The 109,174-nt window shown below is 67.5% G+C and carries 116 protein-coding genes, 2 tRNA genes and 1 riboswitch (2 of these 119 only partly in view); of the genes, 47 read left to right on the top strand and 71 right to left on the bottom strand.

Going from position 1 to position 109,174, the window contains the following annotated elements; translation table 11 throughout:
- Window positions 1–329 carry the 5' end (the start) of a DUF2125 domain-containing protein gene (locus IFE19_RS00845; RefSeq protein WP_207824862.1) on the bottom strand. The gene continues 736 nt to the left of window position 1, outside the view, so only the first 329 of its 1,065 coding nucleotides appear in the window; it begins with the start codon at window positions 327–329; its stop codon lies beyond the left edge, outside the window.
- Window positions 330–431: 102 nt separating this feature from the next.
- On the opposite strand from IFE19_RS00845, the gene IFE19_RS00840 reads away from it, so the two are divergent.
- On the top strand, window positions 432–866 hold the full coding sequence (locus IFE19_RS00840) for a VOC family protein (RefSeq protein ID WP_207824860.1): 435 nt from the start codon (window positions 432–434) through the stop codon (window positions 864–866).
- Between the two features lie 3 nt (window positions 867–869).
- On the opposite strand, the gene ybaK is transcribed toward IFE19_RS00840, so the two are convergent.
- On the bottom strand, window positions 870–1,343 hold the full coding sequence (gene ybaK / locus IFE19_RS00835) for a Cys-tRNA(Pro) deacylase (RefSeq protein ID WP_207824859.1): 474 nt from the start codon (window positions 1,341–1,343) through the stop codon (window positions 870–872).
- Between the two features lie 246 nt (window positions 1,344–1,589).
- The gene (locus IFE19_RS00830) at window positions 1,590–4,262 is read right to left on the bottom strand and encodes an ATP-dependent DNA helicase (protein ID WP_225910528.1); all 2,673 of its coding nucleotides are present in this window, start codon (window positions 4,260–4,262) and stop codon (window positions 1,590–1,592) included.
- A 271-nt stretch (window positions 4,263–4,533) separates the two neighbouring features.
- Between IFE19_RS00830 and IFE19_RS00825 the strand changes: the two genes are divergently transcribed.
- Window positions 4,534–5,493 (top strand): alpha/beta fold hydrolase, encoded by a 960-nt coding sequence (locus IFE19_RS00825; RefSeq protein WP_207824857.1) that lies wholly within the window; start codon window positions 4,534–4,536, stop codon window positions 5,491–5,493.
- Between the two features lie 47 nt (window positions 5,494–5,540).
- Window positions 5,541–5,786 (top strand): hypothetical protein, encoded by a 246-nt coding sequence (locus IFE19_RS00820; RefSeq protein WP_207824855.1) that lies wholly within the window; start codon window positions 5,541–5,543, stop codon window positions 5,784–5,786.
- On the opposite strand, the gene IFE19_RS00815 is transcribed toward IFE19_RS00820, so the two are convergent.
- The 3 genes from IFE19_RS00815 to IFE19_RS00805 form a co-directional block, all read right to left on the bottom strand.
- Window positions 5,771–6,283 carry a DUF805 domain-containing protein gene (locus IFE19_RS00815; protein ID WP_207824853.1) on the bottom strand — a complete coding sequence of 171 codons (513 nt, stop codon included), beginning with the start codon at window positions 6,281–6,283 and terminating at the stop codon, window positions 5,771–5,773. The two genes, IFE19_RS00820 and IFE19_RS00815, sit on opposite strands and share 16 nt — an antisense overlap.
- An 89-nt stretch (window positions 6,284–6,372) precedes the next feature.
- Window positions 6,373–7,311, bottom strand: coding sequence for a pirin family protein (locus tag IFE19_RS00810; protein WP_207824851.1), 939 nt, complete (start codon window positions 7,309–7,311; stop codon window positions 6,373–6,375).
- Window positions 7,312–7,333: 22 nt separating this feature from the next.
- Window positions 7,334–7,822 (bottom strand): Lrp/AsnC family transcriptional regulator, encoded by a 489-nt coding sequence (locus IFE19_RS00805; protein ID WP_105563200.1) that lies wholly within the window; start codon window positions 7,820–7,822, stop codon window positions 7,334–7,336.
- A gap of 145 nt (window positions 7,823–7,967) precedes the next feature.
- Here IFE19_RS00805 and IFE19_RS00800 point away from each other — a divergent pair, with 145 nt between their 5' ends.
- The 5 genes from IFE19_RS00800 to lpdA (IFE19_RS00780) all read left to right on the top strand — a co-directional run bounded on the left by IFE19_RS00800 (window position 7,968) and on the right by lpdA (IFE19_RS00780) (window position 13,679).
- Complete coding sequence (locus IFE19_RS00800) at window positions 7,968–9,200, top strand: 3-methyl-2-oxobutanoate dehydrogenase (2-methylpropanoyl-transferring) subunit alpha (RefSeq protein WP_225910339.1); 1,233 nt, start codon at window positions 7,968–7,970, stop codon at window positions 9,198–9,200.
- Between the two features lie 2 nt (window positions 9,201–9,202).
- The gene (locus IFE19_RS00795) at window positions 9,203–10,228 is read left to right on the top strand and encodes an alpha-ketoacid dehydrogenase subunit beta (protein WP_207824849.1); all 1,026 of its coding nucleotides are present in this window, start codon (window positions 9,203–9,205) and stop codon (window positions 10,226–10,228) included.
- Between the two features lies 1 nt (window position 10,229).
- On the top strand, window positions 10,230–11,876 hold the full coding sequence (locus IFE19_RS00790) for a 2-oxo acid dehydrogenase subunit E2 (protein WP_207824847.1): 1,647 nt from the start codon (window positions 10,230–10,232) through the stop codon (window positions 11,874–11,876).
- Between the two features lie 69 nt (window positions 11,877–11,945).
- On the top strand, window positions 11,946–12,155 hold the full coding sequence (locus tag IFE19_RS00785) for a GIY-YIG nuclease family protein (RefSeq protein ID WP_207824845.1): 210 nt from the start codon (window positions 11,946–11,948) through the stop codon (window positions 12,153–12,155).
- Window positions 12,156–12,284: 129 nt separating this feature from the next.
- Window positions 12,285–13,679, top strand: coding sequence for a dihydrolipoyl dehydrogenase (lpdA, locus tag IFE19_RS00780; protein WP_225910338.1), 1,395 nt, complete (start codon window positions 12,285–12,287; stop codon window positions 13,677–13,679).
- 102 nt (window positions 13,680–13,781) lie between these two features.
- Here lpdA (IFE19_RS00780) and IFE19_RS00775 read toward each other — a convergent pair whose 3' ends face one another.
- From IFE19_RS00775 to IFE19_RS00750, 6 genes are all read right to left on the bottom strand, one after another.
- The gene (locus IFE19_RS00775) at window positions 13,782–15,125 is read right to left on the bottom strand and encodes an amidohydrolase family protein (protein WP_207824844.1); all 1,344 of its coding nucleotides are present in this window, start codon (window positions 15,123–15,125) and stop codon (window positions 13,782–13,784) included.
- A 3-nt stretch (window positions 15,126–15,128) separates the two neighbouring features.
- Window positions 15,129–16,625 (bottom strand): amidohydrolase, encoded by a 1,497-nt coding sequence (locus IFE19_RS00770; protein WP_207824835.1) that lies wholly within the window; start codon window positions 16,623–16,625, stop codon window positions 15,129–15,131.
- Between the two features lie 87 nt (window positions 16,626–16,712).
- The gene (locus tag IFE19_RS00765) at window positions 16,713–16,994 is read right to left on the bottom strand and encodes a DUF167 family protein (RefSeq protein ID WP_225910337.1); all 282 of its coding nucleotides are present in this window, start codon (window positions 16,992–16,994) and stop codon (window positions 16,713–16,715) included.
- Window positions 16,995–17,040: 46 nt separating this feature from the next.
- Window positions 17,041–17,442: a hypothetical protein gene (locus tag IFE19_RS00760; protein WP_207824832.1), complete on the bottom strand. Its 402-nt coding sequence runs from the start codon at window positions 17,440–17,442 to the stop codon at window positions 17,041–17,043.
- Window positions 17,443–17,536: 94 nt separating this feature from the next.
- Window positions 17,537–18,466, bottom strand: coding sequence for an electron transfer flavoprotein subunit alpha/FixB family protein (locus IFE19_RS00755; RefSeq protein ID WP_207824830.1), 930 nt, complete (start codon window positions 18,464–18,466; stop codon window positions 17,537–17,539).
- On the bottom strand, window positions 18,467–19,231 hold the full coding sequence (locus tag IFE19_RS00750; protein WP_207824828.1) for an electron transfer flavoprotein subunit beta/FixA family protein: 765 nt from the start codon (window positions 19,229–19,231) through the stop codon (window positions 18,467–18,469).
- Window positions 19,232–19,355: 124 nt separating this feature from the next.
- Between IFE19_RS00750 and IFE19_RS00745 the strand changes: the two genes are divergently transcribed.
- Complete coding sequence (locus IFE19_RS00745; RefSeq protein ID WP_207824826.1) at window positions 19,356–19,697, top strand: hypothetical protein; 342 nt, start codon at window positions 19,356–19,358, stop codon at window positions 19,695–19,697.
- A gap of 23 nt (window positions 19,698–19,720) precedes the next feature.
- On the opposite strand, the gene IFE19_RS00740 is transcribed toward IFE19_RS00745, so the two are convergent.
- The gene (locus IFE19_RS00740; RefSeq protein WP_207824824.1) at window positions 19,721–20,293 is read right to left on the bottom strand and encodes a cob(I)yrinic acid a,c-diamide adenosyltransferase; all 573 of its coding nucleotides are present in this window, start codon (window positions 20,291–20,293) and stop codon (window positions 19,721–19,723) included.
- A 20-nt stretch (window positions 20,294–20,313) separates the two neighbouring features.
- On the bottom strand, window positions 20,314–20,517 hold the full coding sequence (locus tag IFE19_RS00735) for a twin transmembrane helix small protein (protein ID WP_207824822.1): 204 nt from the start codon (window positions 20,515–20,517) through the stop codon (window positions 20,314–20,316).
- A 149-nt stretch (window positions 20,518–20,666) separates the two neighbouring features.
- Between IFE19_RS00735 and IFE19_RS00730 the strand changes: the two genes are divergently transcribed.
- Together IFE19_RS00730 and IFE19_RS00725 are read left to right on the top strand one after the other, a co-directional pair.
- The gene (locus tag IFE19_RS00730; protein WP_207824820.1) at window positions 20,667–22,826 is read left to right on the top strand and encodes a TonB-dependent receptor domain-containing protein; all 2,160 of its coding nucleotides are present in this window, start codon (window positions 20,667–20,669) and stop codon (window positions 22,824–22,826) included.
- 105 nt (window positions 22,827–22,931) lie between these two features.
- Window positions 22,932–24,053 carry a hypothetical protein gene (locus IFE19_RS00725; RefSeq protein WP_207824819.1) on the top strand — a complete coding sequence of 374 codons (1,122 nt, stop codon included), beginning with the start codon at window positions 22,932–22,934 and terminating at the stop codon, window positions 24,051–24,053.
- A 75-nt stretch (window positions 24,054–24,128) separates the two neighbouring features.
- On the opposite strand, the gene ahcY is transcribed toward IFE19_RS00725, so the two are convergent.
- Complete coding sequence (gene ahcY / locus IFE19_RS00720) at window positions 24,129–25,520, bottom strand: adenosylhomocysteinase (RefSeq protein ID WP_207824817.1); 1,392 nt, start codon at window positions 25,518–25,520, stop codon at window positions 24,129–24,131.
- Between the two features lie 224 nt (window positions 25,521–25,744).
- Between ahcY and IFE19_RS00715 the strand changes: the two genes are divergently transcribed.
- The 3 genes from IFE19_RS00715 to bioB all read left to right on the top strand — a co-directional run bounded on the left by IFE19_RS00715 (window position 25,745) and on the right by bioB (window position 29,370).
- Entirely contained in the window at window positions 25,745–27,232 is a 1,488-nt protein-coding gene (locus IFE19_RS00715; RefSeq protein ID WP_207824815.1) for a globin-coupled sensor protein, read from the top strand.
- 102 nt (window positions 27,233–27,334) lie between these two features.
- Complete coding sequence (locus IFE19_RS00710) at window positions 27,335–28,261, top strand: aspartyl protease family protein (RefSeq protein ID WP_207824813.1); 927 nt, start codon at window positions 27,335–27,337, stop codon at window positions 28,259–28,261.
- A 92-nt stretch (window positions 28,262–28,353) separates the two neighbouring features.
- Window positions 28,354–29,370 carry a biotin synthase BioB gene (bioB, locus tag IFE19_RS00705; protein ID WP_207824811.1) on the top strand — a complete coding sequence of 339 codons (1,017 nt, stop codon included), beginning with the start codon at window positions 28,354–28,356 and terminating at the stop codon, window positions 29,368–29,370.
- Here bioB and IFE19_RS00700 read toward each other — a convergent pair.
- The gene (locus IFE19_RS00700) at window positions 29,367–31,061 is read right to left on the bottom strand and encodes a sensor histidine kinase (protein WP_207824809.1); all 1,695 of its coding nucleotides are present in this window, start codon (window positions 31,059–31,061) and stop codon (window positions 29,367–29,369) included. The two genes, bioB and IFE19_RS00700, sit on opposite strands and share 4 nt — an antisense overlap.
- 226 nt (window positions 31,062–31,287) lie before the next feature.
- Here IFE19_RS00700 and IFE19_RS00695 point away from each other — a divergent pair, with 226 nt between their 5' ends.
- On the top strand, window positions 31,288–31,725 hold the full coding sequence (locus tag IFE19_RS00695) for a SufE family protein (RefSeq protein WP_207827310.1): 438 nt from the start codon (window positions 31,288–31,290) through the stop codon (window positions 31,723–31,725).
- A gap of 369 nt (window positions 31,726–32,094) precedes the next feature.
- Here IFE19_RS00695 and IFE19_RS00690 read toward each other — a convergent pair whose 3' ends face one another.
- From IFE19_RS00690 to IFE19_RS00645, 10 genes are all read right to left on the bottom strand, one after another.
- Window positions 32,095–33,297 (bottom strand): divergent polysaccharide deacetylase family protein, encoded by a 1,203-nt coding sequence (locus IFE19_RS00690; protein WP_207827308.1) that lies wholly within the window; start codon window positions 33,295–33,297, stop codon window positions 32,095–32,097.
- Between the two features lie 126 nt (window positions 33,298–33,423).
- A complete protein-coding gene (locus tag IFE19_RS00685) occupies window positions 33,424–34,848 on the bottom strand; it encodes a S41 family peptidase (protein ID WP_207824807.1) in 1,425 nt (474 codons plus the stop codon).
- Window positions 34,849–34,980: 132 nt separating this feature from the next.
- Window positions 34,981–36,027 (bottom strand): murein hydrolase activator EnvC family protein, encoded by a 1,047-nt coding sequence (locus tag IFE19_RS00680; RefSeq protein ID WP_225910336.1) that lies wholly within the window; start codon window positions 36,025–36,027, stop codon window positions 34,981–34,983.
- 47 nt (window positions 36,028–36,074) lie between these two features.
- Complete coding sequence (gene rlmH, locus IFE19_RS00675) at window positions 36,075–36,539, bottom strand: 23S rRNA (pseudouridine(1915)-N(3))-methyltransferase RlmH (RefSeq protein ID WP_207824803.1); 465 nt, start codon at window positions 36,537–36,539, stop codon at window positions 36,075–36,077.
- A gap of 21 nt (window positions 36,540–36,560) precedes the next feature.
- Window positions 36,561–36,989: a ribosome silencing factor gene (rsfS, locus tag IFE19_RS00670; RefSeq protein WP_207824801.1), complete on the bottom strand. Its 429-nt coding sequence runs from the start codon at window positions 36,987–36,989 to the stop codon at window positions 36,561–36,563.
- Window positions 36,990–37,106: 117 nt separating this feature from the next.
- Window positions 37,107–37,781, bottom strand: a complete 675-nt coding sequence (locus tag IFE19_RS00665; RefSeq protein ID WP_207824794.1) for a nicotinate-nucleotide adenylyltransferase — start codon at window positions 37,779–37,781, stop codon at window positions 37,107–37,109.
- A 102-nt stretch (window positions 37,782–37,883) separates the two neighbouring features.
- Window positions 37,884–38,501, bottom strand: coding sequence for a DUF6655 family protein (locus IFE19_RS00660; protein WP_207824792.1), 618 nt, complete (start codon window positions 38,499–38,501; stop codon window positions 37,884–37,886).
- Window position 38,502: 1 nt separating this feature from the next.
- Window positions 38,503–38,943, bottom strand: coding sequence for a VOC family protein (locus IFE19_RS00655; RefSeq protein WP_207824790.1), 441 nt, complete (start codon window positions 38,941–38,943; stop codon window positions 38,503–38,505).
- A gap of 3 nt (window positions 38,944–38,946) precedes the next feature.
- Complete coding sequence (locus tag IFE19_RS00650) at window positions 38,947–39,183, bottom strand: zinc-finger domain-containing protein (protein ID WP_207824788.1); 237 nt, start codon at window positions 39,181–39,183, stop codon at window positions 38,947–38,949.
- A gap of 56 nt (window positions 39,184–39,239) precedes the next feature.
- Window positions 39,240–39,545, bottom strand: coding sequence for a hypothetical protein (locus tag IFE19_RS00645; RefSeq protein WP_207824786.1), 306 nt, complete (start codon window positions 39,543–39,545; stop codon window positions 39,240–39,242).
- 186 nt (window positions 39,546–39,731) lie between these two features.
- Between IFE19_RS00645 and IFE19_RS00640 the strand changes: the two genes are divergently transcribed.
- A complete protein-coding gene (locus IFE19_RS00640) occupies window positions 39,732–40,706 on the top strand; it encodes an ABC transporter ATP-binding protein (protein ID WP_207824784.1) in 975 nt (324 codons plus the stop codon).
- A 97-nt stretch (window positions 40,707–40,803) separates the two neighbouring features.
- Here IFE19_RS00640 and IFE19_RS00635 read toward each other — a convergent pair whose 3' ends face one another.
- The gene (locus tag IFE19_RS00635; protein WP_207824781.1) at window positions 40,804–41,208 is read right to left on the bottom strand and encodes a Tat pathway signal protein; all 405 of its coding nucleotides are present in this window, start codon (window positions 41,206–41,208) and stop codon (window positions 40,804–40,806) included.
- Between the two features lie 76 nt (window positions 41,209–41,284).
- Here IFE19_RS00635 and IFE19_RS00630 point away from each other — a divergent pair, with 76 nt between their 5' ends.
- Complete coding sequence (locus tag IFE19_RS00630) at window positions 41,285–41,767, top strand: RNA pyrophosphohydrolase (RefSeq protein WP_207824778.1); 483 nt, start codon at window positions 41,285–41,287, stop codon at window positions 41,765–41,767.
- Window positions 41,768–41,839: 72 nt separating this feature from the next.
- Here IFE19_RS00630 and IFE19_RS00625 read toward each other — a convergent pair whose 3' ends face one another.
- The 5 genes from IFE19_RS00625 to IFE19_RS00605 form a co-directional block, all read right to left on the bottom strand.
- Window positions 41,840–42,109, bottom strand: a complete 270-nt coding sequence (locus tag IFE19_RS00625; RefSeq protein ID WP_207824776.1) for an ATP synthase F1 subunit epsilon — start codon at window positions 42,107–42,109, stop codon at window positions 41,840–41,842.
- Between the two features lie 3 nt (window positions 42,110–42,112).
- Window positions 42,113–43,651 (bottom strand): F0F1 ATP synthase subunit beta, encoded by a 1,539-nt coding sequence (atpD, locus tag IFE19_RS00620; protein ID WP_207824775.1) that lies wholly within the window; start codon window positions 43,649–43,651, stop codon window positions 42,113–42,115.
- A gap of 37 nt (window positions 43,652–43,688) precedes the next feature.
- Window positions 43,689–44,567, bottom strand: coding sequence for a F0F1 ATP synthase subunit gamma (locus IFE19_RS00615; RefSeq protein ID WP_207824773.1), 879 nt, complete (start codon window positions 44,565–44,567; stop codon window positions 43,689–43,691).
- A 30-nt stretch (window positions 44,568–44,597) separates the two neighbouring features.
- Window positions 44,598–46,130: a F0F1 ATP synthase subunit alpha gene (gene atpA / locus IFE19_RS00610; protein WP_207824771.1), complete on the bottom strand. Its 1,533-nt coding sequence runs from the start codon at window positions 46,128–46,130 to the stop codon at window positions 44,598–44,600.
- A gap of 67 nt (window positions 46,131–46,197) precedes the next feature.
- Window positions 46,198–46,752: a F0F1 ATP synthase subunit delta gene (locus IFE19_RS00605; RefSeq protein ID WP_207824769.1), complete on the bottom strand. Its 555-nt coding sequence runs from the start codon at window positions 46,750–46,752 to the stop codon at window positions 46,198–46,200.
- 312 nt (window positions 46,753–47,064) lie between these two features.
- Between IFE19_RS00605 and IFE19_RS00600 the strand changes: the two genes are divergently transcribed.
- Entirely contained in the window at window positions 47,065–47,892 is an 828-nt protein-coding gene (locus tag IFE19_RS00600; RefSeq protein WP_207824767.1) for a TerC family protein, read from the top strand.
- A gap of 26 nt (window positions 47,893–47,918) precedes the next feature.
- Complete coding sequence (locus tag IFE19_RS00595) at window positions 47,919–48,692, top strand: glutaminyl-peptide cyclotransferase (protein WP_207827306.1); 774 nt, start codon at window positions 47,919–47,921, stop codon at window positions 48,690–48,692.
- A gap of 190 nt (window positions 48,693–48,882) precedes the next feature.
- Here the strand turns inward: IFE19_RS00595 and IFE19_RS00590 are convergent, their stop codons facing one another.
- Complete coding sequence (locus IFE19_RS00590) at window positions 48,883–51,045, bottom strand: primosomal protein N' (RefSeq protein WP_207824765.1); 2,163 nt, start codon at window positions 51,043–51,045, stop codon at window positions 48,883–48,885.
- Between the two features lie 30 nt (window positions 51,046–51,075).
- Here IFE19_RS00590 and fsa point away from each other — a divergent pair, with 30 nt between their 5' ends.
- From fsa to IFE19_RS00570, 4 genes are all read left to right on the top strand, one after another.
- A complete protein-coding gene (fsa, locus tag IFE19_RS00585) occupies window positions 51,076–51,729 on the top strand; it encodes a fructose-6-phosphate aldolase (protein ID WP_105563152.1) in 654 nt (217 codons plus the stop codon).
- 22 nt (window positions 51,730–51,751) lie between these two features.
- Window positions 51,752–52,453 (top strand): DUF484 family protein, encoded by a 702-nt coding sequence (locus IFE19_RS00580; protein ID WP_225910334.1) that lies wholly within the window; start codon window positions 51,752–51,754, stop codon window positions 52,451–52,453.
- The gene (locus IFE19_RS00575; protein WP_207824761.1) at window positions 52,435–53,364 is read left to right on the top strand and encodes a tyrosine recombinase XerC; all 930 of its coding nucleotides are present in this window, start codon (window positions 52,435–52,437) and stop codon (window positions 53,362–53,364) included. The genes IFE19_RS00580 and IFE19_RS00575 overlap by 19 nt, the downstream gene beginning before the upstream one ends.
- Before the next feature lie 67 nt (window positions 53,365–53,431).
- Window positions 53,432–54,472, top strand: coding sequence for an aspartyl protease family protein (locus IFE19_RS00570; RefSeq protein ID WP_207824758.1), 1,041 nt, complete (start codon window positions 53,432–53,434; stop codon window positions 54,470–54,472).
- On the opposite strand, the gene IFE19_RS00565 is transcribed toward IFE19_RS00570, so the two are convergent.
- On the bottom strand, window positions 54,459–55,250 hold the full coding sequence (locus tag IFE19_RS00565; RefSeq protein ID WP_207824757.1) for an SDR family oxidoreductase: 792 nt from the start codon (window positions 55,248–55,250) through the stop codon (window positions 54,459–54,461). The genes IFE19_RS00570 and IFE19_RS00565 overlap by 14 nt on opposite strands.
- Before the next feature lie 130 nt (window positions 55,251–55,380).
- Here IFE19_RS00565 and IFE19_RS00560 point away from each other — a divergent pair, with 130 nt between their 5' ends.
- Complete coding sequence (locus IFE19_RS00560; protein WP_207824755.1) at window positions 55,381–56,130, top strand: hypothetical protein; 750 nt, start codon at window positions 55,381–55,383, stop codon at window positions 56,128–56,130.
- Between the two features lie 102 nt (window positions 56,131–56,232).
- Here the strand turns inward: IFE19_RS00560 and lpdA (IFE19_RS00555) are convergent, their stop codons facing one another.
- The 4 genes from lpdA (IFE19_RS00555) to IFE19_RS00540 all read right to left on the bottom strand — a co-directional run bounded on the left by lpdA (IFE19_RS00555) (window position 56,233) and on the right by IFE19_RS00540 (window position 61,984).
- Window positions 56,233–57,642 (bottom strand): dihydrolipoyl dehydrogenase, encoded by a 1,410-nt coding sequence (gene lpdA / locus IFE19_RS00555; protein ID WP_207824753.1) that lies wholly within the window; start codon window positions 57,640–57,642, stop codon window positions 56,233–56,235.
- Window positions 57,643–57,832: 190 nt separating this feature from the next.
- Window positions 57,833–60,658: a TonB-dependent receptor gene (locus IFE19_RS00550; protein ID WP_207824752.1), complete on the bottom strand. Its 2,826-nt coding sequence runs from the start codon at window positions 60,656–60,658 to the stop codon at window positions 57,833–57,835.
- 249 nt (window positions 60,659–60,907) lie between these two features.
- A tRNA-Gly gene (locus tag IFE19_RS00545) sits at window positions 60,908–60,982 on the bottom strand.
- A 219-nt stretch (window positions 60,983–61,201) separates the two neighbouring features.
- Window positions 61,202–61,984, bottom strand: a complete 783-nt coding sequence (locus IFE19_RS00540) for an SDR family oxidoreductase (RefSeq protein ID WP_207824748.1) — start codon at window positions 61,982–61,984, stop codon at window positions 61,202–61,204.
- 55 nt (window positions 61,985–62,039) lie between these two features.
- On the opposite strand from IFE19_RS00540, the gene IFE19_RS00535 reads away from it, so the two are divergent.
- Window positions 62,040–62,447, top strand: coding sequence for a YkvA family protein (locus tag IFE19_RS00535; RefSeq protein WP_207824747.1), 408 nt, complete (start codon window positions 62,040–62,042; stop codon window positions 62,445–62,447).
- On the opposite strand, the gene IFE19_RS00530 is transcribed toward IFE19_RS00535, so the two are convergent.
- On the bottom strand, window positions 62,444–63,187 hold the full coding sequence (locus IFE19_RS00530) for a 2OG-Fe(II) oxygenase (protein ID WP_207824746.1): 744 nt from the start codon (window positions 63,185–63,187) through the stop codon (window positions 62,444–62,446). The genes IFE19_RS00535 and IFE19_RS00530 overlap by 4 nt on opposite strands.
- Window positions 63,184–64,185 carry an NADPH:quinone oxidoreductase family protein gene (locus tag IFE19_RS00525; protein WP_207824745.1) on the bottom strand — a complete coding sequence of 334 codons (1,002 nt, stop codon included), beginning with the start codon at window positions 64,183–64,185 and terminating at the stop codon, window positions 63,184–63,186. Before IFE19_RS00525 ends, IFE19_RS00530 begins: the two co-directional genes overlap by 4 nt.
- 109 nt (window positions 64,186–64,294) lie before the next feature.
- Between IFE19_RS00525 and IFE19_RS00520 the strand changes: the two genes are divergently transcribed.
- Window positions 64,295–65,176, top strand: a complete 882-nt coding sequence (locus IFE19_RS00520) for an isoaspartyl peptidase/L-asparaginase family protein (RefSeq protein WP_207824743.1) — start codon at window positions 64,295–64,297, stop codon at window positions 65,174–65,176.
- A 116-nt stretch (window positions 65,177–65,292) separates the two neighbouring features.
- On the top strand, window positions 65,293–68,148 hold the full coding sequence (locus IFE19_RS00515; RefSeq protein WP_207824741.1) for a M16 family metallopeptidase: 2,856 nt from the start codon (window positions 65,293–65,295) through the stop codon (window positions 68,146–68,148).
- A 54-nt stretch (window positions 68,149–68,202) separates the two neighbouring features.
- Here the strand turns inward: IFE19_RS00515 and IFE19_RS00510 are convergent, their stop codons facing one another.
- The 3 genes from IFE19_RS00510 to IFE19_RS00500 all read right to left on the bottom strand — a co-directional run bounded on the left by IFE19_RS00510 (window position 68,203) and on the right by IFE19_RS00500 (window position 69,930).
- The gene (locus tag IFE19_RS00510; protein WP_207824739.1) at window positions 68,203–69,030 is read right to left on the bottom strand and encodes a S1 family peptidase; all 828 of its coding nucleotides are present in this window, start codon (window positions 69,028–69,030) and stop codon (window positions 68,203–68,205) included.
- 10 nt (window positions 69,031–69,040) lie between these two features.
- Window positions 69,041–69,484, bottom strand: a complete 444-nt coding sequence (locus tag IFE19_RS00505; protein ID WP_207824737.1) for a DUF350 domain-containing protein — start codon at window positions 69,482–69,484, stop codon at window positions 69,041–69,043.
- Between the two features lie 125 nt (window positions 69,485–69,609).
- Entirely contained in the window at window positions 69,610–69,930 is a 321-nt protein-coding gene (locus tag IFE19_RS00500; RefSeq protein WP_207824735.1) for a metalloregulator ArsR/SmtB family transcription factor, read from the bottom strand.
- A gap of 90 nt (window positions 69,931–70,020) precedes the next feature.
- Here IFE19_RS00500 and IFE19_RS00495 point away from each other — a divergent pair, with 90 nt between their 5' ends.
- Window positions 70,021–70,932: an acyl-CoA desaturase gene (locus IFE19_RS00495; protein WP_207824734.1), complete on the top strand. Its 912-nt coding sequence runs from the start codon at window positions 70,021–70,023 to the stop codon at window positions 70,930–70,932.
- The gene (locus IFE19_RS00490) at window positions 70,929–71,345 is read left to right on the top strand and encodes a hypothetical protein (RefSeq protein WP_207824732.1); all 417 of its coding nucleotides are present in this window, start codon (window positions 70,929–70,931) and stop codon (window positions 71,343–71,345) included. Before IFE19_RS00495 ends, IFE19_RS00490 begins: the two co-directional genes overlap by 4 nt.
- Here the strand turns inward: IFE19_RS00490 and rlmN are convergent.
- Window positions 71,342–72,517 (bottom strand): 23S rRNA (adenine(2503)-C(2))-methyltransferase RlmN, encoded by a 1,176-nt coding sequence (gene rlmN / locus IFE19_RS00485; RefSeq protein WP_207824730.1) that lies wholly within the window; start codon window positions 72,515–72,517, stop codon window positions 71,342–71,344. The two genes, IFE19_RS00490 and rlmN, sit on opposite strands and share 4 nt — an antisense overlap.
- A gap of 114 nt (window positions 72,518–72,631) precedes the next feature.
- A riboswitch (yybP-ykoY riboswitch) is annotated at window positions 72,632–72,730 on the top strand.
- Between the two features lie 79 nt (window positions 72,731–72,809).
- Here rlmN and IFE19_RS00480 point away from each other — a divergent pair.
- Window positions 72,810–73,394: a manganese efflux pump MntP gene (locus IFE19_RS00480; protein ID WP_207824729.1), complete on the top strand. Its 585-nt coding sequence runs from the start codon at window positions 72,810–72,812 to the stop codon at window positions 73,392–73,394.
- An 84-nt stretch (window positions 73,395–73,478) separates the two neighbouring features.
- A complete protein-coding gene (locus tag IFE19_RS00475; protein ID WP_207824727.1) occupies window positions 73,479–73,703 on the top strand; it encodes a hypothetical protein in 225 nt (74 codons plus the stop codon).
- A 62-nt stretch (window positions 73,704–73,765) separates the two neighbouring features.
- On the opposite strand, the gene IFE19_RS00470 is transcribed toward IFE19_RS00475, so the two are convergent.
- Genes IFE19_RS00470 through IFE19_RS00440 form a run of 7 tightly spaced genes read right to left on the bottom strand, consistent with a single transcriptional unit; the run spans window position 73,766 to window position 76,950 of the window.
- Window positions 73,766–74,944 (bottom strand): tyrosine-type recombinase/integrase, encoded by a 1,179-nt coding sequence (locus tag IFE19_RS00470; RefSeq protein WP_207824725.1) that lies wholly within the window; start codon window positions 74,942–74,944, stop codon window positions 73,766–73,768.
- The gene (locus IFE19_RS00465) at window positions 74,830–75,189 is read right to left on the bottom strand and encodes a helix-turn-helix domain-containing protein (protein ID WP_207824723.1); all 360 of its coding nucleotides are present in this window, start codon (window positions 75,187–75,189) and stop codon (window positions 74,830–74,832) included. The genes IFE19_RS00470 and IFE19_RS00465 overlap by 115 nt, the downstream gene beginning before the upstream one ends.
- A 39-nt stretch (window positions 75,190–75,228) precedes the next feature.
- Window positions 75,229–75,528 (bottom strand): hypothetical protein, encoded by a 300-nt coding sequence (locus tag IFE19_RS00460; RefSeq protein WP_207824721.1) that lies wholly within the window; start codon window positions 75,526–75,528, stop codon window positions 75,229–75,231.
- Window positions 75,521–75,934, bottom strand: coding sequence for a hypothetical protein (locus IFE19_RS00455; protein WP_207824713.1), 414 nt, complete (start codon window positions 75,932–75,934; stop codon window positions 75,521–75,523). Before IFE19_RS00455 ends, IFE19_RS00460 begins: the two co-directional genes overlap by 8 nt.
- The gene (locus IFE19_RS00450) at window positions 75,931–76,206 is read right to left on the bottom strand and encodes a hypothetical protein (protein WP_207824711.1); all 276 of its coding nucleotides are present in this window, start codon (window positions 76,204–76,206) and stop codon (window positions 75,931–75,933) included. Before IFE19_RS00450 ends, IFE19_RS00455 begins: the two co-directional genes overlap by 4 nt.
- On the bottom strand, window positions 76,203–76,475 hold the full coding sequence (locus IFE19_RS00445) for a hypothetical protein (RefSeq protein ID WP_207824709.1): 273 nt from the start codon (window positions 76,473–76,475) through the stop codon (window positions 76,203–76,205). The genes IFE19_RS00450 and IFE19_RS00445 overlap by 4 nt, the downstream gene beginning before the upstream one ends.
- Window positions 76,468–76,950, bottom strand: a complete 483-nt coding sequence (locus IFE19_RS00440; RefSeq protein WP_207824707.1) for a hypothetical protein — start codon at window positions 76,948–76,950, stop codon at window positions 76,468–76,470. The genes IFE19_RS00445 and IFE19_RS00440 overlap by 8 nt, the downstream gene beginning before the upstream one ends.
- Here IFE19_RS00440 and IFE19_RS00435 point away from each other — a divergent pair.
- Window positions 76,949–78,592, top strand: a complete 1,644-nt coding sequence (locus IFE19_RS00435; RefSeq protein ID WP_207824705.1) for a hypothetical protein — start codon at window positions 76,949–76,951, stop codon at window positions 78,590–78,592. The two genes, IFE19_RS00440 and IFE19_RS00435, sit on opposite strands and share 2 nt — an antisense overlap.
- On the opposite strand, the gene IFE19_RS00430 is transcribed toward IFE19_RS00435, so the two are convergent.
- On the bottom strand, window positions 78,576–78,728 hold the full coding sequence (locus tag IFE19_RS00430) for a hypothetical protein (protein ID WP_207824704.1): 153 nt from the start codon (window positions 78,726–78,728) through the stop codon (window positions 78,576–78,578). The two genes, IFE19_RS00435 and IFE19_RS00430, sit on opposite strands and share 17 nt — an antisense overlap.
- A 59-nt stretch (window positions 78,729–78,787) precedes the next feature.
- On the opposite strand from IFE19_RS00430, the gene IFE19_RS00425 reads away from it, so the two are divergent.
- Window positions 78,788–81,046 (top strand): hypothetical protein, encoded by a 2,259-nt coding sequence (locus IFE19_RS00425; RefSeq protein WP_207824702.1) that lies wholly within the window; start codon window positions 78,788–78,790, stop codon window positions 81,044–81,046.
- On the opposite strand, the gene IFE19_RS00420 is transcribed toward IFE19_RS00425, so the two are convergent.
- Window positions 81,043–82,074, bottom strand: coding sequence for a glycosyltransferase family 61 protein (locus IFE19_RS00420; protein ID WP_207824699.1), 1,032 nt, complete (start codon window positions 82,072–82,074; stop codon window positions 81,043–81,045). The genes IFE19_RS00425 and IFE19_RS00420 overlap by 4 nt on opposite strands.
- 79 nt (window positions 82,075–82,153) lie before the next feature.
- On the opposite strand from IFE19_RS00420, the gene IFE19_RS00415 reads away from it, so the two are divergent.
- The 5 genes from IFE19_RS00415 (at window position 82,154) to IFE19_RS00395 (ending at window position 84,001) form a co-directional block, all read left to right on the top strand.
- Window positions 82,154–82,456 (top strand): hypothetical protein, encoded by a 303-nt coding sequence (locus IFE19_RS00415; protein ID WP_207824697.1) that lies wholly within the window; start codon window positions 82,154–82,156, stop codon window positions 82,454–82,456.
- Window positions 82,453–82,755, top strand: coding sequence for a hypothetical protein (locus IFE19_RS00410; protein WP_207824695.1), 303 nt, complete (start codon window positions 82,453–82,455; stop codon window positions 82,753–82,755). Before IFE19_RS00415 ends, IFE19_RS00410 begins: the two co-directional genes overlap by 4 nt.
- A 110-nt stretch (window positions 82,756–82,865) precedes the next feature.
- Window positions 82,866–83,366 carry a TIGR02594 family protein gene (locus IFE19_RS00405; protein WP_207824693.1) on the top strand — a complete coding sequence of 167 codons (501 nt, stop codon included), beginning with the start codon at window positions 82,866–82,868 and terminating at the stop codon, window positions 83,364–83,366.
- 52 nt (window positions 83,367–83,418) lie between these two features.
- Window positions 83,419–83,796 (top strand): hypothetical protein, encoded by a 378-nt coding sequence (locus IFE19_RS00400; RefSeq protein ID WP_207824691.1) that lies wholly within the window; start codon window positions 83,419–83,421, stop codon window positions 83,794–83,796.
- Complete coding sequence (locus IFE19_RS00395; RefSeq protein WP_207824688.1) at window positions 83,744–84,001, top strand: hypothetical protein; 258 nt, start codon at window positions 83,744–83,746, stop codon at window positions 83,999–84,001. The genes IFE19_RS00400 and IFE19_RS00395 overlap by 53 nt, the downstream gene beginning before the upstream one ends.
- A gap of 241 nt (window positions 84,002–84,242) precedes the next feature.
- Here IFE19_RS00395 and IFE19_RS00390 read toward each other — a convergent pair.
- Window positions 84,243–84,319: transfer RNA gene (locus IFE19_RS00390), tRNA-Met, on the bottom strand.
- Between the two features lie 195 nt (window positions 84,320–84,514).
- Here IFE19_RS00390 and IFE19_RS00385 point away from each other — a divergent pair.
- From IFE19_RS00385 to IFE19_RS00375, 3 genes are all read left to right on the top strand, one after another.
- The gene (locus tag IFE19_RS00385; protein WP_207824686.1) at window positions 84,515–85,741 is read left to right on the top strand and encodes a PQQ-dependent sugar dehydrogenase; all 1,227 of its coding nucleotides are present in this window, start codon (window positions 84,515–84,517) and stop codon (window positions 85,739–85,741) included.
- Window positions 85,742–85,920: 179 nt separating this feature from the next.
- Entirely contained in the window at window positions 85,921–87,126 is a 1,206-nt protein-coding gene (locus tag IFE19_RS00380) for an acetyl-CoA C-acetyltransferase (protein WP_207824684.1), read from the top strand.
- A gap of 16 nt (window positions 87,127–87,142) precedes the next feature.
- Window positions 87,143–89,314 (top strand): 3-hydroxyacyl-CoA dehydrogenase NAD-binding domain-containing protein, encoded by a 2,172-nt coding sequence (locus tag IFE19_RS00375; RefSeq protein ID WP_207824681.1) that lies wholly within the window; start codon window positions 87,143–87,145, stop codon window positions 89,312–89,314.
- A gap of 107 nt (window positions 89,315–89,421) precedes the next feature.
- On the opposite strand, the gene IFE19_RS00370 is transcribed toward IFE19_RS00375, so the two are convergent.
- From IFE19_RS00370 to IFE19_RS00360, 3 genes are all read right to left on the bottom strand, one after another.
- Entirely contained in the window at window positions 89,422–90,252 is an 831-nt protein-coding gene (locus IFE19_RS00370; RefSeq protein ID WP_207824679.1) for a TIGR02186 family protein, read from the bottom strand.
- Complete coding sequence (locus tag IFE19_RS00365) at window positions 90,252–91,175, bottom strand: sulfite exporter TauE/SafE family protein (RefSeq protein WP_207824677.1); 924 nt, start codon at window positions 91,173–91,175, stop codon at window positions 90,252–90,254. The genes IFE19_RS00370 and IFE19_RS00365 overlap by 1 nt, the downstream gene beginning before the upstream one ends.
- A gap of 117 nt (window positions 91,176–91,292) precedes the next feature.
- Window positions 91,293–94,118 carry an SEL1-like repeat protein gene (locus IFE19_RS00360; protein WP_225910333.1) on the bottom strand — a complete coding sequence of 942 codons (2,826 nt, stop codon included), beginning with the start codon at window positions 94,116–94,118 and terminating at the stop codon, window positions 91,293–91,295.
- Between the two features lie 222 nt (window positions 94,119–94,340).
- Here IFE19_RS00360 and IFE19_RS00355 point away from each other — a divergent pair, with 222 nt between their 5' ends.
- Window positions 94,341–94,553: a hypothetical protein gene (locus IFE19_RS00355; protein WP_207824676.1), complete on the top strand. Its 213-nt coding sequence runs from the start codon at window positions 94,341–94,343 to the stop codon at window positions 94,551–94,553.
- Window positions 94,554–94,649: 96 nt separating this feature from the next.
- Here IFE19_RS00355 and argF read toward each other — a convergent pair whose 3' ends face one another.
- The 5 genes from argF to IFE19_RS00330 form a co-directional block, all read right to left on the bottom strand.
- Window positions 94,650–95,567, bottom strand: a complete 918-nt coding sequence (gene argF, locus IFE19_RS00350) for an ornithine carbamoyltransferase (RefSeq protein WP_207824674.1) — start codon at window positions 95,565–95,567, stop codon at window positions 94,650–94,652.
- Window positions 95,564–96,151, bottom strand: coding sequence for a hypothetical protein (locus IFE19_RS00345; protein WP_207824672.1), 588 nt, complete (start codon window positions 96,149–96,151; stop codon window positions 95,564–95,566). The genes argF and IFE19_RS00345 overlap by 4 nt, the downstream gene beginning before the upstream one ends.
- Window positions 96,151–97,326, bottom strand: a complete 1,176-nt coding sequence (locus IFE19_RS00340; RefSeq protein WP_207827302.1) for an aspartate aminotransferase family protein — start codon at window positions 97,324–97,326, stop codon at window positions 96,151–96,153. The genes IFE19_RS00345 and IFE19_RS00340 overlap by 1 nt, the downstream gene beginning before the upstream one ends.
- Before the next feature lie 130 nt (window positions 97,327–97,456).
- Window positions 97,457–98,353: a M20/M25/M40 family metallo-hydrolase gene (locus IFE19_RS00335; RefSeq protein ID WP_207824670.1), complete on the bottom strand. Its 897-nt coding sequence runs from the start codon at window positions 98,351–98,353 to the stop codon at window positions 97,457–97,459.
- A 53-nt stretch (window positions 98,354–98,406) separates the two neighbouring features.
- Window positions 98,407–99,231, bottom strand: coding sequence for an ABC transporter permease (locus IFE19_RS00330; RefSeq protein ID WP_207824668.1), 825 nt, complete (start codon window positions 99,229–99,231; stop codon window positions 98,407–98,409).
- A 231-nt stretch (window positions 99,232–99,462) separates the two neighbouring features.
- Between IFE19_RS00330 and gcrA the strand changes: the two genes are divergently transcribed.
- A complete protein-coding gene (gene gcrA / locus IFE19_RS00325; protein WP_207824666.1) occupies window positions 99,463–100,002 on the top strand; it encodes a cell cycle sigma 70 cofactor GcrA in 540 nt (179 codons plus the stop codon).
- A 183-nt stretch (window positions 100,003–100,185) separates the two neighbouring features.
- On the opposite strand, the gene apaG is transcribed toward gcrA, so the two are convergent.
- Window positions 100,186–100,593, bottom strand: coding sequence for a Co2+/Mg2+ efflux protein ApaG (gene apaG, locus IFE19_RS00320; RefSeq protein WP_114816784.1), 408 nt, complete (start codon window positions 100,591–100,593; stop codon window positions 100,186–100,188).
- Window positions 100,594–100,697: 104 nt separating this feature from the next.
- Between apaG and IFE19_RS00315 the strand changes: the two genes are divergently transcribed.
- Entirely contained in the window at window positions 100,698–101,732 is a 1,035-nt protein-coding gene (locus tag IFE19_RS00315; protein ID WP_207824663.1) for a 2'-deoxycytidine 5'-triphosphate deaminase, read from the top strand.
- 180 nt (window positions 101,733–101,912) lie between these two features.
- Here the strand turns inward: IFE19_RS00315 and IFE19_RS00310 are convergent, their stop codons facing one another.
- Together IFE19_RS00310 and IFE19_RS00305 are read right to left on the bottom strand one after the other, a co-directional pair.
- Complete coding sequence (locus IFE19_RS00310) at window positions 101,913–103,166, bottom strand: MFS transporter (RefSeq protein ID WP_207827300.1); 1,254 nt, start codon at window positions 103,164–103,166, stop codon at window positions 101,913–101,915.
- Window positions 103,167–103,213: 47 nt separating this feature from the next.
- A complete protein-coding gene (locus tag IFE19_RS00305; protein WP_207824661.1) occupies window positions 103,214–103,690 on the bottom strand; it encodes a cupin domain-containing protein in 477 nt (158 codons plus the stop codon).
- A gap of 49 nt (window positions 103,691–103,739) precedes the next feature.
- Here IFE19_RS00305 and dapE point away from each other — a divergent pair, with 49 nt between their 5' ends.
- The gene (gene dapE / locus IFE19_RS00300; protein WP_207824659.1) at window positions 103,740–104,948 is read left to right on the top strand and encodes a succinyl-diaminopimelate desuccinylase; all 1,209 of its coding nucleotides are present in this window, start codon (window positions 103,740–103,742) and stop codon (window positions 104,946–104,948) included.
- On the opposite strand, the gene IFE19_RS00295 is transcribed toward dapE, so the two are convergent.
- The 4 genes from IFE19_RS00295 to IFE19_RS00280 form a co-directional block, all read right to left on the bottom strand.
- Complete coding sequence (locus IFE19_RS00295; RefSeq protein WP_207824657.1) at window positions 104,945–105,154, bottom strand: hypothetical protein; 210 nt, start codon at window positions 105,152–105,154, stop codon at window positions 104,945–104,947. The genes dapE and IFE19_RS00295 overlap by 4 nt on opposite strands.
- Window positions 105,154–105,495 (bottom strand): RidA family protein, encoded by a 342-nt coding sequence (locus IFE19_RS00290; protein WP_207824655.1) that lies wholly within the window; start codon window positions 105,493–105,495, stop codon window positions 105,154–105,156. Before IFE19_RS00290 ends, IFE19_RS00295 begins: the two co-directional genes overlap by 1 nt.
- Before the next feature lie 30 nt (window positions 105,496–105,525).
- Window positions 105,526–105,669, bottom strand: coding sequence for a hypothetical protein (locus tag IFE19_RS00285; RefSeq protein ID WP_207824653.1), 144 nt, complete (start codon window positions 105,667–105,669; stop codon window positions 105,526–105,528).
- A gap of 66 nt (window positions 105,670–105,735) precedes the next feature.
- Window positions 105,736–107,055 carry an amidohydrolase gene (locus IFE19_RS00280; RefSeq protein ID WP_207824652.1) on the bottom strand — a complete coding sequence of 440 codons (1,320 nt, stop codon included), beginning with the start codon at window positions 107,053–107,055 and terminating at the stop codon, window positions 105,736–105,738.
- A gap of 82 nt (window positions 107,056–107,137) precedes the next feature.
- On the opposite strand from IFE19_RS00280, the gene IFE19_RS00275 reads away from it, so the two are divergent.
- Both IFE19_RS00275 and IFE19_RS00270 read left to right on the top strand, forming a co-directional pair.
- On the top strand, window positions 107,138–107,512 hold the full coding sequence (locus IFE19_RS00275) for a hypothetical protein (RefSeq protein ID WP_207824650.1): 375 nt from the start codon (window positions 107,138–107,140) through the stop codon (window positions 107,510–107,512).
- Window positions 107,513–107,540: 28 nt separating this feature from the next.
- Entirely contained in the window at window positions 107,541–107,972 is a 432-nt protein-coding gene (locus IFE19_RS00270; RefSeq protein ID WP_207824648.1) for an SRPBCC domain-containing protein, read from the top strand.
- Here the strand turns inward: IFE19_RS00270 and IFE19_RS00265 are convergent, their stop codons facing one another.
- Both IFE19_RS00265 and IFE19_RS00260 read right to left on the bottom strand, forming a co-directional pair.
- On the bottom strand, window positions 107,973–108,968 hold the full coding sequence (locus tag IFE19_RS00265; RefSeq protein ID WP_207824646.1) for a type II secretion system F family protein: 996 nt from the start codon (window positions 108,966–108,968) through the stop codon (window positions 107,973–107,975).
- A 13-nt stretch (window positions 108,969–108,981) separates the two neighbouring features.
- Window positions 108,982–109,174: the end of a type II secretion system F family protein gene (locus IFE19_RS00260; RefSeq protein WP_207824643.1), read on the bottom strand. The gene runs 782 nt beyond the window's last position; the window shows 193 of its 975 coding nt (coding positions 783–975); its start codon lies off the right edge, out of view; its stop codon occupies window positions 108,982–108,984.

Here is a 109,174-nt window from a genome sequence, read left to right as displayed (position 1 = left end):
ATGATCACCCACTTGGTCGGGTTGTAGGCATTGGCCTCGGCCACGATCTCGGGTGCAGCCACCGCATGACCGGAGGGCGCGATGACGTCCACATGCTTCATCGCCACCCGCGCCCGCAGCGGCCAGCCGGTCGTGGTCAGGCCTGCATGCTTCACGGTCCAGCCCGACTGCTCCAGCCGGGCGATGCGGCCTTCCAGCTTCTTCTCGATCTGCTGCGTCAGCACGAACCACCAGCCGGTCCAGACGGCCAGGCCGACGAAAACGATGGCGAAGGGGATGATCAGCCCCTTGCGGCTGTGGCGGACGGGTTCAGCTTGAGCGTCGGTCATGGGCTTCGTCTAGCAGGAGCTGAGGCTGCTGACACGCCCTGTCAGCAGGAACGGGCCAGTCTGCCGCCCGTTCGAATCGCAACCTGACAGGAGACGAAGACCATGGAGACACAGCAGCTTCATCGCGGTCGACTGATCGACCACCTGCAACTGGTGACGCCCGATCTTGAGACCAGCCGCCGCTTCTACGGCGCGGTGCTGGAGGCCCTGGACGTGCCGATCGGCGGCGAGGCGGAGCGCTTCTTCTGGGCCGACGAACTGTTTGTCTCGGCGGTGGACAGCATAGCGGCGCAGGGCCGACCGACCGGGCGCTGCCACCTGGCGTTTCAGGCGAAGGACCGCGCCATGGTCGAGGCCTTCCACAAGGCGGGGCTGGCGGCGGGCGGGACCGACAACGGCGCGCCGGGCGAGCGGCCCTATCACCCTGGCTACTACGCCACCTTCCTGCTGGACCCGGACGGCAACAATATCGAGGCGGTCTTCCACGGCGAGGCCGAACGCTCGGCCGATAGCGTGGTCGTGACCTTCGAAGGCTAGGGTTCAGGCCGTCAGGTCGGCCAGTTTCGCCCCCGCCGCCCGCGCCGCCTCGTCCGGGGTCAGGCCCAGCAGCAGGCCGCGCTGGCCGCCGTTGATCAGGATGCGGTCGAACAGGATCGCCGTCTCGTCCATCACCGTCGGCACGGCCTTCCTCTGACCAAAGGGGCTGACGCCGCCGACCTTGTAGCCCGTCAGGCGCTCGGCGTCGGCGGGCTTCATCATCTGGGCCGACTTGCCGCCGAGAGCCGCCGCCAGCTTCTTCATGCTGACCTCGCAGTCGGACGGGACAATGACGCAGGCGGGCTTGGCGTCCACCAGGGTCATCAGGGTCTTGAACACCTGTTCCGGCGCCCAGCCCAGAGCCTCGGCCGCCTGCAGACCCACGCGCGGCGCATCGGGGTCGTAGTCGTAGGGGAAGAGCTCAAAGGCGACCCCGGCCCTGGTCAGGGCCACGGTCGCGGGGGTGGTCTTGGACATGGTCTGCCAGTCGGTTGGGGTGGCTGTGTCTCAGATAGACGATCAAGCGACAGGGTGCAGCGCCCTCTTCTCTTTCGTCATCCTCCGGCAAGCCGCGAAGCGGCGCCGACCGGGGGACCCAGCGGCGCCGAAGGCGATCTTAACGGCAACCGCAGCGCGTGGGTCTTTCGCCCTGCGGGCGCCGCTGGGTCCCCCGGTCTCGCTCCGCTCGCCGGAGGATGACGGAAGGGAGAGGGGGCCGGGGTTTCAGGCCTCGGAGGTCAGGAAACCCTTCGTCAGTTCCACCGCCTCGGCCAGACCCATGCGTTGGACCTCGGTTCCGGGCGGCAGGCCGGCGAACAGGCGGGTCGGACAGGCGGCGTCCAGCATGAGGAAGACCCCCTTGTCGTCCGCTCGGCGGATCAGGCGGCCAAACGCCTGGGCGATGCGGCCGCGCGCCAGGGCGTCGTCATAGGTCTTGCCGCCGAAGCGCTCGCGCCGGGCCTTGTGCAGCAGGTCGGGGCGCGGCCAGGGGACGCGGTCGAAGGCCAGCACGCGCAAGCTGCGGCCCGGCACGTCCACGCCATCCCGCACGGCGTCGGTGCCCAACAGGCAGCTGTCCTGCTCCGCGCGGAAGACATCCACCAGCGCCCCGACCTCCAGCGGATCGACGTGCTGGGCGTAGAGGGGGACGCCCGCCTTGGCCAGGTCCGGCCCCAGCCGCTCATAGACGGTCTTCAGCCGACGGATGGCGGTGAAAAGCCCCAGTCCCCCGCCGCCCGCCGCCAGGAACAGTTCGCGCATGGCCGCCGCGATCTGGCGCGGGTCGTCCTTCATCAGGTCGTTGACGACGATGATGCGGCTGTTGGCGGCGTAGTCGAAGGGGCTGTCGACCTTCAGCGTCCGCGCCGGCTCGATCAGGCGGGCCGCGCCAGTGCGCATCCGGGCCAGCTGGAAGGGGTCTTCCGCGGCGGGGTCGGACAAGGTGGCGCTGGTCACCAGCACCCCGTGGGCGGGCATGACCACGGCGGCTTCCAAAGGCACGGTCGGGTCGATCCAGTGACGTCGCAGGGCCACGTCGTGGATGCGACCAAAGGCGGCTTCGGCGCTCAGCCAGTCGACGAAATCAGGATCGGGTTCGTCGCCGCCCTCCTCAAGCGCCGCCAGCATGGAGCGCCAGCCCGGCAGGGTCATGCGCGCGCGCCGGTCCATGCCGCGCAGCGCGCCTTCGATGCGGGCGCGGGCGGCGCCGTCCAGCTCGGCGGCCTCCTCGTCTAGAATATCCTCAAGGTGACGGGACAGGGCCAGAAGCGGCGCCTCAACGGCGGCGATGGCGCGGGCGGCGGCGCGGGCCGCCTCGAGCACCGGCTCTGTGGCCGGGCGCAGGGCGCACTCCATGCCGAACTCGGTCCCGCCGGTTTCCTGACTGCGGGCGCACAGCTGTTCCAGGGCGGCGACCAGGAAGGCCTCGATCGGGCCGATGGGGTTGATCTCGCCCGACGCTGGCGCGATGCGGCCGGATACGCCCTCGCCCGGCAGGGCGGCGGCGGCGATCATGGCGTCCTTCAGGGCCTTGGCGGCGGCCTCGTTGTCGGCGCACAGGTCGCCCAGCCTCTGCTCCAGCCCGCGCCCGCGACGGCCCCGCCCCTCGGGACCTCTGATCCAGCGGCGCAGCTCGGCGGCTTCCTGACCCGACAGGGCGGCGGAGAAGGCGCTGTCGGCGGCGTCGAACAGGTGGTGGCCCTCGTCGAAGACGATGCGTTTCAGCGCCGCCGTCTCGCCGTCCTGCTTCAGGCCGCGCGCCGAGCGGGCCCCGTCGAAGGCGGCCTGGGTCATGACCAGGGCGTGGTTGGCCACGACCAGATCGGCCCGGCGGCTGGCGCGGATGGTCTTTTCGACGAAGCAGAGCCGGTAGTGCGGACAGGCGGCGTGGACGCATTCGCCGCGCCGATCGACCAGATTGGCCGGGCTGGCCTGATGGCTGGGGGCCGTCGCATAGAGGCCGGGCAGCCAGCCGGGATAGTCGCCGCCGGTCATGTCGCCGTCGCGGCTGTGGGCGGCCCAGCGCGCCGCCAGCCCCATGCCGATCAGGTCGCCATTCCCCAGCTGGGCCGCCTGCATCATGTCCTGCAGGTTCAGCAGGCAGAGGTAGTTTTCGCGGCCCTTGCGCACCACCGTCTTCTTGCGGCGCTCGGCCTCGTCCGGCCACAGGGCGCGGCTTTCGCGGTCGATCTGGCGTTGGAGGGCGCGGGTATAGGTCGAGACCCAGGCCGCCCCCGAATTGCGTTCGGCCCACAGGCTGGCCGGGGCCAGATAGCCGAGGGTCTTGCCGGTGCCCGTGCCGGCCTCGGCCAGAAGGACGCGGGGGCGGCCCTCCTCGTTGCGCGGCGAAAAGGCGTAGGCGGCCTCGGCGGCGTAGTCGGACTGGGCCGGCCGCGTCTCGTCCAGACCCGAGGCCTGCAACAGCTTGTCCAGACGGATGCGGGCGCTCTCAGAATCGACCGGCGCGGACCCGGCCTCGCCGCGCGGGGCCTCGTCCTCCCATTCGGCCAGGCGCGACCAGACGTCCAGACCGGTGCCGCGCTCGCGCCGGTCGCGCAGGGGTCCGGCCTGAAGCGCGGCCAGGACGCGCCCGCCCCACGACCAACCCGCCCGGTCCAGCGTCCCGGCCAGGGTGAAGGCGTCCTCGCGGCCCGGATAGGCGGGGTCCGTCAGTTCATTCAGCAGGTCGGCGGCGGCGTCGCGCAGAGCCCGGGCCTGAGCCTCGGCCCCCTTCGGTTCGCTCCGCCCCATGGCCAGAGCCAGCCCCGACGGCGAGGGCGCGCAGAATTTTGCAGGACGCACGAAGGCGTAGAGCTCCAGCACGTCCAGCATCTCGGTCGAGCGCGGCGGCGGGCTGAGGCCCAGACGGCGCGCGGTCAGGCTGGCGTGGGCGACCATGACGGCGCCGCCCAGAAAGATGCCCTCGGCCGCGCCGCGCCCGATCTTCCTGGCGCCCGCCGCGTCGCACACGGCCCCCGCGCCCGGCGGCGTGGCCAGGGCGGGCGGCAGGTCCGCCGCGAACGCAGTCGCGGGCTGGACGGTGGAAGGGGCGGAGACGTCGGTCACGCCCGATCCATAGCGCCCCGCGTCACGAAACGGAACGGGAACGTTCGCCACTCTCGCCAGAGACTGAAAAGGCGCTAGGCTGACCGCAAACGGAGGACCGCCCATGCAGACCCGCCGCATCGCCACCGACGGCCTGACGCAACAGGTGCTGGAGGCCGGTGAAGGCCCGCTGGTCCTGCTGATCCACGGCTTTCCCGAACTGGGGATCAGTTGGCGAGCCCAGGTTCAGGCCCTGGCCGAGGCGGGTTATCACGCCGTCGCCCCCGACATGCGCGGCTATGGCGGGACCGACAAACCCGCCGATGGGGAGGACCACACCATCCTGCATCTGGTCGGAGACATGGTCGATCTGGTCCGGGCGCTGGGGGAAGATCAGGCCGTGGTCGTCGGTCATGACTGGGGCTCGGCGGTGGCCTGGCACTGCGCCATGATGCGGCCGGATGTGTTCCGCGCCGTGGCCGGCCTGTCGGTGCCCTTCCAGCCGCGTCGGCCCAAGGGACCGCCGACCGCCGCCATGGCGGCGATCACCAAGCGAGCGGGCCTGGGCGACCTCTACATCAACCGCTTCCAGTCACCGGAGGCTCATGTCGAACTGGACGCCGATCCGGCCACGGCTCTGAGGAAGATGTTCTGGGCCTATGACGGCGCCACCGCCACGGCGGACCAATCGACCGGCTTCATGCCCGAGGGCGTCAGTCTGCTGGACAGCATTTCCGACCACGCGATCCTGCCGCCGTGGATGAGCGAGGCGCACTTCGAGGAATACGTCGCCGCCTTCAGCGCCTCGGGCTTCAAGGGACCGCTGGACTGGTACCGCTGCCTCGACCGCAACTGGAGCCTGACAGCCTTCCTGCAAGGCCAGCAGATTGCTCAGCCCGCCCTCTTCATGGTCGGCGAGCGCGACCCCGTCCGCCACTACGCCGGTCCGTTTGAGGCGGCGCAGAAGGACTGGCTGACCGCCCTGCGCGGGCAGGTGGTCCTGCCGGGGGCGGGGCATTGGTTGCAGCAGGAACGGGCGGAGGAAGTGAGCGCGGCGCTGATTGAGTTCCTGCGGGCGCTTTGAGAGCACACAGCCAAGTCTTTAAACAGAATTCCTCAAGGGAAGAGACTATGCAGCGCAGCCATCTGATGGTTCTCGGCGGATTGGCCGCCGTCACGCTCGCAGCGGTAGGCGCATGGGTGGTTCAGCGCGAGGCGGCGTGCGCGAACCGCCTGGAGCAAGCCGCGTTTTACGGCGATGCCCAGGTGCGTCGGAACCAGGTCGGCCAATGCTACATCTGCCGACCCGACGGCCCGCTGTTCGACATCGCCTTCGACCAGTGCGACGCTCGAGATCGCCTCTACTCGATGGGCTGAGCGACCAGTGTGTTTGTCTCTGCGGTTGCAAGCGGATCAGGGCCATAGCGGTTGGCGTCCTGACGACCACGAAGGCAGAATATCTCAACCGCTCCCCAGATCAGGAACGGCGCCGCGACGACAAAACCGAGGATGAGGCTGAGCAGGATCGTCTTCTGATCGCTGAGCGGAATCCGGGAGATCAGGGCTACGACCGCCGCATGGGGGCCAAAGAAGAGGAACAGCCACAATCCGCTTTTGCCACGATCATGCAAACGCCGCACGACCGCCCCGAGCATGAACCAGGCCATCACCACGCCCACAACCACCAAAAGCCCGTTCAGGACCACCAGAAGGGACGTCGCGTCGCGGGCTGCTGCGACGGACTGGACAACCTGCAACGGCAGGGCAAGCAGTCCCAAAAGGTAGAAGAGGCCGATAGAGATATAGAAACTCGAGCGGTTTAAGCGGCCACGCCAACAGAAATTGGCGACGATCAGACTGCGAATCCTTTTCATTCCGAAGCCTTAGCAGAATCGAGAACCGACGGTAGGCGAACTCTCACCGCCTTCAGAGAGCCGCCTGCGAAAGCGGGACCGCCTCGCCTCTAGACCGGGTCGGTCGGCTTGGGCTCGACGGGTTCGGGGGCGCGAGTGGCCTGGGCGGGTTCGTCCGGCAGGGGGATGAACTCCAGCGCGTCTTCGGCGGGCAGGGTCATGCGGCCGGCTTTCCAGTCGGCCTTGGCCTGGTCCATGCGGGCCTGGGACGAGGAGACGAAGTTCCACCAGATCAGGCGTTCGCCGACCGGCTCGCCGCCCAGGACCATGACGCTGGAGGGGGCGAGCGCGGTGACGGTCGGCTCGGCGTTGGCCGACAGGACGACCATCTGGCCTGCGTGGAAGGTGCGGCCGTCGACCTCGATGCTACCCTTGGCCACGAACAGCGAGCGTTCGCTGTAGCCGCCCTTGGATTTCGGCGGCGGCGGGGCGGCGCGGACGCCCTCGGCCATGTCCCAGTGGACGTAGAAGAGCGGCGACTGGACCGGGGTTCCGGCCTTGGCGCCGAAGGCCTCGCCCGCCACCAGGCGCGCGAACAGGCCGTTGTTCTCATAGGTGGGCTGGGCGTCCTCGCCCAGGTGGGTGAACGAGGGGGCGATCTCCTCCAGCTCGGTCGGCAGGGCGACCCAGGCCTGCATGCCGTGCATCGGCCCGCCCTGCGCCTTCTTCAGCGGATCGGTGCGTTCGGAATGGACGATGCCGGACCCGGCGGTCATCCAGTTCACCTCGCCGGGACGGATGGGCTGAGTGTAGCCCAGATTGTCCCGATGCATGATCTCGCCCTCGAACAGATAGGTCAGTGTCGACAGGCCGATGTGCGGATGCGGCCGCACATTGATGGCGTCGGCGCCCGGCGCGAACTCGGCCGGCCCCATCTGGTCCAGGAAGATGAAGGGGCCGACCATGGGCCTGGCGTGGAAGGGCAGGACGCGCCCGACCTCGAACCCGCCGAGGTCCTTGCGACGCGCGTCGATCACCAGTTCGATCATGCCTGCCCCCTCGCCTTGTCGTTTAGCCGACGTGCGGCGTGATGATGCCCAGAGGCAGGGTGGTGACGTTCTTCACGCCGCGCGTGACGATATGGCTGGCGCAGTCGGAGACGATGCCCAGGGTCAGCAGCTTGTCGCGCAGGAACTGGTCGAAGGCGTGCATGTCCGAGGTGATGATCCGCAGGACATAGTCCTCGCGCCCCGTGATGGTGGCGCACTGCACCACTTCCGGCCATTCGGACACGGCCTTTTCGAAGATGTCGAGGTTCTCGCGCGACGGCAGGCTCAGCTTGACGATGGCGTAGACTTCGAAGTCCAGCCCCAGCAGACCGGCGTCCAGAAGCGTGACCCGCTTGCGTATCAGGCCAGAGTCCTCCAGTCTCTTGATCCGGCGCCAGCACGGCGAGGCCGACAGGCCCACGCGATCGGCGACCTCGGCGACCGACAGGCCGGCGTCCTGCTGCAGGATGTCGAGGATGCGGGCGTCGATAGGATCAAGTTCGTCGGCCAAATGCGTTTCTCCAAATGGGGATTTGACGCAATAAAATACCCCAAATCGGCATTTGGCAAGGGTATTTTTAGGAAAGCCAACAGACACGCGCCATGCTATGCCCTCTTCCCAGAGGAAACGCGGACGGATCAACCGGACGGGACGCATGATGAAGAACACCCCCACCCTGTCGCTGCGCGTACCGGAGCCTTCGGGACGTCCGGGCGACGCGCCTGATTTCAGCCACCTGCAGTTCGACCCCGCCGGCGCCGTCAGCCGCCCGGAGGTCTCGACCGCCCCCTATGAGATGCGCGACCACGCCTTCCGTCTGGTGCGCGTTCTGGACGACGAGGGCCAGGCCGTCGGTCCCTGGGATCCCAAGCTGGACCCCGAGGTCCTGCGTCGCGGCCTGAAGGCCATGATCCTGACCCGCGCCTTCGACGAGCGGATGCACCGCGCCCACCGCCAGGGCAAGACCAGCTTCTATATGAAGTGCACCGGCGAGGAGGCCATCGCGGTCGCTCAAGGGATGATCCTGAGCCGCGAGGACATGGGCTTCCCCACCTATCGCCAGCAGGGGCTTCTGATCGCACGCGGCTATCCGCTCGCGTCGATGATGAACCAGATCTATTCCAACGCCGAAGACCCGATCAAAGGCCGCCAGCTGCCGATCATGTATTCGGCCAAGGACTATGGCTTCTTCACCATCTCGGGCAACCTGGGCACCCAGGTGCCGCAGGCCGTGGGCTGGGCCATGGCCAGCGCCTACAAGGGCGACGACAAGATCGCCATCAGCTGGATCGGCGACGGCGCCACGGCGGAAGGCGACTTCCACAACGCCCTGACCTTCGCCGCCGTTTACCGCGCCCCGGTCATCCTGAACGTGGTCAACAACCAGTGGGCCATCTCGTCCTTCATGGGCATTGCGGGCGGTCTGGAGACCACCTTCGCCGCCAAGGCCATCGGCTACGGCCTACCGGCCCTGCGGGTGGACGGCAACGATTTCCTGGCTGTCTGGGCCGCGACCCAGTGGGCCGAGGAGCGCGCGCGCACCAACCAGGGCGCGACGGTGATCGAACTGTTCACCTATCGCGGCGCCCCGCACTCGACCTCGGACGACCCCAGCCGCTATCGCCCCGGCGACGAGCATGAGAAGTGGCCGCTGGGCGACCCGATCGAGCGCCTGAAGCAGCACCTGATCGTCCTCGGCGAATGGTCGGACGAGCTGCAGGTGGAAGCCGAGAAGGACGCTGTCGAACAGGTCCGCGCCGCCGGCAAGGAATCCGAGGCCATCGGCACGCTCGGCCAATCGCGCCCCAGCGTGAAGACCATGTTTGAAGAGGTCTATGCGACCGAGGACTGGCGCCTGGTCGAACAGCGCCGTGAGGTCGGAGTCTGACCATGACCACTGCCCCCATGAACATGATTCAGGCCCTCAACTCGGCCATCGACACCAAGATGGCCGAGGACCCGAACGTCCTGTCGTTCGGCGAGGACGCGGGCTATTTCGGCGGCGTCTTCCGCGTCACCGACCAGCTGCAGCAGAAGCACGGCCTGACCCGCAGCTTCGACGCCCCGATTTCGGAATGCGGCATCGTCGCCGCCGCCATCGGCATGGGCGCCTATGGCCTGCGCCCCGTCGTCGAGATCCAGTTCGCCGACTACATCTATCCGGCCTATGACCAGATCGTCTCGGAAGCGGCCAAGATGCGCTACCGCTCGGGCGGTCAGTTCACCTCGCCGATCACCATCCGCAGCCCCTACGGCGGCGGCATCTTCGGCGGCCAGACGCACAGCCAGTCGCCGGAAAGCCTGTTCACCCACATCGCGGGTCTGAAGGTCGTCATTCCGTCCAACCCCTATGACGCCAAGGGCCTGCTGACCGCGGCCATCGAGGACGACGATCCCGTCGTCTTCTTCGAGCCCAAACGTCTCTACAACGGCCCCTTCGACGGCTGGCATGAAAAGCCGGTTTCGCCGTGGAAGACGCAGGAACTGGCCCAGGTCCCGACCGGCAAGTACGTCGAGCCCATCGGCAAGGCCCGCGTCATGCGCGAAGGTTCGGACGTCACCATCCTGGCCTATGGCACCATGGTCTGGGTGGCGCTTGCCGGCGCCGAGCACGCCGGCGTGGACGCCGAGGTCATCGACCTGCGGACCCTGGTGCCGCTGGACATCGAGACCATCGAAGCCTCGGTCAAGAAGACCGGCCGCTGCGTCATCGTGCACGAGGCGCCCAAGACCTCGGGCTTCGGCGGCGAGCTGTCGGCCCTGGTTCAGGAGCGCTGCTTCTATCATCTGGAGGCCCCCATCGCGCGCGTGACCGGCTGGGACACCCCCTATCCACACGCCTTCGAATGGGAATACTTCCCCGGCCCGCAACGCGTGGCCGACGCCCTGAAAGCCGTCATGTCGGGAGGCCGTTAAGATGGGTCGTTTCGTCTTCAAGCTGCCCGACGTGGGCGAAGGCACCGCCGAGGCCGAACTGGTCGCCTGGCACGTCGCGGTCGGCGACATGGTCGAGGAAGACCAGATCGTCGCCGACGTCATGACCGACAAGGCCACGGTGGAAATCACCGCCCCGGTCAGCGGCAAGGTCACGGCCATCCACGGCCAGGCCGGCGAAATGGTGCCGGAGCGCGGTCCCCTGGTCGAGTTCGAGGTCGAGGGCGCGGGCAATGCGTCTGACGCCGAGCCTGTTACTGCGGCCGCCAAGCCCGAGCCGGCCCCGGTCGTCGCTGAAGCGCCGAAAGCTGAGGCCGCCCCGGTTTCCCCCGCGCCGGTCGGCGCCGTCGCCGGCGCCAACTACGTCTTCAAGCTGCCCGACGTGGGTGAAGGCACGGCCGAGGCCGAGCTGGTCGGCTGGCACGTCAAGGTCGGCGACGCGGTCGAGGAAGACCAGATCCTCGCCGACATCATGACCGACAAGGCCACGGTCGAGATCACCAGCCCGATCAACGGCGTGGTCGTCGCCCTGCACGGCGACGCGGGCCAGCAGATCGCCGTCGGCGGGCCCCTGGTCAGCTTCAAGGTCGAGGGCGCGGGCAATGTCGCCGCCGCCCCGGCTGCTGCTGCGGCCCCCGTCGCCAAGGCCGAGAAGGCCGCGCCTGCGCCAGTCGCCAAGACGGCTCCGGTCGCGCCCAAGGCCGAGGCCAAGCCCGTCCCCGCCCTGACCGGCCGTCAGCCGGGCGAGCGCCCCCTGGCCTCGCCCGCCGTGCGTAATCGTGCTCGCGATCTGGGGATCGACCTGGTCTTCGTGCCGGGCAGCGGCCCCGCCGGCCGCATCGAACACGCCGACCTGGACGCCTTCGTCGCGCGCGGGGGCTCGCTGCCCGCCGCGACTGGCGGAACGGCTTCCTCGACCTACGCCCGCGCCGAAGGGACCACCGAGGTCAAGATCATCGGCCTGCGCCGCAAAATCGCGGAGAAGATGGCCGAGAGCGTGCGTCGCATTCCGCACATCACCTATGTCGAGGAAATCGACATGACGGCGGTGGAAGAGCTGCGCGCCCACCTGAACGCCACCAAGGCCAAGGACCAGCCCAAGCTGAACGTCCTGCCCTTCATCGCCCGCGCCATCGTCGTGGCCCTGCGCGATCAGCCGCAGATCAACGCCACCTATGACGACGAGGCCGGCGTCCTGACCCAGCACGCCCCGGTCCATCTGGGCATCGCCGCCCAGACGCCGAACGGCCTGATGGTCCCGGTCGTCCGCCACGCCGAGGCGCTGGACCCCTACGCCACCGCCCTGGAAATCGCCCGCGTCTCGGGCGCCGCCAAGGACGGCAGCGCCAAGCGCGAGGAGCTGTCGGGCTCGACCATCACCATCACCTCGCTGGGAACGCTGGGCGGCGTGGTTCACACGCCCATCATCAACCACCCCGAGGTCGCCATCGTCGGCCCGAACAAGATCGCCGAACGCGTGGTGGTCAAGGACGGCCAGATGGTCGTTCGCAAGATGATGAACCTGTCCTCCAGCTTCGATCACCGCATCGTCGACGGGCATGACGCAGCGGTCTTCGTGCAGCGCATCAAGGGGTTGCTGGAGAACCCGGCCACGCTCTGGATGAACTAAAACCCAGCACCTTCCTTCCGCTCATCCCCGCGGAGGCGGGGACCCAGGCTTTAGCTTCGGACCCCGCCCTTGGCCTTCTTCACCTACATCATGGCCAGCCGACGGAATGGGACGCTCTATACGGGCTCGACGGACGACATCGGTCTGCGCGCCTGGCAGCACAAGGAAGGGGCGGGGTCCAAGTTCACCGCCGAGCACGACGTCGAAAGACTGGTCTGGTTCGAAACCCACGAAACCCGCGAGGCGGCGTTTCGACGGGAGCGGCAGATCAAGAAGTGAAACCGTCAGTGGAAACTGCGGCTGATTGAAGAAATGAACCCCGGCTGGCGCGATCTCGTCGAGACGCTGAGCGCCTAGCTAAAACCTGGGTCCCCGCCTCCGCGGGGATGAGCGGAAGTTGTTCGGATCATGCAGACCCTGAAAACCAAAGTCCTGATCATCGGCGCCGGCACCGGCGGCTATGTGGCGGGGATCCGTTGCGGCCAACTCGGCTTGGAGACCGTGCTGGTGGACGCGTCCCCCGGTCTCGGCGGCACCTGCCTGAACGTCGGCTGCATTCCGTCCAAGGCCATCATCCACGCCGCGGGCAAGTATGAGACGGTGCTGAAGGCCGCCGGCGATGGCACCCTGGGCATCACGGCCTCGACCCCGGCCATCGACCTGTCCAAGACGGTCGCGTGGAAGGACGGCATCGTCAGCAAGCTGAACGCCGGCGTCGCCGCCCTGCTGAAGAAGGCCAAGGTCAAGGTCATCAAGGGCTGGGCCGAGTTCTCGGACGCCAAGACCTGCACCGTCAAAACCGACGACGGCGACATCCGCATCACCGCCGAACACGTCATCCTGGCCACCGGGTCGGAGCCGGTCGAACTGCCCTTCCTGCCCTTCGGCGGCGACGTGATCTCGTCCACCGAGGCCCTGAGCCTGCCGGAAGTGCCCAAGAAGCTGGTCGTCGTCGGCGGCGGCTATATCGGCCTGGAACTGGGCATCGCCTTCCGCAAGCTGGGCGCCGAGGTGGCCATCGTCGAGATGGCCGATCGCCTGCTGCCGCTCTACGACAAGGCCCTGACCGACCCGGTGCAGAAGTGGCTGGAAAAGCACGGCGTCGAGCTGTTCCTCGGCGCCCGCGCGGGCGGTTTCGGGGACGGAAAACTGAACGTCACCGACAAGGACGGCAATCCGATGCAGCTGGACGCCGACAAGGTGCTGGTCACCGTCGGCCGTCGTCCGCGCACCAAGGGCTGGGGTCTGGAGACCATGGGCGTGGCCATGGACGGCCCCTTCGTGAAGATCGACCAGCGCTGCGCCACCAGCATGAAGAACGTCTGGGCCGTCGGCGACCTGACCGGCGAACCCATGCTGGCGCACAAGGGCTCGGCCCAGGGCGAGGTGGTCGCTGAAATCATCGCCGGTCATGATCGCGTCTTCGATCCGGTCACCATCGCCGCCGTCTGCTTCACCGAGCCGGAAATCGTCTCGGCCGGTCTGGGCGTCGACGACGTCAAGGGCCGCGACGACGTGATCCAGGCCGTCTTCCCCTTCGCCGCCATCGGTCGCGCCCTGGCCATCGAGGCCGGCGAGGACGGCGGCTTCGTCCGCGTCATCGCCTCCAAGACCGACCACCGCATCCTCGGCATCCAGGCCGTCGGCCAGCACGTGTCCGAGATGTCCAACAGCTTCGCCCAGATGCTGGAGATGGGCGCCGTGCTGGAAGACGTGGCGGGCGTCATCCACGTCCACCCGACCCTCGGCGAAGCCTTCCACGAGGCCAGCCTGCGCGCGCTTGGGCACGCGATTCACATCTGACGTCTCGATGCACAGGCCTTCGCGATCTGAAGGCCCGAGGCGAAAACGAAGAGCGCCGCGGCTGGAAGCCGCGGCGCTCTTTTGTACCCGAAGACGTCTCTCCTACTGCGGGTAGGCAGGCGGCATAGCCCCTTCACCGCCGGTCCGGTAACGGTCGCGCAGCAGCAGGTTGCGGGCCTGCAGCGGCTGCTCGACGCCGTCGATGAAGACGGCTGAGGGTTGGCTCAGGGGCTCCAGCGGATCACCGGACCAGACCACGACGTCGCCGGCCGCGCCCGGCTTCAGTTCGCCGAACTGGCCGTCGAAGCCGAAGATGCGGCCCGGATTGACCGTGATCGCCTGGATGGCCGCCGCGAAGGGCAGGCCGTGCGAGACGGCGTTGCCGGCGTTGTAGCGGATATCGCGGGCCCGATGGGTCGCCCCTTCGTTGCCCTTGATGGCGATGACCACGCCCGCCGCATTCAACGCCGCCGCGTTCTGCAACCGCGCCGCCCGCATCTCGAAATTGCCCGGGAGGTTGGTCAGGGGGTGCAGCAGGACCGGAACCCGAGCCGCCGCAATCTCGTCAGCGACCAGCCAGCCTTCGGCGGCGCCGTCGAGGATGACCTTCACCCCTTCTTCGCGCGCCAGGCGCAGGACCTGCTGGATGTCCGACGCCCGGTTGACGGTGACGATCAGCGGCATCGTGCCGTTGGCCACCGGGATCAGGGCCTCGAGGTCTGCACGCGACAGCGACAGGTCGCGAAGCGCGGCCCGGTCATAGGCGGCCTTGTTGCGGGCATAGAGGCGGACCTCGGCCAGGGTCTCCTTGAACAGGACGAACTCGGCCCCGCGCGCGCCGCCGGCGACGCCCTTGCCGGCCTCGCCGAAGGGGGCGACCATGGCCACGCGCGGCTTCACCAGAATGTCGGCGCCGCCCAGCTTGATGACAGCGGCCTGACCGGCGAACAGGCCCGGCGACTGGAAGCCGCCGTGACCGGCCCCGGCGAAATCGCTGTCGTCATGGCTGTGGCCGCCGCCCGAGCCCGCGTGCTGGGGCGTGACCACGGCGCGGGTGACGCCGCCGAGGCGAGCGACCGGCAGGGTGAAGGACCAGGGGTCCAGGCCATAGGATAGGTCGAAAGCCGCGCTCAGGGTGTTAGCGCTGTTCGACAGGTCGTTGGAGCCCCGCACCGAGCCGACTTCCGAACCGCCGAGACCGGAGTCCACGGCGACGAAGCCCGGCGTCACAATCTGGCCGCGCGCGTCGATGGTGCGCAGCCCGGCCGGGGCTGCGCCGGTCCCGACCGAGACGACCCGGCCGTTGCGCACGACGACCGTGCCGTTCTCGATCACCGAGGTTCCGGTCAGGACGCGGCCGCCGGTGATGGCGACGTCCTGGGCCGCTGCGGGACCGACGAGGGCGAGCGCTGCGACAGCGCCCGCGAGAAGGGTTTGGATACGCATGGTTCAGCGAGCTCCCTGGGCGACGCCGGCGGCGGGCTGGCCGAAGCCGGGCTGGCCCAGTTCGAAATCGGACACGGGCTGGAAGGCGGGGTTGGCGCGGTCATAGGCCAGACCACCGTCGATGAAGACCTGATCGGCGCGAGCGTAGATCGAGAAGGGATCGGCGCTCCAGATCACGACGTCGGCACGCTTTCCGGCCTCCAGGGAGCCCGTTTCCTTGTCGATGCCGATGGCCCGGGCCGCGTTCAGCGTGATCCAGCTGATGGCGTGTTCTTCGGAAATATTCAGCCCGGCGCGACGGCCGGCCGACAGGGCGGCGGCGGCTTCCTGATTGAGGCGCTGGATCAGTTCAGCGTCGTCCGAGTGGATGACGGCGCAGGAACCCTCGGGCGCATCGGTCAGGGCGGCGTTTTCCTCGATGCCGTCCAGGGCCTCCATCTTGAAGCCCCACCAGCCGGTCCACATGGCGGCGCAGACGCCCTCACGGGCCAGCAACGGCGCGATCTTGTAGGCCTCGACCGCATGGTGGAAGGTCGTGACCTTGTAGCCGAACTCCCTGGCCACATCGAGCATGACCGCCATCTCGTCGGCGCGATAGCAATGGTTCTGGATCAGGATCGAGCCGTCCAGCACGCCCGCCAGGGTCTCCAGCTGCAGGTTGCGGGTCGGGGGCGTGCCCTCGCCCGTTTCACGCCACTTGTCCCACTTGGCCTTGTACTCGCGTGCCGAGATGAAGGCGGCGCGATAGCCGGCGACATTGCCCATGCCGGTGGCCGGCGACTGGTTGCGGCCGCCATAGACGCGCGACGGGTTTTCGCCGCAGGCCATCTTCAAGCCATAGGGCGCGCCCGGAAACTTCATGCCCTGCATGGTGACGGAAGGCACGTTGCGCACCGTCACGCCGCGACCGCCGAACAGGTTAGCCGAGCCGGGCAGGATCTGCATCGTCGTCACACCGCCTGCACGGGCCGTGTTGAAGCCAGGGTCCTGCGGCCAGATCGAATGTTCGGCCCAGACCTGAGCCGTGTTGGGGCCCGTGATCTCGTTGCCATCGCTCATGCCCATGACGCCGGGCGAGGGATAGACGCCGAGGTGGCTGTGGATGTCGATGACGCCGGGCGTGACATAGCGGCCGCGCGCGTCAACCACCCTGTGGCCCGCTGGGACCGGGGTGTTCGCGCCGCCGACCGCGGCGATGCGGCCGTCTGTGACGATTACTACGCCGCCTTCGATCTTCTGACCCGTGCCGGTCAGGACCGTGGCCCCGACCAGGGCCAGGTTTTCACGCGGCAGGCCGCGATAGGTCGAGGGATAGGGGTCGGTATTGGCCCAGCCGTCCAGGCCAGGGGCCATGGTGCGGTCCTTGGACGCCGGGGCGGTCGAAGCCGTCTCGGTCCTGGGCTTGGCGTCGCCGGTCGTGGCGCAGGCCGACAGGGCCAGGGCGCCGAGCGCGCAGGTGAGGACAGCGAGGCTTGGGCCCCGCAGACGATTAAGCAACATGAGCGAGACCCCCTCGCGCCCGCATATGGCGGGCTGACAATGGGACGACATAGAATGGGGGTTCCGCCTCCCCGTAAAGGGGAATTGTCAGGCGCCGGACAGTCGGTCGCGGACCTCGACGTCGCTGAGCCCCTCGACCTCGATCATCTTCAGCCGCGACTGGCCGCCACGCGCAAGGGTTACCGCCCGTTTCGGCACGCCCAGGGTCTTGGCCAGAAAGACGGTCAGGGCGGCGTTGGCCTCGCCCTCGACCGGCTGGGCGCGGACCCGGACCTTGAGCACCGGGCGGCCGTCAGGGTCCACGTCCCAGCCGTCGATGCGGTCGGCGGCGGCGCGAGGCGTCAGCCTGATGGCGAGGCGGGCGGTCAATGGCTCATGGATGGAGAGGCTTTGATCCATTGTGGACGTTGGCGCGTCATGTGGTTTCCGCCCGAGCGTGGATAGTAAAATACTCTCCGTAATCTCCGCGTCCCTCGAACGCTCTCGTCGAAAAGCCCTCAGGCCTCAACCCAAGAGACCGCTCCGCCATTCTCTGCGCGCGAGCTTCCCATTCCGCCACATCACCCAGCACCCATGGGAAGAGGTTAATCATGAGCGAAGCTACGAAGAGGAACTCGGCGTCTGACGACGCCTCTCCGCCAAAGTGCCGGTAGATGGAATGCCAGAGCTCCCTCTCATCTGCATCTTCCGTCAATCCCGTCAGGAATTCCGGCTCCGCCCAGTGCATCCAAGCCAGAAAAAGAAGGTGCAGGGCGTGTTCGCGGTCGCGGTCTCCCGCCTGCCAAGCCCCCTTGAGCAGCCGGTAGGTGTTTTCCATGCTGAGACTGACTGCCATTCCTCTGCACTCCCCTTCACGAAAAAGGGCGCGGACCTGATGGCACCGCGCCCTTCTCGATCCGTTAACCGGCGGCTTAGCCCAGAGCGGCCATCAGTTCCGGCACGGCGGTCTTATAGTCGGCGACCAGACCGTAGTCGGCGATCTGGAAGATCGGGGCGTCGGCGTCCTTGTTGATGGCGACGATCACCTTGGAGTCCTTCATGCCGGCCAGGTGCTGGATGGCGCCCGAGATGCCGATGGCGATGTAGAGGGCCGGGGCGACGACCTTACCGGTCTGGCCGACCTGATAGTCGTTGGGGGCATAGCCCGCGTCGACCGCCGCGCGCGAGGCGCCGATGGCGGCGCCCAGCTTGTCGGCCAAAGGCTCCATGACGGCATGGAACTCCTCGGCCGAGCCAAGGGCGCGACCGCCCGAGACGATGATCTTGGCGGCGCCCAGTTCGGGGCGGTCCGACTTGACCATTTCCTCGGAAACGAAGGCCGTCTTGGGCGCTTCGCCGGCGGCGACGCTCTCGACCGAGGCCGAGCCGCCTTCAGCGGCGGCGGCGAAGGCCGTCGGACGCACGGTGATGACCTTTTTGGCGTCAGCGGACTGGACGGTTTCCAGGGCGTTGCCGGCGTAGATCGGGCGCACGAAGGTGTCAGCCGAGACGACCTCGACGATGTCCGAGATCGGCGCGGTGTCCAGCTTGGCGGCGATGCGCGGCGCGAAGTTCTTGCCGTCGGTGTTGGCCGGGGTCAGGATGGCGTCGTAGCCAGCGGCCAACGGCAGGACGGTGGCCTCGACAGCCTCGGCCAGTCCGTGAGCGACAGCGTCGCCTTCGGCCAGCAGGACCTTGCGCACGCCCGAGATTTTCGCAGCGGCGTCAGCCACGGCCTTGGCGTTCTTGCCGAGGACCAGAACATCCACGTCCGAAGACAGGGCCAGAGCCGCCGTCACGGTCTTGTGGGTGGTGTCGCGAACAACCGAACCGTCGTGGTCGGCGATGACGAGAACGGCCATTTACAGGACCCCCGCGGACTTGAGCTTCGAAACCAGTTCGGCCGCGTCCGCGACCTTGACGCCCGCCGAACGCTTCGGCGGCTCCGTCACCTTCAGCACCTTGAGGCGATCCGCGACATCGACGCCGTAGTCGGCGACCGCCTTCATGGCGATCTCCTTCTTCTTGGCCTTCATGATGTTGGGCAGGCTGGCGTAGCGCGGCGTGTTCAGACGCAGGTCCACCGAGACCACGGCCGGCAGGGCCGCCGAAAGGGTCTGCAGACCGCCGTCGACTTCACGCGTCACCACGGCCTTGCCGCCGTCGATGACCAGCTTGCCGGCGAAGGTGGCCTGCGGCCAGTCCAGCAGGGCGGCCAGCATCTGGCCCACGGCGTTGTTGTCGCCGTCGATCGACTGCTTGCCCAGCAGGACCAGGTCCGGCTTCTCTTCGTCCACCACGGCCTTCAGCAGCTTGGCGACGGCCAGCGGCTCCAGATCGGCGTCCGACTGGATCAGGACGCCGCGATCGGCGCCCATGGCCAGGGCCGTGCGGAGGGTTTCCTGGGCCTGGGTCACGCCGATGGAGACGACGACGATTTCCGTCGCCGTGCCTGCGGCATGGTGTTCCTTGCCTTCCTTCAGACGCACGGCCTCTTCGACGGCGATTTCGTCGAAGGGGTTCATGCTCATCTTGACGTTGGCCAGGTCGACGCCGGTCTGGTCCGCCTTGACGCGAGCCTTGACGTTGCTGTCGATCACCCGTTTCACCGGGACGAGTACCTTCATGAGCCTATCCACTTGGTCATCGAAATATGGCTCGAGGGATTGGACCGGGGAAACTCGCCTGTCAACGTAACGCTACGTGAACTGCGGTCGTGTCGCGGGCGCATTTTTCCTCTATGAGACCCGCATGAAACGCTTTCTGACGATCCGCCGCCTCAGCGTCCTCTTCTTCGGCATCTTCGGCCTGATGCTGATCGGAGTCTTCGTGTTCCAGCGCTACTGGATGGAACCGGGCGAGCGCTGCGAGGCCGAGGGCAAGTGGTACGACATCGAAAGCCGCATCTGCGCCCAGCCCATCTCCATCGCCGAGATCACCGGCCGCCCGATCAGCGTCACCCGCGCCGAGGCTTCAGCCGAAAAGAACAAGGAACTGGTCGGGATCGAGGACCAGCTGAACGCCCAGAAGCGCGCCCGTGACGCGGCGACCGAGGCGGAACGCGCCCGGGTTCAGGCCTTGCGCCAACAGTAGGGGCGCAAGTCGCCCCTTGAGGGTCAGCGCGTCGCGCCGGGCTTCCACAGGACGTCGGCGGCGCCGTTGGCGTTGGCGCGGCGGGCGGCGCAGAACAGGTGATCCGACAGGCGGTTCAGATATCGGACCGCATCCGGGTTCACCTGCTCGCCCGATTCCACCAGGCGGATGGCGTCGCGCTCGGCCCGGCGACAGACGGTCCGCGCCAGATGCAGATGCGCCGACAGGGGCGAGCCGCCCGACAGGATGAAGCTGTCCAGCGGCTTCAGGCTCTCGTTCATCCAGTCGATTTCGCTTTCCAGCCGCTCGACCTGCGAGGCGATGATGCGCAGCGCCTCCCATTTGGGGGCCGGGTCCAGGGGCGTGGCCAGATCGGCGCCGAGGTCGAACAACTCGTTCTGGATACGGCCCAGCATGGCGTCGATGCGGTCGTTCTGGCCGCTGTTCAAGCGGGCCACGCCGATGACGGCGTTCAGTTCATCGACCGTCCCATAGGCCTCGACCCGCAGGTCGGTCTTGGACACCGGCGCGCCCGAAGCCAGGCGAGTCTGCCCGCCGTCGCCGGTGCGAGTGTAGATCTTGTTCAGCGTGACCATAGCCTGTGCGCCCCCCGGGTTCAGCCGCCGTGCGTGGCTTTCCACCACATCCCGCCCATCAGCAACAGAACCGCCACCGCCTGCAGGACGATGCGCAGCCGCATCAGCTTGTTCGAGTTGGAGCGAGCGAAATCGCCGCCGCGATACAGGGTGTAAACCCCGAAACCGAGGGTGATGGTGACGGCCGCGATAGCGGTCAGGATCAGGATGTCGAAGATTTCCATGATCGCCTTCTAGGCTCCGCGTCGAGTCTGCGCCAGCGGTCGCGACGTCGCGACCGCCATTCACGCAATTGCGACCTATTCGCACACCCCGGTTGCCACACCTCGATCGTTGCTGTTGAGAGGCGCTCGCAAATCAACCGGGGCCGTTCATGTCTTCCTTCGCCGTCTCTCGCCGCTCGACCCTTCTGGCGGCTTCCGCTCTGGCCGCCCTCGCCTCGGGTCAGGCCGCGATGGCGGAGGAACTGACCGTCGAGCAGCGCCAGTCCGCGACCACCGTCGCCGACGTCGTCGTCACCGCTTCGGGCTTCGAGCAGCGCATCACCCAGGCCCCGGCCTCGATCAGTGTCGTTCCGCGCCAGGAGATCGAGGAGATGCGCGCTGCGTCGATCGCCGAGATCCTGACCAACATCGAAGGCGTCGACGTGGGCGCCGCCGTCGGCAAGACCGGCGGCCAGACCATCAATATTCGCGGCATGGGCTCGGACTATACCCTGATCCTGATCGACGGCCGCCGCCAGAACACCGCCGGCAGCGTCACCCCGAACGGCTTCGGCGAGACCTCCAGCAGCTTCATGCCGCCGGTCTCGGCCATTGAGCGCGTCGAGGTCGTGCGCGGCCCGGTCTCGACCCTCTACGGCTCCGACGCCATGGGCGGCGTGGTCAACATCATCACCCGCAAGGTCGGCGATGTCTGGGGCGGTTCGGCTTCGGCCAACTACACCCTGCAGGGCGACAGTGATTTCGGCGACATCTGGGGCGGCGACTTCTACGCCAACGGCCCGCTGGTCAAAGACCTGATGGGCCTGGCCGTGCGCGGCTCCTATCTGACGCGCGAGCAGTCCAGCCTGAAGTTCGAGAACGTCGCCGGCGTAGAGACGCCTGTCACCGGCTTCGGCCGCAGCTCGACCGAGAGCGAAATCTGGACCCTGGGCGGTCGACTGACCCTGACCCCGCACGCCGACCACGACCTCTGGCTGGACGTGGACGCGTCGCGCCAGTGGTACGACAACGCCAAGGGCCAGATGGGCACCAACACCACCGCCGGCGGCTACGCCAATGCGCTGGAGTTCAACCGCGACCAGTACAGCCTGGCCCACAACTGGCGCCTGCCGTTCGGCGTGCTGGAATCCAACCTGTCCTACGGCAAGACCGAGACGGTAGGCCGCATCATTCCCAACGGCGTCGCCGGCGCCGGCGGCCCGCGCAATCTGGAGTCGGAAAACACCATCTTCGACACCAAGCTGTTCTCGCAGTGGCGCAACCATACCTTCACCGTCGGCGGCCAGTACTGGGACGCCCAGATGGTCGACGGCGTTGCCCCCACGACCTTCGAGCACACCCAGTGGGCCCTGTTCGCCGAGGACGAGTGGCGCTTCACCGACAGCCTGGCCCTGACGCTGGGCGCGCGTCACGACGACCATTCCAAATTCGGTTCGCACTTCAGCCCGCGCGCCTATCTGGTGTGGAACGCCTCGCCGGAATGGACCATCAAGGGCGGCGTCAGCCAGGGCTTCAAGACCCCGCGTCTGGAACAACTGGCCGAGGGCATCAACGGCTTCGGCTCGCAGGGTCGCCTGCCCCTGCTGGGTTCGCCAGGCCTGAAGCCCGAGACCTCGACCTCCAGCGAAGTCGCCGTCTTCTATGACAACGGGTCGACCTTCCGCGCCAACCTCACGCTCTTCAACAACGAGTTCCAGGACAAGATCGCCGCCGGAACCCCGGTCGTGAACTGCACCTTCGGTCTGACGCGCGCCGAGTATGACGCCGGAAACTACAACAAGACCGGCTGCACCGATGTCGGTTTCTGGGCCAACTACGCCACCTTCAGCCAGCAAGTGAACGTCGACGAGGCCGTGACGCGCGGCGTAGAAGCCGCGGCGCGCTGGCGCTTCGCCCCCGACTGGACCCTGTCGGGCAACTACACCTACACCGACAGCGAGCAGAAGTCCGGCGCGGCCAAGGGCCAGCCCCTGACCGACACGCCCGAGCACATGCTCAACGCCAGCCTGCGCTGGAACGCCACGGACAAGATGAACCTGTGGCTGCGCGGCGAGTATCGCTCGGAGCGCTTCCGCGGTCTGGGCGCCGCCCGCGACGCCTGGGGCGACTACAAGGCCTATGAGCTGTTCCACCTGGGCGGGTCGTATGACGTGACCGACCGGGTCACGGTCAACGCCACCATCTACAACCTGTTCAACAAGGACTTCGTCACCCTGAAGCCCTACGGCGCGCCCGTCGCCTATGCGGCTGAATACGCCAACAACCAGGAGCCGCGTCGCCTGTGGGTGTCGGTGACGACGACCTTCTGATCTCTCCTCTTCCTCCCCAAACTCGACAGGGCCGTCTCCTCCGGGACGGCCCTCTTTCTTTGCGGCTAAGCCGTTTGGTCATCTTTATCGGGCAGTCTGTCCGCCATGACTGATCGCGCCATCCGCAACCTCGAGCACCTGCGCCGCACCGCCTCAACGGCGCGGGTGCTGAACCTGCTCAAGGTCTACGACGAACATGGCGAGACCGACGACTGGCACGAACGCCCCATGTTCCGCACCCCAGCGCTGAACACCGCCCTGATCATCAAGCACCGGCTGCGGCGCAACGAGACGGATTCCTTCCCCGGCCGGCGTCAGGTGGCGACCAAGGTGGTGGTGCCGATCGACAGCGCCGACCTGAAGACCGGCGGGCGGTTCGTCTTCGTCAACCAGATTGGCTTTGAACGCGCCATGCAGGAGGCGTTCGGGATCCAGCCCGACCACCCCGATCTGAAGACCTTGCGGCTGATGGATCAGTTGCCCTCGCTGGACCCCTTCCTGCTACGCGAGCAACTGCGACGCGGCGAGGTCGATGCGGCCCCCTGTTACTTCGCGCTCAGCGAGGCCGACCTGGAACGGATGCTGGCTTTCGTGCAGAGCGAGATCGAGCCCCTGGTCACCCTCAGCATGGGCGGCGGCGTGGCGGCGGTGGGATCTACCGCACGAATGGCGTCAAAGATCCTGTCCAATGCCCCCGGCGACCGGCTTGAGGCCCTGCGCGCCACGCTGCGGCTTGAGCCGGAGCAGTATCAGGAGGGCGTCTTCTGCTGGAAGGGCTTCCTCTATTACAAATGGTCTCTGGCCAGCCTGATGAACGACATCGTGGTGGTCGCCGATGAGGTCGGGTCGGTCCAGCCCGTAGGACCCAGCGACCGGGCGGCCAAGGAATACATCGACAGAGGCCGCAGCGTCCTGCGCGGCCGGATCATGAAGACCTGCGAAGAGGTGAGCCGCACCCTGCGCTACTACGACGACGCCTACGCCGGGCTGACACGCGACGGCAATCCGATCGCCTTCCGCGACTTCCTTCTGGAAGCCCCGGCCCTGTTCGCGCGACTGGGCGACCAGCTGGGGGCGGTGCAACACATCGTCAGCTTCTGGCGCTTCCGCTTCGGACCCAAGGCGCCGCCGGTCGGGGTCGACGAACTGATCGACATCTTCATGGATTTCGAGACGGGCCTGATGGGGCGGGAAGCCGACGCCTACGACCCCCGCGACGCGGCATAGACCAGCGACATAGCCCAAGAAAAACCCCGCGCCGTCGCCGGCGCGGGGTTTCTGCTTTCAGACCTTCGACAGGCCCTAGTAGCGGTAGTGTTCCGGCTTGAACGGACCCTCGGTCGGGACCGAGATGTAGTCGGCCTGTTCCTGCGTCAGCTTGGTCAGCTTGGCGCCCAGCTTGGCCAGGTGCAGGAAGGCGACCTTCTCGTCCAGGTGCTTGGGCAGGGTGTAGACCGAGTTCTTGTAGGACTTGGCGTTGGTCCACAGTTCGATCTGGGCCAGGGTCTGGTTGGTGAAGGAGGCCGACATCACGAAGGAGGGGTGACCCGTGGCGTTGCCCAGGTTCACCAGACGGCCTTCCGACAGCAGGATGATCTTCTTGCCGTCCGGGAACTCGACGTGGTGGACCTGATCCTTGATCTTGTCCCACTTGAAGTTCTTCAGGCCGGCGACCTGAATTTCCGAGTCGAAGTGGCCGATGTTGCAGACAATGGCGTTGTTGCGCATGGCGCGCATGTGCTCGACGCGGATGACGTCCTTGTTGCCGGTCGTGGTGACGAAGATGTCGGCCTTGTCGGCGACGTCTTCCAGGGTCTGGACCTCATAGCCTTCCATCGCGGCCTGCAGGGCGCAGATCGGGTCGATCTCGGTGACGATGACGCGGGCGCCGCCGTTGCGCAGCGAAGCGGCCGAGCCCTTGCCCACGTCGCCGTAGCCGCAGACCACGGCGACCTTGCCCGACAGCATGACGTCGGTCCCGCGACGGATGGCGTCGACCAGGCTCTCACGGCAACCGTACAGGTTGTCGAACTTGGACTTGGTGACGCTGTCGTTGACGTTGATGGCGGGGAAGGGCAGCTCGCCGCGTTCGGCCATCTGATACAGGCGGTGGACGCCCGTGGTGGTTTCTTCCGACACGCCGCCGATGGCGTCACGGATGGCCGAGTAAAAGCCGGGCTTCTCGGCGATGTAGCGCTTCATGACGGAGAAGAGGGCTTCTTCTTCCTCGTTCTGCGGGTTCGACAGGACCGAGATATCCTTCTCGGCCTTCGGGCCAAGCACGCACAGCAGGGTGGCGTCGCCGCCGTCGTCGAGGATCAGGTTCGGATAGCCGCCGTCGGCCCATTCGAAGATCTTGTGGGCGTAGTCCCAGTATTCCACCAGGGTCTCGCCCTTGGTGGCGAAGACGGGCGTTCCGTTGGCGGCGATGGCGGCGGCGGCGTGGTCCTGGGTCGAGAAGATGTTGCACGAGGCCCAGCGCACTTCGGCGCCCAGGGCTTCCAGCGTCTGGATCAGAACCGCCGTCTGGATGGTCATGTGCAGGCTGCCGGCGATGCGGGCGCCCTTCAGCGGCTTGGCGGCGCCGAACTCGTCGCGCAGAGCCATCAGGCCCGGCATTTCGGTTTCGGCGATGGCGATTTCCTTGTTGCCGAAATCGGCCAGGGAAATGTCGCGAACGATGTAGTCGGTCATGAAGGGGTTCTCGCGGCGGGGATTTTCAAGGCGCCGCTATAGCGCGCCCGGCCCGTCGGGGCAATCAAGCCATAAGGATGTCTTTATATGACCGTCGCCGCGACAGGAACCGCCACGCTTACGTGTTTCTACGCAACCCCCTCTTAAGAGGCGCAATACCCCTAAGGTTCAAAGGGATAAACAGGCGCGCTCCCCTGCGCCAGCGTAGGTAGCGAGACGATATCATGGCGGGCGAAAACATCGGCCACCGCATGGGCTTCATGGGCCTGGCACAGGCCTCCAGCGGCTACCGCGCCATGGGGCCCCTGCTGCGCCGCGAAACGCCGCTGGCCCTGGCCGCCTTCTATGACCGGGTCCGGGCCGAGCCGACCACGCGCCGCTTCTTCCGCGAAGAATCGCATATCGCAGCGGCCAGCAAGGCGCAGGAGCGGCACTGGGACGCCATCATCGACGGCCGCGCCGACGCCGACTACGCCAGGTCCGTGCGCACCATCGGCCATGTTCATGCCCGCATCGGGCTGGAGCCGCGCTGGTACATCGGCGGCTACAGCGTCATTCTGGCCCACCTGACCCGCGCCATCGCGGCGCGCCCGCGGAAGTTCTGGGCCAACAAGCGTGAGCATGACCGCGTCACCGCCGAAGCGATCGCCGAGCTGACCCAGCGCGTCATGCTGGACATGGACCTGGCCATCTCCATCTATCTCGACGTCCTGCAGGAAGAGCGCGACAAGGTGAAGGCCGCTCACGACGAGGCCGAGGCGCGTCAGACCGAGGTGGTCCGCGCCCTGGGCGCCGCCCTGCATGATCTGGCCGAGAACGACCTGTCGACGACCATTCCCGGCGTCTTCCCCGAAGAGTACCGCACCCTCCAGAACGACTTCCACGCCGCCACCCGCGCCCTGCGCACCGCCGTCCGCGCCGTGGCCGACAGCGTCCAGAGCCTGAGCGCCGGCTCCAACCAGCTGGCCACCGCCTCCGAGGATCTGGCCAGCCGCACCGAGCGTCAGGCCGCCAACCTGGAGCGCACGGTCAACGAGGCCGACGCCATCGCCCGCGCCGTGGCCACGACCGCCGACAACGCCCGCCAGACCGCCGAGGCCCTGGCCGCCGCCCGCGTCGACGTGGAGGAAAGCAGCCAGGTGGTCGGCGAGGCCGTCGCCGCCATCCACGCGATCGCCGAATCCTCGACCGGCATCGCCCGCTTCACCAGCCTGATCGACGAGATCGCCTTCCAGACCAACCTGCTGGCGCTGAACGCCGGGGTCGAGGCCGCCCGCGCCGGCGACGCCGGTCGCGGCTTCGCCGTGGTGGCCCAGGAAGTCCGCGCCCTGGCGCAGCGCTCGTCCGAAGCCTCGGGCGAGATCCGCAGCCTGATCTCAACCTCTTCGGCGCAGGTGGCGCGCGGCGTCGATCTGGTCGAACGCACCGGCGAGGCGCTGGAGCGGATCGGCGGCCGGGTCGTGGCCATCGACGGCCTGGCCGGCGGCATCGCCGGATCGGCCCAGGATCAGGCCGAGGGCCTGGCCCGCGTCCGCCGCACCATGGGCGAGATGGACGACATCACCCAGCAGAACGCGGCCATGACAGAAGAAGCCACCGCCGCCGCCCGCCAACTGGCCAACGAAGCCGTCAGCCTGAACCAGCAGGTCGGCCGCTTCCGTCTGGATCGGGATGCTTCCGGCGCCAGACCGCGCCTGGTGGCCGCCGGCTGAAGCAAATTCGCGAAAAACAACGATAGTTCTGCTTGCGGTTCCCTTCATCCACGCGCCCAATATCGGGTGATGAACGACTGCAAGCCGCTGCGACCGTTTGCCATGGACCGCCGCCTCGCCCTGACCGGCGGGTTGGCGGCTTCCGTCTTGCCGTTTGGAAGCGCGGCGGGCGGAAGCCTGCCTCAGGAAGCGCGGAGCGAGTTCGGTACGACCCACGTGAATCGGGGGCGCGCCACCGTCCCGGTCCGGATCAATGAAGGTCGCCTGCTGACCTTTGCGGTCGACAGCGCCGCAAACTGCTCGGTCATCGCCTCCGACCTCATCGAGCCGCTGGGTCTGCCTTTCGGCGAGCGGTTGGGGATGCACACCCTGGTCGGGCGTGAGGAGGTCGCCTCTGTCCGCGCCGCTAGCCTTGGCAGCGACGCCCTGACCGCCCGTAACGTCAGAATCGCGGTCGGCAGTCGGCAAGCCATGGACGGTCTGGACGGCCTTCTGGGCGCCGATCTTCTGGTCGGACATCGACTGGTGTTGAATTTCAAAGGCCGGACCAGAACAAGGATCACCAGATCACGCAGTCAGGCCCGCGGCTTCTTTGATCCCGTCGTGACCAACAGCCGTCTGGGCGTGACGCCGCAGTCCCGCTTTGGCAGTCTCATGTCGATCAACGTACGGCTAGGCTCGACGCCGGGCACAGCCATCATCGATTCAGGCGCCGGCGTCTCCGTGCTCAATCGCGCCGCAGCCGCAGCCGGCCGCGCCAGCCCGCTGACGCTGGTCGGCGGCGACGGATCTTCACGCATCCAGTCTCCCACCGGGCGCACGGCTCCAGTTGACCTGATGCTGCTTCCCGCCCTGGGTTTCGCAGGGGTGACGGCCTCGCGCCTGCCCGTCATGGTCGGCGATCTGCACACCTTTGACATCTGGGGCGTGGCTGACAGGCCGGCCATGCTGTTGGGCGTCGATATTCTGGGCCTATTCACCAGCGTGGCGATTGACTTGAAGAGAGGTGAGTTTGCCCTGACCGTTTAACGGGGACCGGCTGAGAGCAAACCCCAACCAACGAACGACGTGACATGACTTCCGACTTGGCCGCACCGCCGCGCGCGGCTAAGCCGTCGGTCATGGCTGATGACGCTTCGATCCGACCCGCCCGCGATCTCTCGATCCCCCGCCACGACTGGACGCTGGAGGAGGTAGAGGCCCTGTTCGCTCGCCCCTTCATGGAACTGGTGTTCGAGGCGGCAAGCGTGCACCGCGCCACCTTCGATCCCAGCGAGGTTCAGAAGTCCCAGTTGCTGTCGGTCAAGACCGGCGGCTGCGCCGAGAACTGCGGCTACTGCTCGCAGTCGGCCAGCTTCAAGACCGGCCTCAAGGCCGAGAAGCTGATGGAGCCGACCGCCGTCATCGCCGAGGCCATGGCGGCCAAGGCCGGCGGGGCCAGCCGCTTCTGCATGGGCGCCGCCTGGCGCGAGCTGAAGGACCGCGACACGCCCAAGCTGGCGGCCATGATCTCGGGCGTGAAGGCGCTCGGTCTGGAGACCTGCGCCACGCTCGGCATGCTGAACGCCGACCAGGCGAAGCAGCTCAAGGACGCCGGCCTCGACTACTACAACCACAACCTCGACACCGGACCTGAGTATTACGCCGAGGTAGTGACGACCCGCTCCTATCAGGACCGTCTGGAGACCCTGCAGCATGTCCGCGACGCGGGCATGAACACCTGCTGCGGCGGCATCGTCGGCATGGGCGAGAAGCGCCGCGACCGCGCTGGCCTGCTGCACGCCCTGGCCACCCTGCCCGTCCACCCGGACAGCTTGCCGGTCAACGCCCTGGTCCCCGTCGGCGGCACGCCGCTGGGCGAGCGGGTGCTGAAGGAAGGCGAGATCGACCCGATCGAATTTGTCCGCACCGTCGCCGTCGCCCGCCTGGTCTGCCCCAAGTCGATGGTCCGCCTGTCGGCCGGGCGCGAGGGCATGACGCCGGAGATGCAGGCCCTGTGCTTCCTGGCCGGCGCCAACTCCATCTTCGTCGGCGGCAAGCTGCTGACCACGCCGAACCCCGAAGAGGATGACGACGCCAAGCTGTTCGCCCTGCTGGACCTCAAGCCCATGCCGCTGAAGGTCGAAGCGCGCGCCTAGGCGCTTCGGTTCAGCGAAATGACCTCGGCCTCGCCGGTTGCGACGGGCTGAGCCACGACGACAGGCAGACGCACGGTCACCGCCGTGCCCTCGCCCGGCGTGCTGTCCATCATCATGACGCCCTGATGCAGCTCGGCCAGCGACCGGACCAGGGACAGGCCCAGGCCTGTGCCCTGGGCCCTCTGCTCGGCCCCGCCCGCCTGCTCGAACGGCCGGCCCAGCCGGGCCATATCCTCCGGCGCCACACCGATGCCGGTGTCGGCCACGGTCAGTTCCAGGGTCGAGCCCAGGGCTTCGGCGGTCACGGTGACCGAGCCCCCCGCCGGCGTGAACTTCACCGCATTGGACAACAGGTTCAGCAGCATCTGTTTCACCGCCCGCCGGTCGGCAGCGACCAGCAAGGCTTCGGACGACAGGACGGCCGCCAGTTCGACCCCCTTGTCGTCAGCCTGAACCCGCACCAGAGCCAACGCCGCCGACACCGCCTCGCGAACGTCGAACCGCTCGATATTCAGCTCATAGCGGTCCGCCTCGATGCGGCTGACGTCCAGCACGTCGTTGATCAGGGCCAGCAAATGGCCGCCTGCCGTATGGATCGAGTCTGCATAGGCCGCGTAACGCTCGGGCACAGGGCCGAACAGGCGCTGACGCATGATGTCGGAAAAGCCGATCACAGCGTTCAGAGGCGTGCGCAGCTCATGGCTCATATGGGCCAGAAAACGCGTCTTGCCGGCGCTCAGGGTCTCGGCTTCGAGCCGGGCGGCGTCCAGGCCTTCCTCGCGGGCGTGCTGCAAGGAGGCGTCCAGGGCCACGCCGATCAACCGTGCGGGCTGATCCGCCTGCGTCGGCTCCTGCCGGCGCAGCACCAGCAGGATGCGGCGATCCAGCGCCCGACGCGGCGCGAACCGCACCTGGGCTTCGGCCCCGCCCGCCGCCCTGGCGAGTGCGGCCAGAACCGCCGGGCGGTCGGGCGTATGAACCGCGGCGACCAGTCCGTCCTCGAAAAGGGGATCGACCGGCAGGGCCGCCGGCGCCGCGCCATAGGCGGCCAGGGGCGCGCCGGAGGCCTCCAGAACCAGTGTCAGGCCCGGCTGCCCGGCCAGCACCGTCTCGACCTGGGCGACCGCCCCTTCAACCGCACCGAGGCGGCGCGCCTCGGCGCCGTCGCTGAGGCGGAAAGCCAGGGCCGCCGCCCCCGCCGTCAGCAGGGCCGACACGGCCGCCATGCCTGGCGCAGCGACCGGCGCGCCATTCACACCCGCCGCAGCCAGACCGGCCACCGTCGCCGTCGCCGCGCCCAGCAGGCCGAAGGGCGCCCAGCGTGAGGACCCCAGCGCCACGGCGGCGGCCAGGGGCATGAAGACAAAGCCCCCAAGTGAACCGGTCAAGCCTCCGGACAACCCCGCCGCCGCCGCCGCCGCGAGAGACCAGGCCCCCAGCATGGCCGCCCGCAGGCTGCGTCCGTCACGTATCAGCAGGATCAGACCAAGCAGGCCCGGCGTCGCCATGACGAGCGCGGCCGAGATCCCCAGCCCGGCCGCGCCCTCGCGCCCGAACCAGTCGCCGGCCAGGGCCGCCAACCCCACCGCCGCCGCCCAGCCTGCATGCCAGGCGGCCACAGCGGCGGCCTCCCGGGCGTCAGGCGCGTCGGGCGAACGGATCGGCTCGAACAGGGCGGACGGCGGCTTCAATCCGGGCCTTTGAGAGAGTTGATTCAACCGCGCAGTCTAGTCCCCGACCAAGGCCGACCAAAGGCCGCTCGCCTGACGGGCGACTGTCCCAAAACAGTGCAGACGCGAACCTTTGCGCGGGTGGAGCGGCGGTTGTCCTGTAACCCGCCAGAGCCTTGAGTTTGTAATGAAGACCTGGGTTCAGATGCCGATCGCATCCGAACCGTTTTCGCTTTATGTCGCCCCCATGACCTCGATCAACGCCTTGCCTGCCCTGACCCTCGAAGAAACCCTGGCCGAACTCGTCGAGGAATTCGATCTGCTCGGCGACTGGGAGGGGCGGATCGAATATGTCATCGAACTGGGCAAGGGCCTGCCGCCTCTGCCGGAAGACGCCCGCGTCGAGGCCAACAAGGTGCCGGGCTGCGCCGCTCAGGTCTGGCTGGCCGCCCGCCACGCCGACGACCGCCTATTCTTCGACGCCGACAGCGACAGCGCCCTGTCCAAGGGCAACATCGCCCTGCTGCTGAAGCTCTATTCCGGTCGACTGCCGAGCGAGATTCTGGCCTTCGACGCGCGCGCCGCCCTGGATCGGCTGGGCCTGCCCGCCGCCCTCACTCGCCAGCGCGCCAATGGCCTGAGCAGCATGGTCGGCCGTATCCGCGAAGCCGCCGCCCACAGCTGATCCCCAGGTGCGACGCCGCCACTGGCTTGCTCCCGAACACAAAAACCCACGTTGTCCACACGACCTATCAAATGAGGGGGACAGGGCGTGACCCTCGGTGGCCCAATATGCGCATGGAACCCTTGGGGGAAGCTGATCGCGTAATGGACCTCTTGTGGCGCGGCCTATACGGCCAACCGCTGCCGATCCGTGGCGCCTCGGCCCTGGCCCTCCAGGTCATACTCAAGTGCGAGAGGCATAGATGGACAGCAGAACCCGCCGCCGACGTTCAGCCTGGACGCTCTCCCCCTTCGAGGGCCTGCTCCTGATTCTGGCGGCCGCCGCCTTCGTGGCGGCCTGGCTGTCTGCAACCGTGGTCTAGAGGACCGACTACCGACCGGGGCGACGCGTCATCGCCGAGGCAGGCGCCAGTTGCAGCCCCCGCGCCTCAAGGCCGGCCGTCCAACGAGCGGCGGCTTCCACGGTGACGGGATAGCTGAAGCCGGTTCCCATTGCGGCGCCGCGCGTCTTGGCGGCGGCCTCCAGGGCGTTGAGCTGGCCCATGATGGCCGCGGGGCTCTGCTGCTCGTCAATGATGCGGTCGGCGCTGGCGCGGGCGAAAGCGCCGGGCTTCCTGCGCATCGAGCCGTCATCGAGGAAGGCGACTCCGCGCTGGCGCAGCACGGCCAGCATGGCGCCCATGCCTTCGTCCGAGGTTGCAAAACGATCCCCCAGATAGTTGGTCACGCCGAAATAGCCCGTCGCGCGGCCTAGCAGCCAGTCGAGCTTGGCCTCGACGTCGTCGGCGCCGCCGCTGGACAGCAGGGTGTAGGGACCGGGGTCGTTGTCGGGATAGCCGGTCGGCTCCATCGGCAACTCGATCATCACCTCGTGGCCCTGGGCGCGGGCCATGTCGATCCAGGCCTGCAGCCCCTCGGCGTAGGGCACGAAGCTGAGCGTCACCTCGGCGGGCAGGCGTTCGATGGCCGCGCGTGTGGTGACGGCGTTCAGGCCCAAGCCGCCGACGACCAGCGACACCATGGGCTTGCCATTCGAACGGAAGGGGCGGGCATAGGCCTGGGCCGGGACGCGGCCGTCAGGCGCGATGCGCGGCAGGGGCCCGTTGGGACCGGGCGAGAACAGACCCGCGATCGGAGCCTTGGGCAGGGGGTTGGAGGGCGCGCGCACCGGGGCGGCGATGGCCGAGCCGCCCGCCACGCTGGCGCCGTCCGGCAGGGTGATCAGCGCTTCACCGCCGGCGGCGCCGTTAGGGTCCAGCAGAGCCGGGTCGCCGCCCGCCATGTCCTGATAGAGGTCCAGCCCGCTCATGGCGAAGGCGTCGGCGCCGGTCGGCGCCGTCTCGGCGACCGTCGGCCGTTGCAGCGACACCCGCGCCGAGGGCGCGCCCGCTCGCGGATCGCCCAGCACGGCGACGAACAGCAGCCCGGCGGCCAACAGGAAGACCCCTGCCGCACCAACGGCGACCGGCGGCCTCCTGAGGGCGGCGAGAACCGTATCGACACCCACACGCGACCGGGCTTCCGGCGGCGCGCCAGCGGCGGCGGCGAGAGCGGACTGACGCTTGGCGAACATGGACAGGGCGGCGCTCGAACGGTGACGGGGCAGGAAGCCGCACGACACGGCTTCCCTCAAGCCTCACTTATCCCCAGCGCCGGTTAAGAAACCCTAACGCCCCGTTCACCACGTCGCCAAAGGCGGTCAGTCCTTCTTCGGCTCATTGCCCGGCGTGATCTCGGGTCCACGCGCCGGACGGTCGGACGGCGTGGCCGTGCCCGCCTCGGCCGTCTCGACCGGCTTCGCGCCCGGCGCCGTAACCACGACCGTATCTGGCGCGGCGGCGAGCTTCGTCAGGTCACCGCCCGCGCGCAGCACATCCAGCGCCCGCTGCAGCTGATAGTCCTTGGTCTTGTCGAAGCCCTCGCCTGGCGCCTCGTGCGGAACGTGCGGTCCCTTGCGCTCGGCCCCGATGGAGGAGTCGAGGGCCGTGGCGTAGGCGGCCTCGGAATAGATGAAGCTGGAGCGCGAGACGATGCGGGCCTCGGCCTCGGAACGCGCCACCTCCAGATCCGGCTCGATGCCGATCTTCTGGATCGAGCGACCGGACGGCGTGTAGTAGCGCGCCGTGGTGATCGACAGAGCGCCGTCCTGGCCGCCGCGCAGCGGGATGACCGTCTGCACCGACCCCTTGCCGAAGCTGGTCAGGCCGACGACCGTCGCCCGTTCCTGATCCTTCAGGGCGCCCGCCACAATCTCGGAGGCCGAGGCGGAGCCGTAGTTGATCAGGACCACCACCGGCAGGCCGCCGGTCAGGTCGCCCGGCTTGGCGGCGTAGCGTTCGATATCATCGGGTTTGCGGCCACGCTGGCTGACGATCTCACCGCGCTCCATGAAGGCGTCCGATACATCGATCGCGGCGTTCAGCAGGCCGCCGCCATTGTTGCGCAGGTCCAGGACAAAGCCCTTGATCGCCGGTTTCTCGCGCTTCAGGCGTTCGATGGTCTCGGCCAGTTCGCGGCCGGTGTTTTCGTTGAAGGTCGAGATGCGCAGATAGCCAAAATCGCCTTCCAGGCGCCCTGTGACGGACTCGACCTTGATGACTTCACGCGTCAGCACCACCTCGCGCGGCTCCTCGCCGTCGCGCAGGAAGGTGACGGTGACGCTGGTGCCCATGGCGCCGCGCAGCTTGTCCGACACCTCCGACACGGTCAGCCCGGCCGCGTTCTGGCCGTCGATGGCGCTGATGACGTCACCCGCCTGAACCCCCGCGCGACCGGCGGGACTGTCGTCCATCGGCGAGATGACCTTCACCAACCCGCCCTCGGAGGTGATGGTCAGGCCGACACCGGAATATTCGCCCGAAGTCCGTTCGCGCAGGTCTCCATAGGACTTGGGCGGCAGATAGTTGGAATGCGGGTCCAGCGCCGTCATCATGCCCTGCAGGGCGGCCTCGATCAGCTTCTTGTTGTCGACCGGCACCACATAGGCCTGCTCGACGATGCCCAGCACATCGCCGAACATCTGAAGCATGCGGAAGGTCTCGTTGCGCGGGGTCTGGCTGGCGACAGCCGCCGCCGATCCGCCCAGGGCCAGGGCGGCGCAGCCGATGAGAAGCAGTTTACGCATTCGGTGTCTTTCCATCGGACCCGCGCGGGCTCCGGTCGTCCAGGGAGGCGCAGGCGTCAGACGCCGACGTCAGATGGGTCGATACAATCAGCCTCGGCGCGGATTTGAAAGGACTTTCGCGCGATGCGAGCCCTATTGGAGCCAGGGCGCGGGGTCGATGGGACGTTCGTCGCGGCGCAGTTCGAAATAGGCCTCGCCGTCCTCGCCCGTCCGGCCCAGAGCCTGGCCGTCGGCGACACGCTGGCCGGTGTCCACCGACAGCTGGTCCAGACCGGCGACAACGACGCGCCAACCGGGGCCGAGGTCCAGAATGACCACCTCGCCCCACTCCTTCAGCGGACCGGCATAGGCGACGCGGGCGGGCGCAGGGGCGGCGATGACTTCGTGACTGGACCGCCAGCGCCAACCGCTGGAGCCGCCGCCGAAGCGCTGCGACGGCGCGCCCTGCACGGGCGAGGTCAGACGACTGCGCCCGGCGGGCAAGCGGGCGGCGGGAGCCTCGACGGCGGCCTCGGCGACGACCGGCGTCTGGCCGCCCAGCTCGCGGATGCGGGCCTCCAGCGACCGGGTGGCGCGTTCGGCGCGCGCGGCCTCGGCCCGCAGGACGGCGCGCAGGGCGACCTTCCGCGCCGACAGGCTCTCGATCTCGGCGCGACGGTCGCCCTGGGCGCTCTCGACGGTGAACAGGCGTTCGCTGGACAGGGCGGCCAGGCGGCGAATGCGGATGACCTCGGCCTGACGGTCGACCAGGGTCCTGGCCCGCGCCTGAAGCTCGGGCGTCATGGCGCGGATCAGGATGGAGGCCCGCACCGTGTCCACCGCCCTGTCCGCCGGGATCAGCAGAGGCGGCGGCGGCTTGCGGCTCATCATCTGCAGGGCGGACAGCAGACGCCCCTGCCCCGCCCGTTCGCGCGACAGGGAAGCGACCAGGGCGGCCTCGCGATCGCCGAGCTCCTTCAGCCGGGCGCGCTGGGATTCCATCTGGACGTCGTCCACCGCCTCGGCCCGGCGCAACTCGGCCAGCTGACGATCCAGATCGACCACCTCGTCCCCGGCGGCGGCGGCCTCGGCGCGCAGACGCCGGGCCCGAGCGGTCTCGTCGCGATACTCGGCCTGTAACCGGGTCAATTCAGGGTTGGGCGCGGCGGCGCGCTGGCTCGACGCCGGACCCGCCAGCATCAAAGCCAGCCCCGACGTCAGGAGAAGAAACCCCGCCCCCCGGCGCATCAGTCGCGGTGGTAGGGGGAGCCGGACAGGATGGTCACGGCGCGATAGAGTTGTTCCGCCAGCATGGCGCGGGCCAGGGCGTGCGGCCAGGTCTGAGGCCCGAAGGCCAGGGTCGAGCGGGCGGCGCGGCGCACGCTTTCGTCCAGTCCGTCCGCTCCACCGATGGCGAAGACCAGACGCCGCTCGCCCTGATCGCGCAGGGTCGCGATATGGTCGGCGAAGGCGCGCGAGGAATAGGTCTTGCCGCGTTCGTCGCAGGCGATCAGATGCGCGCCTTCGGCGGCGGCCAGGATCAGCTCGGCCTCGGGGGCCTTGCCGGACTTGCGGGGTTCGAGATCCAGAAGCTCCAGCGGACCCAGCCCCAGCGGACGCCCCGCCAGGGTCGCACGCCGGGCGTAGTCGTCGGCCAGGGCGGCCTCGGGACCGCGGCCCGGCTTGCCGATGGCCGCGATCGCCAGCTTCATGGGGTCAGCTCAGTCCGGGGATCAGGCGGCGCCGGCGCCGCGGTGGGCGCTGTCGATCGCCCAGATCTTCTCGATGTTGTAGAAGGTGCGCACTTCGGGACGGAACAGGTGGACGATCACGTCGCCCGCATCCAGCAGCACCCAGTCGCAGTGCGGCAGGCCCTCGACCTTGACCTTGCCCAGCCCCATGTCCTTGAACAGGCGCAGCAGGTGGTCGGCCAGGGCGCCGACGTGACGGTGCGAGCGGCCCGAAGCCACGATCATGGCGTCGGACATCGGGCTTTTGCCGCGAAGGTCGATCAGGACCATGTCCTGGGCCTTGTCTTCATCGAGCTTGGCGATGATGGCGCGTTCCAGATCGGTCAGGCCGACCGGAAGCGGGGCTTGATCGCCGAAACTGGGGCCTTCGGCCTGACCGTCTTCGGAATGGACGGAATCCATCGGGTCCATTTCATGGGCCGCGTTGGAAACGGCGGCGTCTTGCGCATCGTGCGCGGGCGAGGGGGTCAGCGGAGGGCTCCAGGGGAGATTACTAAAGGGCCAGCCTAGCACGTCCCGTCGGAAAGGTCACCCTTCGGCGGGATGCCGCCCGGCGGTCGCCCGCATCGCCGTCGAGGAGCGCGGATTCAGCGGCGCGGTCAAATAGGTCCAGGCCGGCGCCTGCAGGCTGGGCAGCAGACCCGCGCGCGGCGCCGGGATACGGAAACGCGCATAACGAGAGGCGGCCGGGGCCGTGCGACTGTCCAGCTGGCTGCCGGGGCGCGCGATCACAGCCACCGGCATCAGATGCATGATGTCGGTCCAGCCTCGCCAGCGGTGGAAGCTGGCCAGATTGTCCGATCCCATCAGCCAGACGAACTGCACGCCGGGATAACGGGCCTTGAGCAGCCGCAGGGTGTCGATGGTCCATTGCACCCCGGACCGGGTTTCGAAATCCGAGACGATCATGGCCGGGCCGACGGTCTTCGCCACGCCACGCGCGGAAGCCATGCGCTCGGACAGAGGCGCGGTCTCGTGGTTGGACTTCAGCGGGTTTTGCGGCGAGACCAGCCAGACCACCCGATCCAGATCCAGACGCCGCATGGCCGTCTCGGCCACATGGGCGTGGCCGTCGTGGGCCGGATTGAAGGAGCCGCCGAACAGGCCGACCTTCATCCCCGCCTGCAGACCCAGGCCGTCGCGCAGGGCGCCGGGGCGAGGGCCGAGACCTTTCGGCGCGGGACCGGCATGGAAGAAGGACAAGGGCGGCTCTTTGGCGGCGGCGACGAGAGGGCGGACTTATGCTCACCCGCGCCCTAACACGCCGCGACGGCTCTGTCTCGCGTCAGCAGGCGGACGAAAGCCTCAGAACTCTTTCCAGCTCGAACCCGGATCGCGCTCGCCCGGCTGGGCCAGCTGCTGGCCCCAGGTCACGACCATGAAGGCCTTGTGGCTGCGGATCTTGTACTGGCCGATCATCGGCGCGACCGCGCCCAGCGGCAGGCCGGTGCGGCCGTCGTAGAGGAAGCCGGAAAACTCGGCCACGCCCATGCGGTCACGGTTGGAATAGATCGACAGCTCGGGAATGGAGACGACGTTCAGGGTCTCGTTGATCGGCACCCGCATGTCGGGGATGCCAAAGACCCGGCGCATCTGCTCCAGCGACAGGGCGCCGGCGCGAACCTCGAAGATGGCGTCGGCGCTGTCGCGGTCACGGCTGATGGCGTAGCCGGCATCCGACAGGGCGGCGCGGATGGCGCTCAGCGCATAGCGGGCGTTCTCGGCCTGGAAATAGGTCTCATCGATGAAGACGCGCGCGCCCTGGGGGATCGGCAGGGTCAGGCCCTCGACCGCGCGGTCGGCGGCGCGGTTGACCAGCAGCATGTCGGTGGCCGTCCGCGCGGGATTGGTCTCGGTCACCGAGGCGCAAGCCCCCAGAATGGCGGTGGCGGCCAGCAGGACGATCAGGCGCGCAGACGTCAAATCACCAGACCCCGACGTTGGGCATGGAAGCCCAGGGCTCGGCCGGGGCCAGGCGTTCGCCGCCTTGCAACAACTCGACCGAGATGCCGTCGGGCGAGCGGATGAAGGCCATGTGGCCGTCGCGCGGCGGACGGTTGATCACGACCCCGCCGTCCATCAGACGCTGGCAGGCGGCGTAGATGTCCTCGACCTCGAAAGCCAGGTGGCCGAAGTTGCGGCCGCCCTGATAGTCCTCAAGGTCCCAGTTGAAGGTCAGCTCGACCTCGGGCGACTTCTCCGTCTCGGCGCGCGCGGTGTCTTGCGGCGCAGCCAGATAGATCAGGCTGAAGCGCCCGGCCTCGCTGTCCATCCGGCGCGTCTGCACCAGGCCCAGCAGGTCACGATAGAAGTGCAGCGACGCCTCCAGGTCCCTCACGCGGACCATGGTGTGCAGATAGCGCATGCCTCAGTGGGCCTCGGGCGGGCGCGCCGCCGGGTCGAGGTATTCGCTCTCGGGATGCGGATGGTCCGAAAGGACGAAGCGGCGGTCGCAGTAGCCGCACTCGATGAAGCTCTCCTCGCCCATCTCCAGATAGACCAGGGGGTGGCCCAGGACGCCGCCGCCGTCGCAGGCGACGCGCTTCGTCGGCACGATGATCTCTTCGGGGGCGGGGATGACAGCGTCGATATGGCGGGGAGGCATGGGTCCGGTCCGGTCTGGAAGGCTCGCGCCGTTCCTAGAAGGACCGGACCTTCAGGTCAAACCTCGGCGGCGGGCGCGGCAGGCTTGGGCGCGCGGCGGAACAGCTTGTCCAGCATGGCCTTGCGCTTCTTGAACAGGGTCAGACCCAGGCAACCGGCGCCGACCCACAGGCCGATCTCGCCGATCAGGGCGGCGACGGCGGCCAGCAGGGCCGCATGGGTCATGTCCAGATAGTCCAGCCTGCCCGCCAGCAGGGCCAGACCCATGCCGGTATAGCCGACGGCGCAGACGCCCATGGCGGCGAAACCGATCAGGCGGGTCTTGGTCAGGGGCTTCTTGGTCGAGGCTTGCAGGGCGGTCATGTGCGTCTCTCCATCAAGGCAAGTTGTCTTTATGACAAGGAACCTAGACATAACAGAAGCGAGCGTCAAGCGACATTTACATAAAGACGCGAAACCTTGTCTCGTCGCCGCGCGACAGCGCCTTGGCGAACGGCCCTGCGCCCCCTACCTATGCCGCACGCTTCCGCCCTCCGAGTGAACGCCCGCATGACCGACACCCCTGCCCTGCCCGTCAACGCCATCGAGGTGCGGGGCCTGAAGAAGACCTATGCGGGCAACAAGAAGTCGCCGGCCAAGACCGCCCTGCGCGGGGTCGACCTGACGGTGCCGCGCGGCTCGATGTTCGGCCTGCTGGGCCCCAATGGCGCCGGCAAGTCGACCCTGATCAACATCATCGCCGGGGTGGTCAACAAGTCCGAGGGCGTGGTCCGCATCTGGGACCGCGACATCGACCATGAGGCCCGCGACGCCCGCGCCGCGCTCGGCGTCGTGCCGCAGGAGATCGTCGCCGACGTCTTCTTCACCCCGCGCGAGGCGCTGGAGGTCCAGGCCGGCTTCTACGGCGTGCCCGCCGACGAGCGCCGCTCGGACGAGCTGCTGGCGGCGCTGGGCCTGTCGGACAAGGCCAACGCCTATGTCCGCGCCCTGTCCGGCGGCATGAAGCGCCGCCTGATGGTGGCCAAGGCCCTGGTGCACAATCCGCCGGTCCTGATCCTGGACGAGCCGACCGCGGGCGTGGACGTCGAGTTGCGCCGTCAGCTGTGGGACTATGTGCGCAAGATCAACGAGGAAGGCGTCACCGTCATCCTGACCACCCACTACCTGGAAGAAGCCCAGGAGCTGTGCGACACCATCGCCATCATCAACCGGGGAGAGGTCGTGGCCTGCGAGCCGACGCAGACCCTGTTGAAGCGTCTGGACACCCGCAACGTGGTGGTCACGCCTGACACCCCGCCCGAAAGCCTGCCCGCCCTCAACGGCTTCACCGTCGCGCCGCGCGCCAACGGGGCCTTCGTCGTCACCTACCGGACGGGCGAATCCAGCGTCGAACAGGTGCTGGCGGCGGTGCGCGCCGCGGGCGTGACCATCAAGGACATCGCCACCGAGGACCCGGATCTGGAAGACGTCTTCCTGGCCATGACCTATGGCGACGCCAGCCGCCCCAGCCCGACGCAGGACTGAGGCCGCCTCCGCGTCACTCTCGAAACGCCCCTCTCCTCCCTTCATCCTTCGGCAAGCCGCGCAGCGGCGCGACCGGGGATGATGAAAGGTGGGGGCGCTAAACCACCATCACCGTCCCGAGCAGCAGCTTGGCGCCCGCCCGGCCCAGCACCCGATCGGTCGCGGCCTGCAGGGCGCGGCTCAGCCATTCCACGTCCGGCGGGGTGCCGGGCAGCATCCGTTCGCCGGCCAGCCGCACCACCTCGTTGAAGGCGGCGCTGAGGCGCGGTCGGGACTGGTCGGCGCGAGCGCGCAGGGCTGTGTCCGCGACATCGACCCCGACCTCGACCGTCATCACCCCCCGACGCCCGTCGCGACGCAGGATGGTGGCCGTGGCCGTGGGCAGGGGGATGTAGGCGTTGGCGGGCGCGCCCCCGCCCTCGCTCTTGCCGGAGGCTTCGGCGGCCTCCGCCACGAGGGCGGTGCTCAGGGCCGCGAGGCCGATCAATGCGCGACGATCCATGCCCTACCCTGCCCTGCCGTCGCTTAAGGCCCGGTTACGGCTGGCGGGTCGTCGCGGCGCGGCGTAATCGGAACGGATGAGCCAGATCGATCTTTCCGCCTATCGTCCCAACGTCGGGGTGGTGCTGTTCAACACCGCCGGACAGGTCTGGCTGGGCCGCCGGGCGAACACCCCCGAACCGTGGAACTGGCAGTTCCCGCAAGGCGGCGTCGATGAGGGCGAGAACCTGGAAGCGGCCGCTCTGCGCGAACTGCGCGAAGAGACCGGGGTCCGCTCGGTCGAGCTGCTGGGCCGCACCGGCGGCTGGCTGGTCTACGACTTTCCCAAAGACATGCGCGGACCGAAATCCTGGCAGGGCTTCAAGGGCCAGAGGCAGGTCTGGTTCGCCTTCCGCTTCACCGGCGAGGACAGCGAGTTCGATCTTGCGGCCCACGGCGAGCCGGAGTTCGACGCCTGGCGCTGGGGCGCCCTGGAGGAGGCGCCGGACCTGATCGTGCCGTTCAAGCGCGATGTCTATCAGCAGGTGGTGGCCGCCTTCGAGGACCTGCCGAAGAGCTGACGCGCTCGGCCCCAAAGAAAAAGGCCCCCCGCCGAAGCGAGGGGCCCTGATCTTGTTCGCGTCGCAGAAGGCTTAGCCCTCGACGATCTCCGAGGCCTCTTCGGCCAGGATGCTGAGACCCTGGGCGTTGATGTCGGCGAAGCCGCCCTTGACCTCGAACCGACGGCGCACAGCGCCGTCATAGATGGTCACCACGCCTTCGCGCAGGGTGGTCATGAAGGGGGCGTGGCCAGGCAGGACGCCGAAGTCGCCCTCGACGCCCGGTGCATCGACCTGATCGACCGAACCGGCGAAGATTTCGCGTTCCGGGGCGACGAGGGAGAAGTTCAGCTTACCGGCCATGACTTAGGCTTCCGAGGCCATCTTGGCGGCCTTCTCGACGACTTCCTCGATGGCGCCGACCATGTAGAAGGCGGCTTCCGGCAGGTGGTCGTATTCGCCGTCGCAGATGGCCTTGAACGAGCGGATGGTGTCCTTCAGCTCGACGAACTTGCCCGGCGAGTTGGTGAACTGCTCGGCCACGAAGAAGGGTTGCGACAGGAAGCGCTGGATCTTGCGGGCGCGCGACACGACCAGCTTGTCGTCTTCCGACAGCTCGTCCATGCCCAGGATGGCGATGATGTCCTTCAGCGCCTTGTACTGCTGCAGGATTTCCTGAACGCGGCGGGCGACGGTGTAGTGCTCTTCACCGATGACCAGCGGGTCCATGATGCGCGAGGTCGAGTCCAGCGGGTCCACGGCCGGGAAGATGGCCTGGGCGGCGATGTCGCGGTTCAGAACGGTCGTCGCGTCCAAGTGAGCGAACGAGGCGGCGGGCGCCGGGTCGGTCAGGTCGTCAGCGGGAACGTAGATGGCCTGGACCGAGGTGATCGAGCCCTTCTTGGTCGAGGTGATGCGCTCTTGCAGGTTGCCCATCTCAGTGGCCAGCGTCGGCTGATAGCCCACGGCCGAGGGGATGCGGCCCAGCAGAGCCGACACTTCCGAACCGGCTTGCGTGAAGCGGAAGATGTTGTCGACGAACAGCAGCACGTCCTTGCCTTCTTCGTCGCGGAAGTATTCTGCGATCGACAGGCCGGTCAGGGCGACGCGGGCGCGGGCGCCGGGCGGCTCGTTCATCTGGCCGTAGACCAGGGCGCACTTGGAGCCTTCGGTCGAGCCGTTGTTCTTGGCCGGGTCCACGTTCACGTTGGACTCGATCATCTCGTGATACAGGTCGTTGCCTTCGCGGGTGCGCTCGCCCACGCCGGCCAGAACCGAGTAACCGCCGTAAGCCTTGGCGATGTTGTTGATCAGTTCCTGCATGGTCACGGTCTTGCCCACGCCGGCGCCGCCGAACAGGCCGGTCTTGCCGCCCTTGGTGTAGGGGCAGATCAGGTCGATGACCTTGATGCCCGTGACCAGGATTTCCGCCGAGGTCGACTGTTCGTCGAAGGTCGGGGCTTCCTTGTGGATCGGACGGTATTCGGTGGTCTTGATCGGACCGGCTTCATCGATCGGCTGGCCGACGACGTTCATGATGCGGCCGAGGGTGCCCGGGCCGACCGGGGCCATGATCGACTTGCCGGTGTCGACGACGGGCTGGCCGCGCGTCAGACCTTCGGTCGTGTCCATCGAGATGGCGCGGACCATGTTCTCGCCGAGGTGCTGGGCGACTTCCAGAACCAGGGTGAAGGGCTCGCCCGTCTTCTGGTCGACGTTCTGCGTCTCCAGAGCGCTCAGGATGGCCGGCAGGGCGCCGTCGAACTCAACGTCGACGACGGCGCCGATGACCTGGGCGATACGGCCCGAGCCGGCGACGGCGGCGGCGGCCTTCGGAGCGGCGGCCTTCTTGGGAGCAGCCGGCTTCTTGGCGGCGGGTTTCTTGGTGGCGGTGGCGTCGGTCATGGGGTGCGTCCGGTTCGGAATGTCGTGTCGGTCGGGATCAGAGCGCTTCAGCGCCGGCGATGATCTCGATCAGCTCGGTGGTGATCTGGGCCTGGCGTTTACGGTTGTACTGCAGGGTCAGGCTGTTGATGAGGTCGCCCGCATTGCGCGTGGCGTTGTCCATCGCGGCCATCTGCGCGCCGAAGAAGCCGGCCTGGTTCTCGTAGAGAGCGGCCAGGATCTGCGTCGTCAGGTTGCGCGGCAGCAGGGTCTCGAGGATTTCCTCTTCCGAGGGCTCATACTCATAGACCGCGCCGTTCAGGTCGATCGGTTGGGCGTCGCCTTCGACGACGGCCGGGATCAGCTGACTGGCGGTCGGCACCTGCGAGATCACCGACTTGAACTGGCTGTAGAAGAGGGTGACCACGTCGGCCTGACCATCCTCGAAGCTCTCGGCGATCAGTTCGGCGATCGGCTGTGCAGCCGGCAGGCCCAGCACCTTGTGCTCGCTCAGCTCGAAGGACTTGACCACCTTGTCGCCGAACAGGCGCGTCAGGGGATCACGCGACTTCTTGCCGACGGCGATGACGCGGACGTCCTTGCCCTGGGCGATCAGGCTGTTGATCCGGTCGCGAGCGGCGCGGACGACGTTGGACGAGAAGCCCCCCGCCAGACCCTTGTCCGCCGTGGCGACCACGATCAGGTGACGCTGATCGGCGCCCGTGCCGGCCAGCAGTTTCGGCGCGCCGTCGCCCGAGACGCCGGCGGCCAGGTTGGCGATGACCGAGGCCATCCGCGTCGCATAGGGGCGGGCGTTCTCGGCCTGCTCCTGGGCGCGCTTCAGCTTGGCCGCGGCGACCATCTGCATGGCTTTCGTGATCTTCTGCGTCGCCTTGACGCTTCCGATCCGATTGCGCATTTCCTTAAGGCTGGCCATCCGGCGCTACTCTCGCTCTCTGGTCAGATCTTAGGCGAAGGTCTTGGCGAAGGCGGCCAGGACGTCCTTGAGCTCGGCTTCCAGTTCCGGCGTCAGGGCCTTCTTGGTGCGGATGCCTTCCAGCAGCGAAGCGTGGTTCGAGTGAACGCGGGCCAGCAGCTCGCTCTCGAAGCGGCCGATGTCAGCCACAGCCACATTATCCAGGTAACCGCGCGTGCCGGCGTAGATCGACACGACCTGCTCCTCGACGGCCAGCGGCGAGTACTGCGGCTGCTTCAGCAGCTCGGTCAGGCGGGCGCCGCGCGCCAGCAGCTTCTGGGTCGAGACGTCCAGGTCCGAGCCGAACTTCGCGAAGGCGGCCATTTCACGATACTGGGCCAACTCGCCCTTAATCGAACCGGCGACCTGCTTCATGGCCTTGATCTGGGCCGAGGAGCCGACGCGCGACACCGAGATGCCGACGTTCACGGCCGGACGGATGCCCTGGTAGAAGAGGTCCGATTCCAGGAAGATCTGGCCGTCGGTGATCGAGATCACGTTGGTCGGGATGTAGGCCGAAACGTCGTTGGCCTGGGTTTCGATGATCGGCAGAGCCGTCATGGAGCCCGAACCATTGTCTTCGTTAAGCTTGGCCGAACGCTCCAGCAGGCGGCTGTGCAGGTAGAAGACGTCGCCCGGGTAGGCTTCACGGCCGGGCGGACGGCGCAGCAGCAGCGACATCTGGCGATAGGCCACGGCCTGCTTCGACAGGTCGTCATAGACGATCAGGGCGTGCATGCCGTTGTCGCGGAAGAACTCGCCCATGGCGGTGCCGGCGAACGGCGCCAGGAACTGCAGCGGGGCCGGTTCCGAAGCCGTGGCGGCGACGACGATGGTGTATTCCAGAGCGCCCGACTCCTCGAGCGTCTTCACGATCTGGGCCACCGTCGAGCGCTTCTGGCCGATGGCGACGTAGATGCAGTACAGCTTCGCCGACTCGTCTTCCGACTTGTTGACGTTCTTCTGGTTCAGGATGGTGTCGATGGCGATGGCGGTCTTGCCGACCTGACGGTCGCCAATGATCAGCTCGCGCTGGCCGCGGCCGACGGGGATCAGGGTGTCGATCGCCTTCTGGCCGGTCTGCATCGGCTCGTGAACCGACTTGCGCGGGATGATGCCCGGAGCCTTGACGTCGACGCGGCGACGCTCGGTGAACTGGATCGGGCCCTTGCCGTCGATCGGCTCGCCCAGCGGGTTGACGACGCGGCCCAGCAGGCCCTTGCCGACCGGCACGTCCACGATTTCGCCCAGGCGGCGGACTTCATCGCCCTCGGCGATGGCGGCGTCCGCGCCGAAGATCACGGTGCCGACGTTGTCGCGCTCGAGGTTCAGGGCCATGCCCTTCACGCCGGCCTTGGGGAATTCGACCATTTCGCCGGCCTGGACGTTGTCCAGACCGTGGATGCGGGCGATGCCGTCGCCGACCGACAGCACTTGGCCGACGTCGGAAACGTCGGCTTCAACGCCGAAGTTGGCGATCTGCGACTTGAGGATGGCCGAGATTTCGGCGGCGCGGATGTCCATGGTGGGCTCTCTGGCTTTCGTCTTCGGTGCGGGCCCGCTGGCCCGGCTTGAACTTGGAATTCGGGGCTTAAGCGCGTTTCAGCGCGAACTTCATCTGGTCGAGCTTGGTCTTCAGCGAGGCGTCGAACAGCTTCGAGCCCACCTTGACCTTCAGCCCGCCCAGGATCGACGGATCGACGCGGGCGGTCAGTTCAGGATCGCGGCCCAGCGACGCGCGCAGGGCCGACTGAATGCTCTTGGTCTGGGCCGCCGACAGCGGCAGGGCCGAGACGACCTCGGCCGCGACAACGCCCGTCGCCTTGGCGTACAGGGCCTGGAAGCCGGCGATCACGCCCGGCAGGTCGCGAGCGCGACCGTTCTGGGCCAGCAGACCGAGGAACTTCCTGGTCGTGGCGTTGAACTTCGCCTTGTCGGCGATGGCCGACAGACCCTTGACCTGATCCTCGGCCGAAATGACCGGCGATTGGGCCAGGCGGCGCAGGTCCGCACTGTCCAGCCAGGCGGCCTTCAGCGAGGCGAGATCGCCGCGCACGGCGTCGAGCGCCCCCGTCTCTTGCGAGAGGTCGAACAGCGCCTGAGCATACCGTTCGCCGACTTCCGTCGTTCTGAAATCGTCCGCCACGTAATAAAGGTCCGCGATTTGAAGCGTTTGGGTCGAGTCCGGCTGCGGTCGCCCGCGCCAGACAAGGGCTTGATTTGCTTATGGAAAGCACACTTGGGACACATCTTTCGATGCATCCTTCGCTAAAGCCGCGCGGCTGATAGCATGCAAGGTCCCCGCTCGCAACCGACGGGAACGGAACGATAAGGTCGCACCCGCGCTGTTTTCAGCGCCGAAGAGTCCCAGGTGCGACGACAAGGCCGCGACCGAACGCTTGATGCAACCTCACGGTCCCGTTACCGCTTAGAGCTATCATCACATTCTGGAACCCCGATGCTTGAAAGCATAACTCCCCTGCTGAGCGATCCGGCCGCCTGGGCGGCCCTCGTGACCCTGGTGGTCATGGAAGTCGTCCTTGGCATCGACAACCTGATCTTCATCTCGATCCTGTCAAACAAGCTGCCGCCCGAGCATCGTCAGCGCACGCGCCGCATCGGCATCGGCCTGGCCCTGATCATGCGCCTGGCCCTGCTGGCCGCCATCGGCTGGATCGTCGGCCTGACCGCGCCGGTCTTCGACCTGGGCTTCCACGGCGAGACCTTCGACACCGCCTTCAGCTGGCGCGACCTGATCCTGATCGCCGGCGGTCTGTTCCTGGTGTGGAAAGCCACCAAGGAAATCCACCACGCCGTCGACACCACCCCGTCGAACGACATGCTGGAAAAGGACAAGAAGGACGTCGTCATCAACAACGTCGGTTCGGCCATCGTCCAGATCATCCTGCTGGACCTGGTCTTCTCGGTCGACTCCATCCTGACCGCCGTCGGCATGACCGATCACGTGCCGATCATGATGGTCGCCGTGGTCGTGGCCGTCCTGGTCATGCTGCTGGCCTCGGACCCGCTGGCCAACTTCATCGACAAGAACCCGACCGTGGTCATGCTAGCCCTCGGCTTCCTGCTGATGATCGGCGCCGTCCTGATCGCCGACGGCTTCGGCGTCCACGTGCCCAAGGGCTATATCTACGCCGCCATGGCCTTCTCGGCCCTGGTCGAGGGCCTGAACATGTGGTCGCGCAATGCGCAGATCAAAAAGGACCAGGCCAAGGAAGCCGTCCAGGCAGCCCTGAACAAGGCCGAAACCGCCGAGCCCGGCGTCTGATCGTGCGTCTCTGGCCGGTCCTGGCGATGCTTCTGCTGGCGCTTCCTGCGTCGGCCGTCGCGCAATCGCCGGGGCCGGCCGCCTCTTCTCCCGCGCCCGTCACGCCCGTCTATGGCTATGAGGTGGTGCGGACCTTCCCCCACGACCCGACCGCCTTCACCCAGGGCCTGGTCATTCGCGACGGCGTGCTGATCGAGAGCACTGGCCGCAACCCCTCCAGCGTTCGCCGCGTGCGGCTGGAAGACGGCGTCGTGCTGCAGAAGCGCGAACTCGACCCCGAATATTTCGGCGAAGGCCTGACCGAGATCGGCGGCCGCCTCGTCACCCTGACCTGGAACAACGGCGTCGGCTTCGTCTGGAACGCCGCCGACCTGAGCCCCGTCTCGCGCTTTACCTATGCCGGCGAGGGCTGGGGCCTGACCCACGACGGATCGCGGCTGATCCTGTCGGACGGCTCGCCCAATCTGCGTTTCTTCGATCCCGCCACCTTCGCCGAGACCGGCCGCGTCGCCGTCAGCCTGAACGGCCGTCCCGTTCGTCAGCTGAACGAACTGGAATGGATCGACGGCGAGGTCTGGGCCAATGTCTGGCAGACCCACTACATCGTCCGTATCGACCCGGCCTCGGGCCATGTGGTCGGGATCATCGACCTGACCGGCCTGCTGCCCGCGGGCGCGGTGAAAGACCCCCGCGACGACGTCCTGAACGGCATCGCCTGGGACGCAGCAAACCGCCGCCTGTTCGTCACCGGCAAGAACTGGCCCAGCCTGTTCGAGATCAAGCTGACCCAAGCACGCTAACCCTCTCCCGGCGGGAGAGGGCTTGAGCGCCCGCAAGCGCAGCGAGCGGCTGCGCGAAAGGGTGAGGGGCTGACCGAACCTTCGGCGCCAGCCGTTTCACCGCCCGGAGCGACGGCTTACGCCGACGGATACCCTCGCCCCTCATCCGGCGCTTCGCGCCACCTTCTCCCATCGGGAGAAGGAAAGGATTTTACAGGAAGCTGTACGGGTCAACGTCCACCGTGAGCCGCACCGACGCCGGGACCTTCACCCGCGCCAGCCAGGCGCGCAGGAAGGCCTGCAGGTTCACATCCCGATCCGCCCTGACCAGCAGCCGCTTGCGGCGGCGCCCGCGCACCAGGGCCAGGGGCGCGTCGGCGGGGCCATAGACCTCCAGCCGTTCGGCGTTGGGGATGGCCTCGGCCAGGTCGCGAGCGACCTTCTCGACCGCCATGGCGTTCTCGCTGGACAGGATGAGCGCCGCCAGACGCCCGTGCGGCGGCAGGGACGCCGCCTCGCGCTCGCCCATCTCGGCCTCGACGAAGGCGTCGCGGTCGCCCGCCGCCAGGGCCATCAGCACCGGGTGTTCCGGCGTCCAGGTCTGCAGCAGGGCGCGGCCGGGCTTGTCCGCCCGCCCCGCCCGGCCCGTGGCCTGGGCCAGCAGTTGATAGGTGCGTTCCGCAGCGCGCAGGTCGCCGCCGCGCAAGCCGAGGTCCGCGTCCACCACCCCGACCAGCGTCAGGCGTGGGAAGTTATGCCCCTTGGCCGCCGCCTGGGTGGCCACCAGAATATCGATCTCGCCCTCGGCCATCGACTGGATCAGGGCGCGGGCCGACTGACCGTCCGGCACGGTGTCGGAGCTGAAGATGGCGGTGCGGGCCTCGGGGAAGAGCCGGCGCACCTCCTCCTCGACCCGCTCGACCCCCGGCCCGACCGGGACCAGGGAATCCTCGGCCCCGCACGAGGGGCAGTGCTTGGGCTTGGCCATGGAGAAGCCGGTCAGGTGGCAGACCAGCCGCCCGGTGTAGCGATGCTCGACCAGCCAGCTGTCGGTGTCCGGCGCCGTCAGCCGATGGCCGCAGGCGCGGCACAAGACCACCGGGGCGTAACCGCGTCGGTTCAGGAAGAGCAGGCTCTGCTCCCCCTTGGCGAAGGTCTCGCCTATGGCGTCGCGCAGCGGTTGGGACAGCCAGGTCTGCGGATCCGGCGGACAGGTGCGCAGATCCACCAGTTCGATGTCCGGCAGGACCGCCGCCCCGTGCCGCGCCGCCAGCTTCAGCCAGCCGTAACGGCCCTGACGGGCGTTCCACAGGGTCTCCAGCGACGGGGTGGCCGAGGCCAGGACCACGGTCGCCCCCTCGATCCGGCTGCGGGCCACGGCCAGATCGCGGCCGTGATAGACCAGACCCTCTTCCTGCTTGAATGAGCCGTCGTGCTCTTCGTCCACCACCACCAGCCGCAGGTTGGCATAGGGCAGGAAGAGGGCCGAGCGCGCCCCGACCACGATGTTGCAGCGCCCGGCGACCACCGCCTCCCAGACCTGACGGCGCCGGGGCGGGGCGACGCCCGAATGCCATTCGGCGGGCGTGACGCCAAAGCGGGCGGCGATGCGCTCGATCACCGCCTGGGTCAGGGCGATTTCCGGCAGCAGGATCAGGATCTGCGCGGTGGGATCATGCCGCAGCGTCCGCGCCGCCGCCTCCAGATAGGCCTCGGTCTTGCCCGAACCCGTCACCCCGTCCAGCAGGAAGGGCGCGAAGCCGCCCTTGGCCACGGCCTCCGCGATGGCCGTCGCCGAGGCCGCCTGATCCGGGTTCAGGCTGGCCGGGGCATGGTCGGGATCGGGAGCGTCGAAGGCGGCGAGCGCCTCGATCTCGATGACCGTCAGCACGCCCTCGTCGACCAGACCCTTGACCACGCCGGGCGAGACATTGGCCGAGCGCGCCAGATCAGCCGCCGTCATCGACCGCTGGCCCAAGGCTTCCAGCACCGCCGTCCGCGTCGCCGTGGGGCGTGACGGGCTGCGGCCCTCGACCCGTTTCACCCGCCGCTCGGGCCGAGGCCGGGGCGCGCGCAGGCCCTTCAGGGCGGTCGCCGCCATCTCGCCCGGCGGGCTGAGGGTCCAGCGCGCCGCCCATTCGACGAATGTCAGCGTCCGTTCCGGCAGGCGATGCTCGCCAAGCACCTGATCAATCGCCTTCAGCCGCCGGTTCGAGCCCGTGGTCTCGAACACCTCGGCCACCACGCCCCGGATCAGACGCGGCCCCAGCGGCACGGCGACCTGATCGCCGCGCACAGCCGTCAGCCCCTCCGGGACCTCGTAGTCGAAGGCCTCGGGCACCGGCAGGGGAATGAGGACGGAGGCGACTTTCACCGCGCGTCCCAAAGGGCTAGCATCCCAAGCATGAAACTCTTTCTCGACACCGCCGACGTCGCCGTCATCAAGGACATGCTGCCCACCGGGATGGTGGACGGCGTCACCACCAATCCGTCGCTGATCGCCAAGTCGGGTCGGAACATCGCCGAGGTCATCGCTGAGATTTGCGCCCTCGTCGAGGGGCCGATTTCCGCCGAGGCCGTGGCGACCGATTTCGAGACCATGGTCAAGGAGGGCGACAAGCTGGCCGCCATCGCCCCGAACGTGGTCGTCAAGCTGCCCCTGACCTGGGACGGGCTGCGCGCCACGCGGGCCTTCGCCGACAAGGGGATCAAGACCAACGTCACCCTGTGCTTCTCCGCCGCCCAGGCCATGCTGGCCGCCAAGGCGGGGGCCACCTTCATCTCGCCCTTCGTCGGTCGTCTGGAAGACGTCGGCGCCGACGGCGTGGGCCTGCTGGAAGAAATCCGCGCCCTCTACGACATCCACGATTTCGACACCGAGATCCTGGCCGCGAGCTTGCGCAATCCCGACCACGTCACCGCCGCCGCCATCGCCGGCGCCGACGCCGCCACCCTGCCCGCCGACACTTTCAAGGCCCTGGTCAAGCACCCGTTAACCGACAAGGGGCTTGATGCGTTTTTGGCTGACTGGGGCAAGACCGGTCAGTCCATCCTGTAACGCCGACCGGAAAGAGGTCCATTTGAGCACTTCCCTGGACCTCTCTCCTGACGCCGCCGAGGGCCTTCACTGGCCCGAGGTGCGGGCCTGGCTGAACGCCCATCCCGATCGTCTGCTGGACGACCGCACCCTTCTCGAAGAACTGGGCCTGCGCGCCACCGGCCGCAACGTGGTTGATTTCGGCCGCGCGGCCCTGACCCGGCTGGAGGCCGTGGTCCAGCGCGAGGCCGGCGCCCGCAAGCAGATCGAAGAGATCGCCCGCGCCAACTTCGCCGCCCAGACCCAGACCCACGTCTCCGCCCTCGACCTGATGGAGGCGACCAGCCACGCCGAGCTGTCGCGTCAGCTGGACGCCACGTCGCAAGCCCGCTTCGGTCTGGCGGGCGGCGCCATCGCCATGGAGAAGCCCGGCGCCGTGCCCTTCGGCTGGAAGGCGCTGGAGCCGGGCCGCGTCGACGCCCTGCTGGGCGACGACGGTCTGGAATGGCTCGGCCCCAACTTCACGGGTCTGGACCTATTCGGCCCCGCCGAGGGCGAGGTGAAGTCGGTGGCCCTGGTGCGGATGAGCCTGCATCTGCCGGGTTCGGACGGCGCCCGCCCGGCCCTGTGCGCCTTCGGCTCGCATGAGGACGACGGCTTCACCCCGGCCATGGGCTGCGAACTGGTGGCCTTCATCACCCGCGTGGTCGAACGCATGGCCGAGCGATGGCCGACGCAGGCTTGACGGCCTCAGAGGCCCTCCTCGCCTGGCTCGAACATCTGGCGCACGAGCGTCGCCTGTCGCCGCGCACCCTGGAGGCCTACGGCCATATCGGGCGGCACTACGTGGCCTTCCTCGAACGTCATCGCGGCGGGCCGCAGACCCTGGCCGACCTCGGCGCCGTCACCGCCGCCGAGGTGCGCGCCCATCTGGCCGAGCGCCGGACAGGCGAGCGCCCCCTGAACGCCCGCTCGCTCAGCCAGACGCTCGCCGCCATTCGCGGTTTTCACCTCTTCCTCGACCGGCGCTGCGGCGTGGCCGCGCCGCAGCTGGCCCTGGTGCGCGGCCCGCGCGTCAAGCCGTCCCTGCCCCGCCCGGTCACCGAGGATCAGGCCAAGGGCCTGCTGCACGAACCCGAGGCCGACCCCGACATGGAGCCCTGGGAGGCCGCGCGCGACCGCGCCGTCCTGACCCTGCTCTACGGCTGCGGCCTGCGGATATCCGAGGCCCTGTCGCTGAAGCGGTCCGACGCCCCCCTGCCCGACGCCCTGCGCATCACCGGCAAGGGCGGCAAGATGCGGCTGGCCCCGATCCTGCCCCAGGTGCGCGAAGCGGTGGACGCCTATCTAGCCCTCCAGCCCTTCATCCTCGACGCCGACCAGCCCCTGTTCCGCGCCAAGCGCGGCGGGGCGCTCAGCCCGCGCCACGTCCAGGCTACCGTCCAGCGCCTGCGCGGCCGCCTCGGCCTGCCCGCCTCGGCCACGCCCCACGCCCTGCGCCACAGCTTCGCCACCCACCTGCTGGGGGCCGGGGCCGATCTGCGCTCCATTCAGGAGCTGCTGGGCCACGCCAGCCTGTCCACCACCCAGAAATACACCCAGGTCGACGCCGCCCGCCTGCTGGCCGCCTACGCCGAGGCCCACCCGCGCGGCTGACTATCCACAGACCGACAAAAGCGCCTAGTCTCCGAACATAAATCGGCGGCGATAGGAGTTACGGCTTTTGCGTCTCGAGGTTCTGAGTCTCCCTCTGTCCCGCCGCGCTGCGCTGGGCCTGAGCGCAGGCGGCGTCGCCGGCATCGCCCTGGGTCACGGCGTCGAGGCCCAGGCCTGGCCCCAGACTCAGCTTCAGCCCTCGCCTGAACTGACGCCGGCCCTGCCCGAGCCCGACGAAGACGCCCGTCTGGTCCAGAACCTGCTGACACGCGCCGGCGTCGAGGTAACCGTCGGAAGCCGTCGCAAACCTGTATTTGTCATCGACACTGGCGCTGAACGCACCGCCATCTCGGATCGGCTGGCGGCCGAGTTGAACCTCCGCCCGCATCGTCCTGTTCTCGTGCACGGCGTGACCGCCGCCGAGATGGTGCGCACCGTCCAACTCCCCCGACTGGAATTCTTCGGACAACGCTTCACGGATCTGAAGCCGCCCGTCTTTCCCTTCGAGGTCCTCGCCGCCGACGGGTTGCTGGGTCTGGACGTCCTGTCCCGTTTCCGACTGACCCTGGACCTGGAACACCGGAAGGTTTCCATGACTCCTTCGGTGCTGGTATCGCCGAACCAACGCTACATACCCGGCCAGAGTGATCGCGTGCCGGATCAGATCATCCCGACGCGAACAGGTCGGTTCGGCCAACTGATCCTGACCAATGTTCGTGTTGACGGGGTCGAGGCGGTGGCCTTCATCGACAGCGGCGCCCAGTACTCCATCGGCAACCGGGCCCTGATGCGGGCCGTGGACGTTCGCATGGCCCCGATCCTGCGACCGCAGGTTCGCGTGCATGGCGTCATAGGTCAGTCGCTTCTCGTGGATGTCGGCGCCGTGACCAGTCTGCGTCTGACGCAACGTGAACTGGGCGCCATGACGCTTCTGTTCGGCGATCTGTACGCCTTCCAGGTACTCGGCCTTGCCGAACGTCCGGCCCTGCTGCTGGGCGCCGACCTTCTGTCGCGTTTCACCCATGTCGTACTGGACTATGGCCAGTCGCGCATCACCTTGGGGCCCCCGTCCCGGCGGCGGCAACCGCCGCCCGTCAGATCGCCTTGACCGCTCCCCCGTCCACGCGGATCAGCGACCCGGTGACATAGCCCGCCAGCGGACTGGCCAGGAAGGCGGCGACGGCGCCGAACTCCTCGGTCGTGCCGATGCGGCCCGCCGGGATGGATTTCACCGATTCCGCGCGCGCCTCGGCGGGTTCGACCCCGGTGGCGGCGGCGCGGGCGGCGTCCAGGCGCTCGATGCGCGGCGTGTCGATACGACCCGGCAGCAGGGTGTTGACCGTCACGCCATTGGCCGCGACCTCGCCCGCCAGGGTCTTGGCCCAGGCCGCCACCGAGGCGCGCAGGGTGTTGGACACGCCCAGGGTCCCGACCGGCTCGATCACGGTGATGGAGGCGACGTTGAGAATCCGCCCCCAGCCCATGGCCCGCATCCCCGGCAGCACCCGGTCCGTCAGGCGGAAGACCGACAGCACCATGGACTCGAAATGATCGCGCCAGACCGCGGGCTCCAGCCCGTTGACGCCCGACGGCGGCGGTCCGCCGGTATTGTTCAGCAAAATCTCGATCGGCCCGCCCAGAGCGGACTCGGCCACATCGACGGCCTTCAGCAGGCCCGCATGGTCGGCCAGATCAGCGGGGGCGATCACGGCCTTGCCCGGCCCCATGGCGTTCAGCTCGTCGGCCACGGCCTGCAGCTTGGCCGCATCGCGCGACAGCAGGGCTACATGCGCCCCCTCGGCCACCAGAGCCGTCGCCACCGCCTGCCCCAGGCCGCTGGAGCCGCCGCAGATCAGGGCGCGCTTGCCGGTGAGTTTCAGGTCCATGGGGGTGATCCGATTCAGTGAAGAACGAGAGCAGGCATATGGTCACGACCCCAACATATTGCGACACGCCGCCGCGCGCTTTCTTCCCGAGGTCGCGGCTTATATTGTCAAGCTGTTGGGGAGAATCGTCATGAAAACCACCATCGTCACTGCGGCGGCCATGCTAATCGCAGCCGAGGCCGCCGCCCAGGACTTCAAGCCTCCCGCGTGGGCGGCGGCCCCGGACGGAGAACTGGCGAGCGATCTCTTTCCCGGCTTTGCGGCCTTTCTCGGCGTGAACGGTCGCGCCAGTCTGACCTGTCGGATCGTGCAGGACGGACCCCCATTCCTTTGCCGCGTAGACAATGAAAGTCCCTCCGGTCTGGGGTTCGGCGCTGCTGCACGGCTGGTCGCCGCCAGTGGGCAGATCCGCGCAGCGCGTCGCGACGGCGAGGTCACGCCCGCGACCATCCAGACCACCGTCCGTTTCTTCCGCCCTGAAGAGTCGATGTTTGGCGGGTGGACCGGCCCGGATCCCTCCCCCCAAAGGCTGGCCCTGGCGAAAGCCCTGCTAGCCAGCGGCATGAAGGACGCCAAGGGACTCCCATCCTATCGCGAAATGGTGCTGGACGGTCTGGATGTCGATCGGCGGAGCGTGGTGCGCGCCTGGCTCGACGAGCTGATGCCCTATGACCAGGCCCAGGAACTGGCGACGGCCACGACCCAGATCGCGCGCCTGTTCAGTGAAGACGACCTGCGTCGCATGATGGCGGGCGAAGAGGTCGAGTGGCCGTCCGAAGCGGAATTCATGGCCGCCTGCCCTGACCCCACGCCGGCACAGCGCGCCGCCCTGGATGAACTGAAGCGCCGCTACTGCAGCCGCTATAGCTGCGACGCCTGATCGATCAGCCGCGTCAGGTCCGCCTGAACAGCCGACGCCAAACGAAAACGGCGCGCCCCTTGCGGAGCGCGCCGTGATGCGTTCGGGCTGAGGCCGAAGGTCCTAGGCCTGCATGGTCCAGCCATCGACGCCCATGGCCGCCTGGCGGACGGCTTCCGAGCGGGTCGGGTGCGGGTGGCAGGTGCGGGCGATGTCTTCGGACGAGCCGCCGAAAGCCATGGTCATCGAGGCTTCGCTGATCAGTTCACCGGCCTGCGGGCCGTAGATATGGACGCCCAGCAGCTTGTCCGTCGTCGCATCGGCCAGGACCTTCACGAAGCCGTCGCTCTCGTGGTTGATCTTGGCGCGGCTGTTGGCGGCGAAGGGGAACTTGCCCTTCTTGTAGGCGACGCCCGCGGCCTTCAGCTGCTCTTCGGTCTTGCCGACCCAGGCCACTTCCGGCGTGGTGTAGATGACCGACGGGACCAGGTCGTAGTCGACGTGGCCCGGCTTGCCAGCGATCAGTTCTACGGCGGCGACGGCGTCTTCCTCGGCCTTGTGGGCCAGCATCGGGCCGTGGGTCACGTCGCCGATGACCCAGACGCCCGGCGCCGAGGTCTTGAAGTGGTCGTGGCCGACGAAGCCGCGCTGGTCCGGCGTGACGCCGACTGTCTCCAGGCCCAGGCCCTCGGTGTAGGGACGACGGCCGATGGCGACCAGGACGACGTCGCCCTTGATCGTTTCAGCGGCGCCGCCAGCGGCGGGTTCGACCGTCAGCTCGACGCCGTCCTTGACCGACTTGGCGCCCGTGACCTTGGTGCCCATGCGGAAGGTCATGCCCTGCTTGGCCAGACCGCGCTGGAAGGCGGTGGCGACCTCGGCGTCCATGCCGGCGCCGACCTTGTCCAGGTATTCGACGACGGTGACTTCGGCGCCCAGACGGCGCCAAACCGAGCCCAGCTCCAGGCCGATCACGCCCGCGCCGATGACGATCATGTGCTTGGGCACCTTGGGCAGGAACAGGGCGCCGGTCGAGTCGATGACCTTGCCCTCCTCGAAGGCGACGCCCGGCAGCGGGGTCGGCTCGGAGCCGGTGGCGATGATGATGTTCTTGGCGTCATAGGTGGTCTTCGAGCCGTCGGCGGCCTCGACCTCGACCTTACCCTGGCCAGCGATGCGGCCGCGCCCCTTCAGCCAGTCGACCTTGTTCTTCTTGAACAGGAATTCGATGCCCTTGGTCAGGGCCTCGACGCTGTCGTCCTTGGCCTTGTGCATCTGGGGCAGGTTCAGCTTGGGCTTCACCTCGATGCCGATGCCGGCGAAGTCCTTGCCCGCGGCCTCATACAGTTCCGAGGCGTGCAGCAGGGCCTTGGAAGGCATGCAGCCGACGTTCAGGCAGGTGCCGCCGAGGGTCGAGCGCATCTCGACGCAGGCGACCTTGAGGCCCAGCTGGCCGGCGCGGATGGCGGCGTTATAGCCGCCCGGCCCGCCCCCGATGATCACCACGTCGTAGGTCTGGGGGGCGTCGGCCATGGATATCCTCTGATCGGTCTGGCGCTGGGAAGGAAGCGGCGCGGACACTAGCGCCGACCCCGGCGGGGTCAACCGCCAGGCTCCATATAGGCCCGGATTGCGCCGGGGGCCATGCCGACCAAAGCCAAAGCCGAAACGCAAAAGGGCCGGGCGTCGCCGCCCGGCCCATCGCAGATCGGTTAGGGCGCGATCAGTACTTGAAGCGCACGCCGACGAAGGCGTTGTAACCGAACTTCTCGTACTCATAGGTCCGCTGGCGCGTGCCGAAATATTTGATCCCGGCGGAGTCGGTCAGGTTCTTCGCCTCGCCGAACACCTCGAAGCCGTTGCCGAAGTCGTAGCTGGCGGTGAAGTCCAGCTGCTCGCGGCCCTCGACATAAAGGTCCAGACCCGCATCGTCGGCGTTGATCTCTTCCAGATAGTCGCTGCGCTTGGTGTAGGACAGGCGGGCCGAGAAGCCGCCCTTCTCGTAGAAGAGGGCCGCGTTGTAGTTGGTGTCCGACTGGCCCGGCAGGGCGAAGGTGTCGCGCCCGCCGTAGCTCTGGGCCGTCTTGATCTCGGCGTCCGTGACCGTGAAGTTGGCGAAGACGCCGAAGCCCGACATCCAGCCCGGCAGGAAGCCGAACTTCTGCTGCCAGTTCAGTTCCAGACCCATCAGGTGGCCGTCCGGCGCGTTGATCGGGGTCGAGTAGGAGTCCGTGGCCGTGTCGCTGCCGACCGGACGCTCGACCTCGTAGTTCAGGACGTAGCGATAGTCGCTCAGGTCCTTGTAGAAGACGTTGGCCGAGACCACGCCCAGCGAGGCGAAGTAGTATTCCAGACCCGCATCGAAATTGTTCGACAGGGTCGGCTGCAGGTCGGGGTTGCCGATCTCGTACTCGACATTGATGCCGTCGGTGTTCTCGACCCGGCGCGGGACGATCTGGCTGAACTCCGGGCGCGAGATCGAGCGCGTCAGGGCGACGCGACCAATCAGATTATCGCTGAAGGCATGACGAACGGTCAGGTTGGGGAAGAACTCGGTGTCGTCGCGGCTGACGTTGACCGGCGTCACCGTGGCCGGATCGTTCTCGTCGAAATCGACCACGCTCAGGGCCGAACCGTCGAACTTGGTCTGCTCGACGCGCAGGCCGACCGTGATGTTGGTCGCACCGATGTCGAAGCGCGCCTGACCGTAACCGGCCAGGATGTCCTCCTGCGCCGTATAGTCCGCCGTCAGCGAGTCGGGCATCCGGCGCGGCGAGGCGGCCTTGGCGGCGGCCAGATAGGCGTCGACCAGACCCTTGTCGTACTGGGTTCCCAGATTATAGCCGAAGTTGCGCCCCTGCTCGTCGCCCCACATCGAGGCCAGCGCGCCCGGGCTAGCCGCGCCGGCGCGGTTGCGTTGACGCTCTTCGTCGGCGTCGACCTCGCGGGTGGCGTATTTCAGGCCGAACTTCCAGGCGACTTCGCGACCGGCGAACTGGCTGGGGATTTCCAGATTGGTGCGGAAGGCGACGTCTTCCTGCTGGGTCGTGTTCGAGCGGAAGGTGTTCTCGCGGAACGAGAAGTTGCCCGGCGTGGCGAAGAAGCCCGTCGCCGTCTCGCCGAAGATCGGGCTGTTCGGCCCGTAGAAGTAGGTCGGGGCGTAGTGGTTGCTGGTGTCGTAGCCCAACGTTGTCGACGTCGAACGATAGACCAGTTCGTCGCGGTGCGGATAGGTCTGCTCGCTGTTGGCCCAGGACAGATCGGCGTCCCAGACCATGCCGTTGTCGAAGCTGTGCTCGCCGCCCAGGACCAGGGTGGTGATCTCGTTGTTCTGGGTGCGGTGACGCAGGCCGCGATAGATACGCGCGCCGGTGTAGGTCGCGGTCGTGTCGGTCGCCCCGGCCTGCAGGGCGCCGTCGCCATAGCCCAGGATCAGGGTGTTGCGGTACTCGTCGTCCTCGAAGTCGGCATAGGAGCCGCGCGCATAGAGACGGGTCTGATCCGACGGCCGCCATTCCAGGGCGCCGGTCAGGGCCTGACGCGTGCGCTGGGTCTCATACTGCTTGAACAGGGTCTCCTCGATCACATAGGAGCTGCCGCCCTCGACCCAGGCGTTCTCGATGTTCTCGGGGCGGCGGTTGGTTTCGGAGTAGCTGAGGGACAGCAGGGCGCCGAAGGTCTGGCTGGCGCCGAAGACGTTTGAGACCGTGGCGCCGGCGCGGGTGTCGTTGCCGCCGTAGTCATTGTAGCTGCCGCCGGCGTAGCCGCTGACCGCCAGACGACGGGTGTCGAAGGGCGAACGCGTCTTGATGTTCACCGCACCGGCGATCGAGTCGGCGTCCTGGCTGGGCAGCAAGGTCTTGGAGACCTCGATGTTCGAGACGATGTCGCTGGGCAGGGTGTCCAGATCGACCGCGCGGGTGCCCGGATCGACCGCCGGGACGGTCACGCCGTCCACCGACACGGCGGTGAAGGCCGAGGGGGCGCCGCGCACGTTGATGTAGCGGCCTTCGCCCTGGTCACGCTGGATGGCGATGCCGGGGACGCGTTGCAGCGACTCGGCGACATTGGGATCGGGGTAGCGGCCGATGGCGTCCGACGAGAGGACGTTGATCGTGCCGTCGGCGTTCTTCTGCTGGTTCAGCGAACGGGCGATGCCATCGGTGATGACGCCCGTCACCACCACGTCGGCCACCGTGGTCACATCGCCTCCGCCCATCGTCACCGTGACCGAGGTCAGGCGGCCCGGCGTCGCCATGACCGTCTGACTGGTCGAGGGCAGGCCGATGTAGCGCACGTCCAGTTCGACCTGACCGGAGACGCCCGTCAGGATGAACTCGCCCTGGGTGTTGCTGACCACGCGGCGGCCCGTGCCGCGCTCGACGATCTCGGCGCCCGGCAGGGGCGCGCCCTCGGCGTTGACCACACGGCCGATCACACCGTCGCCGGCCGGTTCGACCACGGCGCTCGGTGCGACGTCAGCGGCCTGTGCAGCCACGGCGAAGGTGAGCGGCAGGATAGCCGTGCTCAGCAGAAGGCGAAGTTTCATGTCAGTCATCCCCGTTCGCCGGGGCGCGTCGCGCTCCGGTCCATGGCGGGGCTGGCTAACGGCGTGCGGCGACGTGGCCGCGACGGTTTCGCGAAAAGGATTCTGCGAACGGACCACAGGGACGCAACAAGCCGTCCCGAGACGGATCAACTGTCGCCCCCGCGAAATCAGACCGTCATGCGAATGTCAGGGCTGAAACGCGAAACGGGGCCCGATCTTGCGATCGGACCCCGTGTTCCAGTCTCGACATGGAGCGGGCGAGGCGATTCGAACGCCCGACCCCAACCTTGGCAAGGTTGTGCTCTACCCCTGAGCTACGCCCGCACTCCGTAGGGAACAGTGTGCTGCGCCCCGTCGAGGAGGGGCTTTTAGCCGACCCTTCTCAGACCGCGCAACCCCCTTTTTCGTTTTTCGCGAAATCCGCCGCCTTTTTTAGAATAGCTCTGAAATTTCAAACGCAAACGGCCCCCGCAACATCCCGGAAAGGAAGGCTGCGAGGGCCGCTCGATATGGCCTCTGCAGATCAACCTGCGCGTCGCGCTATCAGCGCGGCGCCAGACGAATGGCGCCGTCCAGACGGATGCACTCGCCGTTGATGTAGGTGTTCTCGGCCAGGTGCAGGGCCAGGGCGGCGTAGTCGGCGGGCGTGCCCAGACGCTTGGGGAAGGGGATCATGGCGGCCAAGGCGTCCTGCACCTTCTGGTCCATGCCCGCCATCATCGGCGTCCACATGATGCCGGGCAGGATGGTGTTGACCCGCACGCCCTCGTTCATCAGGTCGCGCGCGACCGGCAGGGTCATGGCGTAGACGCCGCCCTTGGACGCCGAATAGGCCGCCTGGCCGATCTGGCCGTCCTGGGCCGCGACCGAGGCGGTGTTGACGATCAGGCCGCGCTCGCCGTCTTCCATCGGTTCCAGCGTGACCATGCCCGCCGCCGACTGCGACAAAACGCGGAAGGTGCCGAACAGGTTGATCGAGACGGTGCGCTCGAACTGGGCCATGTCGTGGGCGCGAATCTCGCCGGTTTCACGTTTGCGGCTGACGGTCTTCTGGCCCGTGGCGATCCCGGCGCAGTTGACGGTCAGGCGTTCCTGGCCGTGGGCGGCGCGGGCCTTGACGAAGCCGGCTGCGACGCTCTCGTCCGAGGTGACGTCCACCTTGCAGAAGACGCCGCCGATTTCCTGGGCGATGATCTCGCCGCGTTCCTCGTTCAGGTCGAACAGGGCGACCTTGACGCCCTTGGCCGCCAGGGCGCGCGCCGTGCCTTCGCCCAGGCCCGAAGCCCCGCCCGTCACCACCGCCGCAATCGAACCGTCGAGTTTCATGAAGATCGTCCCTATATTCTGGTGAACCGAGTGTCTGCGCGAGGATTTAGCGGCCATGACCGCCAAAGCCAAACATGCTTCCCCGACCGACGCCATCGATCCTGAAAAGGCGCTGGTCCCCACGGTCCAGAGGGTCAATGAAATGCGCGTCAGAAAGGGCTTCTGGCCCAAGCTGCGCAGCACCGCATCGCGCATCCCCTTCGCCGGGCAAGCCCTGGCCGCCTGGTACGCCACCCAGGACCCCAAGACGCCGCTGGCGGCCAAGGGGGTCATGCTGGGCGCCCTGGCCTATTTCGTCATGCCGGTCGACGCCATTCCCGACATCTTCGCCGGCATCGGCTTCACAGACGACGCGGCGGTGATCGCCGCCGTCCTGGCCACCCTGGGCGCCCATGTGAAGCGCCAGCACCATGAACAGGCCGAGGCGGCGCTGAAGCGCGTCCGCGACGAAGCCGAAACCTAGCGCTCCAGCGGCTTGGCCCGCCACCAACCGGTGACCGAATAGCGCGGCCCGCCGGCGAAGGGGGCGACGGTCGAGACCGCGTGCATCTGCGGCACGGCGAAGACGTTCAGGGCGCCGAAACTGGGGACGAAGGTCTCGGTGATGTCGCCGCCCTCATCGAGGAACTGCAGCAGGCCGCCCCACTCCGCCCGCCAGCCCGGCGACAGGTTCAGCACATAGGCGTAGAGCCGCTCGGTCTTCGGATTGGCGTCGCTGTGACGGTTGAGGAAATGCCCCGGCAGGTAGCGCGTCACCTGGCCGTCGGAAAAGGCAATGCGGTCGTCGCCGGTCAGACGTCGGGCGAAATCCAGAAAGACCTCGGTATTGAACAGGTCCAGCAGGTCGAACAGGATCTGAGGCGTGGCCATGCCCGCCTCCCGCGCCGGGCCCAGACGCAGACGGTCGAACAGGAACTGCAACCCGCCGGTCGCGCCGGCGTAGGCCTGCTGCGTCACATGGTCCTGATCCTCGGGCGAGGACGCATCCAGCGTCGCCACTGGGATGTCGGCCCCCAGGGGATTGAGAAAGGTGCGGACCCAGGGCTGATCGGGGGCGAGGATCGCCGCGTGCAGGGCCTCGGCGCCCGCGCCGAACAGGCCAGGGACGCGGGTGCGGCCGGTGCGGGCCAGACGCTCGGAGGCGGCGGCGAAGTCACCCTCGCCCACCGCCAGTTTCAGGGCCGGATCGAGAAGACCGCTCATTCGTCGGTCGTCACGATGATCTTGCCCATGGCCGTCCGGTCGCCCAGGGCCTTGATGGCCTCGTGGGCGTCTTCCAGCGGATAGGTGCGACTGACGCGCGGCCTGATCTTGCCGTCCTTCCACAGTTGCATCAGCTCGGCCATGTTGGCGGCGTGGGCCTTGGGGTCGCGCGCCACCGCCGCGCCCCAGAAGACCCCGATCACCGAGACCGACTTCAACAGGGTCAGGTTCAGCGGCAGGGACGGGATGCCCGCCGGGAAGCCCACCACCAGATACCGGCCGTTCCAGTCCATGGCCCGCAGCGCGGGTTCCGTGTAGTCGCCGCCGACCGCGTCATAGACCACGTCGGCGCCGTCGCGGCCCGTGGCCAGCTTCAACTCGCCCGACAGGGCCTTCTGCGCCGCCTTGTCCATGGCGCCCGACGGATAGATCAGGCCGTTGTCGGCGCCCAGTTCCAGGGCGAACTCCACCTTGTCGTTGGTCGAGGCGGCGGCGACGACGCGCGCTCCCATGGCCTTGCCCAGCTCGACGGCGGCGGCGCCCACGCCCCCGGCCGCGCCCAGCACCAGCAGGGTCTCGCCCGGCTGCAAGTTGGCCCGATCCTTCAGCGCGTAATAGCTGGTGCCATAGGTCATGGTCAGGGCCGCGGCTTCCTCGAAGCTCATGCCGTCGGGCATGGGAATCAGGCTGGAGGCCGGAACCGCCAGCCGCTCCACCAGACCGCCCCAGCCCGGCACGGCGATGACGCGATCGCCCCGGAACACGCCCTTGACGCCTTCGCCCACCGCATCGACCACGCCCGCGACCTCGCCGCCGGGCGAGAAGGGGCGCTCGGGCTTGAACTGGTACCTGTCCTCGATGATCAGCGTATCGGGGTAGTTGATCCCCACGGCCTTGACCTCGATCACCACCTCGCCCGGCTTGGGCGTGGGGTCCATGACCTCCTCGACGACAAGGCTATCAGGGCCGCCGACGGCCTTGGACAGGACTGCGCGCATACTGGTTTCTTCCGTGATCCCCCGTCGGGCCATGGCGCCGACACGATTGCGACGCTAATCAGCGCGCGGCCCGATGCAAAGAGGCCGAACAGACTTTCAGGAGACAAGCATGGCGCGAACCGCCCTCATCCTCCACGGCGGCGCCGGCGCCCGGCGCGAGCGCAACTACGACGCCGAGGTCGTGCATATGCGCGAAGTGGTCGAGGCGATGAAGGCGCGGCTGGACGCCGGTGCCTCGGCCGTGGACGTGGCCGTCGAGGCCGTGATCCTGCTGGAAGACTCCGGCCTCTACGTCGCCGGTCGCGGCGCCTCGCCCAACCTGGCCGGCGCCTATGAGCTGGACGCCAGCCTCATGGACGGCGCCAGCGGCAAGGCCGGCGCTGTGGCCGCCCTGCAGGGCTTCCGCAACCCGGTCGTCGCCGCCCGCGCCGTGATGGACCGCACCCCGCACGTCATGCTGGCGGGCGAAGGCGCCGCCCTGTTCGCCCATGATCAGGGGCTGGAGCCGATCGGCGACGAAGAGGCCTGGTTCACTCGCGCCGGCAAGGGTGAGGACAATCACCCGCCCGGCGGCCTCAGCCACGGCACCGTCGGCTGCTGCGTGCTGGATAGCGAAGGCCGCCTCGCCGCCGCCACCTCGACGGCGGGCGTCTTCGGCAAGATGCCGGGCCGCGTCGGCGACACCCCCATCCCCGCCGCCGGCACCTGGGCCGACGACTGCGCCGCCGTCTCCTGCACCGGTCAGGGCGAGTATTTCATCCGCGTCGCCGCCGCCGCGCGCACCGCCATCGGCGTGGCCGCCGGTCAGTCGCTCGCTGACTCGGCTCAGGCGACCATCGACCGCATCGGCGGTCTGGGCGGCGACGGCGGCCTGATCGCGCTCGACCGCGCGGGCAATATCGCCCAGCCCTACAACAGCCAGGGCATGAAGCGCGCCTGGCTGACCACCGACGGCGAGATCGGGGTTCAGGTCTTCGACCAACCGGCCTGAGGCCCCACCCGCCGCGCTTCATTACAGCACCGTAAGGTGCGCGGCGGCGAGGCGCTGATAGGGTTCCGGCTGACCTGCCCCCGGCGCGGCCGGCGGGCGACCGGAACCTGACGCCCATGAAGACCCGCCTGATCCTGACCGCCTGCGCCTCGGCCCTGCTGCTGGGCCTGCCCGCCGCTGCTTTCGCTGAAGGCGCGGCGCCCGCCGTCACCACCGCCGCCCAGGGCGGGGTGGCTGTGCCGCCGCTGGGCTTCAACAAGCGGGTGCTGGCCAACGGCATGGAGGTCTATACCGCCCGCGACGCCTCGACCTCGAACGTCACGGTCCAGGTCTGGTACCGCGTGGGGTCGAAGGACGATCCGGCCGGCCGCTCGGGCTTCGCCCACCTGTTTGAACACCTGCTGTTCAAGGCCACGAAGAACATGCCGTCCGAGACGTTCGACCGTCTGACCGAGGACGTCGGCGGCATGAACAACGCCTTCACCGCAGACGACGTCACCGCCTATTACGAAGTGGTCCCCGCCAACCACCTGCAGCGCATCCTCTTCGCCGAGGCCGACCGCATGGGCTCCCTGGTGGTCGATGAGGCGACCTTCGTCTCCGAGCGCGATGTGGTGAAGGAGGAATACCGCCAGCGGATTCTGGCCAGCCCCTATGGCCGCCTGTTCGGCCTGTTCACGCCCGAAACCATCTATCAGGACCACCCCTATCGCCGTCCGGGCATCGGCTCGATCGAGGAACTGAACGCCTCGACCCTGGATGACGTCCTGCGCTTCCACGCCACCTACTACCGGCCCGACAACGCCATGCTGATCGTCGCCGGCAACTTCGATCAGGCCCAGCTGGACGCATGGGTGAACGAATACTTCGCGCCGCTGAAGCGCCCGGCCACGCCCATGCCGGTCAACAACGTCAAGGAGCCGGAACCGACCGGCCCGCGCACCGCCACCTACTACGCGCCCAACGTGCCCCTGCCCGCCGTGGTCCTGGCCTGGAACACCGTGGCCTATCGCGACGCCGACCGCGCCGCCCTGACCGTGCTGGACGGCGTGCTGTCGACCGGGGAATCCAGCCGCCTCTATCGCTCGCTGATCTATGACAAGCAGATCGCCGCCTCGATCGGCTCCAACCCCGACTTCGCCCAGCAGGCCGGCAACCTGACCGCCTACGCCATCATGGCCGACGGTCAGACGGTGGACGCTGGCAAGGCCGCGCTGGAGGCCGAGATCGCCCGCCTGCGCGACGCCCCCGTAACCGCCGCCGAACTGAGCGAGGCCAAGAACGAGCTGGTCGCCAATGCGCTGCGTGGCCGCGAGAGCATCGACGACCGCGCGACGACCCTGGGCATGGCCCTGATCATGACCGGCGACGCCACCGCCGCCGACCGCGAGATCGCCGAGATCCAGGCCGTCACCGCCGCCGACGTTCAGCGCGTGGCCCGCCGCTATCTGACGCCGCAACGCCAGATCACCATCAACTACCTGCCCGCCGACGATGAACATCCGGCCAGCGTGCAGAAGATGAACGTGGACGCCCCCGTCACCGTGGCCGAGCTGGCTCCCGCCGGTCCGGTCGCCGTCCTGCTGCCGGAGGCCGAGCGCGCCCGCCTGCCCCAGCCGGGCGCGGAAGTCGCCCCCGCCACGCCTGCGGTGGCCGACTTCCGTCTGGCCAACGGCATGCGGGTTCTGGTCGCCCCGACCGAGGGCCTGCCCCTGGTTTCGGCCCGCCTCAACTTCAACGCCGGTTCGGCCAACGACCCGGCGGGCAAACCGGGCGTCGCCTCCATGACCGCCAGCCTGCTGACCCAGGGCACGAAGACGAAGTCGGCGCCGGAGATCGCCACCGCCATCGAACAGCTGGGCGCCAATATCGGCGCGGGCTCGGGCGCGGACTTCACCAATGTCTACGCCAATGCGCCCAAGGACGTGTTCGCCCGCTCGCTCAGCCTGATGGCCGATCTGGTGCGCAACCCGGCCTTCGCCGCCGAGGAGCTGGAGCGTCAGCAGTCGCAGACCCTGGACGGCCTGCGCGTCGCGCTCAGCCAGCCCGGCTCGATCGCCGCCCAGTCGGTCGGGCGCGTCGTCTACGGCGACGCCCCCTACGGCGCGCCCGGCGGCGGCACTCTGACCAGCGTGCCCGCCATCACCCGCGACGACGTGGCCGCCTTCCACGCCGCCCGCTATCGCCCGTCGCAGGCCACGATCGTCTTCTCGGGCGCTGTCACGCCTGCTGAAGCCCGCGAACTGGCGCAGGCGGCGTTTGGCGACTGGCGCGAACCGTCGTCCGCCGCTCCGACCCCGGTGGCCAAGGCTGGTCAGACCCTGTCGCCCCGCATCGTCGTCATCGACCAGCCGGGCGCGGGTCAGGCCGCCGTCACCGCCGCCATCCGGGGCATCAGGCGCACCGACGCCGACTACTTCCCGCTGACGCTGGGCAACACCCTGCTGGGCGGCGGCTTCTCGTCGCGCCTCAACCAGGAAATCCGCATCAAGCGCGGCCTGTCCTACGGCGCCCGTTCCTCGGTCGGCGCCCAGCAGGACGTCGGCGTTTTCACCGCCTCGACCCAGACCAAGAACGAGACGGCGACCGAGGTGGCCGACCTGATCCTGGCCGAGGTCGGCAAGCTGGGGACGGCCCCAGCGACCGAGGCCGAACTGGCCCCGCGCCGCGCCACCCTGATCGGCGGCTTCGGCCGTTCGCTGGAAACGGTGGACGGTCTGGGCGGTCTGGTGGCCAACCTGGCCCTCTACGACCTGCCGATGAGCGATCTCGCCGGCTACGCCGGGCGCATCCGCTCGGTCACCCCGCAACAGGTCGAGGCCGCCTTTGCCGAACACCTGCCCACTGACCGGGCCAGCCTGGTCATCGTTGGCGACGCCTCCAAGTTCATCGACGGCCTGCGGGCCAAATACCCGAACGTCGAGGTCATCCCTCTGACCGACCTGAACCTGGACAGCGCCACGCTGCGCTAGAGGCTTCTCTCTTCCCCTGCCGCTTGGCGGCGGGGGAGGATTCTCAAACGGGACTCAGGCTGTCAGGCAGACCACCTGAGCCACGCGCAGATCACGCCGCAGCCGGTCAGCGACCTGGCCGTAGTTGTCGGTATTGACCGCCTCGCCCAGGGCCTTTTCGTCCGCCCGCTGCTCGCCCCGGATAGCGGGGACAAAGGTGTCGGGCGCCGTGGTGTAGATCAGGCCGCGACGCGGCGCCTCTGCGATGGTCACGCCCAGCACCCGGCCGCGACGATCCAGCACCGGCGCGCCCGACAGGCCCGACAGCGTGCCCTTCAAGCCCTTGGTGCGCCCGGCCTCGGCCCAGGCCAGCACCGGCTCGTCGCGCTCGCCGCGCCCGCGGATCTTCAGCGTCTCACGGCCCAGCAGGCGCGAAGCGACCTCTCCCGGATGCCCCTGGGGGAAGCCAGGGTGGAAGGCGCGCTGGCCCTTGCGCAGCGGCGCCTCGGCCGCGACCGGCAGAGCGGGCGGCCCGCCCTCGGTCAGCAACAGGGCCACATCGGCCCGCGCCGCCAACCGCACGTCGGCCGCCAGGGCGCGACCGCCGCCGATCACCAGGGCCGGGCGCGGACAGCCCTCGACCACATGACGCGCCGTGACCCAGCGACCGTCCCCGGCGATGGAGAAGGCTGTGCCTGACGAGGGCTGGAAGGGAATGTCGGGGGCGATGACGGTGACCGACGGATCGAACGGCGTGACAGGGCCCAGCAGGGGACCGTGCGCCTCGTCATCCTCGGGCGGATGCGGCGCGTCGGCCTTTTCACGCCGGCCCAGCGAAACGATCAGCAGGGCGCCGATCACCGCCGCATAGATGGTCCAGTCCGGAAGATGGGGAAAGCGCATGGCGCCGCCCTCAGCCCGTCAGGGCGGCGGCCAGGATCAGGGCCGTGGCCAGCTTGGCGCCCGCCAGGACCACGGCGGCGGCGACCTCGCCCTTCTCGATGCGCTGCGGCAGACCGGTCAGCAGCAAGTCGACGACACGGAAGGCCAACAGTTGCAGCACCACCGTCGCCACGCCCCAGATGGCGATGTCGCGAATAGAGGTCGAGATCGACAGGGAGACGGCCAGCGGAATGGCCAGTCCGACCAGAACGCCGACAAAGGCCACGGCGGCGGCCGGATTGCCCTGACGGATCAGCGCCACCTCGCGCCACGGCGTCAGCAGGGCATAGACCGTCGCCCCCATGGCCAGCAGGCCGAAGGTCACGACCAGATGCAGGACCAGGATCGGAAATCCGGTGGCGAAGGCCTGGACCTCGGGACTCGACAGCACGCTAGGCAGAGACGACGCGTCCATGATGTGCGAGCCCGCAGCCTCCAGCTGATAGGGGAACGAAAGCAAAACAGCCTTGCCCGATCCCCCGCCCCTTCCGCAAGGGCGCCGGAGCCACACCCGATCAGGAAAACAGCGTTAGGCAAACATCAGGATGCGTCGGTTCGTCGCCCCTTGGCGATCTCGGCGCTTTCGCGCTTCAGGGGCTTGGAGACCGGACAGACCTCCTGAACATAGCCGTTCAGCGTATTGGCCAGATGATCGGGCGCCAGGCTGTAGTGGACGAACTGGCCCTTCTTCTCGCTGGTCACCAGACCGGCGACCTCCAGCACCGACAGGTGTTGCGACACCGCCGGCTTGGATATCTCGAACTTGGCCGCGATCTCGCCCGCCGTCAGATCGGCATGGGCCAGATAGGCCAGGATCTTGCGCCGGACAGGGCTGGAGAGGGCTTCAAAGACGCGCTGCATGGATCGGTATTTAAGCGATTTGCTAATGGCTTGCCAGCCCGACACTTCGGTGTTTAAGTTATTGCTTAATTACCTTCTCGGAGCGACCCGATGCACGAGCCTGATCCCTGCGCGGTCAACAGCCTGATCGAGACGCCCGACAGCAGCCCCGTGACGGGTCGCGTCGTCTGGGACCCGATCCATTCGCTGTGGAACGGCGGGATGCTGGCGGCGACGCTGGCCTTTGGAGCGACGACCTTCAGCCTCGGCGCCCTGACCGTCTTCGTCATCACCACGGGCGCGACCCTGCTGCTGGGCCATTCGGTCGGATTTCACCGGCGGCTGATCCACGGCAGCTTCGACTGCCCGCTATGGCTGGAGCGGACGCTGGTCTGGTTCGGGACCCTGGTGGGCATGAGCGGACCCTTCTGGATGATCCGCACCCACGATCTGCGCGACTGGGCGCAACGCCAGACCGACTGCCACGACTATCTGGCGCACCGCCGTCCGATGATGGTCGACGCTGTCTGGCAGATGCATTGCCGACTTGTGCTGGACCATCCGCCGCGCTTCGATCTGGGCCGGATCGGACGCGACCCCTTCTATCGTTTTCTGGAACGTACCTGGATGCTGCAACAGGCGCCCGTCGCGGCGGCCCTCTGGCTGGTCGGCGGCTGGGGTTTCGTGGTCTGGGGCGTCTGCGCCCGCGTCTCGATCAGCGTCATCGGTCACTGGTTCGTCGGCCACCTGGCCCACCGGCGTGGCCCCCAGACCTGGCTGGTGCGCGAGGCGGGCGTTCAGGCCCACGACGTGCCCTGGGCCGCCATCCCGACCATGGGCGAGGCCTGGCACAACAACCACCACGCCTGGCCCGGCTCCGCCCGCATCGGCCTCTATCCGGGCCAGAGCGACTGGGGCTTCCGGTTCATCCAGCTGCTGGAACGGCTGGGGCTGGCGTGGAACGTGCGGACGCCGGAAACCATGGCCGACAGAGACGCTCGCCTGAAGAGGGCGCCCCTATGAAACTCGCTGTCCTCGGACGTTGGATCGCAGCCGTCGCTGCAAGCTCCGTCCTGGCTGCCCTGACGGTCGCGGCCCAACTCGGCATCGGCGCCATGATGGGCGCACTTCCCGGGGTGGATGGATCGGCAGGGAGCGCATGCCTCATCGCCGCCGCCGGCTTCTACCTGTCTCTTCCCTGCTTCTTCCTGGGCGTCGCCATACTGGGCGCGCCCGCAGCCTGGACGTTGGCGCAACTGAGACGTGACCGCCCCCTCCCGACCGGACTGCTCGGCGGCGCTATCTCCACTCTGGTCGGCGCGATTGTTCTCAGCAACAGCCTGGGCTTCACCGGCCTCGTTTTCGCATCCGCCCTACCGCTGGCCGGAGCAATCACCGGCCTCACCTACCGCGAACTGATGAAGCCACCGACTTAGGCAGCCTCAGCGCCCTCGCGCTCGGCCTTGATCCGGGCCGACGCCCTCTGCTTCTCGCTCTCGGACTTCAGCTGGCCGCAGGCGGCCAGGATGTCGCGGCCGCGCGGGGTGCGGATGGGCGAGGCGTAGCCGGCCTTGTTCAGGATGGCGGCGAAGCGTTCGATGGTCTTCCAGTCCGAGCACTCATAGTCCGTGCCGGGCCAGGGGTTGAACGGGATCAGATTGACCTTCGACGGGATGCCCTCGATCAGCTTGACCAGGGCGCGGGCCTCGTCGGGGCTGTCGTTGACGCCCTTCAGCATGACGTACTCGAACGTCACGCGGCGGGTGTTGGCCAGGCCCGGATAGGCGCGGATGCCGGCCATCAGTTGGTCCAGCGGATACTTCTTGTTCAGCGGCACCAGGACGTCGCGCAGGGCGTCGTTGGTGGCGTGCAGGCTGATGGCCAGCATGGCGGCGGTGCGGTCGCCCAGGGCCTGAAGCTGCGGCGCCACGCCCGAGGTCGAGACGGTGATCCGGCGCCGCGACAGGGCGATGCCCTCGTTGTCCGAGATGATGTCGATGGCGTCGGCGACGTTGTCCAGATTGTAGAGCGGCTCGCCCATGCCCATGAAGACGATGTTCGTCAGCTGGCGGTCTTCCTTGGGCGACGGCCATTCGCCCAGGTCGTCGCGGGCCACCTGGACCTGGGCCACGATCTCGGCGGCGGTCAGGTTGCGGACCAGCTTTTGCGTGCCGGTGTGGCAGAAGGTGCAGTTCAGGGTGCAGCCGACCTGGGACGAGACGCACAGGGCGCCGGCCCGGCCCACGTCGGGAATATAGACGGCCTCGATCTCGATGCCGGGCGCCGTGCGGATCAGGTATTTGCGCGTGCCGTCCTTGGACACCTGACGCTCGACGATCTCGGGGCGGGCCAGGGTGAAGGCCTCGGCCAGGGCCGCGCGGGTCTCCTTGCCGATGTCGCTCATCAGGGCGAAGTCGGTGACGCCGTAGTGGTGGATCCAGCGCCACACCTGCGAGGCGCGCATCTTGGCCTTCTCCGGCGGGCAGATGTTCGCTTCGATCAGCGCATTGCGCAGGCCCTCGCGCGTCAGACCGGACAGGTTGACGGGAGCTTTGCCAATACCATTGGCGGGGGCGGAAGCACGCGAAAGGTCGAGCGAGATGCTCAAGGCTGGATATCCTGCGGCGGGGGTGAAGCCGGGGCGTCTAGCACAGATGGGGCGCCTTGTCGCCTCCGGCCAGCCCGACGGGGTTGAACCCGCCGCCCCCAGACGCTAGAGGGGCCGCGTTGGGGAGTAGCTTCCGGCGTCTGTCAGCCGGGATCGCGTCAACACACTTGCCTCCGCAAGGGGCATGGCGCGATCAGCGGATCACATCCGCCTAGCGAGACCAGCACGATCCGGGGGCCGAGCCGGCCTGCGCCCGGACGTGCTGTCACGCGCCCGGCTTGAGTATTTTGTCATGACCCCCATCGCCATCGCCGTGCTGTCGCTCAGCATGTCCGCCGACGCCTTCGCCGCCGCCATCGGCCGTGGTGCCCAGCATCGCCCCACCCTGCCCCAGGCCCTGCGCTCGGGCCTGGTCTTCGGCGTGATCGAGGCCATCACGCCCCTGATCGGTTTCGCCCTGGGCGTCGCCGCCGCCGGCTTCGTCGCCGCCATCGATCACTGGATCGCCTTCGGGCTTCTGGGCGCGGTGGGCGGCAAGATGATCTGGGAGGCGCTGAAGCCCGAAGACGAAGCTGAAGAAGAGGCTGAAACAAGAAAAGCGGTCTCGCGCGGCCTGGTCGCCCTGGTCGCCACCGCCGTCGGTACATCGATCGACGCCGGCGCGGTCGGCGTCGGCCTGGCCCTGCTGGGGGCGAACATCTGGCTGATCGCCGCCTGCATCGGCTTCACCACCTTCTCACTGGCGACGCTCGGCTTGCTGATCGGCAAGGCGGCGGGGACGCGGCTGGGCAAGATCGTCGAACTGATCGGCGGCGTTGCGCTGATCGCGCTGGGCCTGAAAATCCTTCTGGAACACCTCGGCGTACTGGCGTTCTGAAGCTTGGCTTGCGTCGGAGGCGCAGGTGGCGGAACGTCCGCACGCGGCGAACCATTAAGCCGTCAGTGCAAGGAGACACCCGTCATGCGCGCCCCCCTCATTCTCGCGGCTCTTGCCGCGCCCCTGCTCCTCGGCGCCTGCGTCACGAGCAAGACCTACCCCACCTACCAGCAGGAACTGGACACCCTCGAAGCCGATTGCACCGCGCGCGGCGGCATCCTGACGCCCAGCGGCGCCAACACCGGCCACGTCCAGCGCGACTATCTGTGCAAGATCACTGGCGGCGCCACGCGAATTCCGCAGGGCTGATCACACATTCGACGGGAAAATCCGTGGTGGTTGGAGGCGGGATCGAACCGCCGACCTGTGGGTTATGAAGCGCCAGACGACTTGCCCTTAGCGGGCTGTTCCGCCGCGTCTTTTCCGGATTCGGCTTCGGTGGGTTCGGGACTATTCCGGGAAAGTGCTGCAAGCCCGGCTCTTACGTCCGCCTCAACCGCATGGGCGTAGACGAGGGTGGATTTGATATCGGCGTGGCCGAGGAGCTTCTGGGCGACGCGCAGGTTCCCGGTCGCCCGAAGCATCTGCATGGCGCTGTGGTGGCGCAGATCGTGGGCGCCGCGCATCCCCTTGGACGCCTTCAGGCCCGACCGCTCCATCGCCCGGCGCAACGCTATGGCCGCGCCGTTGTAGGTCAGGGCGACGACGCGAGGCGGACGGCCGCGCACCTTGGATGCCTTCTCACGAAACCAGACGGTACCGATCTCGGCCTTGCGTGCCCGGCCAAGGCGAGCCGCTAACATGGCCGCATCGTCGGGGAGGAGCGGAATCGTATGGTCGTCGCCGCCCTTGCGGTTCCGTAGCTTCACGCGGGCGTTCTCGGGGGCGGAAACATCCAGGTCATCCAGGCTGAAGAACAGTTCCGACAGGCGGCAGCCGTAGCGCGCCGCGAAGTGGATCATGTCGTGCCAGTGCGGCTGGACCTCGGCCAGAACGAGGGCCAACTCGTCGCCGGCGAACTCTTTTGGTTTGGGCTTGGGCTCGGCCATGCGCAGTTCAGCCCAGTCGATCACGGGCAGCTTGGCGCCCCAAGCCTTGCGCGCCCGGTTCAGGACGGGCCTCAGGGTGTCGATCATGTCACGGTTCACTGTCGAGTTGGACGGCAGATAGGCCTTCGCGCCCTTGGCCTTCGACTTCGTGAGGGTCTGGCCGCGGCGCTTCTGGATGGCTCGACCGACAGCTTCCGTCGTGATTTCGGACAGGGGAGTGTTCGGGCCGACGAGAGCGATCATGCGAGCCAGCCTCGCTTCAAGTCGCTCCCCGCCCTTGAGGGTCGACCCCTTCTCATCCCACCATTTCGACACGGCCACATCGAGGGTCATGCGCGAGGCGTCGTCCAGTTCGCCCTTGGCGGCCTGGATGCGGATGCGGCGCTCTACCGCCTCTGCGTCGCGCTTGCCTTCAACGCCCGTCGAGCCATGAAACCGACGACCTTTGTGTTGGAAGTCATACTGCCAGAAACGGCTCTTGGCGGGTTTGTAGACCGACACGGCAGTTCGGTGTCCCTCATCAGATAGGCCCGAATATCGGCCTCGGTGTATCGCTTGGTGCTACGCCCGATCAGGACGTATCGAATAGCCCGGCCCTCAACGAGCGCGTGAAAGGTCTTGTCGTCAACCCCGATGATCCGGGCCGCCGCCTGGGCGGTGATCATCACGGCGTCGGAAAAGGCCCGCGAGAGGATGGCCTCGGTGGCCGGGCCGAGGTTCGCAAAGCGGTCGTTCGCGGCGCTCATCGTCCCTCTCCATCAGGGGGTGTGGTGGGGGTCATGCGATCAGACTGCACAGTAATACCCATCCCCCAATCGGTTCAGAGCAGTGTGAATGTCGGCGCAGTCGTGCATCCCGAACTCGCCTTCGTAGAAGGAGGTCTCGTCGCTGACATTATCCCAAAGGTGACGTAGGCGCTCGACGCCCATGTCCGTCAGCTCTTTGATGCGGGCTTCGTGAGCCTTCTCCCACTTGATGTCTTCCAGCGTCTTTTGCTTCGTGACCACGGCAAAGAAATCTTCCAGCGTGACGGTTACTATCTCGTCCTCGCGCACGACCTGCGGAAACTGAACCACGTCACCCATTGCTCTCTCCCTGTGCCTTGGCTTTGAGAATGGCGATGCAGAGAGAGAGCGCGGGCGATGGGGTACGGCCATAACCGACATAGTTATCGTCTGGATCGGCCCACAGCGCCGCGTCAAACATTCCGCTGGTGTGGCGCTGCACCCTCCACGTGAACCCCGGCAACACCCTCTCAGCCAGTGCAAGGGCGGCGTCGAGGGAAATAGCCGGGTTAGGCAGCTTGTCCTCGTCGCCGCTGATAAAATGCGGAGAGCGGTCAGGCGATGACCATTGGTAGAGCGGACCGTAGAAGTTTCCGATCTGGTCACGATGCCAGCCAAGGGACAGCAGAACATCATGGCCCAACTCCCGGCTCCCCACCTCGGCAGCCTCCAGCCTAGCGATGAGGGCGGACAGGTCAGCGGTCATGCTTCTGCTCCTGGTGCTGGCGGGCAGACCTCACGACCCGCCGAAATCGCGTTGATCCATTGCGGGTAGTTAAGCTGCGTCCATTCGACGGCTCCCCGGCGATAGGCGACGAGGACGGCCTGATAGAGGTCTTCCTCCAGCCCTTCGCGTTTCTGGATGGCGTCGTTTTCGACTTCCACCATCTCGCGGATGCAGGCGGCGGCTTCGCGATTGAGCGGGCCGTCCATGCGCGGGTCTTCCAGCCGTCCCACCAGTTCCATAGGGTCAGTCATTGGCGCACCATGTCTTTCCGGTCGCGGAGATCGGCGGGAGACAGTATTTCTCCGTTGCCTGCGCGATATGTGAGGCCGCCCCATTCGGGCTGAATGGTGCCGTCAACAAACAGTTCGGCTCCCTCGCGCATGAACCGTTCGACATGCTCCGGGTTGGCGTAGAGGAACGAGACAAGCTGCCCCGCCACATCAGCGGCCGGAACGCCTGCTTGAAAGCCGACGGCACTCGCGACCTCGGCAATCTTCTTGATGGCTTCGATCTCACCCACGTTCGGCCTCCTTGCTGAGGTCAGAGAGCCACGCCCTCATGTTTGCGTAGACGTTGAGAGTGCTGGCGCCCACGAAGCGCTCGGGATCGGTGCACTGGCGCATCAGATCGGCGGCTCGGTCGTTCAGCCTTTCCGCCTCAGCCAGCTTGCGCTCTGCTTCGACACAGCGCTCCTTACCGCATTGGCGACACGTCTTTGGTTCCTTCAGGGAGATGGGCGAAAGACCATAGCGTTCCTGCACCTCGGCCTTGCCGTCATCAAACGGCTTGTTCTCCAGCTTGCGCGCTTCGTCGGCGGCCTTCTCGGCCTGACGGATTTCGGCCAGCAGGGCGCCGATCTCATCAGCCACGGCCTGAGACGTGACCGGATCGCCGTCGAGAAAGCCCTTAGCCTGGGTGAACAGGTCTTCGATGTTGATCCGCACCGCATCGAACGGCGACGGCTCATTGCGAAGTTGGATATGACCATCAGCCATGACCGACGCTCTGCGCACCGGAGACTATCAGGGTGCGACCTCGTTCGCTTCCAGCCCCGAAGAACTGGCGCAGATCGCGCAGTTCAAGGCGAATGCCTCGGAACGGGAGCGCGCTCAGGCCGCGCAGCAGGCCGGGCAAATGGCGGCGGTGATCCAGAGCATCCAGTACCTGCCGCCGGATCAGCAGTTCGCGGCCGTCCAGCAATACGCGCCGATGTTCGGCATCGACCCGGCCCGCCTGACCCCGCAGAGCATCACCCCGCAAGCCCTTGAGGGCTATCGCATCCAGGCGCTGGGGCTGAAGGACTACCTCAGCCATCAGGATCGCCGCGAAGACAATGCGCGGCAAGGCGTCAGTCTGGCCGACATGGAGGCCCAGGTGGCGAACATGCGCCGGTTTGGCGCTGAGCCCACCATTGCGGATGCTGGCGGCTCGGTCGTTCAGTCGCGCACCCGCGTCGCCGCCACCCGTCAGACGCCGGGACGCCAGGCGGCTGAGAACTTCGCCACCGGTCGGCGCGGCGAGGTGCAGGACTTCACCCAGGGGCTCGCGCAGCGCGTTTCGCCCATTGAGGCCACGCCCGAGCAACTAGACGTGGCGCTGAAAGCCTATCAGCGTGACGCATCTCGCCCCGCCTTTGATGCGGTGCGCGGCGAGCGGGTTCAACTCGACCCGTCGTCGGTCATGGCCCTGCGTGGTGAAGAGGGCCGTTCCGCCATTCGTCAGGCCGCCCGCCTCTTCGGGTCTTCGGTGGACGAGCAGGAACGCAACGTCGCCGCCGAACTGAACCAGTTGGCCGACACGCTGCTCGATCAGCCGAATACCGAAATCTCTGTTGGCGCCGCCGACCTCCTGTCGCTCTATCTCGGCAAGGCGGGCGGGACCGACGCCAATGCGCAGCGCGTCTTTGGGGCGGCGGGCCGGGCGGTGCGCCAGAACGCGCGCGATCAGGTTCCGGCCTACGGCGACGCCCTGGAGGGCTACGCTCAGCGCGCCCGTCTTGGTGACGCCGTGGAGATCGGGGATCGCTTCGCGGGCAACAAGGGCCACCCTGCCGACTTCGTACAGGCTGTGGAGGGCATGGACCCCGCTCAGCGCCAGATCGCGGCGGCGGCTGGCCGTGCGGGGCTAGAGCGCGCCGCAGGAACGGGGCGAGGCGCGCCGGGCGTTCTCGACAGCATCGCCACCGACCGGAACATGCAGCGCAAAGTCACGGCTCTGCTGGGTCAAGAAGGGGCGGATGAACTGCGCCAGGGGGCGGGTGTCGGTCGCCAGTTGATGATGACCGGCCACAACGTCAATCCGCGCGCCGGGTCGAACACCTTCCTGAACAGCCAGGATGGCGAAGCCCAGAAGGCAGGCAACATCGTCGGCAACGTCCTGACGGGACGTTTCGGAGAGGCCATTGGGGGCGCAATCGATCTGCTCAAGTCGCGCGGCATGTCCGACCAACAGGCCGAAACGCTGATCAGCCTCGCCACCGATCCGTCGCGCACAGACGAGGTTCTGTCGATCCTGCGTCAGCGCGGTTTCAGCCAGCAAGAGAGCTTGCGTCTTGTCGAACGCATGGTGCCGCAACTCAGCGGCGCAGCGGGGGCGGCTCAGGCGCCGCAACAGCCTCGGATCAGAATGGCAGGATGAAGTCGGTCAGCTTGCCGGCCAGCCACGCTACGCCATAGGCGCAGGGCAGGAAGATGGCCCAGGCCACCACGTGGGTGAGGATGCTCCAGCGGGACGTATCCTGCCCCCATAGGGCGTGTCTCGGTTTCTCGCTCATAGCGCCACCATAACACACCACGCCGCGTCGGACGACGCCGCTTTCCCAAGACGGAGAACATGATGGCCTCTGGTCGCATCATCATCCCCAACTACATGCCCGCGCTTGATATCAATGGTGCGCCAGTGGCTGGAGCGAAGATCTATTTCTTCCTCAACGAAACGACCACGTTGCAGGCGGTCTATACGACTGATGCCCTCAATGTGGCGCACCCCAACCCGGTAATAGCGGACGCAGCCGGGGTGTTTCCGTCGCTCTTTGCGGACCTGAACGCGGTCTATACGATCGCCATCCGCGACGCTGACGATGTGCCGATTGGCGGGCTGCGTGACGTGAACGGCATTCAGGCGGCCGAAAGCACCAACATCAAGGCGGACCGGGACGGCTCCAACCTGTCGGAGGAGGAGGCCGAAAGCTTCGTCGAGAACCTAGGGCTGGCGTCTCGCGTCTATCTGAGCCCGTTGAGCTACGGCGCGGCCGGGGACGGCACATCCAACGACACGACCGCGTGGCTGGCGGTGATCGCCGCCGCCAAATCGACGGGCCTGCCTATCGACGGCGGGAACAAGCTGTATGGCGTGAACTTCGGCTTCTTCAACGGTGGGCTGCCGGGGCTGGGGGCGAACTTCACCATCCGCAACGCGCGGTTCAAGGACCTGAACCCCAACCAGACGACCGGAACGTCGCGGACCCTTCAGTTCTCGGGGGCCGGGGCCAGCTCTACAGACTGGATCGTGCTGGATAACGTCAAGATCGACCGCAACGGCGGATCGTCCGATACCGTCCTGCACTCGAACGTCGGCGTAGAGATCAGCCATGTGGGCTGGGCGCGCGTCACGGGACTGGAGGCGTTCGGCAACAACGCGGGCGAGCTGATCCGGTTCGAGAAAGTCGGCCTTGTCACGGGCGATGTGTATGCCCACGACGGCTTCTACGTCCACACGACACAGACGAACGACACGGTCGAAGGTGTGGTGCTCGTCGACATTGAGACGGCCTTCTTCGCTGCCAAGGTCGCGCGCCTGGGCCGAACTGACCGTACCACGGTGGAGCGCTCGCGCTACTCGCGCGGTGTGACCCTCGACCGTGTGCGCAACGGCGTGATCCAGGTCCATGTCGAGCAAGTGGACCAAGGTGTCGATTTCTCGGGCTACGGCTCGACGCGCGCCAAGGTGACCGGCGTCGTCCGCCACTGCTTCAACAACGGCGTGAAGCTGGCCCATGCTCACTACCGAGACAATATCTCGGGCCTGAACATCGAGCACTGCGGGCGCTACGGCGTTGTCATCGGCGGCCCGACGGATACCGAAGGCCAGCCCTACCAGCAGCAAGTTCGAGTTTCTGGTCTGGTCATCTCGGAAACCGGATCGAACGGCTACTACAAGGACATCGGCTCGCCGACGATGGGTGTCGGGTTGGACCGCAATAGCGGCAATCCCCTGCGCGCGTCCTTCCCCAAGGACGTGGTAGTCGAGGGCAACGTCATCGCTTCTCATGTCGGGTCGGTCGTGGTGTCGCGCACAGGCGGCGATCTTACCATGGCCGACGGTTCTTTCCCTGTGACCAAGGGGAAGCCCGTCACGTTCACTTCGGCGGGAGCCCTTCCGACCGGGCTGACCGCAGGCGTCACATACTGGCTGGGGTGGGACGAACTCGGCCTTACGGTACGCGTGGCCACGTCCTACATCAACGCGCTCGACGGTGTGTTTCTCACACTATCGGGCGGCTCTGGCGTGCACACCATGGCCGGCAAGTCCTTCATGGACTACGGGGGGTTCGTCGACGGGGCTGCGGTAAAGGACCGGGCCGCACCGAATTGGTTCCGGAACAATGTCGTGCGCGGGGCGACGGTTTCCGCCAGCACTGGCTTCGCAGGAACGTTCGCCTACGTCCCCACGGACGAAAATCAAACCCTTGCCGACAACACCTGGACCGATGTCATCCCGAACGGAAACAGCCCCGGTGGCGACTTCATCGCCAAGGTTGATCCCGGAGCGCTCTACAACGCGTCGACCGGCGCGTTCACTCTGGCCGAAGGCCTGTGGGACGTGTCCGGAGTGGTGGCGTTCTCGCCCAACGCCACGGGCATCCGCGATAGCCGACTCGTGCTGGACACCGGGTCGGGGTACAAGAGCCTTTGGGCGCCGCGTCGCATCCTTCCGCAGGACGGCTCGAACCCAGCCGACGTCCCTGTGTCCGAACGGGTGCGCGTTCCGTCCGGCGGCGCGACCCTGAAGGTCCAGAGCCGTCAGGCCAGTGGCGGAGGGGCGCTGAACACTCACGTCAACACGCGTCTGTCGGTTCAGAAGATCGGCTAGAGAGCCCCGGCGATATCAAGCCCTTCGATGGCGCGCGCCATGTCCAAGTTCATCGACGAAATGGCGCCCCTCGCGTCGCGCTCGGTGAATCCCAGGCACTGCACATAGGTCGCCTTGTAGGACTTGATACGGTCCACGAGTGAAAACCGGCGATTGAAGCGCGGGCCGGATAGGGTGACGATATTTAGCGGACCCCCAAGGTGAAACAGAGAGGTGTGCATAGCGGACCCGCTGCATCCGACGATAACGCGGGCGCGGTTAAAGGCGGCGATCTGATCCGCAAGTGGGAGGTCCTGAGGGTGGATAATCTGGTAGCCGGCGCGCGACAACAGCGCCTCGAGCTCCTGCTCCCCATCCACGCATCGGGCCGACCTCAAGCGCGACCGCGAGACATAGATCCTCGGGCCGGGGTGGAAGTCTGAGCGCACAAGGGCGGTTTCTGCAACCCGTCTGTGTTCCATGTCGTGAACGTCGTGAATCACCCCGTCCGTCAGGATCGACGGCAGAGGGACGACGACGCGGCGAAAAAGGGTTGGCCTGTCGGGGCTGATGATCCGGCGCGGGGAGCCCATTTCGGCAAGCGCCAGCTGATACCCTGATAGGGGCGCTGTAATCAGGCTGGGGTTGTCATCCCGCCACCACTGCCGGGCCATGCCGTCCGTCAGCTGGTGGCCGTAATGAGGGATGGTCGGGCCGCCAAACGTGACCACTTCATCGATAACCTGCTCGGCACGAACGGAGGTTTCGGGCGGGTCGTGCTTCGCCAGCTTGGCGGCCGTGATCGGACGAATGCCGGGATAGGAGCCGAATGATACGGTTTCCTCAACCCGCCGCCCGTCCTTGGTGAACAGGCACCGCCATCCGGGCACGAACAGGAGATTTTCCATCTCCACCACACCCGGCGGCCCTTTAACGACCGAGCCGCCCATGACGCTCTTTGAGCGCAATACGTCGGTGTCAGAGATCAGCGTCAGCCCGAGCCATGTCGCGGCGGACAGCTTCGGCTTTTCGATTGTGAACTGGTCCATCCGCACACCGTATCACACCAAATCGCCGATACGCCACAGGCCCCGGTCGGGGCCTTTTTCTTTGCCTGAAAGGCCACTGATGACCACAGCCGAAATCCTCCTGTCTGGAGCCGTGACCATCATGGGGGGCGGAAATATCTGGAACTGGCTCTCCAGCCGGGGAAAGACAAAGGTCGATCTCATCACCCTGGCCCAATCCATCGCGGCCGAGACGATCAAGGCGCTGAAGGACCGAGAGGACGCCCTGCTGGAACGACTGGGTGAGCTTGAGGAGCGGGTAGGCGAACTGTCCGCCCATATCGAGAGCCTGGAATCCGTCATCCGCACCGCTGGCCTGACCCCGCCGCCGCGACCGGCCGCCCGCGTGAGGAAGCCCGCATGATCTGGTGGGCGCTGTGCAAACTGTTCGGCTTTCGGCCCATCTCCCGCGACAGTGCGAGGGATTGGGCCGCGATCCTCTACACGCCGGTCCTGACGATCTGCGCGGTGGCGTTGACCTGGATCATCGTCTGGGGCGGCTGGCCTGCTGAGACGGCCTCACAGCGGCTCAACTTCCTCGGCTGGACCTTGATGGGCCTGCTGGCCCTGATCGCGCTGGGGACGTTCTTCCTTCAGCGCCGGACGGTGAACATCAAGGCAGAAACCCCGGCAGGGTCGGTCGAGATCGAAGAGGCGCGTTAACGGCAAACGGCCCCGGATGGCGAAACCCGAGGCCGCGACCGGCCCCATGCGGTGACCGGGATTCTAGGCATTGCCTAGCCAAACCCTACCACAAATCAGGAGTCAGCCAAATGGCGGACTGGATGACCTACGCCCGGTCTCAGATCGGGGTGCGCGAAGTCGTGGGTGCAAAGCATAGCCCGACGATCATGGGCTGGATCAAGAGCCTCGGAGCCAAGAAGCTCGGGATCACCGTCACCGATGACGAAACGCCGTGGTGCGGAACCTTCGCCGCTCAGGTGATGACGAAGGCCGGACTGGACACGCCGCCGATTGCGGTCAGGGCGTCGTCGTGGGGCCTGTGGGGCCGCAAACTGGTTGCGCCGCGCTATGGCTGCATCCTCGTATTCACGCGGTCCGGCGGCGGCCATGTCGGCTTCTACGTCGGGGAGGACAAGGACTGCTACCACGTCCTAGGGGGCAATCAGGGGAACGCGGTCAGCATCACCCGGATCGCCAAGAACCGCCTGGCCGACGGCGGTATGCGATGGCCGAAGGGACCGGCTCTGCCGCCGCAGAAGCGCATCTATCTGAAGCCGTCTGGCGCGCCGGTGTCGGGGAATGAGGCATGATCGGGCTTGAGGATCGCAAGGCCCGGACCGCCAAGGCAAAGGGGCTGATCCTGTGATCGCCGCCATCAAGGCCTTCGACACGTCTGCCAAGGTCATCTTCGGGCTGCTGGTCCTCGGCATCGTTCTGAGCCTGGCCATGGCCGTCTTCACCATGCGCGGTGCCCGAAACGACGCCCGCAAGGCCGACGCGGGCCAGACCTTCGCCGAGGGGCGCACCGGCGCCGCTCAGGACGCCAGCGCCGTCCGCGACCGCGCCGACACCCGAAACAACCAGATCACCAATGACGTCCAGGAAGGAACCGCCGATGTCCGTCAGGCCCCTGATCGCTCTGCTGCTACTCTCGCCGCTCGCCGGGGCGTGTGCCGGATCAACCCAGGTGCTGGGCCCGACTGTCGGCTGCTCCTCGCTGATCCCCAGCGGGTGGACTGAGCCTGTTCCGTCCGCCGCCCTGCCGCCGGCCGACGCCGTCGAGGCCGACTGGCAGGTGTTTGGGATCGAGCAGACCGGTCAACTCGCCCGCGCCAACGGACGCACGGCGGACGTGGTGGAGATCGTGACGTCCTGCGAGGCGCGGGATGCGGCGGCGGTCAGGCGAATAGAGCGTCCGTGGTGGGCTAAACTCTGGCCGGGCTAGGGGTATCGGTCTGAACGACCCCCTTCCAGCGTCGAGCCCTCAGGTTCCGCTATTCAGGCCCGCTCCGGTTCGCCGGGGCGGGCTTTCGTCGTTCTGGCGCACGAACGACTCGGGAACATGGTTCGGGACTATTCCGGGGATTGAGTCCCGGAGCGGTCCCAATCTTCCCGATACGTTCCGGTCTGTGCGCACCGGCTCCCTGACGGAGAGCGCTCTAACTGATTGTTTTGAAAGCGTTCCGTGGTGGTTGGAGGCGGGATCGAACCGCCGACCTGTGGGTTATGAATCCACCGCTCTAACCATCTGAGCTACCCAACCCCTTACGGGACCTCTCGCGAGGCCGTGACCGACCTGGAGGCGCGAGAGGCGTGCGTATATCGCCGCCTTCCCTCGGGTTCAAGCCGCTTCCGCAGGGAAATCGCGCGGGACGATCGGTCGCGGGCGGTTTCGGCTCGCGCGCGGGGCGGCGAGGCTTCATTCTGACGGGCGACATCTGCTGTTCAGGAGAGCCCCATGCGTCCGATCGTCCTCGCCGCCTCCGCCTCGCTCCTCGTCCTCGCCGCCGCCTGCGGGGCCAATGGGCAGGATGCGCCCGCCGCACCCGGCGCACCCGTCGAGACCCGCCCCGCCAACAATCCGGATCAAAAGCCCGCCTTCGAGGGTCAGACCCGCGCACCAGGCGTCCAGACCGCCGGAACCCTGCGCCACGAAACCATCGCCTCTGGCCTGGTTCACCCCTGGGGTCTGGCCCTGCTGCCGGACGGCCAGTGGCTGGTGACGGAAAAGCCCGGCCGGATGCGGGTGATCAGCGCCCAGGGCCAGGTCGGCGCCCCGATCGCCGGCCTGCCCGCCGTCTCGGCGCGCGGCCAGGGCGGACTGCTGGACGTCATCCTAAGCCCGAGCTTCGCTCAGGACCGGATGATCTACTGGAGCTACGCCGAACCTCGCAACGGCGGCAACGGTACCGCCGTGGCTCGCGGCCGCCTGTCCGACGACCTGTCTAAGGTCGAGAACGTGCAGGTCATCTTCCACGCCCTGCCCACCTATGACGGCGACAAGCATTTCGGCTCGTCCCTGGCCTTTGCCTCGGACGGCAAGCTGTTCATCACGCTCGGCGAACGCTCCGACAAGCCGATGCGGCCCCAGGCCCAGGACCTGGGCTCGCACATGGGCAAGACCATCCGCATCAACGCCGACGGCTCGGTCCCGACCGACAATCCCTTCGTCGGCCAGGCGGGGGCGCGACCCGAGATCTGGTCGTTGGGCCACCGCAACATGCAGGGCATCGCCGTCCAGCCGGGCACGGGCGCGATCTGGACCGTCGAGCACGGCACGCGCGGCGGGGACGAGATCAATCTGGATCAGGCGGGCAGGAACTACGGCTGGCCGGGCGTGGCCTACGGCATCGAATACAACGGCCAGGCCATTCCGGACGCCGTCACGGCGAAGGAAGGCACGGAACAGCCGGTCTATTATTGGGACCCGGTCATCGCGCCCGGCGGCATGACCTTCTACAGCGGCGCCATGTTCCCCGGCTGGCAGGGCAACCTGCTGGTCACAGGTCTGGGCGGCAAGCAGTTGGCGCGACTGGTGCTGCAGAACAACCGCGTCGTCGGCGAGGAGCGCCTGCTCACCGGCCTGAACGAACGCATCCGTGACGTGGCCGTCGCCGCCGACGGCGCCGTCTGGGTCATCACCGACGAAGAAGACGGCAAGCTGGTTCGACTGGCCAAGCCATAAGGAACCTGCGGCGGACGGAGACGCTTCCTCCGTCCGTCAACGCCCTCACGCGCCTTGTTACTTGACGTTGACGTAAACGTCGGGTTTCTACGCACCAAGTTTCAATTCCAGACCCGTCCCTCAAGCAGCGAGGCGCCGCGCGCCGAGCGATAGGGACCCTAGAAGCAAGAGAGACATTCATGGCCGACGCCTACATCTACGACGCCGTGCGCACCCCGCGCGGCAAGGGCAAGAAGGACGGGTCCCTGCACGAGATCACCGCCCTGTCGCTGGCGACGCAGGTGCTGGAGGCGATCCGCGACCGCAACGGCCTGGACACCTCCAAGGTGGACGACGTCATCCTCGGCTGCGTCTCGCCCGTGGGCGAGCAGGGCGCCGACATCGCCCGCACCGCCGTGCTGAACGCCGGCTGGTCGCAGGCCACGGCGGGCGTGCAGATCAACCGCTTCTGCGCCTCGGGTCTGGAAGCCGTGAACATGGCGGCCGCCAAGGTGAAATCCGGCGAAGCCGACTTCGCCGTCGGCGGCGGCGTCGAGGCCATGAGCCGCGTGCCGATGGGCTCGGACGGCGGCGCCTGGCCGGTCGATCCGTCCAGCGCCTTCGCCACCTATTTCGTGCCGCAAGGCGTCTCGGCCGACATGATCGCCTCCAAGTGGGGCTTCAGCCGCGCCGACGTGGACGCCTATTCGGTCGAGAGCCACAAGCGCGCCGCCCAGTCCTGGGCCGAGGGCCGCTTCAAGAAGTCGGTCGTGCCGGTTCTGGACCAGCTGGGCCTGGTGCGCCTCGACCATGACGAGACCATTCGTCCGACCACGGATATGCAGACCCTGGGATCGCTGAACCCGTCGTTCGCCATGATGGGCGAGATGGCCTTCGACAGCGTGATCAACCAGCGCTACCCCGAGGTCGAGCGCGTCAACCACGTCCACACGCCCGGCAACTCCTCGGGCATCGTCGATGGTTCGGCGGGCGTCCTGATCGGTTCGCTGGAAGCCGGCAAGGCCCTGGGCCTGAAGCCGCGTGCGAAAATCCGCGGCGCCGCCTCGATCGGCTCGGAGCCGTCGATCATGCTGACCGGCCCCGAGTTCGTGACCAACAAGCTTCTCGGCAAGCTGGGCATGAAATCGACCGACATCGACCTCTATGAGCTGAACGAGGCCTTCGCCGCCGTCGTCCTGCGCTACATGCAGGCGCTGGACATCCCGCACGACAAGATCAACGTCTGCGGCGGCGCCATCGCCATGGGCCACCCGCTCGGCGCCACCGGCGCCATGATCACCGGCGTGGTGCTGGACGAGCTGGAGCGCTCGGACAAGGAAACCGCCCTCATCACCCTGTGCATCGGCGGCGGCATGGGCACCGCCACCGTCATCGAACGCGTCTGATCGGGAGCGACTGACCATGGAAAACTTCAAGATCGACGTCGACGCCGACGGCATCGCCCTGATCACCTTCGACGTCCCGGGACGCTCGATGAACACCCTGACCTCGTCCGTCATGGCCGAGATCCCGCAGCTGGTGGAACGCATCAAGACCGACGACGCCATCAAGGGCGCGGTCCTGACGTCGGGCAAGGCTTCGGGCTTCTGCGCCGGCGCGGACCTCGGCGACATCGCCGGGGGCATGATCGGCGGCGCCAGCCTGCAGGACGCCTACGACGCCGGCTGGAAGATGAACGGCGCCCTGCGTGCGCTGGAGACCTGCGGCAAGCCCGTGGCTGCGGCCATCAACGGCCTGGCCTTGGGCGGCGGCCTGGAACTGACGCTGGCCTGCCACTATCGCGTGGTCGAGAACGACAACAGGATCCAGCTGGGCCTGCCCGAGATCAAGGTCGGCCTCTTCCCCGGCGGCGGCGGCACCCAGCGCCTGACGCGCCTGATCGGCGTCCAGCCCGCCATGATGGCCATGACCGAAGGCAAGTCCTTCCGTCCCAACGACGCCAAGGGCGCAGGCATCGTCCACGAGATCGCTGAAAAGGGTCAGTCGGTCGAGGCCGCCAAGACCTGGATCAAGAACGGCGGCAAGGCCGTACAGCCGTGGGACGACAAGTCCTTCAAACTACCCGGCGGCGGCCCCTACCACCCGGCCGGCATCCAGAACTTCCTGGTCGGCAATGCGATGATCCGCAAGCAGACCTACGGCAACTATCCCGCCGCGACCAACCTGATGAAGGCCGTCTATGAAGGCGTTCAGGTGCCGATGGACGCCGCTCTGCGCATCGAGACCCGCTACTTCATCAAGACCCTGATGACGCCGCAGGCCCAGGCCATGATCCGCAGCCTCTTCCTGTCCAAGCAGGAACTGGACAAGGGCGCCGTGCGTCCGGCGGGCGTGCCGAAGTCGGACGCCAAGAAGGTCGCCGTTCTGGGCGCCGGCATGATGGGCGCGGGCGTGGCCTATGTGCAGGTCATGGCCGGCATCGAGACCGTCCTGATCGATCAGACCCAGGAAGCCGCCGACAAGGGCAAGGCCCACGTCGAGGAACTGCTGAAGAAGCGTCTGTCGCGCGGCCAGATGACCCAGGAGAAGTTCGACGCCACCCTGGCTCTCGTCACCGCCACCACCGACTATGACCTGATCAAGGGTTCGGACCTGGTCATCGAGGCCGTGTTCGAAAACCGCGAGATCAAGGCCGACGTGACCAAACGCGCCGAGGCGCAATTGGCTGAAGGCGCCGTCTTCGGCTCCAACACCTCGACCCTGCCGATCACCGGTCTGGCCGAAGCATCCGTGCGCCCCGAGGACTTCATCGGCATCCACTTCTTCTCGCCCGTCGACAAGATGATGCTGGTCGAGATCATCCTCGGCGAGAAGACCGGCCCGGCGGCCATCGCCAAGGCCATCGACTATGTGCTGAAGATCAAGAAGACGCCGATCGTGGTCAATGACAGCCGCGGCTTCTACACCTCGCGCTGCTTCTCCACCTTCCTGATGGAAGGCATGGCCATGCTCGAGGAAGGCTACGCCCCGGCCCTGATCGACAACGTCGGCCGCATGACCGGCATGCCGCGCGGCCCGCTGGAGATGCACGACGACGTGGCTCTGGACCTGTCCTACAAGATCGCCAAGCAGACGGCGCTGGACCTGGGCGACGCCTATATCCCGGCCGAGGGCGCCGACATCGTCGCCAAGATGGTCGAAGGCGGTCGTTACGGGCGCAAGAACGGCAAGGGTTTCTACGACTATGACACCAAGCCCAAGACCCTGTGGACGGGTCTGTCGGAACTGGCTCCGGTCAAGTTCGACGATTCGACCCCGGAACTGGTCGATGAGTTGAAGACGCGCCTGCTGTATCGTCAGGCCGTCGAGGTTGCCCGCTGCTGGGCCGAGGGCGTCATCGACGACCCGCGTGAAGCCGACCTGGGCGCCATCCTGGGCTGGGGCTTCGCCCCCTGGTCGGGCGGCCCGATCACCCTGATCGACCAGACCGGCCTGAAAGCCTTCGTCGAGACCGCCGATCGCCTGACCGCGACCTACGGCGATCGCTTCAAGGTGCCGGAACTGCTGCGCGAGATGGCCGCCAAGGGCGAAACCTTCTACGGCCGCTTCGCCCCGGAGAAGAAGGCGGCCTGATCCGGCTGACTTCGGACTGAAACGGAAAGGGCGGCTCGCAGGAGCCGCCCTTTTTCATTCCCCCGTCGCTCAAGCAGCGCGCCGCCGCGCGGCGCGCGATAGCGACACTAACGACTCCTGAACACCCGCGACGCCGCATAGCCCGTAAACGCCGCCAGGATGACGCACAGCACGCCGTAGGACCATGGCCGCCGGTGGGCGAACTCATAGATGTCGCGCTCCAGCCCGACCTTCTCGACGGTCAGGGTCAGGTTGGAGACCGAGACCGGCGCGCCTTCCTGAAACAGCCAGACCTCGGCGTAGTATTTGCCGGTCGGGGCCACGGTGGGCAGCTCGACCTCGGCGCGGAACAGGCCCTTGTCGACGAACTGCACCCCGTCGGGGTCGGTGTTGTAGAGGGCCGCCGCCTCCTTCAGCCGGATCACGGCGCGGCGCCAGTCCAGGTAGTTCTCGCCCAGACGGCTGACCACCACATCGCGCACGCCATAGCGGGTGACCGTGCGGCTTTCCTGCGGCGCGTCGATGCGCAGGTGGTCGACGCCGACGCCGAGCCGGCGCAGCTGGCCGAAGTCGGCCACGTCCGACAGGGGCCGGGTCGAAGCGGTCATGTAGAAGCCCGGCGCGCCCTCGAACAGGACCGGGCGGCTGTTCAGCCAGACGCCCATGTTGCGGGTCTTCTTGACCAGACGCACCGGGGCGTCGGGACCACGCACCACCACCACCACGTCGGCGGGCACGTCGGTCGGATTGAACACGGCGCCGTAGAGGACGATGGAGGCACCGCGGAAGCTGGAGTCGACCTTGACCTGGGCGTCGGTCAGGGCGGCGGCGACGCGCACCTCGCCCTCGGTGGCGATCGAGCGTTCGATGACGCCCGGCGCCGGGGCGGGGGCGGGCGCGACGACGGGCGCGGGTTCGGGCGGCAGGGCCTGGAACATCAGTCCCCCACCCCCGGCGCCAACAGGAAGAGGTCGCTGGGCCGCACGAACAGCTCCAGCCCCATCTGGATGCCGACCAGCAGGACGATCAGGCCGAGCGCCGCGCGCATCTCCTCGGCGCGGAAGCGGCCCGACAGCTTGGCCCCGAACTGGGCGCCCACGACCCCGCCCAGCAGCAGGATGGTCGACAGGACGATGTCCACCGTCTGGTTGCGCCCGGCCTGCAGAATAGTGGTGATGGCCGTGGTGATGATGATCTGGAACAGGCTGGTGCCAACCACAACGCTGGCCCGCATCCGCAGCACATAGAGCATGGCCGGGACCAGGATGAAGCCGCCGCCCACCCCCATGATGGCTGACAGGACGCCCGCGAAGACGCCCAGGCCAAACGGCGGAATGGCGCTGATGTAGAGGCCCGAGCGCGGGAACCGCATGCGGAAGGGCAGGCCGTACAGCCACATGGGGCGGCGACGTTCCTTGCGCGGCGGGGTCTCGCCCCGCACCCGATGCAGGATCTGCGTCAGGCTTTCGTACAGCATCATCGAACCGATGGCGCCGAGGAAGACAAGGTAGGAGACGGCCACAACCAGATCCGCCTGACCCAGCAGGCGCAGGTAGCGGAACAGCTCCACGCCCGCGAGCGCCCCCAGCGCCCCGCCCACGGCCATGATACCGCCGATGCGGTAGTCGACCGCCTTCATGCCCGAATAACGGATCACGCCCGAGGTCGAGGAGGCGACGACGTGGCTGGCCTGGCTGGCGACGGCCACGGTCGGGGGGATGCCCATGAAGACGAGGACCGGCGCCATCAGGAAGCCCCCGCCGATGCCGAACAGGCCCGAGACAAAGCCGACCAGCGCCCCCAGCATCACCAGGAACGGCCAGTTCACCGAAACCTCGGCGATCGGCAGGTAAATATCCACGGCACGCGCCTTCGGCTGGAAGGGAACGCAGAACAGCGCCGGAAAGGCGATCAGGCTTCTGGTCTTAGCGAGCGTCGCGACGAACCGCCACCCCCGCCGCCGCTTCGACGCGTCTCGTTACGCGACCGGCTCGACCGTGAAGGCGTCGGCGGCCTCGCGCGCGACACGGCGCGTCTCGGCCGAGGTCAGGGGCGTCAGCCGCTGCACCGCCGCCAAGGCCTGCTGGTCGCCGCGTCGGGCCGCGATCATGTACCACTTGAAAGCCTCGGTCGCGTTGGGAACCACGCCCTCGTCGCCCTTCTCGTACAGGCGCGCGACATTGTACTGACTGTCGACCCGTCCAGCCTCGGCCGCCTTTTTCAGCCAGACCAAGGCCTCGGCGCGATTTCGCGCGCCGCCTTCACCGTCATATAGCTGCATGGCGTAGTAGTGCATGGCCCGGGCCTCGCCGCCCTCGGCCGCGCGCCGCGCCCAGGCGCGCGCCTCCGCCGGATCGGGCGTCAGACCGGCGCCGCCTTCCTGGTAGAGACCGGCCAGACGCATCTGCGCCGGGCCATAACCCAGATCAGCCGCACGTTTCAGCGACTCCAGACCACTGTCGTCGCCGCTGTCGATCAACGACACGCCGCGCGTATAGAGCGCCGCTCCCTCGGTCGCCGCCACATCGGGCGACGGCACGGCTTCGGTCGGCGTCGCGTTGAGCGCTACGGCGGCGATCGGGGCTTCGGTCGTTTCAGGCGCCGGCGCCCCGCCCGTCAGGGTCGCCATGTCCGGCAGGACCAGGCCCGAACCCTCGGCCAGTTGCAGCGAGGCGTAGCCGCCGCCCGTGGCCAGGGCCGCCACAGCCATGGCGCCCAGGGTCTTGCGCATGGTCGAGCCTTCGCGACGAGCCTGCTTGTCCAAACGTTCCTGCAGCTTGGACTTGCCGCCACGCTTCAGACCAAAGCCCTTCCGCGGCGCCTCCTCGGCGCCAGTCATGGCGGCGCGAGCCGCGTCCAGGGTGTCGCGAGTCGACGCCCGGCCCGCCGCCGCGCCGGCCTTCAGCGCCGCCGGGTCGATAAAGTCGATATCGGCTGAAAAGCCGTCTTCTTCCTCGTCGTCCGGTCCGTCTACAAGCGGCGGCAACCCGCCCGCACTCGAGGGGCCCCCGGTCAGGACGTCCCGCACATCAGCGCCGCCGAAGTCGCCCATCGGCTCGTCGAACGCCGGCTCGACCCCCTCGTCGAGATCGATCGACACCGCGCCAAACCGGGCCCGTTCCGGCGAAGAGCCGAACAGGGCGCTAGGCGACGCCTCAGCCTGCGTACTCTCGGCGACGGCGTTTAGTTCCGCGTCCAGCGGATCGGCGAAGACCGGCTCCGGGTCACTGACCAGCGGGGTGGGGAAGGGCGCGGCGTCCAGCACCCCGCCCAGGGTGTCGTCAGACCAGATGTCATCGACCGGATCGGCGAAAGCAGCGGCGCGCCAGTCGCCGCTCGGACTCTCGGCCGGACTCCATGGAGCCGGTTCAGGGCTTTCCAGCGGAGTTTCCCGACGGACGGCGCGAGCCTCGCGCTGCTCGATGCTGTCGCGGGCTTCCGCCAGGAGTCGCGCCGTGCGCTCCTCGCTCTGACGCATCCGTTCGCCCAGTTCGCCCGAAGCGCGCTCATGTCGCTGCTCGCTCTTGTCGGCGGTCTCGGCGAGACGTCGGCCGATATCGTCCAGGGCCTGGGCCGAACGGCGCTCCGACTGGGCGATGCGTTCGCTTAAACGATCCGAAATGCGGGTGATCTCGCCGCCCAGTCGTTCAAGCGCCAGAGCATGCTGGTCGTCGGATCGGGTGATGCGCTGATCCACAGCCTGGACGTGGCGCTGCAGTTCACGATCCAGCTTCTCGTTCAGTTCGCGGCCGAGGGCCTCGACGCCCGTAGCGGCGCCGTCGGCTTCCACCTTCTCGACGCGCTGGTTCAGGTTCTGAGCGATGCGCAGAACCTCGCGGCCCATGGCCTCCACGGCGTCGGCCGAGCGCTGCTCGGCGGCGCGCGTCTGGTCGCCGACGGCGGCCAGGGCGCGTTCGATGCGATCCACCCGCCCCTCGGTTTCGGCCACGTCGAGACGCCGCATCATCTCGACGCGGCTGCCTTCGACCTGACGGGTCAGGGTCTCGGCCAGCTTCTCGAAGCGCGCGGCCTCGCGAGCATGTTCCGGCTCGATGCGGCCCTCGGCGTCGCGCAGGCGCAGATCCAGGGCGGCGAACGACCGCTCCAGCCCCTTCAGGGCTTCCGAAGTGCGCTCCTGCGCCTCGTCCAGACGCAAGCCCACCTGAGCCAGAACCTCGGTTCCAGGACCGGGGCCGGCGGCGGCTTCCGCCACTTCCATCCTCGCGCGCAACTCGCCGATGGTGTTGCGCTGACGCTCATCCAGGTCGAACAGACGGCTGGAGACGGCGCCGAGTGCGGCGTCCAGTCGAGCAAAGCCCTCCTCGGTCCTTGGACCCGCTTCCTGCTCGAAACGACGCAGGCGCTTGTGACCCTCGCGCAACTCATCAGCGATGTCGTCGATGCGGCGGGCATAGCCCAGGCCGATCTCGTCCTGCTTCTCCAGCCGGCGCACCAGACCGGCCACGGCTTGATCCACACCCTGGATGGCGACGGTCGATCGGCGCTCGACGGCCTCCAGACGCTCGGCGATGACCTCCAGCGAGGCGCCGATCCGACCCGCGCGATCGTCCTCGTAGCCATAGACGTCGTCCAGACGGCGCGAGCGGCTGCGACGGTCATAGGGATCGGGAATGGGCGTGCGGCGCGGCAGGGGCGTGACGCCCTCGTCCTCGTCCGGCTCGTCCATGATCATGGAATTCAGCCACTCGCCCAGCGTCATGCCGGAGCGACGCGCAAGGTCCTTGGCGATCTCGCGAGCCTTGGGGTCGATCCCCTTCACGCTCCACGGCGCTGCTGCGCTCACTGATTCGCCTCCCGAGTCTTTGTGGGACGCTACCGCTCCAGATCAAGCGTGTAAACGTGTCGTTAACCGCAATATCTGGCGCCTGAGACGAGAGAATCGCCCGCAACGCTTGATCGCGACCAGCCGCTTTTCACGCCGGCATGGTTAACGTCGCGTTTAGATTCATCTTCTCGCGGATTTCCGCCTTGCGGAGCGACGCCCCAGGCGCCACCTGCCCTCGCCATGAGCCCCTCGCTGACCTTGACCCTTCTGGCCGCCACGATCGCCGTCGCCGTCTTTTCCGGCTGGCGCGGCGCCCGTCCGCCGGACTTGTCGAAGGGTCCACGCATGATGCCGTGGCGTTTCATCATGCTGGTGGCAGGGGCGCTGACCTTCCTGCTGCTGATCCACCTGGCCTCGACCCTGAGCGGGCGACCCCTCCCCACGCCCTACTGAGACGGGCGGCCTTCCCTGATGATGCGGGAGGCAGGCATACGGCCCTCAAACAGCCTCGCCCCGCGGGCGAGGCGTTAGGACCTTTCGCAGGCGGCTTCAGTCGCCTGCGAAACACCAAGCCAAGACGGCCTTCTGGGCGTGGATGCGGTTCTCGGCCTCGTCCCAGATCAGGGACTGCGGGCCGTCGATGACGGCGTCCGTCACCTCTTCGCCGCGGTGCGCGGGGAGGCAGTGCAGGAAGACGGCGTCGGCGTTGGCCAGCTCCATCAGGGCCTCGTCGACGGTATAGGGCTCGAAGGCGGCCAGGCGCGCCTCATAGTCCTGATCGCCCATCGACACCCAGGTGTCGGTGACGACGACGTCGGCGCCAGCGACGGCCTCGCGCGGGTCGGAGGTCAGGTGGACGTAGGCGCCGCCCTTCTCCAGATCGCGCAGATCCGGGTGGTATTCCGCCGGGCAGGCCACATTCAGACGGAAGCCGAACTTGGCCGCCGCGTGCATGAAGCTGTGGCAGACGTTGTTGCCGTCGCCGACCCAGGCGATGGTCTTGCCCGTCACCGGGCCCATATGCTCCTCGATCGTCAGCAGGTCGGCCAGGATCTGGCACGGGTGGCTGCGGTCGGTCAGACCATTGACCACCGGCACGCTTGAGACGCGGGCGAAACGCTCGACATCCTCATGGTTGTTGGCGCGGATCATCACGGCGTCGACCATGCGCGACAGGACCTTGGCCGTGTCCTCGACCGGCTCCCCGCGGCCCAGCTGCATGTCCGAGGCGGTGGCGATGATGGCCGAGCCGCCCAGCTGACGAATGGCCGCGTCGAAGCTGAAGCGGGTGCGCGTCGAATTCTTCTCGAAGATCATGGCCAGGACGCGATCCTTGCCCGGCGCGTCGGCGTCGGGACGCCCCTGCGGCCAGCCCTTGCGCGCCTGCTTGCGGGCGTGGGCGTCGTCCAGGATGGCGCGCAGGTCGGCGGCGTCGAGACGATGAATATCAAGGAAGTGACGGGTCAATTCAGATGATCCAGATTGTCTTTCAGGTCACAAGCGTAAAGCCATTGGTCGATCTCCATCGCAGACCAACCCATCGCATTTGAGGCGATCTTCACGAGCGAGACGTAGTCGACCCACTCTTTCGGACTGTAAGCACGCATCATTTGCTTGGCGCTACCGCGTTCCAATCGGGCGCCGGTCCGCACGAACCCCAAATGATTTAGCGTCGTCCAGGCTCGCCGATCGATTACCGGCCATCTATCCGGATGCGTCCAGCACAGCAGCGCCGAGGCGCGCGGAATATCTACTCCGCGCAAACTCGTAAGAAGGCCAATCCTCACGCGCTCATCTTCAAGCTGAGATGAAAACGCAATGCGTGTAACGGCCTCAACGATGTGAGACTCGTTCAACGCAACATGATGCATGCCCTGCGAAGACTTCAGCTTTGCTAGACGTAGGAACTCATCGAACTTTAAGTACCCGCGCTCACGAACCGGCGCCATCGAGGCAGAAAGCGCGCGAACCTCATCAAGTAGCGGCGGCCGGTGCGATGGCCAGCCGCGCGCCTCGATGATTCTCGCTAGCTTCCTGCCTTCCGCTTCCATCAGGCCGACAGCTTCGTCCGGGCGAACTCGCAGGCGGTTTCAAACTTCTCGACAGCCTCGCGGGCCTCTTCGAGGGTGATGTTCAGCGGCGGCAGGATGCGGACCAGGTTGTCGCCGCCGCCGGCGACCAGCAGCCTGGCCTCGTCGCGAGCCCAACCCATGAATTCGCGGTTGTTGGGGACCAGCTTGACGCCGACCAGCAGACCCTTGCCGCGCACCTCGACGATCACGTCGGGGAAGCGCTCGGCCAGGCCGTGCAGTTGCTGCTTCAGGTAGCCGGCGACCTCGTTGACGTTGGCGATGACGGCGTCCGACGACACCTCGTCAAAGGCGGCCTGGCCGACGGCCATGGCCAGGGGGTTGCCGCCGAAGGTCGAGCCGTGGGCGCCGACCGTCATGCCCTTGGCCGCCTCGGCCGTCGACAGGCAGGCGCCGATGGGGAAGCCGCCGCCCAGGGCCTTGGCCACCGCCATGATGTCCGGGGTCATGCCGGCCCATTCGTGGGCCCACAGCTTGCCGGTCCGGCCCATGCCGCACTGGACTTCGTCGAAGATGATCAGGACGCCGTGCTTGTCGGCCATCTCGCGCATCCAGCGCAGTTCCTCTTCCGGCGTGGCGCGGCAGCCGCCCTCGCCCTGAACCGGCTCCAGGATGATCGCCGCCGTGGTCGGGTTCTCGAAGGCCGCGGTCAGGGCGTCCTTGTCGCCCCACTTCAGCTGATGGAAACCTTCCATCTTGGGGCCGAAGCCCTCGGTGTAGCTGGGGTTGGCGGCGGCGTTGATCGCGCCATAGGTGCGGCCGTGGAAGGAGCCGTCGAAGCCGTAGATGTCGATGCGTTCCGGCTGGCCGTTGGCCGAGTGGAACTTGCGCGCCGTCTTCAGGGCGCATTCGACCGCCTCGGTGCCCGAGTTGGTGAAGAAGACCACGTCGGCGAAGGACTTGGCGCACAGGGCGTCAGCCAGGGCGTCCTGGCCCGGAATCTTGAAGATGTTGGAGACGTGCCACAGCTTCTCGGCCTGGTCCTTGACCGCCTGCACCAGCTTGGGGTGGGCGTGGCCCAGGGCGTTGGTCGAGATGCCCGAGACGCAGTCCAGGTATTCGGTCCCGTCGGTGGACCACAGGCGGACGCCCTGGCCGCGCTCCACTTCCAGCGGCGCGCGATTGTAGACACCCATCAGATGACCGGACACAGGCAGACTCCATAAAGCGAGACGGCCCCGGCGCATCAGCGACGGGACCGCTTTTCAAAAGGCGTCGAACTTGTCGGGCGCTATGGGCCCTTAGTCAACACCGCGCCGACCGCTGTCAGCGCAGTTGCGCGTCCAGCTTCTGGATCAGGGCGGCGTAGGTGGCGCCCGCCGTGGCGATGGTCGCGCCCTCGACGGCTTCGATGGCGTCGTCCTTCGAGTGAATCACGCGGAAGACCTGCGGCACGAAGCCCTCGGCCAGCCCCTTGTTCTCGCCGCCGTTGAAGGCCAGCCACATCTGGTGGGCGCCGACCTCGTCCTGGAAGCCCAGCGACACCACCGGCGCGCCCGCCGCCGAGAAGGCGCGGTCGTCGGACGGCGGATACTCGGGGAAGCCGACACACTGCATGGCCCGTTCGGCGCACAGCTCCTGAACCGCGCGGGTGACGAAGGCCGACTGCGCCCCATTGTTCTGGCCGTACATCATGGTGTCGCCATAGGCGGCGACGTCCGAGTTCACCACGGCGGCGACGTTGGCGATCCCGTGCGCCTCGATCCACTTGCGCGCGCCGATCAGACCCAGCTCTTCCTGATCGAAAAAGATGACGCGGACGCGGTGCGACAGCGGCTTGTCCTTGAGGATCTTGGCCGCCTCGATCAGGGCGACCACCGAACCAGCGTTGTCGATAACGCCTTGCGACATGGTCCCGTCGCGCAGCTTGACCGCGTCATAGTGGGCGGTCAGCAGGATTTCTTTCGCGCCTTCACCGATGGTGACGACCACATTGGAGCCCTGCATCGGACCTCCGCGACCGCCGCCTTCAAAGGTCTCGACGGTCGGGTTGAAGCCGGCGGCGCGCAGCTGGCCTACCAGGATGTTCATCCGCTCGGCGTTGGACGGCTGGACGTAGGCGCCGACCTGGGCCTTCAAAGCCTCTGCGTCTTGCGCCAGCGAAGGCGTGGACAGAAGCGCGGCGACGGCGACGGCCGAAGCGAGGACGGAACGGAACAGCATGAAGGACCTCCCTGAGGCCCCTCTCCCCGGAGCCGATCCGCCTTGCTAACGGCTCAGCTCTTCAGGCGCCAGCCCGAACGGAACACCAACCAGCAGGCCGCACCCATCAGCACCGTCAGCACCGCGCTCATCACCACCCCGATCAGCAGATTGCCCTCCGCATGACCGATGAAGCCGGCTCGGAAGCCGTCGATCAGGTAGAAGAAGGGGTTGAAGCGGCTGATGCTGGCGAAGGGCTGCGGCAAGCTGTCGATCAGGTAGAAGGTGCCCGACAGGAAGGTCATCGGCATGACCACGAAGTTCTGCACCGCCGACAGATGGTCGAACTTCTCGGACCACAGACCCGCCAGCACGCCCGTCATCCCCATCAACAGCGAGGCGATCAGGCCGAACCAGACGATCAGGGCGACATTGGCCACGCCCAGCTTGGCGAACGGCAGGACGCACAGGGCCGTCACCAGACCCACGGCCACGCCGCGCGTCGCCGCGCCCAGGGTGAAGCCGATGGTCAGCTCCAGCGGGCTGAGCGGCGGGGTCAGGAAGTCGGTCGCCGTGCCCATGATCTTGGCCTGGATCAGGCTGGACGAGGCGTTGGCGAAGGCGTTCTGCAGGATGGCCATCATGATCAGGCCGGGAGCCACGAACTCGGCGAAGGGGGTGCCGTGCAGCGGCGGCCGCGCGCCCTTCAGGGCCACGACGAAGACCAGCATATAGAGCAGGGTGGTCACCACCGGGGCCGCCACGGTCTGGGCGCCCACCTTCCAGAAACGGCGGACCTCGCGCAGGTAGAGGGTGCGCAGCCCCACCCAGTTGATCCCGTCATAGCGACGCGGCTGGGGCAGGCCGGAAGGGCGAGTGGCGGCGAGATCGGTCTTCATAGGCGCCCAGATGCGCCCGCAAAGCTGGTTTCGCAAGGCGCCCGACGTTCGCCGAGCCGACTTAAAACTGAGTCAAAACGGGACATTAACCACACTACATCTGGTTTCTGTGGACAGCCGAATTGCCACATCTTGCGTGTTTTAAGACCTGCTTTACGATTAGTAGCAGGTCGAGGCGGAAAAATTCGTCGGCGGCCCAAGATATTGAATCCGATCCCCGGGAGGGTGGCCATGACCACAGCCAGCTGGACTGAAGACCGCGTCGGCGCGCTGAAGAAGCTCTGGCTGGAAGGCCAGTCGGCAAGCCAGATCGCAAAGACCCTGGGCGGCGGCGTGACCCGCAACGCCGTGATCGGCAAGGTTCACCGCCTGGGCCTGTCGGGCCGCGCCGCGCCGTCGCAACCGGCCCGCACCACCTTCCGCGCCGCCACCCGTCCGCGCCCCGCTGCTCCGGCCACTCCGGTCCAGGCCCCGTCGGCCCCGCGCCGCATCGAGGCCGCCGCCCCGCGTCCGGTCATGACGGCCCAGCCCGTCGCCCCGGCTCCCGCCCCCGAACTGCCGGGCACGGCCACGGTGATGACCCTGGGCGCCCATATGTGCAAGTGGCCGATCGGCGACCCGTCGTCGCGCGAGTTCAGCTTCTGCGGCCGTCGGGCCTCGGAAGGCGTCTATTGCGGCGAACACGCCCGCGTCGCCTACCAGCCCCAGGTCCGCAAGGGCGCCAAGGACGGCGCCAGCGAACTGGCCCGCAGCCTGCGTCGCTATATCTAAGAGCGCTAGCGCTCGCCGCGCGGCGGCTCGCTGCTTGAGCACGTCGCGCGTCCGACCTTCTCCCGTCCGGTTCGCTGGACGGGAACAAGGCTGGGGCTGCGGTTCATCCGGGTTGACGCAGCCCTATCGCCCTCGCCGCAAGGCGGGGGTTTTTTTATGGGCCCGCTTCATGCTGCTTGAGGGCTAGTTCAGCGTCCGCCGCGTATCCGGCACGTCCAGGCTGAAGGCCGGGATCGCCGCCTCGAACATTCGCCCGTCCACGTCGGTCATGTAGTAGGCGCCGACCATCGAGCCCGAAGGCGCGCCCAGCGGACAGCCCGAGGCGTAGGAATAGCTGTCGCCGGCCTCGATCACCGGCTGCTCGCCGACCACGCCCTGACCGCGCACTTCCTCGACGTGGCCATAGGCGTCGGTGATGGTCCAGCGCCGCGCCACCAGCTGCACCGGCGATCCGGTCAGGTTGACGATCTCGATCTGATAGGCCCAGACCCAGCGTCCCGCTGCGGGGTCCGACTGGGCCGCCAGATAGGAGGGGCGGACGCGGACGACGACGCCTTCGGTTTCGGCGGTATAGGCAGGAGGCGCGTGCATAGGCTATATGCAGTCCGCCGACCCCGGGGTTCAACCCATCTGTCGCATCGGATGTCGCATTCCGAAGCGAGACAGATGGAAAAAACCGTGTGAGACAGGACGGCATGAGCATCTTCCAGATTCCCGCCCAGCCCGGCATTCTGCCCTTCCAGGGCATCGAGACCCTGATCGCGACCGGCGCGATCAAATCCGACACCCCCTTCGATCACGATCAGGTGCAGCCCGCGAGCCTGGACCTGCGCCTGTCGAACCAGGCCTGGCGCGTGCGCGCCTCCTTCCTGCCCGGCCAGCGCAAGGTCGAGGACCGCATCAACGACGTGGAGATGCACGCCATCGACCTGTCGGGCGGCGTGGTGCTGGAAAAGGGCTGCGTCTATATCGCCCGGCTGCAGGAGCGGCTGAGCCTGCCGCGCGGCCTGAACGCCCGCGCCAATCCGAAAAGCTCGACCGGCCGGGTGGACGTCTTCGTCCGCCTGCTGACCGACAAGGGCGGCAGCTTCGACGACGTGGACGAGGGCTATGACGGCCCCCTCTATCTGGAGATCGCGCCCCAGACCTTCTCCATCCTGGTCAAGCCCGGCACCCGCCTGAACCAGCTGCGCCTCAAGGCCGGCGATCCGCCCAAGCTGGAGACCCGCAGCGTCGGCGTCGACCTGCGCGCGGGCGAGCACGGCGTCGTCGGCTTCCGCGGCCGTCGCCACGCCGGGGTCGTCAACATGGACCACATCGACGGCCACGACCCGCGCGACTTCTGGGAGCCGCTGACCCTGCGTCGCGGCGAGCTGCTGCTGGATCCGGGCGAGTTCTACATCCTGGCCTCGTCGGACGACGTGGAGATCCCGGTCGATCAGGCCGCCGAAATGACCCCGATCGACCCCTCGGTCGGCGAGTTCCGCGTCCACTACGCCGGCTTCTTCGACCCCGGCTTCGGCACGGACGAGGCCCACGGCGCCGGCTCGAAAGGCGTGCTGGAGGTTCGCACCCACGACACCCCCTTCCTGCTGGAACACGGCCAGATCGTCGCCCGCCTGGTCTATGAGCCGCTGACGGAACGCCCGACCCGCCTCTATGGCGAAGGCGGCAGCCACTACCAGAGCCAGGGCCTGAAGCTGTCGAAACACTTCCGCCCCTGGGGGTGATTGGCCCTTCTCCCCTTGAGGGAGAAGGTGGGCGCCGTAGGCGCTCGGATGAGGGGTGTGAGCGCCGCGTTCAGATGATCGCGGCGCTCTCTTTTTGCCCGACTAACGAGAAGCGACCGCGCCGACACCCCTCATCCGTCATGCTTCGCATACCCCCTTCTCCCTCAAGGGGAGAAGGATTTAGGTCAGCCGGTTCGCCTTCCTCAGACTGGGGAAGACCCTGGCCCAGATGCCCGTCGCGGCCAGCGCCCCGACCCCGCCGAACACCGCCGCCCCGACGGGGCCGAGCAGGCGCACCATGACCCCGGAATAGGCCTCGCCCAGTTCGTTGGAGGCGCCGATGAACAGCATGGAGACCGACGACACCCGCCCGCGCATGTGATCGGGCGTGGCCAGCTGGATCAGGGTCTGGCGGATATTGACGCTGATCATGTCCGCCCCGCCGCCGACGAAGAGGGCCAGGGCGCTCAGCCAGACCCAGTGCGACAGGCCGAACGTCAGGGTGGATAGGCCGAACACCGCCACCGCCGCGAACATCCAGCGCCCGCCATGCTTCACGATGGGGAAGCGGCTCAGATAGAGGGCCACCAGCAGCGCCCCGACCCCGAACGAGGCGCGCAGCAGCCCGAAACCCTGCGGCCCCACATGCAGGATGTCGCGCGCGAAGATCGGCGTCAGCAGGGCCACGCCCGCCAACAGCACCACCACCAGATCCAGCGAGATGGCGCCCAGAACGATCTTGGTCTTCCAGACATAGGACAGGCCTTCCCTAACCAGTTCCAGCGGCCCGACGCCCGTCTCGACGAACTGCGGCTTGCCCCTGGTGCGGATCAGCAGGAAGCAGCCGATGGCGACGAAGAAGAGGGCCATGGCCGAGGCATAGGCCCAGGGCACGGCGAAACCGACGATGACACCGCCCAGCGCCGGACCCGCGATGGCCCCAGTCTGGAAGGCGATGGACTGGGCCGCGATGGCCGGCGGCAGGGCCTTGCGCCCCACCACCATCGGCAGGAAGGCTTGGCTGGCCGGAGCGAGGAAGGCGCGCGCCGCGCCGAAGACGGCGGCCACCGCCAGCAGCCCCCACAGCGGCGGCGAACCGTGCAGGGCCATGGCGAGGAAGGCCAGGGCGCACAGGCTCTCGACCACGATGGACAGGGTCACGGTGTGCTTGCGGTCGCGCCGGTCGGCCATGGCCCCGGCGGGCAGGGTGAAGGCCAGCAGCGGCAGGAACTGACACAGGCCCACCAGCCCCAGATAGAGGCTGGCCTCGGCGATCGGGTGATCGCGTCGGGCGATCTCATAGACCTGCCACAACAGGGCCGACGACTGGATCTGGATGCCCAGAACCGCCGCCACGCGCCCGACCCACAACAGGCGAAAATCGCGGATGGCCCACGGGCTGGACGGCCCGCCGTCGTGAGACTCGGGCGGCAAGGGCGGCTGGGGCGGGACCGTCGGGGCGGTATCGATACTGTCTGTGGTCACGTTCTTCGGGGCGTCTTCGGATAGGGGGTCCCATCGCGGTGGAAGTAGCGATCGGCGCCCTTGGGGAGGATCATGTCGATGTCGGGATAGTCGCAGGCGTCCTCGGTTGGACGGCGCGAACCGACCTCCAGCAGCACCGCCTCACGGTCGCTGCGGTTTTCGATCTTGTGGCCGTTGGCGACGCCCGCCTTGAAGCCCGCACAATCGCCGGGGCGTAAGGTCGTCTCGCCGTCTTCCTCGATCAGAACCACCTCGCCCTCGACCACCCAGACGAACTCGTCTTCGGCGCTGTGCCAGTGGCGCTGGCTGGACCAGGCCCCGGCGGGCAGGCGCAACAGATTGACCCCGAACTGATCCAGACCGACCGCATCGCCCAGCCGCCAGCGCCGTCGCGGCTTGCAGGGCGCGGCGAATTCCTCGGGGTAGCCGGTTCCATGACCGGTCGGCGCATTGTCGATGTCGATCTTCGGCACGGTTTCGGGCCTTCTCGCGGATGCGGGATATGCCTAAAGCATAGAGCCCATGAGCGCCGCATCACATTCCGTCATTGATCCTGTCGAACTGACCCGCGACCTGATCCGCATCCCCTCCGTCACCCCCGCCGACGAAGGGGCGATGGACGTGCTGGAACGCACCCTGACCGGGCTCGGCTTCACCTGCCGCCGCATGGTGTTCGAGGGCCCGACCAAGGTCGGCCACGACGCCCGCATCGAGAACCTCTACGCGCGGCGCGGCACGGCCTCGCCCAACCTCTGCTTTGCGGGGCACACCGACGTGGTGCCGACCGGCGACCTGGCCGCCTGGACCGCCGCCCCGTTCGAGGGCGAGACCCGCGACGGCATCCTGTACGGACGCGGCGCCGTGGACATGAAGGGCGGCATCGCCGCCTGGGTCGCCGCCGTCTCGCGCGTGCTGGCCGCCCATTCTGAAAATGGAACCGACGTGCCCGGCTCCCTCTCCTTCCTGATCACCGGCGACGAGGAAGGCCCGGCCCTGCACGGCACCAAGCGGGTGGTCGAGGCCCTGGCGGCCGAGGGCGAGGTCATCGACGCCTGCGTGGTCGGCGAGCCTTCCTCGGCGAACCATCTGGGCGACATGATCAAGGTCGGACGGCGCGGCTCGCTCAACACCTGGATCACCGTCCACGGCAAGCAGGGCCACGTCGCCTATCCCGACCGCGCGGCCAATCCGGCGCCGGTCGTGGCGAAACTTCTCGCCCGCCTCGACGCCCATATTCTGGACGAAGGCTATCCCGAGTTCCCGCCCTCGAACCTCGAGATCACCACCATCGACGTGGGCAATCCGGCGACCAACATCATCCCGGCCGAGGCGAAGGCGCGGCTCAACATCCGCTTCAACCCGACCCACACCGGCGACGGCCTGATCGACTGGCTGAACCGCGAGGCGGGCCTCGTGCAGGCCGAGACCGGGCTGCGGATCGAGTTGACCCACATGTGCTCGGGCGAGGCCTTCCTGACCGAGCCGGGCGCCTTCGTCACGGCGGTGCAGGACGCGGTGGAGGCGACGCTGGGCCGCCGCCCCGAAGCCTCGACCACCGGCGGCACCTCGGACGCCCGCTTCATCCGCTCCCTCTGCCCGGTGCTGGAGCTGGGTCTGGTCGGCCAGACCATGCACCAGATCGACGAGCGCGTGCCCGAGGCCGAGCTACGGGCCCTGACCGACGCCTATCAGGCCGTCATCACCACGGTGTTCGAGCGACTGCCGGCCTAGGCCTCGCCCGCCGCTTCCAGACGGGCGATGCGGCGGTCCATGTCGACCACCTGATCCTTCAGGCGCTGCTTTTCCGAAGCCATGTCGACGGGCGTGCCGTCCTCATAGGTCAACTGCGCGCCCTTCTCGATCAGGTCGAGACGGTAGAGGGCGGTGACGCGCGTCGCCTTGAACCGCTCCAGTTCGCTGTCCTTGTCGAGAGCCATCAGACCGCCGCCACGACGATGATCTCGACCAGATAGTCAGGCGTGGCCAACCGGGCTTCGCTGGTGGCGCGCGCGGGCGGATTGGCCGTGTCGACCCAGGCGTCCCAGACCGCGTTCATCGCCTCGAAGTCAGCGATGTCGGCCAGCCAGATGGTGGCCATCAGGATTTTCGACTTGTCGGTGCCGGCCTGGGCCAGCAGGGCGTCGATCTCGGCCAGGGTGGTCTTCGTCTGGGCGGTGACGTCGTCGCCCGGCTCGCCGACCTGACCGGCCAGATAGACGGTGTTCCCGTGAATGACGGCCTCGCTCATGCGGGCGCCGGGCTGGATGCGGGTAATCATGGGGAGGCCTCCTGAAGTCAGGCCCCCGGCTTACCCCAGCAGCATGTCCATCACCAGCAGGGCGGCGATGAAGACCGCGGCGAAGGAGATGCCGAAAAAGACCACATCCCTCAGGCGACCGCGCGCGGGGCGCACCGGGGCGTTGGGCGGCAGATTGATCGGCAGGCGTGACATCGGCGGACCCTCGTCAGACGGCTCGAGGATGCATCCCCATGCTTACCCCTTGATAAACAGAAACAATCAGTTTTCGCCGCGCTCCAAAAACCGCAGAGCGCTGAAGACATGCGCCTTCACGCCCAGCGGCAGAACCTTCTCGTTCACGTCGAACTGGGGCGAGTGATTGGGCGCCGCCGTCGCCGGATCGACGCCGTCGGGGCTGCCGCCCAGGTGATAGAAGACGCCGGGGACAACACGCTGGAAGTAGCTGAAATCCTCGGCCACCGTGGTCGGCGGCGTGGCCGGATTGACCTTGCCCGCACCCGCCGCCTCTTCCAGCACCGGCGCCAGCCAGGCCGACAGGCCCGGGTCATTGAACACCAGGGCCGCGTTTTGCCTGACCGCGAAATCGGCGGTGGCGCCATAGGCCTCGGCCACGTGGTCGACGGCGGCCTCGGCGCGCGCCACCAGGGCGTCTCTCTGGGCCACGTCGAAGGTGCGCAGGGTGCCGCTGAGGCGCGCCTCGTCAGGGATGATGTTGTAGCGCACGCCCGCATCCATCGTGGCGATGGTGAAGACGGTCGGCGTGGTCGTCGGATCGATGGTGCGCGCCGTCAGGGTGTTGACGGTCTGGACCACATTGGCGGCGGCGGCGATCACGTCGACCCCCTTCCACGGCCAGGCGCCGTGGGTCTGCTTGCCGTGCAGGACGATATCCACCCGGTCCGAGGCCGCCATGAAACCCTGCGGTCTATAGAAGATGGTTCCCGGAACGCCCGGCACGACGTGCAGCCCGAAGACAGCCTCGGGCGCCGGGTCCTTCAACGCCCCCTCCGCGATCATCAGGGCGGCGCCGCCCAGGGGCTCGCCCGGAGGCGCGCCCTCCTCGGCCGGCTGGAAGATGAAGACGACGGTTCCGCTGATCTGGTCCTTCATCCCGGCCAGCACCTCTGCGGCCCCCATCAGCATGGCGACGTGGGCGTCATGGCCGCAGGCGTGGGCCACCGGCACCGTCTCGCCCATATAGGTCCCGGTCGCGGTCGAGGCGAAGGCCAGGCCGGTCGCCTCCCTGACCGGCAGGGCGTCCATGTCGGCCCGCAGGGCTACCGTGCGACCGGGCCTTGCGCCCCGCAGGACGCCGACCACGCCGGTCTTGCCCACGCCCGTGCGCACCTCCAGCCCCAGGGCGCGCAGATGATCGGCGACCACGCCGGCCGTGCGCGTCTCGGCGAAGCCCAGCTCAGGGTGCTGGTGCAGGTCGCGACGCCAGGCCACGACCTCAGGCATGACCCGATCCACGGCAGCATCAATGCGGGCCGAAGGGACCTGGGCGGCGGCCGCGCTCGCCCCCGACAGGATCGCGGCGGCGACGGCCGCGACGGTCAGGCGATAGCGAATGGTCATGGCGAACTCCCCTTTGTGAAGTTCATGTTGCGCGCGCGAACGCCGCTTGTGCAAGTCGTCGCGAACGCCGATCTTCCAGCGCATGAGCAAGACGCCCAAACCCTTCAAGGTGTCCAAGACCCGCTGGAACGAGGTGGTTCTGGTCTGTCGCAAGTGCTCGAAGAAGCTGGACGGCGGCTTCGGTCCCGACGGCGACAAGACGCTGAAAAAGGCGCTGCGGCGCTATCTGCACGCCGGCAAGGGGCGCAAGGGCGATTTGGCCGTGGTCGGCGCCGACTGTTTCGACGTCTGCCCGAAGAATGCGGTGGTGGCGGTCAACACCCGCCGCCCAGAGGAGCTGCTGATCGTGCCGGCGGGCGCCGACCTGTTCGAGGTCAAGGCGCGGTTGGGCCTGGACGACGGCCGCCGCCTGAAGCCGAGCCTGACGTCCCACGATCCTGCCGAGACGACTTCCTAAAGTCGAAAAGCCGTGTCAGAGGCAGATCATGGACACGACCCGTATCGAGAAACGTGTCGGCGTGAACGCGCCGTCGGACCGTATCTGGGAGATTCTCAGCGACCTCGAGAATTGGCACGCCTGGAACCCCTATGAGACCAGCCTGACAGGAACCCTGGCGTTTGGATCAAGCATCAGCCTGACCGAGGCCCTGCCCGGCATGGCCGAGCGGCAGGTCCAGGCGCGCCTGGGCGACTGGCAGCCCTATTCGCAGCTGGTCTGGGTCGAAAAGCGCGGCTTCATGTTCAACGCCATCCGCTACTATGAGATCGAAGAACTGGATCGCGGCGCCTGCATCGTCGCCAATGGCGTCATCTTCTCCGGCCTGCGCGGCGAATTGTTCCACGACAAGCACCGCAAGGCGATCCGCAGCGCCTACGACGACATCGCCGAGGCGCTGAAGCGCGCCGCCGAGGGCTGATCAACCGCCGGCGCCCGCCTTCATCATGTCCTGGATATTGATGATGGCCGGTCCCAGGATGACGACGAACAGCACCGGCAGGAAGAAGACGATCATCGGCACGGTCAGCTTGGCCGGCAAGGCCGCCGCCTTCTTTTCCGCCGCCGACAGACGCAGGTCGCGGTTTTCCTTGGCCATGACCCGCAGGGCCCCACCCAACGGCGTGCCATAGGTTTCAGCCTGGGTCATGGCCGTGGCCACGGCCTTGATGCCAGGATGGTTGGTGCGCTTGGCCATGCCTTCATAGGCCATGCGCCGATCCGGCAGATAGCTGAGCTCGGCCGACAGCAGACTGAGTTCTTCGGCCAGTTCGATCGATTGGGCGCCGACTTCCTGGCTGACCTTCTGGATAGCGGATTCAATCGACATGCCGGATTCGACGCAGATCAGCAGCAGGTCAAGCGCGTCGGGAAAAGCCGCCACGATCGATTGCTTCCGCTGGGCGATGCGGTTGGTCAGATAGACGTTGGGGGCATAGAAGCCCGCCGCAAAGGCGCCGACCACGATCGCCAGCAGCACCGTCGGCGGCAAGCCGAAATCATCAACCACGAACAGGTAGAAAAGCGCCGCCGCCATGAAGGCGAACGGCATGGCGAAACGGAAGAAGTAGAAGGTGTTGATCGGCCGCGGTCCGCGCCAACCGGCCTGGGCCATGTTCTCGATGACCTTGGGGTCTTCCAGAAGCTTGCTCAGGTTGAGTCGCTCGACCACCCGCTTCTTGAAGCCCTCATCGCTGTGACGCAGAGTGACGCCGGGCGAGGCGCCGTTGTTCATGGCCTGACGCGAGCGTCGCTTCAGGTCCTCGCGCCGCTCGGCAACGGCCTGCATCCGCTTGCCCAGCCTCGCGCCGCCGGTGAAGGCGTTGAGCAGGGTCAGGACGCTGGCGAAAACCGCAATGCCGACGCCGATGCTGAGCAGGTTCTGCAGGTCGGTGATGAAGCGCATGAAGCCGTCCATGGTCTTCTCCGCCTCAATACTTGAACGAAATCATGCGCTTCATCGCGAAGACGCCGCAAGCCATCCAGATCGCCGACCCCAGCAGCATGACCTGGCCTCGCATGTCGGTGAACATGGTCATCATGTAGCCAGGGCTGGACAGCATCACCAGGATCATGACCACGGGCGGCAGGGCCGCGATGATGCCGGCCGAGGCGATGGCCTCG

This window comes from Brevundimonas pondensis (genome assembly GCF_017487345.1).
Lineage (GTDB): Bacteria > Pseudomonadota > Alphaproteobacteria > Caulobacterales > Caulobacteraceae > Brevundimonas > Brevundimonas pondensis.
Note: the sequence above shows the minus strand (reverse complement) of the source record. Positions and strands in the feature narration are given on the sequence as shown.

Bases quoted from the DNA above. Each gene is read 5' to 3' on its own strand.
- IFE19_RS00840 (WP_207824860.1), top strand. From the start codon at position 432: ATGGAGACACAGCAGCTTCATCGCGGTCGACTGATCGACCACCTGCAA.
- ybaK (WP_207824859.1), bottom strand. From the start codon at position 1,343: ATGTCCAAGACCACCCCCGCGACCGTGGCCCTGACCAGGGCCGGGGTC.
- IFE19_RS00830 (WP_225910528.1), bottom strand. From the start codon at position 4,262: ATGGTCGCCCACGCCAGCCTGACCGCGCGCCGTCTGGGCCTCAGCCCG.
- IFE19_RS00825 (WP_207824857.1), top strand. From the start codon at position 4,534: ATGCAGACCCGCCGCATCGCCACCGACGGCCTGACGCAACAGGTGCTG.
- IFE19_RS00820 (WP_207824855.1), top strand. From the start codon at position 5,541: ATGCAGCGCAGCCATCTGATGGTTCTCGGCGGATTGGCCGCCGTCACG.
- IFE19_RS00815 (WP_207824853.1), bottom strand. From the start codon at position 6,283: ATGAAAAGGATTCGCAGTCTGATCGTCGCCAATTTCTGTTGGCGTGGC.
- IFE19_RS00810 (WP_207824851.1), bottom strand. From the start codon at position 7,311: ATGATCGAACTGGTGATCGACGCGCGTCGCAAGGACCTCGGCGGGTTC.
- IFE19_RS00800 (WP_225910339.1), top strand. From the start codon at position 7,968: ATGATGAAGAACACCCCCACCCTGTCGCTGCGCGTACCGGAGCCTTCG.
- IFE19_RS00795 (WP_207824849.1), top strand. From the start codon at position 9,203: ATGACCACTGCCCCCATGAACATGATTCAGGCCCTCAACTCGGCCATC.
- IFE19_RS00790 (WP_207824847.1), top strand. From the start codon at position 10,230: ATGGGTCGTTTCGTCTTCAAGCTGCCCGACGTGGGCGAAGGCACCGCC.
- lpdA (WP_225910338.1), top strand. From the start codon at position 12,285: ATGCAGACCCTGAAAACCAAAGTCCTGATCATCGGCGCCGGCACCGGC.
- IFE19_RS00775 (WP_207824844.1), bottom strand. From the start codon at position 15,125: ATGCGTATCCAAACCCTTCTCGCGGGCGCTGTCGCAGCGCTCGCCCTC.
- IFE19_RS00770 (WP_207824835.1), bottom strand. From the start codon at position 16,625: ATGTTGCTTAATCGTCTGCGGGGCCCAAGCCTCGCTGTCCTCACCTGC.
- IFE19_RS00760 (WP_207824832.1), bottom strand. From the start codon at position 17,442: ATGGAAAACACCTACCGGCTGCTCAAGGGGGCTTGGCAGGCGGGAGAC.
- IFE19_RS00755 (WP_207824830.1), bottom strand. From the start codon at position 18,466: ATGGCCGTTCTCGTCATCGCCGACCACGACGGTTCGGTTGTTCGCGAC.
- IFE19_RS00750 (WP_207824828.1), bottom strand. From the start codon at position 19,231: ATGAAGGTACTCGTCCCGGTGAAACGGGTGATCGACAGCAACGTCAAG.
- IFE19_RS00745 (WP_207824826.1), top strand. From the start codon at position 19,356: ATGAAACGCTTTCTGACGATCCGCCGCCTCAGCGTCCTCTTCTTCGGC.
- IFE19_RS00740 (WP_207824824.1), bottom strand. From the start codon at position 20,293: ATGGTCACGCTGAACAAGATCTACACTCGCACCGGCGACGGCGGGCAG.
- IFE19_RS00735 (WP_207824822.1), bottom strand. From the start codon at position 20,517: ATGGAAATCTTCGACATCCTGATCCTGACCGCTATCGCGGCCGTCACC.
- IFE19_RS00730 (WP_207824820.1), top strand. From the start codon at position 20,667: ATGTCTTCCTTCGCCGTCTCTCGCCGCTCGACCCTTCTGGCGGCTTCC.
- IFE19_RS00725 (WP_207824819.1), top strand. From the start codon at position 22,932: ATGACTGATCGCGCCATCCGCAACCTCGAGCACCTGCGCCGCACCGCC.
- ahcY (WP_207824817.1), bottom strand. From the start codon at position 25,520: ATGACCGACTACATCGTTCGCGACATTTCCCTGGCCGATTTCGGCAAC.
- IFE19_RS00715 (WP_207824815.1), top strand. From the start codon at position 25,745: ATGGCGGGCGAAAACATCGGCCACCGCATGGGCTTCATGGGCCTGGCA.
- IFE19_RS00710 (WP_207824813.1), top strand. From the start codon at position 27,335: ATGGACCGCCGCCTCGCCCTGACCGGCGGGTTGGCGGCTTCCGTCTTG.
- bioB (WP_207824811.1), top strand. From the start codon at position 28,354: ATGGCTGATGACGCTTCGATCCGACCCGCCCGCGATCTCTCGATCCCC.
- IFE19_RS00695 (WP_207827310.1), top strand. From the start codon at position 31,288: ATGACCTCGATCAACGCCTTGCCTGCCCTGACCCTCGAAGAAACCCTG.
- IFE19_RS00690 (WP_207827308.1), bottom strand. From the start codon at position 33,297: ATGTTCGCCAAGCGTCAGTCCGCTCTCGCCGCCGCCGCTGGCGCGCCG.
- IFE19_RS00685 (WP_207824807.1), bottom strand. From the start codon at position 34,848: ATGCGTAAACTGCTTCTCATCGGCTGCGCCGCCCTGGCCCTGGGCGGA.
- IFE19_RS00680 (WP_225910336.1), bottom strand. From the start codon at position 36,027: ATGCTGGCGGGTCCGGCGTCGAGCCAGCGCGCCGCCGCGCCCAACCCT.
- rlmH (WP_207824803.1), bottom strand. From the start codon at position 36,539: ATGAAGCTGGCGATCGCGGCCATCGGCAAGCCGGGCCGCGGTCCCGAG.
- rsfS (WP_207824801.1), bottom strand. From the start codon at position 36,989: ATGGACCCGATGGATTCCGTCCATTCCGAAGACGGTCAGGCCGAAGGC.
- IFE19_RS00655 (WP_207824790.1), bottom strand. From the start codon at position 38,943: ATGCGCTATCTGCACACCATGGTCCGCGTGAGGGACCTGGAGGCGTCG.
- IFE19_RS00650 (WP_207824788.1), bottom strand. From the start codon at position 39,183: ATGCCTCCCCGCCATATCGACGCTGTCATCCCCGCCCCCGAAGAGATC.
- IFE19_RS00645 (WP_207824786.1), bottom strand. From the start codon at position 39,545: ATGACCGCCCTGCAAGCCTCGACCAAGAAGCCCCTGACCAAGACCCGC.
- IFE19_RS00640 (WP_207824784.1), top strand. From the start codon at position 39,732: ATGACCGACACCCCTGCCCTGCCCGTCAACGCCATCGAGGTGCGGGGC.
- IFE19_RS00635 (WP_207824781.1), bottom strand. From the start codon at position 41,208: ATGGATCGTCGCGCATTGATCGGCCTCGCGGCCCTGAGCACCGCCCTC.
- IFE19_RS00630 (WP_207824778.1), top strand. From the start codon at position 41,285: ATGAGCCAGATCGATCTTTCCGCCTATCGTCCCAACGTCGGGGTGGTG.
- IFE19_RS00625 (WP_207824776.1), bottom strand. From the start codon at position 42,109: ATGGCCGGTAAGCTGAACTTCTCCCTCGTCGCCCCGGAACGCGAAATC.
- atpD (WP_207824775.1), bottom strand. From the start codon at position 43,651: ATGACCGACGCCACCGCCACCAAGAAACCCGCCGCCAAGAAGCCGGCT.
- IFE19_RS00615 (WP_207824773.1), bottom strand. From the start codon at position 44,567: ATGGCCAGCCTTAAGGAAATGCGCAATCGGATCGGAAGCGTCAAGGCG.
- atpA (WP_207824771.1), bottom strand. From the start codon at position 46,130: ATGGACATCCGCGCCGCCGAAATCTCGGCCATCCTCAAGTCGCAGATC.
- IFE19_RS00600 (WP_207824767.1), top strand. From the start codon at position 47,065: ATGCTTGAAAGCATAACTCCCCTGCTGAGCGATCCGGCCGCCTGGGCG.
- IFE19_RS00595 (WP_207827306.1), top strand. From the start codon at position 47,919: ATGCTTCTGCTGGCGCTTCCTGCGTCGGCCGTCGCGCAATCGCCGGGG.
- fsa (WP_105563152.1), top strand. From the start codon at position 51,076: ATGAAACTCTTTCTCGACACCGCCGACGTCGCCGTCATCAAGGACATG.
- IFE19_RS00575 (WP_207824761.1), top strand. From the start codon at position 52,435: ATGGCCGACGCAGGCTTGACGGCCTCAGAGGCCCTCCTCGCCTGGCTC.
- IFE19_RS00565 (WP_207824757.1), bottom strand. From the start codon at position 55,250: ATGGACCTGAAACTCACCGGCAAGCGCGCCCTGATCTGCGGCGGCTCC.
- IFE19_RS00560 (WP_207824755.1), top strand. From the start codon at position 55,381: ATGAAAACCACCATCGTCACTGCGGCGGCCATGCTAATCGCAGCCGAG.
- lpdA (WP_207824753.1), bottom strand. From the start codon at position 57,642: ATGGCCGACGCCCCCCAGACCTACGACGTGGTGATCATCGGGGGCGGG.
- IFE19_RS00550 (WP_207824752.1), bottom strand. From the start codon at position 60,658: ATGAAACTTCGCCTTCTGCTGAGCACGGCTATCCTGCCGCTCACCTTC.
- IFE19_RS00540 (WP_207824748.1), bottom strand. From the start codon at position 61,984: ATGAAACTCGACGGTTCGATTGCGGCGGTGGTGACGGGCGGGGCTTCG.
- IFE19_RS00535 (WP_207824747.1), top strand. From the start codon at position 62,040: ATGACCGCCAAAGCCAAACATGCTTCCCCGACCGACGCCATCGATCCT.
- IFE19_RS00530 (WP_207824746.1), bottom strand. From the start codon at position 63,187: ATGAGCGGTCTTCTCGATCCGGCCCTGAAACTGGCGGTGGGCGAGGGT.
- IFE19_RS00525 (WP_207824745.1), bottom strand. From the start codon at position 64,185: ATGCGCGCAGTCCTGTCCAAGGCCGTCGGCGGCCCTGATAGCCTTGTC.
- IFE19_RS00520 (WP_207824743.1), top strand. From the start codon at position 64,295: ATGGCGCGAACCGCCCTCATCCTCCACGGCGGCGCCGGCGCCCGGCGC.
- IFE19_RS00515 (WP_207824741.1), top strand. From the start codon at position 65,293: ATGAAGACCCGCCTGATCCTGACCGCCTGCGCCTCGGCCCTGCTGCTG.
- IFE19_RS00510 (WP_207824739.1), bottom strand. From the start codon at position 69,030: ATGCGCTTTCCCCATCTTCCGGACTGGACCATCTATGCGGCGGTGATC.
- IFE19_RS00505 (WP_207824737.1), bottom strand. From the start codon at position 69,484: ATGGACGCGTCGTCTCTGCCTAGCGTGCTGTCGAGTCCCGAGGTCCAG.
- IFE19_RS00500 (WP_207824735.1), bottom strand. From the start codon at position 69,930: ATGCAGCGCGTCTTTGAAGCCCTCTCCAGCCCTGTCCGGCGCAAGATC.
- IFE19_RS00495 (WP_207824734.1), top strand. From the start codon at position 70,021: ATGCACGAGCCTGATCCCTGCGCGGTCAACAGCCTGATCGAGACGCCC.
- IFE19_RS00490 (WP_207824732.1), top strand. From the start codon at position 70,929: ATGAAACTCGCTGTCCTCGGACGTTGGATCGCAGCCGTCGCTGCAAGC.
- IFE19_RS00480 (WP_207824729.1), top strand. From the start codon at position 72,810: ATGACCCCCATCGCCATCGCCGTGCTGTCGCTCAGCATGTCCGCCGAC.
- IFE19_RS00475 (WP_207824727.1), top strand. From the start codon at position 73,479: ATGCGCGCCCCCCTCATTCTCGCGGCTCTTGCCGCGCCCCTGCTCCTC.
- IFE19_RS00465 (WP_207824723.1), bottom strand. From the start codon at position 75,189: ATGAGCGCCGCGAACGACCGCTTTGCGAACCTCGGCCCGGCCACCGAG.
- IFE19_RS00460 (WP_207824721.1), bottom strand. From the start codon at position 75,528: ATGGGTGACGTGGTTCAGTTTCCGCAGGTCGTGCGCGAGGACGAGATA.
- IFE19_RS00455 (WP_207824713.1), bottom strand. From the start codon at position 75,934: ATGACCGCTGACCTGTCCGCCCTCATCGCTAGGCTGGAGGCTGCCGAG.
- IFE19_RS00450 (WP_207824711.1), bottom strand. From the start codon at position 76,206: ATGACTGACCCTATGGAACTGGTGGGACGGCTGGAAGACCCGCGCATG.
- IFE19_RS00435 (WP_207824705.1), top strand. From the start codon at position 76,949: ATGACCGACGCTCTGCGCACCGGAGACTATCAGGGTGCGACCTCGTTC.
- IFE19_RS00440 (WP_207824707.1), bottom strand. From the start codon at position 76,950: ATGGCTGATGGTCATATCCAACTTCGCAATGAGCCGTCGCCGTTCGAT.
- IFE19_RS00430 (WP_207824704.1), bottom strand. From the start codon at position 78,728: ATGAGCGAGAAACCGAGACACGCCCTATGGGGGCAGGATACGTCCCGC.
- IFE19_RS00425 (WP_207824702.1), top strand. From the start codon at position 78,788: ATGATGGCCTCTGGTCGCATCATCATCCCCAACTACATGCCCGCGCTT.
- IFE19_RS00420 (WP_207824699.1), bottom strand. From the start codon at position 82,074: ATGGACCAGTTCACAATCGAAAAGCCGAAGCTGTCCGCCGCGACATGG.
- IFE19_RS00415 (WP_207824697.1), top strand. From the start codon at position 82,154: ATGACCACAGCCGAAATCCTCCTGTCTGGAGCCGTGACCATCATGGGG.
- IFE19_RS00410 (WP_207824695.1), top strand. From the start codon at position 82,453: ATGATCTGGTGGGCGCTGTGCAAACTGTTCGGCTTTCGGCCCATCTCC.
- IFE19_RS00405 (WP_207824693.1), top strand. From the start codon at position 82,866: ATGGCGGACTGGATGACCTACGCCCGGTCTCAGATCGGGGTGCGCGAA.
- IFE19_RS00385 (WP_207824686.1), top strand. From the start codon at position 84,515: ATGCGTCCGATCGTCCTCGCCGCCTCCGCCTCGCTCCTCGTCCTCGCC.
- IFE19_RS00380 (WP_207824684.1), top strand. From the start codon at position 85,921: ATGGCCGACGCCTACATCTACGACGCCGTGCGCACCCCGCGCGGCAAG.
- IFE19_RS00375 (WP_207824681.1), top strand. From the start codon at position 87,143: ATGGAAAACTTCAAGATCGACGTCGACGCCGACGGCATCGCCCTGATC.
- IFE19_RS00370 (WP_207824679.1), bottom strand. From the start codon at position 90,252: ATGTTCCAGGCCCTGCCGCCCGAACCCGCGCCCGTCGTCGCGCCCGCC.
- IFE19_RS00355 (WP_207824676.1), top strand. From the start codon at position 94,341: ATGAGCCCCTCGCTGACCTTGACCCTTCTGGCCGCCACGATCGCCGTC.
- IFE19_RS00345 (WP_207824672.1), bottom strand. From the start codon at position 96,151: ATGGAAGCGGAAGGCAGGAAGCTAGCGAGAATCATCGAGGCGCGCGGC.
- IFE19_RS00340 (WP_207827302.1), bottom strand. From the start codon at position 97,326: ATGGGTGTCTACAATCGCGCGCCGCTGGAAGTGGAGCGCGGCCAGGGC.
- IFE19_RS00335 (WP_207824670.1), bottom strand. From the start codon at position 98,353: ATGCTGTTCCGTTCCGTCCTCGCTTCGGCCGTCGCCGTCGCCGCGCTT.
- IFE19_RS00330 (WP_207824668.1), bottom strand. From the start codon at position 99,231: ATGAAGACCGATCTCGCCGCCACTCGCCCTTCCGGCCTGCCCCAGCCG.
- gcrA (WP_207824666.1), top strand. From the start codon at position 99,463: ATGACCACAGCCAGCTGGACTGAAGACCGCGTCGGCGCGCTGAAGAAG.
- apaG (WP_114816784.1), bottom strand. From the start codon at position 100,593: ATGCACGCGCCTCCTGCCTATACCGCCGAAACCGAAGGCGTCGTCGTC.
- IFE19_RS00315 (WP_207824663.1), top strand. From the start codon at position 100,698: ATGAGCATCTTCCAGATTCCCGCCCAGCCCGGCATTCTGCCCTTCCAG.
- dapE (WP_207824659.1), top strand. From the start codon at position 103,740: ATGAGCGCCGCATCACATTCCGTCATTGATCCTGTCGAACTGACCCGC.
- IFE19_RS00295 (WP_207824657.1), bottom strand. From the start codon at position 105,154: ATGGCTCTCGACAAGGACAGCGAACTGGAGCGGTTCAAGGCGACGCGC.
- IFE19_RS00290 (WP_207824655.1), bottom strand. From the start codon at position 105,495: ATGATTACCCGCATCCAGCCCGGCGCCCGCATGAGCGAGGCCGTCATT.
- IFE19_RS00285 (WP_207824653.1), bottom strand. From the start codon at position 105,669: ATGTCACGCCTGCCGATCAATCTGCCGCCCAACGCCCCGGTGCGCCCC.
- IFE19_RS00280 (WP_207824652.1), bottom strand. From the start codon at position 107,055: ATGACCATTCGCTATCGCCTGACCGTCGCGGCCGTCGCCGCCGCGATC.
- IFE19_RS00275 (WP_207824650.1), top strand. From the start codon at position 107,138: ATGAGCAAGACGCCCAAACCCTTCAAGGTGTCCAAGACCCGCTGGAAC.
- IFE19_RS00270 (WP_207824648.1), top strand. From the start codon at position 107,541: ATGGACACGACCCGTATCGAGAAACGTGTCGGCGTGAACGCGCCGTCG.
- IFE19_RS00265 (WP_207824646.1), bottom strand. From the start codon at position 108,968: ATGGACGGCTTCATGCGCTTCATCACCGACCTGCAGAACCTGCTCAGC.